The sequence below is a fragment of the Streptomyces sp. NPDC043685 genome, from assembly GCF_056436585.1.
In genome coordinates this window covers 113,345-226,122 of record NZ_JBWKCH010000013.1, presented here as the reverse complement: position 1 = coordinate 226,122, position 112,778 = coordinate 113,345, and the positions used below count along the sequence as shown (strand labels likewise).

General features: G+C 71.6%; 100 protein-coding genes, 3 tRNA genes, 3 pseudogenes and 1 riboswitch (2 of these 107 running past the window's edge). Of the genes and pseudogenes, 47 read left to right on the top strand and 59 right to left on the bottom strand.

Annotated features, from left to right (window positions below; genetic code table 11):
* A protein-coding gene (locus tag AC0665_RS35045) for a DNA-3-methyladenine glycosylase family protein (RefSeq protein WP_478706558.1) crosses the window boundary here: on the top strand, positions 1–88 show its 3' end. 941 nt of this gene lie to the left of the window's left edge; 88 of the gene's 1,029 nt are visible here — the last part of the coding sequence; its start codon lies beyond the left edge, outside the window; it ends in the stop codon at positions 86–88.
* A gap of 175 nt (positions 89–263) precedes the next feature.
* Here the strand turns inward: AC0665_RS35045 and manB are convergent, their stop codons facing one another.
* Entirely contained in the window at positions 264–1,346 is a 1,083-nt protein-coding gene (gene manB, locus AC0665_RS35040; RefSeq protein ID WP_468414210.1) for a mannose-1-phosphate guanylyltransferase, read from the bottom strand.
* 133 nt (positions 1,347–1,479) lie between these two features.
* Entirely contained in the window at positions 1,480–2,967 is a 1,488-nt protein-coding gene (locus AC0665_RS35035) for a peptidoglycan recognition protein family protein (RefSeq protein WP_478706557.1), read from the bottom strand.
* 149 nt (positions 2,968–3,116) lie between these two features.
* Between AC0665_RS35035 and AC0665_RS35030 the strand changes: the two genes are divergently transcribed.
* The 5 genes from AC0665_RS35030 to AC0665_RS35010 all read left to right on the top strand — a co-directional run bounded on the left by AC0665_RS35030 (position 3,117) and on the right by AC0665_RS35010 (position 11,058).
* Positions 3,117–3,887, top strand: coding sequence for a TIGR03089 family protein (locus tag AC0665_RS35030; RefSeq protein ID WP_363119465.1), 771 nt, complete (start codon positions 3,117–3,119; stop codon positions 3,885–3,887).
* A gap of 103 nt (positions 3,888–3,990) precedes the next feature.
* Positions 3,991–5,202, top strand: a complete 1,212-nt coding sequence (locus AC0665_RS35025) for an LCP family protein (protein ID WP_478706556.1) — start codon at positions 3,991–3,993, stop codon at positions 5,200–5,202.
* Positions 5,203–5,443: 241 nt separating this feature from the next.
* Positions 5,444–7,186 (top strand): LCP family protein, encoded by a 1,743-nt coding sequence (locus AC0665_RS35020; protein WP_478706555.1) that lies wholly within the window; start codon positions 5,444–5,446, stop codon positions 7,184–7,186.
* 233 nt (positions 7,187–7,419) lie between these two features.
* Complete coding sequence (locus tag AC0665_RS35015; RefSeq protein ID WP_478609841.1) at positions 7,420–9,174, top strand: LCP family protein; 1,755 nt, start codon at positions 7,420–7,422, stop codon at positions 9,172–9,174.
* A 225-nt stretch (positions 9,175–9,399) separates the two neighbouring features.
* The gene (locus AC0665_RS35010) at positions 9,400–11,058 is read left to right on the top strand and encodes an LCP family protein (RefSeq protein WP_478609838.1); all 1,659 of its coding nucleotides are present in this window, start codon (positions 9,400–9,402) and stop codon (positions 11,056–11,058) included.
* 129 nt (positions 11,059–11,187) lie between these two features.
* On the opposite strand, the gene AC0665_RS35005 is transcribed toward AC0665_RS35010, so the two are convergent.
* Positions 11,188–12,225, bottom strand: coding sequence for a glycosyltransferase family 2 protein (locus tag AC0665_RS35005; protein WP_478609835.1), 1,038 nt, complete (start codon positions 12,223–12,225; stop codon positions 11,188–11,190).
* 126 nt (positions 12,226–12,351) lie between these two features.
* On the opposite strand from AC0665_RS35005, the gene AC0665_RS35000 reads away from it, so the two are divergent.
* Positions 12,352–13,833 carry an LCP family protein gene (locus AC0665_RS35000; RefSeq protein WP_468414223.1) on the top strand — a complete coding sequence of 494 codons (1,482 nt, stop codon included), beginning with the start codon at positions 12,352–12,354 and terminating at the stop codon, positions 13,831–13,833.
* A gap of 51 nt (positions 13,834–13,884) precedes the next feature.
* On the opposite strand, the gene AC0665_RS34995 is transcribed toward AC0665_RS35000, so the two are convergent.
* Positions 13,885–14,442, bottom strand: coding sequence for an acyl-CoA thioesterase (locus AC0665_RS34995; RefSeq protein ID WP_363119458.1), 558 nt, complete (start codon positions 14,440–14,442; stop codon positions 13,885–13,887).
* Between the two features lie 117 nt (positions 14,443–14,559).
* On the opposite strand from AC0665_RS34995, the gene AC0665_RS34990 reads away from it, so the two are divergent.
* Positions 14,560–15,843, top strand: coding sequence for an LCP family protein (locus tag AC0665_RS34990; RefSeq protein WP_478509356.1), 1,284 nt, complete (start codon positions 14,560–14,562; stop codon positions 15,841–15,843).
* 63 nt (positions 15,844–15,906) lie between these two features.
* Here AC0665_RS34990 and AC0665_RS34985 read toward each other — a convergent pair whose 3' ends face one another.
* The gene (locus AC0665_RS34985) at positions 15,907–16,272 is read right to left on the bottom strand and encodes a four-helix bundle copper-binding protein (protein ID WP_478509357.1); all 366 of its coding nucleotides are present in this window, start codon (positions 16,270–16,272) and stop codon (positions 15,907–15,909) included.
* Between the two features lie 243 nt (positions 16,273–16,515).
* Here AC0665_RS34985 and AC0665_RS34980 point away from each other — a divergent pair, with 243 nt between their 5' ends.
* Positions 16,516–17,721: a phospholipase D-like domain-containing protein gene (locus AC0665_RS34980; protein WP_478609830.1), complete on the top strand. Its 1,206-nt coding sequence runs from the start codon at positions 16,516–16,518 to the stop codon at positions 17,719–17,721.
* 37 nt (positions 17,722–17,758) lie between these two features.
* On the opposite strand, the gene AC0665_RS34975 is transcribed toward AC0665_RS34980, so the two are convergent.
* A complete protein-coding gene (locus AC0665_RS34975) occupies positions 17,759–18,916 on the bottom strand; it encodes an acyl-CoA dehydrogenase (protein ID WP_363119454.1) in 1,158 nt (385 codons plus the stop codon).
* Positions 18,917–19,105: 189 nt separating this feature from the next.
* Between AC0665_RS34975 and AC0665_RS34970 the strand changes: the two genes are divergently transcribed.
* Positions 19,106–20,449: a UDP-glucose dehydrogenase family protein gene (locus tag AC0665_RS34970; protein WP_478706554.1), complete on the top strand. Its 1,344-nt coding sequence runs from the start codon at positions 19,106–19,108 to the stop codon at positions 20,447–20,449.
* 199 nt (positions 20,450–20,648) lie between these two features.
* On the opposite strand, the gene AC0665_RS34965 is transcribed toward AC0665_RS34970, so the two are convergent.
* Positions 20,649–21,155 carry a CGNR zinc finger domain-containing protein gene (locus tag AC0665_RS34965; protein WP_478706553.1) on the bottom strand — a complete coding sequence of 169 codons (507 nt, stop codon included), beginning with the start codon at positions 21,153–21,155 and terminating at the stop codon, positions 20,649–20,651.
* A 117-nt stretch (positions 21,156–21,272) separates the two neighbouring features.
* Between AC0665_RS34965 and AC0665_RS34960 the strand changes: the two genes are divergently transcribed.
* Both AC0665_RS34960 and AC0665_RS34955 read left to right on the top strand, forming a co-directional pair.
* Complete coding sequence (locus AC0665_RS34960) at positions 21,273–21,641, top strand: VOC family protein (protein ID WP_468414235.1); 369 nt, start codon at positions 21,273–21,275, stop codon at positions 21,639–21,641.
* A 14-nt stretch (positions 21,642–21,655) separates the two neighbouring features.
* Positions 21,656–22,048, top strand: a complete 393-nt coding sequence (locus AC0665_RS34955; protein WP_478509360.1) for a VOC family protein — start codon at positions 21,656–21,658, stop codon at positions 22,046–22,048.
* Positions 22,049–22,134: 86 nt separating this feature from the next.
* Here the strand turns inward: AC0665_RS34955 and AC0665_RS34950 are convergent, their stop codons facing one another.
* Positions 22,135–23,268 carry a dipeptidase gene (locus tag AC0665_RS34950; RefSeq protein WP_478706552.1) on the bottom strand — a complete coding sequence of 378 codons (1,134 nt, stop codon included), beginning with the start codon at positions 23,266–23,268 and terminating at the stop codon, positions 22,135–22,137.
* Positions 23,269–23,337: 69 nt separating this feature from the next.
* On the opposite strand from AC0665_RS34950, the gene AC0665_RS34945 reads away from it, so the two are divergent.
* Positions 23,338–23,742 carry a hypothetical protein gene (locus tag AC0665_RS34945; protein ID WP_478706551.1) on the top strand — a complete coding sequence of 135 codons (405 nt, stop codon included), beginning with the start codon at positions 23,338–23,340 and terminating at the stop codon, positions 23,740–23,742.
* On the opposite strand, the gene AC0665_RS34940 is transcribed toward AC0665_RS34945, so the two are convergent.
* From AC0665_RS34940 to AC0665_RS34930, 3 genes are read right to left on the bottom strand one after another with little or no spacing between them, the layout of a single operon-like run.
* Positions 23,682–24,869 (bottom strand): dipeptidase, encoded by a 1,188-nt coding sequence (locus tag AC0665_RS34940; RefSeq protein WP_478706550.1) that lies wholly within the window; start codon positions 24,867–24,869, stop codon positions 23,682–23,684. The two genes, AC0665_RS34945 and AC0665_RS34940, sit on opposite strands and share 61 nt — an antisense overlap.
* A 5-nt stretch (positions 24,870–24,874) precedes the next feature.
* On the bottom strand, positions 24,875–25,402 hold the full coding sequence (purE, locus tag AC0665_RS34935; protein ID WP_358609999.1) for a 5-(carboxyamino)imidazole ribonucleotide mutase: 528 nt from the start codon (positions 25,400–25,402) through the stop codon (positions 24,875–24,877).
* Entirely contained in the window at positions 25,399–26,538 is a 1,140-nt protein-coding gene (locus AC0665_RS34930) for a 5-(carboxyamino)imidazole ribonucleotide synthase (protein WP_468414243.1), read from the bottom strand. Before AC0665_RS34930 ends, purE begins: the two co-directional genes overlap by 4 nt.
* A 162-nt stretch (positions 26,539–26,700) precedes the next feature.
* Here AC0665_RS34930 and AC0665_RS34925 point away from each other — a divergent pair, with 162 nt between their 5' ends.
* On the top strand, positions 26,701–27,210 hold the full coding sequence (locus AC0665_RS34925) for a GtrA family protein (protein WP_468414245.1): 510 nt from the start codon (positions 26,701–26,703) through the stop codon (positions 27,208–27,210).
* Between the two features lie 165 nt (positions 27,211–27,375).
* Here the strand turns inward: AC0665_RS34925 and AC0665_RS34920 are convergent, their stop codons facing one another.
* Both AC0665_RS34920 and AC0665_RS34915 read right to left on the bottom strand, forming a co-directional pair.
* Entirely contained in the window at positions 27,376–27,759 is a 384-nt protein-coding gene (locus tag AC0665_RS34920; protein ID WP_478609813.1) for a VOC family protein, read from the bottom strand.
* 50 nt (positions 27,760–27,809) lie between these two features.
* Positions 27,810–28,457: a TetR/AcrR family transcriptional regulator gene (locus AC0665_RS34915; RefSeq protein WP_478609811.1), complete on the bottom strand. Its 648-nt coding sequence runs from the start codon at positions 28,455–28,457 to the stop codon at positions 27,810–27,812.
* A 158-nt stretch (positions 28,458–28,615) separates the two neighbouring features.
* Between AC0665_RS34915 and AC0665_RS34910 the strand changes: the two genes are divergently transcribed.
* Positions 28,616–29,005 (top strand): VOC family protein, encoded by a 390-nt coding sequence (locus AC0665_RS34910; RefSeq protein ID WP_478706549.1) that lies wholly within the window; start codon positions 28,616–28,618, stop codon positions 29,003–29,005.
* 89 nt (positions 29,006–29,094) lie between these two features.
* Positions 29,095–29,685, top strand: a complete 591-nt coding sequence (locus AC0665_RS34905) for a dihydrofolate reductase family protein (protein ID WP_478609805.1) — start codon at positions 29,095–29,097, stop codon at positions 29,683–29,685.
* A gap of 11 nt (positions 29,686–29,696) precedes the next feature.
* Here the strand turns inward: AC0665_RS34905 and AC0665_RS34900 are convergent, their stop codons facing one another.
* Complete coding sequence (locus tag AC0665_RS34900; protein WP_468414255.1) at positions 29,697–30,971, bottom strand: ATP-binding protein; 1,275 nt, start codon at positions 30,969–30,971, stop codon at positions 29,697–29,699.
* Between the two features lie 28 nt (positions 30,972–30,999).
* Complete coding sequence (locus tag AC0665_RS34895; RefSeq protein ID WP_030844734.1) at positions 31,000–31,677, bottom strand: response regulator transcription factor; 678 nt, start codon at positions 31,675–31,677, stop codon at positions 31,000–31,002.
* Positions 31,678–32,192: 515 nt separating this feature from the next.
* Here AC0665_RS34895 and AC0665_RS34890 point away from each other — a divergent pair.
* On the top strand, positions 32,193–33,698 hold the full coding sequence (locus AC0665_RS34890) for a peptide MFS transporter (protein WP_468636652.1): 1,506 nt from the start codon (positions 32,193–32,195) through the stop codon (positions 33,696–33,698).
* A gap of 57 nt (positions 33,699–33,755) precedes the next feature.
* Here AC0665_RS34890 and AC0665_RS34885 read toward each other — a convergent pair whose 3' ends face one another.
* The 4 genes from AC0665_RS34885 to AC0665_RS34870 all read right to left on the bottom strand — a co-directional run bounded on the left by AC0665_RS34885 (position 33,756) and on the right by AC0665_RS34870 (position 37,376).
* Positions 33,756–34,748 (bottom strand): hypothetical protein, encoded by a 993-nt coding sequence (locus tag AC0665_RS34885; protein ID WP_478706548.1) that lies wholly within the window; start codon positions 34,746–34,748, stop codon positions 33,756–33,758.
* A 49-nt stretch (positions 34,749–34,797) separates the two neighbouring features.
* Positions 34,798–35,523 carry an LPXTG cell wall anchor domain-containing protein gene (locus tag AC0665_RS34880; protein WP_478706547.1) on the bottom strand — a complete coding sequence of 242 codons (726 nt, stop codon included), beginning with the start codon at positions 35,521–35,523 and terminating at the stop codon, positions 34,798–34,800.
* 680 nt (positions 35,524–36,203) lie between these two features.
* Positions 36,204–36,755 carry an ATP-binding protein gene (locus AC0665_RS34875; protein WP_366050203.1) on the bottom strand — a complete coding sequence of 184 codons (552 nt, stop codon included), beginning with the start codon at positions 36,753–36,755 and terminating at the stop codon, positions 36,204–36,206.
* A 243-nt stretch (positions 36,756–36,998) separates the two neighbouring features.
* Positions 36,999–37,376: an STAS domain-containing protein gene (locus tag AC0665_RS34870; RefSeq protein WP_478609799.1), complete on the bottom strand. Its 378-nt coding sequence runs from the start codon at positions 37,374–37,376 to the stop codon at positions 36,999–37,001.
* A 239-nt stretch (positions 37,377–37,615) separates the two neighbouring features.
* Here AC0665_RS34870 and AC0665_RS34865 point away from each other — a divergent pair, with 239 nt between their 5' ends.
* On the top strand, positions 37,616–38,542 hold the full coding sequence (locus tag AC0665_RS34865; RefSeq protein ID WP_468414266.1) for an RNA polymerase sigma factor SigF: 927 nt from the start codon (positions 37,616–37,618) through the stop codon (positions 38,540–38,542).
* Positions 38,543–38,670: 128 nt separating this feature from the next.
* Here the strand turns inward: AC0665_RS34865 and AC0665_RS34860 are convergent, their stop codons facing one another.
* The 5 genes from AC0665_RS34860 to hutU all read right to left on the bottom strand — a co-directional run bounded on the left by AC0665_RS34860 (position 38,671) and on the right by hutU (position 44,604).
* On the bottom strand, positions 38,671–39,018 hold the full coding sequence (locus tag AC0665_RS34860; protein WP_478609796.1) for a hypothetical protein: 348 nt from the start codon (positions 39,016–39,018) through the stop codon (positions 38,671–38,673).
* 84 nt (positions 39,019–39,102) lie between these two features.
* Positions 39,103–40,398 carry an imidazolonepropionase gene (hutI, locus tag AC0665_RS34855; RefSeq protein ID WP_478609794.1) on the bottom strand — a complete coding sequence of 432 codons (1,296 nt, stop codon included), beginning with the start codon at positions 40,396–40,398 and terminating at the stop codon, positions 39,103–39,105.
* Positions 40,395–41,729, bottom strand: a complete 1,335-nt coding sequence (locus AC0665_RS34850) for a formimidoylglutamate deiminase (protein WP_478706546.1) — start codon at positions 41,727–41,729, stop codon at positions 40,395–40,397. Before AC0665_RS34850 ends, hutI begins: the two co-directional genes overlap by 4 nt.
* Positions 41,726–42,943 (bottom strand): allantoate amidohydrolase, encoded by a 1,218-nt coding sequence (locus AC0665_RS34845; protein ID WP_478706545.1) that lies wholly within the window; start codon positions 42,941–42,943, stop codon positions 41,726–41,728. The genes AC0665_RS34850 and AC0665_RS34845 overlap by 4 nt, the downstream gene beginning before the upstream one ends.
* A complete protein-coding gene (hutU, locus tag AC0665_RS34840) occupies positions 42,940–44,604 on the bottom strand; it encodes a urocanate hydratase (protein ID WP_468636637.1) in 1,665 nt (554 codons plus the stop codon). The genes AC0665_RS34845 and hutU overlap by 4 nt, the downstream gene beginning before the upstream one ends.
* A gap of 127 nt (positions 44,605–44,731) precedes the next feature.
* Here hutU and AC0665_RS34835 point away from each other — a divergent pair, with 127 nt between their 5' ends.
* Positions 44,732–46,105 carry a type III PLP-dependent enzyme domain-containing protein gene (locus tag AC0665_RS34835; RefSeq protein WP_478706544.1) on the top strand — a complete coding sequence of 458 codons (1,374 nt, stop codon included), beginning with the start codon at positions 44,732–44,734 and terminating at the stop codon, positions 46,103–46,105.
* A gap of 417 nt (positions 46,106–46,522) precedes the next feature.
* On the opposite strand, the gene AC0665_RS34830 is transcribed toward AC0665_RS34835, so the two are convergent.
* Together AC0665_RS34830 and AC0665_RS34825 are read right to left on the bottom strand one after the other, a co-directional pair.
* The gene (locus AC0665_RS34830; protein ID WP_478609783.1) at positions 46,523–47,104 is read right to left on the bottom strand and encodes a hypothetical protein; all 582 of its coding nucleotides are present in this window, start codon (positions 47,102–47,104) and stop codon (positions 46,523–46,525) included.
* Between the two features lie 103 nt (positions 47,105–47,207).
* Entirely contained in the window at positions 47,208–48,050 is an 843-nt protein-coding gene (locus AC0665_RS34825; RefSeq protein ID WP_468414282.1) for a MurR/RpiR family transcriptional regulator, read from the bottom strand.
* Positions 48,051–48,912: 862 nt separating this feature from the next.
* Here AC0665_RS34825 and AC0665_RS34820 point away from each other — a divergent pair.
* Entirely contained in the window at positions 48,913–49,446 is a 534-nt protein-coding gene (locus tag AC0665_RS34820; RefSeq protein WP_478609781.1) for a TerD family protein, read from the top strand.
* Positions 49,447–49,572: 126 nt separating this feature from the next.
* On the opposite strand, the pseudogene AC0665_RS34815 reads toward AC0665_RS34820, so the two are convergent.
* Positions 49,573–49,731, bottom strand: a pseudogene (locus AC0665_RS34815) (DM13 domain-containing protein); the annotation flags it as partial.
* Here AC0665_RS34815 and AC0665_RS34810 point away from each other — a divergent pair.
* Positions 49,730–49,837, top strand: a pseudogene (locus AC0665_RS34810) (alanine:cation symporter family protein); the annotation flags it as partial. The pseudogenes AC0665_RS34815 and AC0665_RS34810 sit on opposite strands and share 2 nt — an antisense overlap.
* Before the next feature lie 139 nt (positions 49,838–49,976).
* On the opposite strand, the gene AC0665_RS34805 reads toward AC0665_RS34810, so the two are convergent.
* Positions 49,977–51,245 (bottom strand): cation:proton antiporter, encoded by a 1,269-nt coding sequence (locus AC0665_RS34805; protein WP_478609778.1) that lies wholly within the window; start codon positions 51,243–51,245, stop codon positions 49,977–49,979.
* 131 nt (positions 51,246–51,376) lie between these two features.
* Between AC0665_RS34805 and AC0665_RS34800 the strand changes: the two genes are divergently transcribed.
* Both AC0665_RS34800 and AC0665_RS34795 read left to right on the top strand, forming a co-directional pair.
* A complete protein-coding gene (locus AC0665_RS34800) occupies positions 51,377–51,493 on the top strand; it encodes a Na+/H+ antiporter NhaA (protein ID WP_478609890.1) in 117 nt (38 codons plus the stop codon).
* Positions 51,490–51,858 (top strand): annotated as a pseudogene (locus AC0665_RS34795) (Na+/H+ antiporter NhaA); the annotation flags it as partial. The gene AC0665_RS34800 and the pseudogene AC0665_RS34795, both read left to right, overlap by 4 nt.
* 36 nt (positions 51,859–51,894) lie before the next feature.
* On the opposite strand, the gene AC0665_RS34790 reads toward AC0665_RS34795, so the two are convergent.
* Both AC0665_RS34790 and AC0665_RS34785 read right to left on the bottom strand, forming a co-directional pair.
* On the bottom strand, positions 51,895–52,989 hold the full coding sequence (locus tag AC0665_RS34790) for an SPFH domain-containing protein (protein WP_478609775.1): 1,095 nt from the start codon (positions 52,987–52,989) through the stop codon (positions 51,895–51,897).
* A gap of 28 nt (positions 52,990–53,017) precedes the next feature.
* A complete protein-coding gene (locus tag AC0665_RS34785) occupies positions 53,018–53,455 on the bottom strand; it encodes an NfeD family protein (protein WP_478609772.1) in 438 nt (145 codons plus the stop codon).
* Positions 53,456–53,715: 260 nt separating this feature from the next.
* Between AC0665_RS34785 and AC0665_RS34780 the strand changes: the two genes are divergently transcribed.
* A complete protein-coding gene (locus AC0665_RS34780) occupies positions 53,716–54,138 on the top strand; it encodes a hypothetical protein (RefSeq protein ID WP_478706569.1) in 423 nt (140 codons plus the stop codon).
* 374 nt (positions 54,139–54,512) lie between these two features.
* Here the strand turns inward: AC0665_RS34780 and AC0665_RS34775 are convergent, their stop codons facing one another.
* The gene (locus AC0665_RS34775) at positions 54,513–55,901 is read right to left on the bottom strand and encodes a cystathionine beta-synthase (RefSeq protein ID WP_468414291.1); all 1,389 of its coding nucleotides are present in this window, start codon (positions 55,899–55,901) and stop codon (positions 54,513–54,515) included.
* A gap of 159 nt (positions 55,902–56,060) precedes the next feature.
* Between AC0665_RS34775 and AC0665_RS34770 the strand changes: the two genes are divergently transcribed.
* The 3 genes from AC0665_RS34770 to AC0665_RS34760 all read left to right on the top strand — a co-directional run bounded on the left by AC0665_RS34770 (position 56,061) and on the right by AC0665_RS34760 (position 59,506).
* Positions 56,061–57,086, top strand: a complete 1,026-nt coding sequence (locus AC0665_RS34770) for an SGNH/GDSL hydrolase family protein (protein WP_478706543.1) — start codon at positions 56,061–56,063, stop codon at positions 57,084–57,086.
* A gap of 143 nt (positions 57,087–57,229) precedes the next feature.
* Positions 57,230–58,450: an acetyl-CoA C-acetyltransferase gene (locus AC0665_RS34765; protein ID WP_468414295.1), complete on the top strand. Its 1,221-nt coding sequence runs from the start codon at positions 57,230–57,232 to the stop codon at positions 58,448–58,450.
* A 273-nt stretch (positions 58,451–58,723) separates the two neighbouring features.
* Positions 58,724–59,506, top strand: a complete 783-nt coding sequence (locus tag AC0665_RS34760; RefSeq protein ID WP_468414297.1) for a hypothetical protein — start codon at positions 58,724–58,726, stop codon at positions 59,504–59,506.
* Positions 59,507–59,575: 69 nt separating this feature from the next.
* Here the strand turns inward: AC0665_RS34760 and AC0665_RS34755 are convergent, their stop codons facing one another.
* Positions 59,576–59,881 carry a hypothetical protein gene (locus tag AC0665_RS34755; protein ID WP_468414299.1) on the bottom strand — a complete coding sequence of 102 codons (306 nt, stop codon included), beginning with the start codon at positions 59,879–59,881 and terminating at the stop codon, positions 59,576–59,578.
* 101 nt (positions 59,882–59,982) lie between these two features.
* Between AC0665_RS34755 and AC0665_RS34750 the strand changes: the two genes are divergently transcribed.
* Positions 59,983–60,213 carry a DUF4287 domain-containing protein gene (locus AC0665_RS34750; RefSeq protein ID WP_361303610.1) on the top strand — a complete coding sequence of 77 codons (231 nt, stop codon included), beginning with the start codon at positions 59,983–59,985 and terminating at the stop codon, positions 60,211–60,213.
* Positions 60,214–60,284: 71 nt separating this feature from the next.
* On the opposite strand, the gene AC0665_RS34745 is transcribed toward AC0665_RS34750, so the two are convergent.
* The 4 genes from AC0665_RS34745 to AC0665_RS34730 all read right to left on the bottom strand — a co-directional run bounded on the left by AC0665_RS34745 (position 60,285) and on the right by AC0665_RS34730 (position 63,210).
* The gene (locus AC0665_RS34745) at positions 60,285–61,193 is read right to left on the bottom strand and encodes a Bax inhibitor-1/YccA family protein (protein ID WP_363119418.1); all 909 of its coding nucleotides are present in this window, start codon (positions 61,191–61,193) and stop codon (positions 60,285–60,287) included.
* Between the two features lie 157 nt (positions 61,194–61,350).
* Entirely contained in the window at positions 61,351–62,577 is a 1,227-nt protein-coding gene (locus AC0665_RS34740) for a 4-hydroxybenzoate 3-monooxygenase (protein WP_478609763.1), read from the bottom strand.
* A gap of 121 nt (positions 62,578–62,698) precedes the next feature.
* Positions 62,699–62,775, bottom strand: a tRNA-Leu gene (locus AC0665_RS34735).
* A 351-nt stretch (positions 62,776–63,126) separates the two neighbouring features.
* A tRNA-Leu gene (locus AC0665_RS34730) sits at positions 63,127–63,210 on the bottom strand.
* 416 nt (positions 63,211–63,626) lie between these two features.
* Here AC0665_RS34730 and AC0665_RS34725 point away from each other — a divergent pair.
* Both AC0665_RS34725 and AC0665_RS34720 read left to right on the top strand, forming a co-directional pair.
* Positions 63,627–64,397 carry an ABC transporter ATP-binding protein gene (locus AC0665_RS34725; RefSeq protein ID WP_478609760.1) on the top strand — a complete coding sequence of 257 codons (771 nt, stop codon included), beginning with the start codon at positions 63,627–63,629 and terminating at the stop codon, positions 64,395–64,397.
* Positions 64,398–64,435: 38 nt separating this feature from the next.
* Complete coding sequence (locus AC0665_RS34720; protein WP_478706542.1) at positions 64,436–66,964, top strand: ABC transporter permease; 2,529 nt, start codon at positions 64,436–64,438, stop codon at positions 66,962–66,964.
* A 66-nt stretch (positions 66,965–67,030) separates the two neighbouring features.
* Here AC0665_RS34720 and AC0665_RS34715 read toward each other — a convergent pair whose 3' ends face one another.
* From AC0665_RS34715 to AC0665_RS34645, 15 genes are all read right to left on the bottom strand, one after another.
* Entirely contained in the window at positions 67,031–68,323 is a 1,293-nt protein-coding gene (locus AC0665_RS34715) for a class I SAM-dependent methyltransferase (RefSeq protein ID WP_468636615.1), read from the bottom strand.
* Positions 68,324–68,531: 208 nt separating this feature from the next.
* Positions 68,532–69,920: an NAD(P)/FAD-dependent oxidoreductase gene (locus tag AC0665_RS34710; RefSeq protein ID WP_363119413.1), complete on the bottom strand. Its 1,389-nt coding sequence runs from the start codon at positions 69,918–69,920 to the stop codon at positions 68,532–68,534.
* A gap of 421 nt (positions 69,921–70,341) precedes the next feature.
* Positions 70,342–71,283 carry a Ppx/GppA phosphatase family protein gene (locus AC0665_RS34705; protein ID WP_478609752.1) on the bottom strand — a complete coding sequence of 314 codons (942 nt, stop codon included), beginning with the start codon at positions 71,281–71,283 and terminating at the stop codon, positions 70,342–70,344.
* Positions 71,280–71,810 (bottom strand): DUF501 domain-containing protein, encoded by a 531-nt coding sequence (locus AC0665_RS34700; RefSeq protein WP_478706541.1) that lies wholly within the window; start codon positions 71,808–71,810, stop codon positions 71,280–71,282. Before AC0665_RS34700 ends, AC0665_RS34705 begins: the two co-directional genes overlap by 4 nt.
* A 52-nt stretch (positions 71,811–71,862) precedes the next feature.
* Positions 71,863–72,339 carry an FtsB family cell division protein gene (locus tag AC0665_RS34695; protein WP_390986857.1) on the bottom strand — a complete coding sequence of 159 codons (477 nt, stop codon included), beginning with the start codon at positions 72,337–72,339 and terminating at the stop codon, positions 71,863–71,865.
* Between the two features lie 102 nt (positions 72,340–72,441).
* Entirely contained in the window at positions 72,442–73,722 is a 1,281-nt protein-coding gene (gene eno / locus AC0665_RS34690; RefSeq protein WP_094053598.1) for a phosphopyruvate hydratase, read from the bottom strand.
* 263 nt (positions 73,723–73,985) lie between these two features.
* On the bottom strand, positions 73,986–74,684 hold the full coding sequence (locus AC0665_RS34685; protein ID WP_468414315.1) for a transglycosylase family protein: 699 nt from the start codon (positions 74,682–74,684) through the stop codon (positions 73,986–73,988).
* A 4-nt stretch (positions 74,685–74,688) separates the two neighbouring features.
* A riboswitch (cyclic di-AMP (ydaO/yuaA leader) is annotated at positions 74,689–74,855 on the bottom strand.
* A gap of 228 nt (positions 74,856–75,083) precedes the next feature.
* Positions 75,084–76,055 carry a transglycosylase family protein gene (locus AC0665_RS34680; RefSeq protein WP_478706540.1) on the bottom strand — a complete coding sequence of 324 codons (972 nt, stop codon included), beginning with the start codon at positions 76,053–76,055 and terminating at the stop codon, positions 75,084–75,086.
* 120 nt (positions 76,056–76,175) lie between these two features.
* Entirely contained in the window at positions 76,176–77,474 is a 1,299-nt protein-coding gene (locus AC0665_RS34675; protein WP_478706539.1) for a cytochrome P450 family protein, read from the bottom strand.
* A 46-nt stretch (positions 77,475–77,520) separates the two neighbouring features.
* Positions 77,521–78,534 (bottom strand): nucleoside triphosphate pyrophosphohydrolase, encoded by a 1,014-nt coding sequence (locus AC0665_RS34670; protein ID WP_478706538.1) that lies wholly within the window; start codon positions 78,532–78,534, stop codon positions 77,521–77,523.
* Positions 78,535–78,607: 73 nt separating this feature from the next.
* The gene (locus AC0665_RS34665) at positions 78,608–79,255 is read right to left on the bottom strand and encodes a SurA N-terminal domain-containing protein (RefSeq protein WP_478509391.1); all 648 of its coding nucleotides are present in this window, start codon (positions 79,253–79,255) and stop codon (positions 78,608–78,610) included.
* A 193-nt stretch (positions 79,256–79,448) separates the two neighbouring features.
* Complete coding sequence (locus AC0665_RS34660) at positions 79,449–80,945, bottom strand: protein kinase domain-containing protein (protein WP_478706568.1); 1,497 nt, start codon at positions 80,943–80,945, stop codon at positions 79,449–79,451.
* A 38-nt stretch (positions 80,946–80,983) separates the two neighbouring features.
* Positions 80,984–81,616 carry a hypothetical protein gene (locus AC0665_RS34655; protein ID WP_478706537.1) on the bottom strand — a complete coding sequence of 211 codons (633 nt, stop codon included), beginning with the start codon at positions 81,614–81,616 and terminating at the stop codon, positions 80,984–80,986.
* 207 nt (positions 81,617–81,823) lie between these two features.
* Positions 81,824–82,567: an N-acetyltransferase gene (locus AC0665_RS34650; RefSeq protein ID WP_478609738.1), complete on the bottom strand. Its 744-nt coding sequence runs from the start codon at positions 82,565–82,567 to the stop codon at positions 81,824–81,826.
* Positions 82,568–82,633: 66 nt separating this feature from the next.
* The gene (locus AC0665_RS34645; protein ID WP_468636596.1) at positions 82,634–83,410 is read right to left on the bottom strand and encodes an HNH endonuclease family protein; all 777 of its coding nucleotides are present in this window, start codon (positions 83,408–83,410) and stop codon (positions 82,634–82,636) included.
* A gap of 160 nt (positions 83,411–83,570) precedes the next feature.
* Here AC0665_RS34645 and AC0665_RS34640 point away from each other — a divergent pair, with 160 nt between their 5' ends.
* The 3 genes from AC0665_RS34640 to AC0665_RS34630 all read left to right on the top strand — a co-directional run bounded on the left by AC0665_RS34640 (position 83,571) and on the right by AC0665_RS34630 (position 85,122).
* Complete coding sequence (locus AC0665_RS34640) at positions 83,571–83,756, top strand: antitoxin (protein WP_033312056.1); 186 nt, start codon at positions 83,571–83,573, stop codon at positions 83,754–83,756.
* A 128-nt stretch (positions 83,757–83,884) separates the two neighbouring features.
* A complete protein-coding gene (locus tag AC0665_RS34635; protein ID WP_478706536.1) occupies positions 83,885–84,670 on the top strand; it encodes an SDR family NAD(P)-dependent oxidoreductase in 786 nt (261 codons plus the stop codon).
* Between the two features lie 47 nt (positions 84,671–84,717).
* Positions 84,718–85,122 carry a MerR family transcriptional regulator gene (locus tag AC0665_RS34630; RefSeq protein WP_478609884.1) on the top strand — a complete coding sequence of 135 codons (405 nt, stop codon included), beginning with the start codon at positions 84,718–84,720 and terminating at the stop codon, positions 85,120–85,122.
* Between the two features lie 327 nt (positions 85,123–85,449).
* On the opposite strand, the gene mfd is transcribed toward AC0665_RS34630, so the two are convergent.
* From mfd to AC0665_RS34615, 3 genes are all read right to left on the bottom strand, one after another.
* Complete coding sequence (gene mfd, locus AC0665_RS34625) at positions 85,450–88,983, bottom strand: transcription-repair coupling factor (protein WP_478706535.1); 3,534 nt, start codon at positions 88,981–88,983, stop codon at positions 85,450–85,452.
* Between the two features lie 278 nt (positions 88,984–89,261).
* Positions 89,262–91,841, bottom strand: coding sequence for an ABC transporter permease (locus AC0665_RS34620; protein ID WP_478609730.1), 2,580 nt, complete (start codon positions 91,839–91,841; stop codon positions 89,262–89,264).
* A complete protein-coding gene (locus tag AC0665_RS34615; protein WP_361303535.1) occupies positions 91,838–92,626 on the bottom strand; it encodes an ABC transporter ATP-binding protein in 789 nt (262 codons plus the stop codon). Before AC0665_RS34615 ends, AC0665_RS34620 begins: the two co-directional genes overlap by 4 nt.
* Before the next feature lie 438 nt (positions 92,627–93,064).
* Here AC0665_RS34615 and AC0665_RS34610 point away from each other — a divergent pair, with 438 nt between their 5' ends.
* The 4 genes from AC0665_RS34610 (at position 93,065) to AC0665_RS34595 (ending at position 97,301) form a co-directional block, all read left to right on the top strand.
* Positions 93,065–94,558, top strand: a complete 1,494-nt coding sequence (locus tag AC0665_RS34610) for an MFS transporter (protein ID WP_478609726.1) — start codon at positions 93,065–93,067, stop codon at positions 94,556–94,558.
* A gap of 19 nt (positions 94,559–94,577) precedes the next feature.
* Positions 94,578–95,075, top strand: coding sequence for a GNAT family N-acetyltransferase (locus tag AC0665_RS34605; protein ID WP_478609723.1), 498 nt, complete (start codon positions 94,578–94,580; stop codon positions 95,073–95,075).
* Between the two features lie 166 nt (positions 95,076–95,241).
* Entirely contained in the window at positions 95,242–95,691 is a 450-nt protein-coding gene (locus tag AC0665_RS34600; RefSeq protein ID WP_478509399.1) for a DUF485 domain-containing protein, read from the top strand.
* Positions 95,688–97,301 (top strand): sodium/solute symporter, encoded by a 1,614-nt coding sequence (locus AC0665_RS34595; RefSeq protein ID WP_468414343.1) that lies wholly within the window; start codon positions 95,688–95,690, stop codon positions 97,299–97,301. Before AC0665_RS34600 ends, AC0665_RS34595 begins: the two co-directional genes overlap by 4 nt.
* Before the next feature lie 643 nt (positions 97,302–97,944).
* Here the strand turns inward: AC0665_RS34595 and AC0665_RS34590 are convergent.
* The 4 genes from AC0665_RS34590 to AC0665_RS34575 form a co-directional block, all read right to left on the bottom strand.
* Positions 97,945–98,832, bottom strand: a complete 888-nt coding sequence (locus tag AC0665_RS34590; RefSeq protein ID WP_468414345.1) for a cellulose-binding protein — start codon at positions 98,830–98,832, stop codon at positions 97,945–97,947.
* Positions 98,833–98,973: 141 nt separating this feature from the next.
* The gene (locus AC0665_RS34585) at positions 98,974–99,435 is read right to left on the bottom strand and encodes a carboxymuconolactone decarboxylase family protein (protein ID WP_468414347.1); all 462 of its coding nucleotides are present in this window, start codon (positions 99,433–99,435) and stop codon (positions 98,974–98,976) included.
* Between the two features lie 170 nt (positions 99,436–99,605).
* Entirely contained in the window at positions 99,606–102,491 is a 2,886-nt protein-coding gene (locus AC0665_RS34580; RefSeq protein WP_478706534.1) for an SUKH-4 family immunity protein, read from the bottom strand.
* Positions 102,492–102,499: 8 nt separating this feature from the next.
* The gene (locus AC0665_RS34575; protein WP_478609714.1) at positions 102,500–103,534 is read right to left on the bottom strand and encodes an SMI1/KNR4 family protein; all 1,035 of its coding nucleotides are present in this window, start codon (positions 103,532–103,534) and stop codon (positions 102,500–102,502) included.
* Positions 103,535–103,923: 389 nt separating this feature from the next.
* Between AC0665_RS34575 and AC0665_RS34570 the strand changes: the two genes are divergently transcribed.
* Both AC0665_RS34570 and AC0665_RS34565 read left to right on the top strand, forming a co-directional pair.
* A complete protein-coding gene (locus AC0665_RS34570; protein WP_468414353.1) occupies positions 103,924–104,499 on the top strand; it encodes a YwqJ-related putative deaminase in 576 nt (191 codons plus the stop codon).
* A 93-nt stretch (positions 104,500–104,592) separates the two neighbouring features.
* The gene (locus tag AC0665_RS34565; RefSeq protein ID WP_478706533.1) at positions 104,593–105,087 is read left to right on the top strand and encodes an SUKH-3 domain-containing protein; all 495 of its coding nucleotides are present in this window, start codon (positions 104,593–104,595) and stop codon (positions 105,085–105,087) included.
* Between the two features lie 23 nt (positions 105,088–105,110).
* Here AC0665_RS34565 and AC0665_RS34560 read toward each other — a convergent pair whose 3' ends face one another.
* Positions 105,111–106,409: a sensor histidine kinase gene (locus AC0665_RS34560; protein WP_468414357.1), complete on the bottom strand. Its 1,299-nt coding sequence runs from the start codon at positions 106,407–106,409 to the stop codon at positions 105,111–105,113.
* Between the two features lie 166 nt (positions 106,410–106,575).
* Between AC0665_RS34560 and AC0665_RS34555 the strand changes: the two genes are divergently transcribed.
* From AC0665_RS34555 to AC0665_RS34520, 8 genes are all read left to right on the top strand, one after another.
* Positions 106,576–107,451, top strand: a complete 876-nt coding sequence (locus AC0665_RS34555) for a hypothetical protein (protein ID WP_478706532.1) — start codon at positions 106,576–106,578, stop codon at positions 107,449–107,451.
* Positions 107,452–107,457: 6 nt separating this feature from the next.
* Positions 107,458–107,528 (top strand) — tRNA-Gln (locus AC0665_RS34550).
* A 124-nt stretch (positions 107,529–107,652) separates the two neighbouring features.
* A complete protein-coding gene (gene glmU, locus AC0665_RS34545) occupies positions 107,653–109,101 on the top strand; it encodes a bifunctional UDP-N-acetylglucosamine diphosphorylase/glucosamine-1-phosphate N-acetyltransferase GlmU (RefSeq protein WP_478509402.1) in 1,449 nt (482 codons plus the stop codon).
* Between the two features lie 135 nt (positions 109,102–109,236).
* Entirely contained in the window at positions 109,237–110,217 is a 981-nt protein-coding gene (locus tag AC0665_RS34540) for a ribose-phosphate diphosphokinase (RefSeq protein ID WP_363119384.1), read from the top strand.
* 171 nt (positions 110,218–110,388) lie between these two features.
* Complete coding sequence (locus tag AC0665_RS34535) at positions 110,389–110,985, top strand: 50S ribosomal protein L25/general stress protein Ctc (RefSeq protein WP_468414362.1); 597 nt, start codon at positions 110,389–110,391, stop codon at positions 110,983–110,985.
* Between the two features lie 69 nt (positions 110,986–111,054).
* Positions 111,055–111,657, top strand: coding sequence for an aminoacyl-tRNA hydrolase (pth, locus tag AC0665_RS34530; protein WP_468414364.1), 603 nt, complete (start codon positions 111,055–111,057; stop codon positions 111,655–111,657).
* Positions 111,658–111,711: 54 nt separating this feature from the next.
* The gene (locus AC0665_RS34525) at positions 111,712–112,203 is read left to right on the top strand and encodes a hypothetical protein (protein WP_468414366.1); all 492 of its coding nucleotides are present in this window, start codon (positions 111,712–111,714) and stop codon (positions 112,201–112,203) included.
* A gap of 152 nt (positions 112,204–112,355) precedes the next feature.
* Positions 112,356–112,778, top strand: the 5' portion of a protein-coding gene (locus AC0665_RS34520; protein ID WP_478706567.1) for an LPXTG cell wall anchor domain-containing protein. Its footprint extends 291 nt past the window's final position; 423 of the gene's 714 nt are visible here — the first part of the coding sequence; its start codon is at positions 112,356–112,358; its stop codon lies beyond the right edge, outside the window.

Sequence of the window (112,778 nt, the reverse complement as noted above, 5' to 3'; positions counted from 1 at the left end):
TCGGGCGGCCCGGCTGATCCTGCTGAGCGGGAGGGTGCCCGCGCGAAGGGCGCCGAAGATGCCTCGGTGGGACATCGGGCGGTTGTGAACCGTGGGGGTTGAGGTGCTCGGCGTGCGTGCCGGGGGCGGGTGGGTCCGCAGCCCGGCGGTGCCGGGTGCCGCTGCGTCCACCCTCCCCCGAGCTCTCGGCTTCGCTCGAGCAGGGGGACCCCCATCGCCCTTGGCGGCACGATTGCCCGCAGCGGCGGCGGCCCCCTCCCGTCCTACTGGTCCGAGGAGAAGCGGACCGCTCCCGCCGGGATGCGGGCGTCGCACCATATGCGGGCGCCCTCCAGGAGTTCGTTGTCGGGGCCGATCACCGCGCCGTCTCCGATGACCGTGCCCGTGAGGATCGAGCGCCGGCCGACGCGGGCCCGGGTGCCGATCAGGGAGTCGGTGATGACCGCGCCCGGTTCGATGACCGCTCCCGGCAGGATCGTGCTGCCGAAGATCCGCGCGCCCTCCGCGACGAAGGCGCCCTCGCCCACCACCGTGCCGCCCGAGAGCTTCGCGTCGGAGGCCACCTGGGCAGTGGGCAGGACCAGGCGGTCGCCGCAGCGGCCGGGGACGGCGGGCGAGGGGGCCCGGCCGAGGACCAGGTCCGCCGAGCCCCGGACGAAGGCCGCCGGGGTGCCCAGGTCCAGCCAGTACGTCGAGTCGACCATGCCCTGCAGGTGCGCGCCGGCCTCCAGCAGGCCGGGGAAGGTCTCCCGTTCCACCGACACCGGCCTGCCCAGCGGGATCGCGTCGATGACCGAGCGGCGGAAGACGTAGGCCCCCGCGTTGATCTGGTCGGTGACGATCTCCTCGGGGGTCTGCGGCTTCTCCAGGAACGCCAGGACCCTGCCCGAGTCGTCCGTGGGGACGAGGCCGTAGGCGCGTGGGTCCGTGACCTTGGTCAGGTGCAGGGAGACGTCCGCGCCCGACGTCTCGTGGGTGTCGACCAGGGCCCGGATGTCCAGGCCGGTCAGGATGTCGCCGTTGAAGATCAGGACCGGGTCGTCGGGGCCGGAGTGCAGCCGGGAGGCCACGTTGCGGATGGCGCCGCCCGTGCCGAGCGGCTCCTCCTCCGTGACGTACTCCAGGTGCAGTCCGAGCGCGGAACCGTCACCGAAGTACGGCTCGAAGACCTCGGCCAGATAGGACGTGGCCAGCACGATGTGCTCGACGCCCGCCGCTCTCGCTCTCGCCAGCTGGTGCGTGAGGAAGGGCACCCCGGCCGCCGGGACCATGGGCTTGGGCGTGTGCACCGTGAGCGGGCGCAGCCGGGTGCCCTTGCCGCCGACCAGGAGGATCGCTTCTGTCACGTGTCGTCTCTGCTTCCTGCCGGGACCGGCCGAACTGTCTTTCGGCCGGTCAGTGTATGCAGACCGTTCCGTGGCGCCTTCGTTGGCCGTGCGGCGTTCCGCCCCCTGCCCCCCGTCGGCGGTGCCCGTGTGCTCAGCGGCCCTGGTAGCGGGCCGCCTTGGTGCGGGCCGAGCCCAGCTTTCCGTAGAGCTTGCGTCCCGGGCACTCGGTGATGAAGCCGTCCCGGTGCCCCGAGATCACGTTCAGTCGCACTTTCTTGCCTTTGCGGTGGAGATTGCTGCCTGCCGACTTCAGGTAGGTCTTCCCCTTCGGGTTGACCCGGTACAGGCCCAGCTTCCACGCGGTCAGCCGGGCGATGCCCTTGACCGCGGCCTTCGACGGCTTCGTTGCGCCGTAGGACCCGAGGACGGCGATCCCCATGCTGTTGCTGTTGAAACCGAGCGTGTGCGCGCCGAGGACCGGTCTGGCCACGCCCCCGGCACGGCCCTCGTAGATCTTTCCGCACTTGTCGATGAGGAAGTTGTAGCCGATGTCCCGCCAGCCCATGCTCTTGACGTGGTAGCGGTAGATACTGCGGATGAGTGAGGGGACCTGCGAGCAGCGGTAGTTGTTGCCGCTGGCCGTGTGGTGCACGAAGGCCGCCTTGACCTTCTTCGTGTACCGGAAGCCGCTCTCGCGCAGTCCCTCGTCGGCGCCCCAGCCGCGCCGCGTGACGATACCCGGGCGCGGGCCGATGTACGGCTGGGCCTGCCGCTGCTGCTCCGTCAGTCGGCCGGGGTCGAGGGCGTAGTACTCCTGCTCGGTCTCGGCGCGGCTCAGGGCGCCGATCTCGGTGGCGCCGAGGGGGGCGAGGTCGGCGTTGGCGGCGGAGGCGTCGGTGAGCGCGGCGGCTTCGGCGTTCAGGCCACCGGTGCGGGGGCCGTCGGCGGTGCCGCCGAGGGACGAATCCTCGTCCTCGCCGGGGTCGACGAGTTCGAGGCGCAGGCCGGAGGGCAGCGCGGGCGCGGCGGGCAGGGTGCGGGCGCCCGTCCCGGCGGAGCCGGCTGCCGCTCCCTCGGACTCGGGCTCGGATTCGGACTCGGGCTCGGAGCGGACGCGGAGTTCGACGCCGTCGGAGTCGCCCACCCACAGCGGGGCCGTGGCACCGCGGACGCGGCCCGAGGCCCTCTCCTGGGTGCCCGGGTCGGCGGCGTGGTCGGCGTTGTGGGTCTCCACGTCCTGCCAGCCCGACCAGGTGCCGGTGGCGGCGGCTCGGGTGCGGACCTGGACGCGGCCGTGCAGTTCGGCGTCGGGGTCGTCCCAGACGACGCCGACGAGGGAGAAGTGACGTACGGCCCGGCGGGTCAGGCCCTGTTCGGTGGCGGGGGCGGAGGGGGTGGCGCGGTCGCGGGTGAGGGGTTCGAGGGGGAGGGACTGGGTGCTGCCGGCGGCGTACGGTTCGGCCGCGCGCCGGTGGGCGGCGGCGGCCGGGGTCCCCGCGCGGGCCACGGGTCTCGCCGTCGTGGCGGCTTCCGTGGCCGGCACCGGACTCGCCGTCGCCGCGAGGGCGGGAGGGGTGAGGGGAAGGGCCAGAGCGGCCGCACAGGTGACACCGATCGAGGAAGCAAGGAATCCACGCATGCCCCTGATCTTGGACATAGTCATATAAGTCTGTCCATTTGGGATGTGACGGGCCGTCGGCCCGGTTCGGCCGAACCGGTGGCGGATTCACGGTGGGGCGGGGGCCGGTCCGTTGGGCGCGGGGTCGTCGCCCGCGTACGCTTGCGCGGGTGAACGCCACCGATCGCACCCCCGCCGACCTGCTGGGTTCCGCGCTCGCCGCGGATCCGGGACGCCCCCTGGTGACCTTCTACGACGACGCCACGGGCGAACGCGTCGAACTGTCCGTGGCCACCTTCGCCAATTGGGTGGCCAAGACCTCGAACCTCCTCCAGGACGAGTTGTCCGTGGAGCCCGGGGACCGGGTGGCACTGCTGCTGCCCGCGCACTGGCAGACGGCGGTGTGGCTGCTGGCGTGCGCGTCCGTGGGGGTCGTCGCGGACGTGGCCGGGGACGCGCGGGCCGCCGACGTCGTGGTGAGCGGGCCGGACCGGCTGGAGGAGGCGCGGGCCTGCTCGGGGACGCGGATCGCGATGGCCCTGCGCCCGCTCGGAGGGCGGTTCCCGCAGGTCCCCGAGGGCTTCGTGGACTACGCGGTGGAGGTACCGGGCCAGGGCGACCGGTTCGTGCCGTACGCGCCCGTGGATCCGGACGCCCCCGCGCTGATCGTGGCCGGGCGGGAGTTCAGCGGCGCCGAGGTGGTCGAGCGGGCCCGGGCGGAGGCGACCGCGCTGGGGCTGACCGGGCCCGGGTCGCGGATCCTGTCCGGACTGCCGTACGACACCTGGGAGGGGCTGCACGCCGGGCTGTACGGGCCGCTGGCCACCGGGGGCTCCGTGGTGCTCTGCCGCCATCCTGAGCAGGCCGGGGCCGGGGTGCTGGACAAGCGGGTGGAGAGCGAGCGGGTCACGACCATCGCCCACGGCACCCCGGGCCGCTAGTCCCCCGTCCGGCCCATCCCCACCCGGCCTTCGCTCCCCTTCCGCGCCATGGTCGTAGGAGCGGTGACGGGACGTTCCTACGTCAGGAGGGGTGGTTGCTGCCGTGGGCTACAGGGTCGGTCCGGGGACGGGGGCGTCCGCCGGCGGGCGGGGGCCGGTGCGGCGCCGGCGGCGGTGGGCGCGGATCTCGGCGTTCGGGGTCACGGCCCTCCTCCTGGCGGCCGGCGGCGTCGGCTGGGCCGTCTACGCCAAGCTCAGCGGGAACATCACGCCCGACGAGGCGGCCGCCGCCGAGCTCGCGCGGTACGACAAGGAGCGTCCCACGTCCCTGGTCAAGGACGCGCGGAACATCCTGCTGATCGGGTCGGACTCGCGCGAGGGGCGCGACAACGCCCGTTACGGGCGGGACTCCGGCACCGAGCGGTCCGACACCACGATCCTGCTGCACCTGTCCGCCGGCCGGAGCAGCGCCACCGCCGTCTCCATCCCCCGGGACCTGATGGTGAACCTGCCGGGCTGCCGGCGCCCGGACGGGTCCCGCAGCGCGCCGCGGTTCACGATGTTCAACCAGGCCTTCCAGGTGGGCGGCTCGGCCTGCACCATCCGGACGGTGGAGAAGCTGACCGACATCCGCGTCGACCACCATGTCGTGGTCGACTTCCACGGTTTCAAGGAGATGGTGGACGCGGTCGACGGGGTCGAGGTGTGCCTGCGGGAGCCGATCGACGACCGGGCCGCCAAGCTGCGGCTGCCCGCCGGGCGCGTGACGCTCGACGGCGAGCAGGCCCTCGGCTACGTCCGGGCCCGCAAGTCCCTGGGCGACGGCAGCGACACCGAGCGGATGGAGCGGCAGCAACGATTCCTCGGGGCGCTCGTCAACAAGGTGCGCAGCAATGACGTCCTGCTGAACCCGGCGAAGCTCTATCCGGTGCTGGACGCGGCCACGTCTTCTCTCACCACGGACCCGGATCTGGCGAGCTTGCGTGGTTTGTACGCACTCGTGCGCGGTCTGCGCGACATCCCCATGGAACAAGTGCAATTCCTGACCGTCCCCCGGGAGTCGTACGCGTACGACGCCAATCGCGACCAACTCGTGGAGCCCGCGGCGGACCGGCTGTTCGAGCGGCTGCGAACGGACGCGCCCCTGGTCGTCGAGGGGAACGGCCCGCAGCGTCACGCCCCGCCGGGATCCGCAGACGCGCGTGACGGGTCGTACGGGGATGCCTATCCGGGTCTTCACAGCGCGCCCGCCGTCACCGTTTCTCCTCCACCGACGTTTCGGGGGAACACCGCAGCCGAGGACACCTGCGAGTAAAGCGGGCGCCAAGCCCCCTCCAAGGCAAGGGACTCTTCACTCGGGAAATGGGCGAATTGCCCAGGTGTAGGGGCGTGGAATGGGTCACCGTCGTCCCCCGGCGCCGATAGGGGCGGTTAGTGTGAGCGATCCGGTGCGCCCGGCTCTGAGGGACGGTCCCGAGGTCGCGCACTGTGTGACCGAGACCCGAGCGCCTTGGAGGGGAAGGCGCCGCGTGCCCCGACGGAGGAAACAGGCAACCGTGGACGCGCAAGGCCGTGGGCGGGCGGACGACATCGATCCCGCAGACCAGTGGGTGCTCAACCCGGACACCGGCGAATACGAACTGCGACTGGGCCCTTCCGCACCGCAGCCGGGCGTCCCGGGGCCGCGCAGGCCACGGTCCTCCGAGGCACGCCCCTCGGCGCGCGGCCGCAAGGAGGCCCCCGGCCGGTCGCGGCCCGAGCCGCCCGGGCGGGCGGTGCCGCCGCCGCGCAGGCGCCGCGGGGCGCCGGAGGAGCCGCTGCCGGGACGGCGCGGACGGCGCCCGGTGAAGAAGGCCTCCAAGACCAGGAAGATCCTGCTGTGGACCGGCGGCACGATGGCGTTCGTGCTGGTCGCCGGCGCGGGCGCCGGGTACTTCTACATCGAGCACCTGAACGGCAACATCGCGTCCGTCTCCGACGACGGCGCGAGCACCGGTGGCTTCCAGAAGGACAAGGCCATCAACATCCTGCTGATCGGCACCGACAAGCGCACCGGCAAGGGCAACGGCACCTACGGCGACGCGGGCAGCGTCGGGCACGCCGACACCACGATCCTGCTGCACGTCTCCAAGGACCGTTCGAACGCGACCGCGCTGAGCATCCCGCGCGACCTGATCGTCGACGTGCCGGACTGCCCGACCACGCAGGAGGACGGCACGCAGAAGGTCATCCCCGGCACCCGGCAGGTCCGCTTCAACACCAGCCTCGGCCAGGACGGCCGCACGCCCAGCTGCACGATGCGGACCGTGACCGAGCTGACCGGGGTCAAGCCCGACAACTTCATGGTCGCGGACTTCAACGCGGTCAAGACGCTGACCAGCGCGGTCGGCGGGGTCGAGGTCTGTGTGGGCAAGGACCTCGACGACCCGGACTCGCACCTGAAGCTGTCCAAGGGCATGCACACCATCGAGGGCGAGCAGGCGCTGGCGTTCGTGCGCACCCGGCACGCCGTCGGCTTCGGCGGTGACCTGAGCCGGATCGGGCTGCAACAGCAGTTCCTGAGCGCGCTGATGCGCAAGCTGAAGTCCAACGACACCCTCACCAGCCCGACGAAGATGCTCGACCTGGCCGAGGCGGGCACCAAGGCGCTGACCGTGGACTCGCAGCTGGACAGCATCGGCAAGCTGAAGGACCTCGGTCTGGAGCTGGGCAAGCTCAACACCAAGAACCTGACGTTCGCCACCGTTCCGGTCGTCGACAACCCGGCCGAGAAGGTGAAGGCCACGGTCGTGCTGAACGAGTCGACGGCCCCGCAGGTCTTCGAGATGATCAGGAACGACGTCTCCTTCACCGCCGTCAAGGAGCGGAAGAAGAAGGAGAAGGCCGCCGAGGCCGCCCGGCTGAAGGGCAGCAAGGCGGACGCCTCCGAGGTGCGGGTGCGGATCCTCAACGGCGGCGCCGTCGCCGGCAGCGCCCAGGAGACCCTCAGCTGGCTCCAGAACGAGGAGGGCGTGACCAAGTCGGAGAACGCCGGCAACGCGCCCGCCCCGCTGGCGAAGACCACCCTGGAGTACGCGCCCGACCAGGCCGACCAGGCCCGCCGTCTCGCCGCCATCATGGGCCTGTCCGGCTCCGCGCTGAAGCCGGGCGAGAGCGTGACCAACTCCCAGGGTCTGCCCGCGATGACACTGACCCTCGGCAAGGACTTCGAGGGGGCCGGTGTCTCCCTCACCGTGCCCGCAAAGGCACCGAAGGGGGTGCAGAAGTCCACCGCCGACAAGGTGGAGTGCGCCAAGTAACGCGGAATCCCTTCGCGTTCACCCAACTTCCTTCAAACAAATGGGCGGTATTGCCCAGTTGTGAGAACGTGCAATTTCTCACCCACGTCGCTTGACGCCGAAGTGTGCGGATAGTGTGTGCGATCCAGTGCTCTCACCCATGAGGTCCGTCCTGGGGGCGTGCACTGCTTGACCAGCACCGTGCGCCTTCCGGGGGAGGGCGCCGCGTGGCCCGACGGAGGAATCAGGCAACCGTGGACGCGCAAGGCCGTGGGCGGGCGGACGACATCGATCCCGCAGACCAGTGGGTGCTCAACCCGGACACCGGCGAATACGAACTGCGACTGGGCCCTTCCGCACCGCAGTCGGACGTGCCCGGGCCACGGGGTTCCGGTGGCCGCGGCAGGACCGGGACCGACGGCGCGGCCCGCGCCCGCCGCACTCCCCCCGCCCGGCGTTCCGGCGCCGCCGCGTCCGGCGGTGAGGCCGCCTCCCCGCGCAGACGCACCGGCGCCCCGGCCGAGCCGGCCGCGGGGCGGCGCGGACGCCGTCCGGCACCGAAGAAGGCGAAGGGCAAGAAGGCCCTGCTGTGGACCGGCGGCTCCCTGGCGTTCGTGCTCGTCGGGACGAGCGCGGCCGCGTACCTCTACTACGAGCACCTCAACGACAACATCACGTCCGTCTCCGACGACGGCGCCGGCACCGGCGGGTTCAGCAAGGACCGGGCGATCAACATCCTGCTGATCGGCACCGACAAGCGCACCGGCAAGGGCAACCAGGGCTACGGCGACAACGACAGCGCCGGGCACGCGGACACCACGCTGGTGCTGCACGTCTCCAAGGACCGTACGAACGCCACGGTGCTGAGCATCCCGCGCGACCTGATCACCGACATCCCCGACTGCCCGACCACGCAGGAAGACGGCTCGGAGAAGGTCATCCCGGGCAAGCAGGGCACCCGCTTCAACAACAGCCTGGGGCAGGAGGACCGGACGCCGAGCTGCACCATGCGCACGATCACCGAGCTCACCGGGCTGAAGATGGACCACTTCATGGTGGCCGACTTCAACGCGGTCAAGACGCTGACCAGTGCGGTGGGCGGGGTCGACGTCTGCCTGGCCAAGGACATCAAGGACCCCGACTCCAAGCTCGACCTGCCCAAGGGCGAGCACACGATCGAGGGCGAGGAGGCCCTGGCCTTCGTCCGTACGCGGCACTCTGTGGGCTTCGGCGGCGACCTGAGCCGGATCGAGCTGCAACAGCAGTTCCTCGGCTCGATGCTGCGCAAGCTGAAGTCCAACGACACCCTCACCAACCCCGCGAAGATGATCAAGCTGGCGGAAGCGGGCACCAAGGCCCTGACCGTCGACTCGCAGATCAGCACGATCAAGAAGCTGGCCGATCTGGGCGCGGAGCTGGGCAAGTTCGACACCAAGAACCTCACGTTCGCCACCGTGCCCGTCGACGACAACCCGGCGGAGAAGGTCAAGGCCACGGTGGTCCTCAAGGAACCGCAGGCCCAGCAGCTGTTCGCGATGGTCCGGGACGACGTGTCGCTGACCGAGGTCAAGCGGGAGAAGAAGAAGGAGAAGGCCGCCGAGGCCGCCCGGCTCAAGGGCAGCAAGGCGGACGCCTCCGAGGTGCGGGTGCGGATCCTCAACGGCGGCGCCGTCGCCGGCAGCGCCCAGGAGACCCTCAGCTGGCTCCAGAACGAGGAGGGCGTGACCAAGTCGGAGAACGCCGGCAACGCGCCCGCCCCGCTGGCGAAGACCACCCTGGAGTACGCGCCCGACCAGGCCGACCAGGCCCGCCGTCTCGCCGCCATCATGGGCCTGTCCGGCTCCGCGCTGAAGCCGGGCGAGAGCGTGACCAACTCCCAGGGAGTGCCCGCGATGACACTGACCCTCGGCAAGGACTTCAAGGGGGCGGGGGTGCCCCTCACCACTCCGGACAAGGTGCCGGACGAGGTGCAGAAGGCCACGGCCGACAAGGTCGAGTGCGCGAAGTGACCTGACCGTCCCTTCCTGCGTCTCACAGGTGGACGGAGCATGCCCGGACGATTCGCCCGGGCGTACATCCGACCGGGCATGTCAGTGGTCCAACCAGCAGCGGGGACGAGCCGGCCCCGGCGCAGCACCGGGGAACCCGTGGTCCGGACGGACGCGGGTCGCCCGTGATCCGAGCACGACGCGGGGCGGTCCCGTGGGCGGCCGTAGGGGTGGGGAGGCAGGGGTATGACGCAGAGCGACGTGCGCGGAGGCAGCAGGCGGCGCGAGTCGGGCGGCCTGGCCCAGGACGAGCGTCCGGGGACGGCGGCGCCCGCCGCGGGCGGCGGCGAGGGGGGCGCGGGCGGCCGGGGCCGACGGCGCGGCCGGCGGCGCGGCGGCGGACGCCGGATAATGCGCTGGTCCGCGATCGTGCTGTCGGTGGTCATACTCGGGACGGCCGGCGCCGGATACCTCTACTACCGCCATCTCAACGGCAACATCGACAAGGGCAGACGCAACAGCGGCGACTCCGACGTCAAGAAGACCGGCCCCAACGCGGCCGGCCAGACCCCGCTCAACATCCTGCTGATCGGTTCCGACAGCCGGAACTCGGCGGAGAACGTCAAGCTCGGCGGCGGCCGGGACAACGTCGGCAGCAAGCCCCTGGCGGATGTGCAGATGCTCCTGCACGTCTCGGCGGACCGCGAGAGCGCGTCCGTGGTCAGCATCCCCCGCGACACCCGGGTGGACATCCCGAAGTGCGTCGACCCCGACACCGGGGAGACCTACCCGGCCAAGAACACCATCATCAACGAGACGCTCCAGCGCGGTGGCCCGGGCTGCACGCTCGCCACCTGGCAGAACCTGACCGGTGTGTACATCGACCACTGGATGATGGTCGACTTCGCCGGAGTGGTGGACATGGCGGACGCCATCGGCGGTGTCCCGGTCTGCGTCAACCAGAACGTGTGGGACCGGCCGCTGCCCGGTCAGCGCGGCGGCTCCGGACTGAAGCTGAAGGCCGGCAAGCACAACGTGCAGGGCAAGGAGGCGCTCCAGTGGCTGCGCACCCGCCACGCCTGGGGCAGTGACCCGCTGCGCGCCAAGGCCCAGCACATGTACATGAACGCGATGATCCGGACGCTGAAGCAGCAGAACGTCTTCACCGACACCGGCCGTCTGATGGGGCTGGCCGAGTCGGGCACGAAGGCGCTGAAGGTGTCCGAGGAGATCGGCACCGTCAAGGAGCTGTACGACCTGGGCATGCAGCTGAAGTCCGTCCCGACGAACCGCATCACGATGACGACGATGCCGTGGATCGAGGACCCGCTGAACCGCAACCACCTGCTGCCCAAGCCGGACGACGCCGACAGGATGTGGGCGATGCTCCGCGACGACGTGTCCTTCGACAAGGCCGGGAAGGCGCGTGCGGCCGCGGCTTCGGGTCCGTCCCCGGCGTCCGTGAAGGCCACGGGCCCCGCCGCAGCGCCCGCCGAGGGGCTGTCGGTCACCGTCGTCAACGGCACGGCGAGCGACCAGCAGGCCGCCGTCCCGCAACGCGCCGCCGCGATCGTGGCCGCGTTGCAGCGGGAGGGCTTCACCCGGGCCGTCGCCTCGGGCCGGCAGGATCCGCACCCCCGGACCCAGGTGACCTACCCCAAGGGCACCGGGGAGCAGGGCCGGGCCAACGCGCTGTCGGTGGCGAAGGCGGTCGGCATCCCGGCCGGCCAGGTGCGCGCCACGGACGACGTCACCACCACGCTGACCATCGGCAGCGACTGGCGGGAGGGCACGGCCTACCCCGAGCAGAAGGCACCCGCGGCGGGCGACCTGCCCGACTCCGCGGACGCGCTGACCGCCGACAAGCAGGAGTGCATGGACGTGTACAAGCCCTACCAGTGGTGAGCACGGACCGGCAGGAGAGCCAGGCCCGCGTCCGGGAGGACGGCGGGCCCCGCTCCGCGTGCCCCTGCTGCTGATCACCGCACACCGCAGGCCCCTGCCCGTCCGGGCAGGGGCCTGCGGTCGTGTCGGTCAGCTCGCGGCGGCGTCCGCGCGCACCGCGGGGCGCCGGGAGGCGATGACCTTCCGCGCCAGCGCCCGCGGGCTGGTCAGAAAGCCCCAGCCCCACGACATGTGCATCGTGGCCAGCGCCACGGGGATCCGCAGCCGCGCCTTCAGCGGCAGGCCCTTGCCCGCCGGCACCGAACCGAGCACGATCGCCGCGAGGTAGCCGCCGGGCACGACGAAGCCCCACGGCGTCAGCAGGGCGCCGACCAGGACGCCGGCCCCGATCGCGCACACGGCGGTCGGCGGCGCGAGGTAGCGCAGGTTGATGGAGCCCTCGTGGTAGCGGGCGACGACATGCCGCCAGCGGCCGTAGTCCTTGTACTGCTTGGCGAGCGCCTTCACGCTGGGCCGCGGCCGGTAGGACACCTTCAGCTCCGGCGAGAACCAGATCAGCCCGCCGGCCTCACGGATGCGGAAGTTCAGCTCCCAGTCCTGGGCGCGGATGAACTCCACGTTGTAGCCGCCCTGCTGCTCCAGCGCCTCGCGCCGGAAGACGCCGAGATAGACCGTCTCGGCCGGGCCCGCCTGACCGCCGGTGTGGAAGGCGGCGTTGCCCACGCCGATCTTCGAGGTCATCGCGGCGGCGACCGCGTGCTCCCAGTCGTTCTCGCCCTCGGCGTGCATGATGCCGCCGACGTTCTGCGCGCCGGTCTCCTCCAGGAGCCGTACGGCGGTGGCGATGTAGTTGGGCGAGAGCATGCCGTGGCCGTCGACGCGGACGACGATCGGATGCCGGGAGGCGTTGATCGCGGCGTTCAGCGCGGCGGGCGTACGGCCCGTGGGGTTGGGGACGGTGTGCACGCGCGGGTCTTCGGCCACGAGCTCGGCGGCGATCTCGTCCGTGCGGTCCGTGGACGGACCGAGGGCGATCACGACCTCCATCTCGCCGGCGTACTCCTGCGCGAGGATCGCTTGGACTGCTCCCCGCAGATGCCGCTCCTCGTCGAGGACGGGCATGATCACGGAAACGGCGGGGAGCCGCACGTCGGGATTGGCGTTCATAGGGGGCTCACGTTACCGCGAACGGGGGACACCGGTGCGCGCCGCCGGGGCGCTGCCGCGGGCCGCAGATCGTATCGGCCTACGGTTTCACGGATCCCACGTACGGCCGTCGTCCGGAGGTGCCCCATGCCCACGCCGCCGCGGTCCCCTCGGTCCACCGCCGCACCCCAGCGCCGCCCGCAGCCCCCCGCCGCCCGCCGCGCCCCGCGCCGCCCGGGCCCGCCCCGGCGCAGGCCGCGCTGGGGCATGCGTGCCGTCACCACCCTGTCCGTGGTCGTCCTCGCCTCCGCCGGCATCGGGCACGCGGTGATGACCGGCCTCGACGCGGACATCACCCGCGTCGACCCCTTCAAGGACATGAAGAACCGCCCGCAGGCGGGCCACGGCATGAACGTCCTGCTGGTCGGCACCGACGGCCGGGAAAAGATCGGCAAGGAGGAGCGCCGCAAGTACCGGCTGGGCGGCGCCCCCTGCCACTGCACCGACACGATGATGATCGTGCACATCTCCGAGGACCGGGAACGGGCCAGTGTGGTGAGCCTGCCGCGCGACTCGTACGCGGTGACGCCCGCGCACACCGACCGGACCAGCGGCAAGCGGCACCACGGGCATCCCATCAAACTGAACGCGGCGTACGCCGAGGGCGGGCCGCAGCTGACGGTGCGCACGGTCGAGTCCATGACCAAGGTGAAGATCGACCACTACCTGGAGGTCGACTTCACCAGCTTCATGAAGACGGTGGACGTGGTCGGGGGCGTGCAGATCTGCACCGCCGACCCCCTCAAGGACAGCTACACCGGCCTGGACCTGCCGGCCGGACGGCACACGCTGGCGGGCGGGCAGGCGCTCCAGTTCGTCCGCGCACGCCATGTCGACGGGGCGTCCGACCTGGGCCGTATGAAGCGGCAGCAGCGCTTCATGGCGGCCCTCGTGGAACGGCTCACCTCCTCCGGGATCCTGCTCAACCCGATGAAGTTCCGGGACGTGACACGGGCGGTGCTCGGCTCGGTACGCGCCGACAAGGGCTTCGGCACCGACGAGATGCTGGACCTGGGCCGCGCCATGCGGAACTTCTCGCCCTCCTCCTCCGAGTTCACGACCGTCCCGATCGGGCGGATGGGCTACGCCGTGAAGGGCGTCGGCTCGACGCTGAAATGGGACCCGGTGAAGGCGGAGCGCCTCTTCCACGCCCTGCGCCAGGACCAGCCGCTGTCCGTGAACCGGTCGCGCGGCGCGGCCCGGGTCGTCGCGGTCGCCCCGCAGCAGATCCGTGTCCAGGTGGAGAACGGCACCCGCACGCCCGGCCTCGGCCGCCGTGTGGACGCGGCGCTGGCGTCGACGGGCTTCCGCACCACCCACGCCCCCGTGAACGCCGCCACCCGTGACGTGAAGCGCACGGTCGTCGCCTACGACCCCCGCTGGGACCGCTCGGCCAGATCCCTCGCCACGGCCCTGCCGGGCAGCGAGCTGCGCGCCGTCAAGGGCCTGGGCGCGACCCTCAAGGTCATCGCGGGCCCGGACTTCGAACGCGTCCGCAAGGTGCGCGCGGAGGACCCGGGCCAGGGCGAGCTCGGGGTGGTGCGGGGGGACGAGGTGGCGTGCGGCTAGAAGCCGGCGAGGTGGCGGCCGACGGCGGCTGACAGCAGGCCCTCCCCCGGGTCAGTCCTCGAAGCCCTCCGCCGCCCGCCTCTCGCGCAGGTCCATGATCGCGCGACGGCGGGCCAGACGGTGGGTGCGGCGGATCTGGGCCTCCTGGTAGCGGCGCTTGTCGCGCTCGGTCTCCGGGAGGACCGGGGGGACCCGGCGGGGCTTGCCGTCGGCGTCGACCGCGGCGAAGACGAGGTAGGCGGAGCCGACCTGCGTGGGCGGGGCGGACTCGTTCCAGCGTTCGGCCAGGACCCGGACGCCGACCTCCATGGAGGTGCGGCCGGTCCAGTTGACCTGCGCCTTGACGTGCACCAGGTCACCGACGCGGACCGGCTCCAGGAACGCCATCTCGTCCATCGAGGCCGTCACCGCCGGCCCGCCGGAGTGCCGCCCGGCGACGGCTCCCGCCGCGTCGTCGACCAGCTTCATGATCACCCCGCCGTGCACCGTCCCCAGAAGGTTCGTGTCGTTGTGGGTCATGATGTGGCTGAGGGTGGTGCGGGACGCCGAAGTCGGCTTGCCCGGGATCTCCGGACCGCCGGAATCCGCGGCTGGGGCCTGGTCTGTCATGGCCCCCACCTTATGCCGAGGCGGCTGAGGGGGATTTGTGTCAGCTTCGCCACAGGCGTGCTCTGATTTTCCGACGACCCTTGTATGGCCCACCACCGGGACCTGCACACTGTCGGCATGAATGATTGGCCCGAGGGATTTTCCGGCGACAACCGCGGCGGCCGGTTCGGACGCGGCAGCTCGAGCGCACAGCCCGAGAGCGCCCGTGTCATGCGGCAGGTCCGCCGCGGGCCGGCGGCATCGCCCGGGCAGGCACCGTACGGCGGCGGGGTACCTCCGCAGCCCTCGTACGTGGACGGCGGCGGCCACGGCCCCGGTGACGGCTACGACAGCGGCTACAACACCGGCCAGGTCTACGGCTCCCCCGGCGGCAGGGGCCCCGGCGGCCCGGGCGACGGCGGCTACGCGCCCCGCCCCGCGCCGGACTGGCGCCGCCGCATCAAGGTGACCGCCATCACGGTCGTGACGCTGCTGGTGGTGACGAGCGTCGGCACGTACTTCTGGGCCGACTCCAAGCTCAACCGCGAGGTCGATCTGTCGAAGGTCATCGACCGTCCGGAGGCGGGCGAGGGCACGAACTACCTGATCGTCGGCTCCGACAGCCGCAAGGGCATGTCGGCCGAGGAGAAGAAGAAGCTGCACACCGGGTCCGCCGAGGGCAAGCGCACGGACTCGATGATGATCCTGCACACCGGCGGCGGCGCCCCGACGCTGATCTCGCTGCCCCGCGACTCGAACGTCACGATCCCCTCGTTCAAGGGCTCCGACTCCGGCAAGTTCTACCCGGCCACGGGCCGCCAGACCAAGCTGAACGCGGCCTACGCCGAGGACGGCCCGGAGCTGCTGGTGCGCACGGTGGAGGCCAACACGGGCCTGCACATCGACCACTACGTGGAGATCGGCTTCGCGGGCTTCGCGAACATCGTGGACGCGGTCGGCGGCGTCGAGATGGACATCCCGCAGGACATCAAGGACACCAAGTCGGGCGCGGACCTGAAGAAGGGCAAGCAGACACTGAACGGCGAGCAGGCCCTGGCCTTCGTCCGCACCCGCTACGCCCTCGCGGGCTCCGACCTGGACCGTACGAAGAACCAGCAGAAGTTCCTCTCGGCCCTGGCCAACCAGGTCGCCACCCCGGGCACCGTCCTGAACCCCTTCAGGCTGTACCCGACCATGAGCGCCGGCCTGGACACCCTCGTGGTCGACAAGGACATGGGCCTGTTCGACCTGGCGTCCATGTTCTGGGCGATGAAGGGCGTCAGCGGCGGCGAGGGCAAGTCGATGAACATGCCGATCGCGGGCAACACCCCCAACGGCAACCTCCAGTGGAACACCGCCAAGGTGAAGCAGCTGGTGAACGAGCTGAAGAACGACGAGCAGGTCACCGTCTCCGGCAACTGACCGGACGGCAGCAGGCGGCGAGGGGGCACCCGGGCGGGTGCCCCCTCCGTCGTGCGGCGGTCCTCACATCGAGGCGGCCGACATCGAACGGCACATCTCGGCACAGCGGCGACACGCCTCCGCGCACCTCATCATCTGCGGGTCCTCCGGCATGGACATACACGCCTCGGCGCACATGTCACACGCCCGGGCACACAGCGCGCACATGTCGGCCATCAGGGGCGAGCGGCGCATCATCATGTCGGCGCACATGCGCGTCATCTCGGCGCAGTCCATGACCGCGCGCATGATCTGCATCTGGGCCGGGCCGCCCCTCTGCAGACAGGAGCTCATGGTCTCCTCGCACACGCTGTGGCAGGTCATGCACGCCTGCACGCAGTCCTGCATCTCGGCGCTCAGCGGGGTCGTGGTGGCGGGCTGCTGGGTCATGACGTCCTCCCGGGTCCGGCGGGAGCCGCGGATCGGCGCCCGCTCCTCTCGTCCTACGCCTGTCGCCCCATGAGCACCACAGGGCGGACCGTCCCGGTCCGGTCGGCCGCCGCTGTGAGGCACGACTCACCGGGGCCGGCGTGAATCCTCCGGCAGCGGCAAAAAGGGTGTGCAGGCGCGCCGGAGTCCCGGCGCCGCCGGGCCGGGGGCGGCGAACGAACCGTGCAGGGGGAGGACCCACCCATGACGCAGCAGATGTACGACGAACGGACCGTGCCGTCGCCCAGAGGGCCGGAGGGGCAGAAGCAGCGGCTGCGCAGGCGGCTCGAGCGGCTGATCGGCATCGCCGCGACCGAGGGCAACGAGCTCGTGCCGCTGCGCAACGGCGACGAGATCTTCCCCGCGATGCTGGCCGCGATACGCGCCGCGGAGCACACCGTCGACATGATGACGTTCGTGTACTGGCGCGGCGAGGTGGCCCACGAGTTCGCCGAGGCCCTGGCCGAGCGGGCCCGTTCGGGGGTCCGGGTGCGGCTGCTGCTGGACGGCTTCGGGGCCAAGGAGATAGAGCGGGACCTCCTGGACGCCATGGACGAGGCCGGTGTCCAGGTGGCCTGGTTCCGCCGTCCCACCCGGCTGTCGCCGATGCGGCAGAACCACCGCTGCCACCGCAAGGTGCTGGTCACCGACGAGCACACGGCGTTCACCGGGGGCGTCGGCATAGCGCAGGAGTGGTGCGGCGACGCCCGCAACCCCGACGAGTGGCGCGACACCCATGTGCGGGTCCGCGGCCCGGCCGTGGATGGCATCGCCGCGGCCTTCGCCCAGAACTGGGCGGAGTGCCACGACGACCTCTACGACGACCATGACCGCTTCACCGCCCAGGAGCAGCCGGGCCGCGCCACGGTCCAGGTCGTACGGGGGTCGGCCTCGTTCGGCTGGCAGGACATGCAGACGGTGCTGCGGGTCCTGATCACCTCCGCCGAGCGGCGCCTGCGGCTGTCCACGGCCTACTTCGCCCCCGACGCCTACTTCATCGACCTCCTGGCCGCGGCGGCCGGCCGCGGGGTCCGGGTCGAGATCCTGCTCCCCGGCCCCTACACCGACGAGCGGGCGTGCCTGCTGGCCGGGCGGCAGCACTACCAGACGCTGGTCGACGCCGGTGTCGAGGTGCGGGAGTTCCAGCCGACCATGCTCCACACGAAGATCATCACGGTCGACGGGGTGTGCTCCCTGATCGGCTCGACCAACTTCAACCGCCGCTCCATGGAGCACGACGAGGAGGTCGTGCTGGCCGTCCTCGACGAGGACTTCACCGCGCGGCTCGACGCCGACTTCGACGCCGACCGGGAGCGGAGCGAGCCGATCGACCCGTCCCGCTGGAAGCGCCGCCCCCTGCCCGAGCGCCTGGCGGAGGCGGCGGTGACCCCGATCCGCCGCTTCTTGTAGAACGCCGGGGCCGGAGCGGCCGGCCCCCGGGGCGGGGCTACGGCAGGTTGCGCGCCATGACGATGCGCTGGACCTGGTTCGTACCTTCGTATATTTGTGTGATCTTGGCGTCGCGCATCATGCGCTCCACCGGGTAGTCGCGCGTGTAGCCGTACCCGCCGAGGAGCTGGACGGCGTCCGTGGTGACCTCCATCGCCACGTCCGAGGCGAAGCACTTGGCGGCGGCGCCCAGGTAGGTGAGGTCGGCGTCGACGCGCTGGGAGGCTGCGGCGGCCTGGTAGGTCAGGGCGCGGGCGGCCGAGATCTTCATGGCCATGTCGGCGAGCATGAACTGGATGCCCTGGAAGTCGGCGATGGGCTTGCCGAACTGCTTGCGCTCCTGGACGTAGCCCTTGGCGTAGTCGAGGGCGCCCTGGGCGATGCCGAGGGCCTGGGCGGCGATGGTGATGCGGGTGTGGTCGAGGGTCTTCATCGCCGTGGCGAAGCCGGTGCCCTCCTCGCCGATCATGCGGTCGGCGGGGATGCGGACGTTGTCGAGGTAGACCTCGCGGGTCGGGGAGCCCTTGATGCCGAGCTTCTTCTCCGGTGCGCCGAAGGAGACGCCCTCGTCGGACTTCTCCACGACGAAGGCGGAGATGCCCTTGGAGCGCTTGGTGGGGTCGGTGACGGCCATCACCGTGTAGTACTCGGACTCGCCGGCGTTGGTGATCCAGCGCTTCACGCCGTTGAGGACCCAGAAGTCGCCGTCGCGGACGGCCCTGGTCTTCATGCCGGCGGCGTCGGAGCCGGCGTCGGGCTCGGAGAGGCAGTACGAGAACATGCCGTCGCCCTTGGCGAGCGGGGTCATGTACTTCTTCTTCAGGTCCTCGGAGCCGGAGAGGATCACCGGCAGGGAGCCCAGCTTGTTCACGGCCGGGATGAGGGAGGAGGAGGCGCACACGCGGGCGACCTCCTCGATCACTATGACGGTGGCCAGCGCGTCCGCGCCGGAGCCGCCGTACTCCTCGGGTACGTGCACGGCGTGCAGGTCGTTCGCGACCAGGGCCTGGAGGGCCTCGCGCGGGAAGCGGGCCTCCTCGTCCACCGCTGCGGCGTGCGGCGCGATCTTCGCCTCGGCCAGGGAGCGGACGGCGTCACGGAGCATGTCGTGCTCCTCGGACGGGCGGTACAGGTCGAAGTCAGCCGATCCGGCCAAGGTCTCTCACGCTCCAAAACGCTGCGATGCTGAAGCTAACTACCGTTAAGTAATCAAAAGTTTATGGGGTCGCCCACCCCAGTGATACGTGAGCTAGGCGACAGCGGAGAAGTTGCCCATGAGAGCGCGCCGCCATGCCCCGGATATGCTCGGGCGCGCACCGCATGCCGTAGACCCCTGGAGCACCCCATGGCCCTGAAGATCACCGTGATCGGCACCGGTTATCTCGGCGCGACACATGCGGCGGCCATGGCCGAACTGGGCTTCGAGGTTCTCGCCCTGGACGTCGTGCGCGAGAAGATCGAGAAGCTGGAGCGGGCCGAGGCCCCGATGTACGAGCCGGGTCTCGAGGAGCTGCTGCGCAAGCACGTCGCCGGCATCGAGGGCTCCAGCGGCCGGCTGCGCTTCACCCAGGACTGGGCCGAGGTCGGCGCGTTCGGCGATGTGCACTTCGTCTGTGTGAACACCCCGCAGCGGCACGGCGAGTACGCCTGCGACATGAGCTACGTCGATTCCGCGTTCGCCTCCCTCGCCCCGCATCTGCACGGTCCGGCGCTGGTCGTCGGCAAGTCGACCGTGCCGGTGGGTTCCGCGGACCGCCTCGCGGCCTACCTGGCCGCGCACGCGCCCGCCGGTGAGGACGCGGAGCTGGCCTGGAACCCGGAGTTCCTGCGCGAGGGCTTCGCCGTGGACGACACGCTGCACCCCGACCGTCTCGTGGTGGGCGTGCGCAGCGAGCGGGCCGAGAAGCTGCTGCGCGAGGTGTACTCGACGCCGATCGCCGAGGGCTCGCCGTTCGTGGTGACGGACTTCCCGACCTCGGAGCTGGTGAAGACGTCCGCGAACTCCTTCCTCGCGACGAAGATCTCCTTCATCAACGCGATGGCGGAGGTGTGCGAGGCGGCCGGCGGTGACGTGGCCAAGCTCGCGGAGGCGATCGGCTACGACGACCGGATCGGCAGGAAGTTCCTGCGGGCCGGGATCGGCTTCGGCGGCGGGTGTCTGCCGAAGGACATCCGGGCGTTCATGGCGCGCGCCGGTGAGCTGGGCGCGGACCAGGCGCTGACGTTCCTGCGGGAGATCGACTCGATCAACATGCGCCAGCGCGGGCAGATGGTGGAGCTGGCCCGGCAGGCGCTGGGCGGCGGGCCGTTCCTGGGCAAGCGCGTGGCGGTGCTGGGCGCGACCTTCAAGCCCGACTCGGACGACGTGCGGGACTCCCCCGCGCTGAACGTCGCCGGGCAGATCCACCTCCAGGGCGGCCAGGTCACGGTCTACGACCCCAAGGGCATGGACAACGCCCGCAGCGTGTTCCCGACGCTCGGCTACGCCGACTCGGCGCTGGAGGCCGTGCGCGGGGCCGACATCGTGCTGCATCTGACGGAGTGGCGGGAGTTCCGCGAGCTGGACGCCGAGGCCCTCGGCGAGGTCGCGGCGGTCCGGGTCATCCTGGACGGGCGCAACGCCCTGGACCCGGAGCTGTGGCGCAAGGCCGGCTGGACGTACCGGGCGATGGGACGCCCGAAGGCCTGAGCGCGGGCGGACGCGAAGACAGGTGACGCCGGTTCGGCCGAGGCTCAGTCGGCCGAACCGGCGTCTTCGTGCATTGTGCCCCACCGGATCCGGCCCCGGGGCACGCTCGGGCTTCCCGGCCCGGAAGGGGCATCGGTCGTCACAACCCGATGCCGGACACCCTCCCTCGTCTGAGAACCCGGCAATTGGAACTACTCGTCTAGCCGTCCTTGGCCCGGTAGCGGCGCATCTTCGCGCGGGCGCCGCAGACCTGCATCGAGCACCAGCGGCCCCGGCCGGCCGGGCTGCGGTCGTAGTAGGCCCAGTGGCAGTCCGCGGCCTCGCAGGCCTTGAGGCGGGTCCAGGTGCCGGCGACCAGGGCCTCGGCGACGGCGGCGGCCACGCGGGCGTGCATCGAGCGGCCGTCGGCGGGGGCCAGGGCGGCCGAGCCGTCCGCCGGATCGACCCTGACGAGGAGCGGGGCCCCGGCCAGGAGATCGCCGAGCGGCGTCACCTCGCGGTGCGGCGGGTGCCCCGCGTGGGCGAGCAGGGTCGCGCGCAGGGACTCGCGAAGGGCGCGGGCCCGGTCGGTCTCCTCGTCGGTGACGCCGAGGCGCGCCCGGCCCTCGGGCGTGTCCAGCGCGTCGGCGCCGGACTCGATGTCCAGGGTGTTCACCAGGGCCTCGACCAGCCCCAGGCCCCCGGGCGCGGGCGATCTCTCCGTCATGGCTGGACCGTACCTCTCGGGTTTTCCCTTGCGAGGTTACCGGCAATGCGGGAGCATGCAGTAACGGTTACTGGTTACCCGGCCCATACGGGTAACAGCCACCCCGAGGAGGAAGTCATGGCTCTCGCCAAGCTGGGTGTCGTCGTCCTGGACTGTCCCGACCCGCGCGCTCTGGCCGGTTTCTACGCCGAGGTGCTCGGCGGCACACCGACGGTGGAGACCGACGGGGAGGACGAGTGGGTCGACCTGAAGGTGCCTGGCGGAGCGCTGGCCTTCCAGGCGTCCCCCGGGTTCGTGCCGCCGAAGTGGCCGTCGCCCGACGGCTCGCAGCAGTTCCACCTCGACCTGGTGGTGGACGACCTGGACGCGGCCGAGAAGGGCGTCCTGGCACTGGGCGCGAAGCCGCTGGACGCCGAGGACCGGGAGCGGACCTTCCGGGTTTACGCCGACCCGGCCGGGCACCCGTTCTGCCTCTGCGCCTGCTGACTTCTGGAGGCCCCATGTCCGCCGTGGCACGTTTCCGTTCCGTCGTCGTCGACTGCCCCGACCCGCGCGCGCTGGCCCGCTTCTACGCGCAGGTCGTCGGCGGCACGCCGGAGGACGACGACCCCGAGTGGGTGGTGCTGCGCGTCCCCGGCGGACCCCGGCTCGCCTTCCAGCGCTCACCCGGCTACACCGCCCCGGAGTGGCCGAGGTCCGACCGCAACGCCCAGCAGTTCCACCTCGACTTCGACGCCGGGTCGACCTGGGACGAGATCGACGCGGCGGAGGAGCGGGTCCTGGCGCTGGGCGCGCGGGTGCTGGACAAGGAGGACGACGAGAAGAAGGACTTCCGGGTCTACGCCGACCCGGTGGGGCATCCGTTCTGCCTGTGCCGGATCGAGCACGACTGATCGAGCACGACTGACCGGGAAGGACTGATCACGGGCGGCGGATCGGGGACGGCAGGATCGGGGACGGCCGCCGTGGACCGGGCCGGTTACCCGTCCAGCTCCGCGATCGTCGCCGTCGACGGCTCCCGGCGTTGCTGGGCGGCGCGGGCGGTGAAGTCGGCGCCGCGCAGGATGCGCTGGACGTTGCCCCAGGTCAGCAGGGCCACATCGGACTCCTCCCAGCCGCGGCGCAGCAGCTCCGCGATCAGCCGCGGGTAGCAGGAGGTGTCGCCCAGTTCCTGGGGGTGGGCGGCTCCGCAGTCGTAGGTGCCGGACAGCCCGACGCTGTGGGCTCCGGCCACGGCGCGGATGTGGTCGAGATGGTCGGCGACGTCGCGGACGGTCGGGCCGGTCTGCTCGGCGGTCAGCGGCACCAGGCACAGCCCCTTGGCCGCGCCCAGCTCGGCGAGCAGGTCGTCGGGCAGGTTGGCCGGGTGGGGCCGGACCGCGCGGGCGGCGGAACGGCTGCACAGCACCGGCGCGCGGGACAGGCTCAGGACCCGGCGGACGGTCGGCGCGGAGGCGCCGGAGAGGTCCGCGATCACGCCGAGCCGGTTCATCTCGCGCACGACCTCCTCGCCGAACCGGGTCAGCCCCGCCCCGCTCGCCCAGGACACCCCGGTCAGGGTCAGCACGCGCAGGCCGAGCAGGTGCAGCTGGCGCAGGATGCCCACCGAGTCGCCGACGGCCGCGGCTCCGGCGGGGCCGAGGAGCACGGCGACCCGGCCGCAGTTGCGGGCGTCGGCGACCTCCCCGGCCGTACGGGCCGGCCGCAGGCCCTCCTCACAGGTCCGGGCGACGGTCTTGGCCAGGTCGAGCTGCTCCAGGGTGGCGCCGACGGCCCGGTCGCCGTCCAGCCCCTCGGGCAGGTGCAACGACCAGAACAGCGCGCCCACATGGCCGCCGCGCAGCCGGGGCACATCCGTGCCGACGGTACTCTCGCCGTCCTCCAGGTCGTACCAGGACAGGCGCTTGAGCGCCCAGGGCAGCCCGTTGTAGCCGTCGGCGACGGGGTGCGCGGCGAGGATGGCGTGGGCCCGGGCCATGGGCGCGTCGTCGGGGTCGGAGACGGGCTCGTAGGGCTCCGCCGCGACGACGGTCTCCTCGGGGTACGGGTCGGCCAGGTCGTCGCACTGGCCGGCCGCGGCGGTGGGGCGCAGCTCGTCCTGGAGGTCTGCCATGGCGGCTCCCGTACGGTCGTTCGTGAGGTACGGTCACCGTCGCACGCGGCGGTGGGCGGTTCCTGGTGGGTGGGGCGTTCGGGGTACGGGCGCGCTCAGGGCAGCCGGGCCGCCTCGATCATGGTGCGCTCCGACCCGGACACGGAGGTGTTCCGGACGCTGCGTGCCGCCTGGCCGGGGGTGCTCATCGGCAACCCGGTGCTGAACGGGTTCACCACGCGGGAGGTGCGCCGGGCGTCCGAGGCGCTGCTGGCCGCCGGGGCCGATCTGATCGCGCTCGGCCAACCCTTCATCGCCAACCCCGACCTGGTGACCCGGCTCAGGCTGGGGGCGCCGCTGAACGAGATGCGGGACCGGTACTTCATGTACGTGGGCGGGGCTACCGGCTACACCGGCTACCCCGCCCTCGACGCTCAGCCGGCGGGCGCGTCCAGCGACTCGATCGTGGCGTTGGACGGGGACCGCGTCGCCTGAAGCCCGCGGGCCACGTCCTGCGCCGCGTCCAGGACCCGGACCGCGTTCTTCCAGGTCAGCTTGGCCAGATCGGCCTTGGACCAGCCGCGGTCGAGCAGTTCCGCGAGGAGGTTCGGGTAGCCCGAGACGTCGGCGAGGCCGTCGGGGGTGAAGGCCGTGCCGTCGTAGTCGCCGCCGATGCCGAGGTGGTCGACGCCGGCGACCTCGCGCATGTGGTCCAGGTGGTTGGCGACCGTCGACACCGTGGCGACCGGGCGCGGGTGGCGTTCCTCGAAGGCGCGGTGCACCTCCATGGCCGGCGCGGTCGTGTCGAGGGGGTGGAAGCCGTGGGCGCGCATGTTCTCGTCCGCCGCGGCGGTCCAGTCGACGGCCGCCTGGAGCACGAACTTCGGCACGAACGTCACCATCGCCATGCCGCCGTTGGCGGGCAGCCGCTCCAGGACGTCGTCCGGTACGTTGCGCGGGTGGTCGCACACGGCGCGTGCCGAGGAGTGGGAGAAGATCACCGGGGCGGAGCTCGTGTCGAGCGCGTCCCGCATGGTCGTCGCCGCCACATGGGAGAGGTCGACGAGCATGCCGAGCCGGTTCATCTCCCGCACGACCTCCCGGCCGAACGCGGTCAGGCCCCCGGCCTTCGGCTCGTCGGTCGCGGAGTCCGCCCAGTCGACGTTGTCGTTGTGGGTGAGGGTCAGGTACCGCACCCCGAGCCCGTACAGACCGCGCAGGGTGCCCAGGGAGTTGGCGATGGAGTGGCCGCCCTCCGCTCCCATGAGGGAGGCGATACGCCCCTCCCCGCGCGCGGCCTCCATGTCGGCGGCGGTGAGCGCGGGACGCAGGTCCTCGGGGTGGCGGGCCTGCAACTGCCGTACGCAGTCGATCTGTTCGAGGGTGGCGGCGACCGGGTCGGGCGCGTCCGTGCGGACGTACACCGACCAGTACTGCGCGCCGACCCCGCCCGCGCGCAGCCGGGGGATGTCGGTGTGCAGATGGGCGCTCTGGTCGGCGGCGATGTCCCGGGCGTCGAGGTCGTAGCGGACCTGCTCGCGCAGCGCCCAGGGCAGGTCGTTGTGGCCGTCGACGACCGGGAACTCGGCGAGGAGTTCCCGGGCCGCCTCCTGGGAGCTCATCGCCGTCACTTCCCCGCGCCGAAGCCGAAGCCGCCCGCGCCCTCGACCTTGGAGCGCAGGCGCTTGCCCTTCTCGGTGGCCTGGTCGTTGAGCTCCTGCTGGAACTCGCGCATCCGGGTGCGCAGGTCCTCGTCGTGCGCGGCGAGGATGCGGGCCGCCAGCAGACCGGCGTTGCGGGCACCGGCGACGGACACCGTGGCGACCGGGACGCCGGCCGGCATCTGCACGATGGACAGCAGGCTGTCCATGCCGTCGAGGTACTTCAGCGGCACGGGCACGCCGATCACCGGCAGCGGGGTCACGGAGGCGAGCATGCCGGGCAGGTGGGCGGCGCCGCCCGCCCCGGCGATGATCACCTTGAGCCCTCGGCCGTCGGCCTGCTCGCCGTAGGCGACCATCTCGCGCGGCATGCGGTGCGCGGAGACGACGTCGACCTCGTAGGCGATCTCGAACTCGTCGAGGGCCTTCGCGGCGGCCTCCATGACGGGCCAGTCGGAGTCCGACCCCATGACGATGCCAACAACAGGGCTCATTCGGTGATGGTGCCTCTCAGGTAGCCGGCTGCGTGACGGGCGCGCTCCAGCACGTCGTCCAGGTCGTCGCCGTAGGTGTTGACGTGACCGACCTTGCGGCCGGGCTTCACGTCCTTGCCGTACATGTGGATCTTGAGCTGGGGGTCGCGGGCCATGCAGTGCAGGTACGCGGAGTACATGTCCGGGTAGTCGCCGCCGAGGACGTTGACCATCACGGTCCACTTGGCGCGCGGGCGCGGGTCGCCCAGGGGCAGGTCCAGCACGGCTCGCACGTGGTTGGCGAACTGGCTGGTGACGGCGCCGTCCATCGACCAGTGGCCGGAGTTGTGCGGGCGCATCGCGAGCTCGTTGACGAGGATGCGGCCGTCGCGGGTCTGGAACAGCTCGACGGCGAGGTGACCGACGACACCGAGTTCCTTGGCGATGTTCAGCGCCATCTCCGAGGCCTCGAGCGCCAGGGCCTCGTCGAGGTCGGGCGCCGGGGCGATGACCGTGTCACAGACGCCGTTCACCTGCTGCGACTCGACCACCGGGTAGGCCACGGCCTGCCCGTGCGGGGAGCGTACGACGTTGGCGGCAAGCTCCCGGACGTAGTCGACCTTCTCCTCGGCGAGGACGGGGACACCGGCCTTGAAGGGGTCGGCGGCCTCCTCGACGGAGTCGACGACCCACACGCCCTTGCCGTCGTAGCCGCCGCGGACGGTCTTGAGGACGACGGGGAAGCCCTCGCCCTCGGCCGCGAAGGCGGCCACGTCCTGCGGGTCGGTCACGATCCGGTGCCGTGGGCAGGGCACACCGATCGCGTCGAGCTTCGCGCGCATCACCCCCTTGTCCTGGGCGTGCACGAGCGCGTCCGGGCCCGGGCGCACGGGGATGCCGTCCGCCTCCAGCGCCTTGAGGTGCTCGGTGGGTACGTGTTCGTGATCGAAGGTGATCACATCGCACCCGCGGGCGAACGCGCGCAGCGTGTCCAGGTCGCGATAGTCGCCGACGACGACATCGCTCACCACCTGCGCGGCCGAGTCCTGCGGGGTGTCACTGAGGAGCTTGAACCTGATGCCGAGCGGGATGCCCGCCTCGTGTGTCATACGAGCGAGCTGGCCACCGCCGACCATGCCGACTACCGGGAATGTCACTCCCCCAGGGTATCGGCCGCGCCGCGGTGGCCGGATTGCCACCCTCCCCGGTGCCTCCCGGACGCCCGGCGGCCGTCCACCGGCGTCCGCAGGAAGATCGCGCGGGCGGGTGGTTAGCATGGCTGGGTTGACGCCGACGAACGGACGGGGGCCTGTACGACCATGGGACATGGTGCCTCTCGGCTCCGGCATGTCGTCCGCGAAGTCGCCAAGTTCGGTGCGGTGGGCGGGGCGGGGGTGCTGGTCAACCTCGTCGTCTTCAACCTGGTGCGGCACACCACCGACCTCCCGGTGGTGCGCGCGAGCGTCGTCGCCACCGTCGTCGCGATCGTCTTCAACTACGTCGGCTTCCGCTACTTCACCTACCGCGACCGCGACAAGAGCCGCCGCACCCGTGAGATGACCCTGTTCCTGCTGTTCAGCGCGATCGGCCTGGTCATCGAGAACGGCGTGCTGTACCTGGCCACGTACGGCTTCGGCTGGGACACGCCGCTCCAGAACAACGTCTTCAAGTTCCTCGGCATCGGCATCGCGACCCTGTTCCGCTTCTGGTCCTACCGCTCCTGGGTCTTCCGCGCGCTCCCCGCCCACGAGACACCCGCGTCGCCGTCCCCGGCCCTGCGCGGGGAGCAGCCCCCCGGCCCTCCGAAGTCGAAGCAGCAGGTGCCGTAGCCCCGCGGGTGCCGGGGCCCCTGTGAGCGGCCCGCGTGGGCGCCCCCGGGCCCGTGGCAGCGGAGCCTCACCGCGCTGCCGGCCCGGGCCGACGCCCAGGGTCCGCCCAAGTTCGACCCGGAGGACCGCAAGGCCCGGCACGCGGTCGAATGCGCCGCGCAAGCATCAGGGCGTCATGACGGCTCGGTCGGATTCGCTGCGCAGAACGCAGAATTCGTTGCCTTCGGGATCAGCGAGGACCGCCCAGCCGGAGCCATCGGGATTCCGGCGATCGGTGACAAGGGTGGCACCGAGGCCCAGCAGCCGTTCCACCTCCCGCTCACGCGAGGTCTCCGGACGCAGACACAGATGGATCCGGTTCTTGACCGTCTTGGCCTCGGGCACCTGGTTGAAGTACAGCACTGGGCCCTCCGCCAGCAGCACCTGAACCTCGGGATCACCCGGCTTGTCCTCCGGATGCAGCGGACATCCGGTCACTGCGCTCCAGAACCGGGCCAGCTCGTAGGCCTCCGCACAGTCGATCGCCACGTTCTGCACTACCGACACCATGCGGGCGAGCCTTCCTGATTTCCCCTCCGGACGCCACCGAGTCGCACTCGCTAGGCGATGGCGTAGTCGGACAGGGCGGGTTCCAGCAGGCCGAAGGCCTGAGCGGCTTCGGCGCCGACGGTCCGGGCGATCCGGTCGTTGGAGTACCCGGCGAGTGTGAGCTCCTGGATGCGCTGGAACAGCACGCGGTGCACGCTGCCCAGCAGGTCCGCGGCGGTCCGGACGGTGATGTCGTCGGGCCGGGCACCGGTGGCCTCGGCGAGCGCCCGGGCGAGGCGGTGCGCGCGCTGGTCGTGGAGTCCGCGCACACAGCTGCTCAAGGTGGGGCTGTCGGCGATCATGCGGGCGAACTCCTGGCCGGAGAACCCGGCGACCGGGTCCCGGGAGGCGACGGCGTCGTCGAAGGCCCGGCGCAGCGCGGCCAGCGCCGATTCCCCGGGGTGCCGGGCGTCCACGGCTCGGGCCAGCGAGGCGGCGAACTGCTCCTGATGGTCCAGCGCCAGGTCTTCCTTGCGGGGGAAGTAGTTGGTGACGGTCTTCTTGGCGACGCGGGCGGCGGCGGCGATCTCGGCGATGGTCGTCCGCTCGAAGCCCTGGTCGATGAACAGCCGTGTCGCGTGGTCGGAGATGAGCTGCCGGGTCTCCTGCTTCTTCGTCTCGCGAAGTCCGGCCCCGGAGGCCGGCGTCTGGGTAGCCATGAGCGCAATCTTATCCTCGTAGCATTTTTATGTTGACAGTAGAGGTAGCCCACCATAAGTTTACGTCCGTCGTAAATTTACGTCGGCATGACGGGGGAGAGATGCCTCCTGCACGCCCCCGTCCCAGCCACCCAAGCCCGCCGCATCCAGGGAGCCCTGTGCAGTTCACCGCCTCCACCGTCTCGCTGACCGTCGGCGACCTCACCCGGTCGCAAGAGTTCTTCACCACCCACCTCGGCTACGCCGTCCGGCATGCCGCCGACGGCTTCGTGTCCCTGGCGCACGAGGACGCGGTCGACGTCGTCCTGCTCGCCCGCGGGACCGAGGTGCTGCCGCCCGAGCAGCGTGAGCAGCGCGTCAGTGGCCTGATCCTGGCCTTCACCGTCGCCTCCGGCCTTCAGGAGGAGGAAAAGCGGATGCGCGAGGCCGGAGTCCGGATCACCATGCCCTTGCGCCAGGAACCGTGGGGGGAGCGCCTGTTCCAGGTCACCGACCCCAACGGGGTGATCATCCAGTTCGTCGAGTGGGCCGCTCCCGAGCACGGCTGACCCCCCTCCCGGCGAAGGATCTCGGGCTCGCCGCCCGGACCGCCGCGTCCATCACCCGCCGTCCGCCACCCGATCGACAGGAATCCTCCGTGCGCAAGCTCGTGTACTACATCGCCGCCACCCTCGACGGCTTCATCGCCGGGCCCGACGGCGCCGACCCCACAGGACCCGACGGCTTCTGGCCGATCCCCGGCGACTATGTGCAGCACCTCGCCGCGGAGTACCCCGAGACCCTGCCCGCCCCGGCCCGGAAGGCCCTGTCGATCACCGCGGAGGGCACACACTTCGACACCGTCCTCGAGGGACGCAAGACGTACGAGATAGGCCTCCGAGCCGGTGTCACCGACGCCTACCCGCACCTGAGGCACCTGGTGTTCTCCACCACGTTGAGCGAGCTCCCCGACCCGGCCGTGGAACTGGTCACGAGCGACCCGGTGGCGAAGGTACGGGAGCTGAAGCAGGAGGAGGGCAAGGACCTCTGGCTGATCGGCGGGGGCGAACTGGCGGGCGCCCTCTACACCGAGATCGACCAGCTGATCGTCAAACTGGGCGCCCTGACCATCGGCACCGGGATCCCCCTCTTCGGCCGCACGGCCGCCTTCGATCCGCGCACCTGGAAGCTGACGGACCACGTCGTCCTGGAGAGCGGGGCGGCGTTCCTCACCTACAGCCGCGGCTGAGGAGGAGGGCCCTAGCGGACCATCGGTTCCTCGTCGTCCAGGGGCTTGGGCAGCGGGGTGCGGGAGAGGAACAGGCCGAAGACCGGGGGCTTGGTCTGGAGCATCTCCAGGCGGCCCCCGTCGGCCTCCGCCAGGTCGCGGGCGACCGCCAGGCCGATGCCCGTGGAGTTGCGGCCGCTGATCGCCCGCTCGAAGATCCGGGCACCGAGGTCGGCGGGGACGCCGGGGCCCTCGTCCGTGACCTCGATCACCGCCTGGTTGCCGGTGACGCGGGTGCGCAGGGCCACCGTGCCGCCGCCGTGCATGAGGGAGTTCTCGATCAGCGCGGCCAGGACCTGCGCGACCGCGCCGGGCGTGCCCACCGCACGCAGATGCCGTTTGCCGGAGCTGACGATCGCCCGCCCCGCGCTGCGGTACGCCGGCCGCCACTCGGCGAGCTGCTGCTGGATGACCTCGTCGAGGTCGAAGGAGACGGCGGAGCCGGTGCGCGGATCGCGGGAGTTCGTCAGCAGCCGTTCCACGACGTCCGTCAGCCGCTCGACCTGCGTCAGCGCGATCGTCGCCTCCTCCTTCACCGTGTCCGGGTCGTCGGTGAGGGTGATCTCCTCCAGCCGCATCGACAGGGCCGTGAGCGGTGTGCGCAGCTGGTGGGAGGCGTCGGCGGCCAGCCGGCGTTCGGCGGTCAGCATGCGGGCGATGCGCTCGGCGCTGCCGTCCAGCACGTCCGCCACCCGGTCCAGCTCGGGCACTCCGTACCGCTTGTGCCGGGGCCGCGGATCGCCCGAGCCGAGGCGCTCGGCCGTCTCCGCGAGGTCGGTCAGGGGCGACGCCAGCCGGTTGGCCTGGCGGACCGCCAGCAGCACCGCCGCCACCACCGCCAGCAGCGCGACCAGCGCGATGATCAGCAGCGTCCGGCCGACCTCACGGGTCACCGAGGAGCGCGGCTCCTGGACGGTGACCGTCTCGCCCTCCTCGCCGGGCGCGCTCGCGCTGATGACGTCCCCGACGGGCTTCGTGCCCACCTCGATGGGCGCCTCCCCGGGGATGCGGATCACCGCGTAGTAGCGGTCCTGCGTGACCTGCTGGCGCAGCACCTCCGCGTCGACCTGCTGCGCCCCGAAGAGCCGGCTGTCGACGATGCTGGCCAGCCGGACGGCCTCGGACTCCACCCGTTCCTGGGCGCTGTTGCTGATCGTCCGGGTCTCGACGATGACGAGGGAGACGCCGAAAACGGCGATCACGACGAGCACCACGGCGAGCGTGGACTGGATCAGTCGGCGACGCATGTCCTGTTACCCGAGCCCGCCCCGCGGCTCAGCTCTTCTCGAAACGGAAACCCACACCGCGCACGGTGGCGATGTAGCGCGGGTTGGCGGCGTCGTCGCCGAGCTTCTTGCGCAGCCAGGAGATGTGCATGTCGAGGGTCTTGGTCGACGACCACCAGGTGGTGTCCCAGACCTCCCGCATCAGCTGGTCGCGGGTGACGACCCGGCCCGCGTCGCGCACCAGCACCCGCAGCAGGTCGAACTCCTTCGCGGTGAGCTGGAGCTCCTCCTCGCCCATCCAGGCGCGGTGCGACTCGACGTCGATGCGCACGCCGTGCGTGGCGGGGGGCTGCTGCGGCTCGGAGGCGCCGCGCCGGAGCAGGGCCCGCACCCGGGCGAGCAGCTCGGCGAGCCGGAACGGCTTGGTGACGTAGTCGTCGGCGCCCGCGTCGAGCCCGACGACGGTGTCCACCTCGTCGGCGCGCGCGGTCAGGATGAGGATCGGGATGGCGTGGCCTTCGCCCCGCAGGCGGCGGGCCACCTCCAGGCCGTCCATGCCGGGCAGGCCGAGGTCGAGCACGACCAGGTCGACGCCGCCCTGCAGTCCGGCGTCGAGAGCGGTGGGGCCGTCCTCGCGAACCTCGACCTCGTAGCCCTCCCGGCGCAGAGCGCGGGCCAGCGGCTCCGAGATGGACGCGTCGTCCTCGGCGAGCAGTACACGGGTCATGAGGTGATGGTAGACCTGCGACGCCCTGAGCTGGGGTGTGACCGGAAGCCTTGATTCTTACCGTGGGCACGCGCGTTTCTCACGTTCCCGTGGTAGCGGCACGAACCTCTGTCTGTGGGGTGCGATCCTGGTAAGGACCTTGGAAACGAGGCGCGCGGTTCCCCCGACACCTGTGATCCGTGTCTCAAGGTCTTCCATATGTGGCGGTGTCCTGCCGTATGGTGATTCAACGCCTGTAGCACCACGGCGACCTTCGGAGGCCATTTGCCCTGAAGGTCTCTTTTGTGTGCGGGCCGGTTCCCGCCGGCCCCCAACGTGAAACGACCTGTGGCCGGGCCTCGTAGTGCGGCGACGCGCGTAGAGGCGTGGATCCCGGTGGCGACCGCCCACCGCTTCGTGATCCGGAGCGGACCCCCGTAGGCGTCGGGCGGACGGCCGTACCCACCGGTGCCGGCAGCCCCCACCGGGCGCACCACCGCTGTCGCGGGGCGCGTCCCGACCAGCAAGGAACGACCATGGCGTCCAGCCTGACGAAGGACTCGGCCCGACCGGGCACCCCCGGTGCCGAGAAGACCTTCTTCGGCCACCCCCGCGGACTGGCCACTTTGTTCATGACCGAGATGTGGGAGCGTTTCTCCTACTACGGCATGAGGGCCCTGCTCCCGCTGTACCTGGTGGCCCCTGGTGGCCTGCACCTGAGCGCGGGCACCGCGACGGCGATCTACGCCGTGTACCTGTCGCTCGTGTACCTGCTCACCCTGCCCGGCGGCTGGTTCGCCGACCGGGTGCTCGGCCCCCGCAAGACGGTCGCCGTCGCGGGCGTGGTCATCATGCTCGGCCACCTGTGCCTGGCACTGCCCGCAGCCGCGAGCTTCTTCGTCGGCCTCGGCCTCGTCGCCATCGGTTCCGGTCTGCTGAAGGCCAACATCTCCACGATGGTCGGCCACCTCTACGACGGCCCGGAGGACCCGCGCCGCGACGGTGGCTTCACGGTCTTCTACATCGGCATCAACCTCGGCGCCTTCATCGCGCCGCTGGTCATCGGCACCGTCGGTGAGAACGTCAACTGGCACCTGGGCTTCGCGCTCGCCGCGCTCGGCATGGCGCTGGGCCTCGTCCAGTTCCTGCTGGGCAGCCGCCACCTGAACGCGAAGAGCAGTGAGGTCCCCACCCCGCTGACGCCCGCCGAGAAGGCGTCGACCCTGCGCAAGGGCCTGATCTGGCTGGCCGTCGCCGTGGTCTTCTACGGCCTCGTGGGCGGCACCGGCCACTTCACCCTCAACTGGGCGCTGATCCCGCTGACGCTGCTCGGCCTGCTCGTGCCGATCCTCGTCATCTCCCGCATCATGCGCGACAAGGACCTGGACGCCGGCGAGCGTTCCAAGGTGTCGGCGTACATCTGGTTCTTCGTCGCCGCCGCCGTGTTCTGGATGATCTACGACCAGGGCGGCTCGACCCTGTCGCTCTTCGCCAGCGACAAGGCCGACAACACCGTCTTCGGCTGGGAGTTCCCGGTCTCCTGGTACCAGTCGGTCAACCCGGTCATGATCATGGCGCTGGCGCCGGTCTTCGCCTGGCTGTGGCTGTGGCTGAACCGCCGCGGCAAGGAGCCGAGCACCATCGTGAAGTTCGCCTCCGGCCTGGTGCTGGTGGGTGCGTCCTTCTTCCTCTTCCTCGCCCCGCTGTCGATCGCCGAGGGCGGTCACAAGGCCGCGGCGATGTGGCTGGTCGCGATCTACTTCGTGCAGACCGTGGGTGAGCTCACGCTGTCGCCGGTGGGTCTGTCCGTGACGACGAAGATGGCGCCGGCGAAGTACGCCTCCCAGATGATGGGCGTCTGGTTCCTGGCGGTCACCGCGGGCGACTCCGTCACCGCGCTGCTGTCCAACCCTGCCGTCGGCGGGGTCAACCTCGACAAGACCGGCTTCGTGGCGCTGGAGGCGGCGCTCGCCGTGGTCGCCGGCCTCGCGGTGTACATGTACCGCAAGAAGGTCAAGGCCATGATGGGCGACGTCCGCTGACGCCGGCCCCCGGATCCTGAGCAGGGCCGTCGCACCCCCGGGTGCGGCGGCCCTTCTTCATGACCTCCGCGGCCCCGGCCGGTCGGCGTCCGGGGCGAACCAGGGCCGGGCCGCCGGTGCCCGGCGCGTGACGGGCAGCCGCAGCCGGCGTGCCGGCTGTGCCGCGTGGCCGGGGCGGCGTGGCCGCGCGCGGTCGATCACGGCCAGGGCCGCGCGGAACAGGGCCGCGGGCACGACCAGCAGGACGAGGGCCCAGAACAGGGTCACGCCCCAGGGGCGGCCCACGCCCCAGGGGTGTTCGGCGAGCACCTTGCCGCCGTACTTCAGCGACACCGTGTAGTCGCCGTGCGCCCCGGCGCCGAGCTCCATGGGCAGCTCGATGCGGGCCTTCCCACCGGGCCGGATCGAGCCGCGCCAGCGCTGGTCCTGCCACTCGGGGGCGAACACGCCGTGTGAGGTACCGACCTGGAAGACCGGGTTCTTCACGGGGGACGTGCCGACGTTGCCGACGGTGACCACCAGGGTCCGCGAGGGCGGGGCGCCGAACCAGGTGAGCAGGCCACCGGAGCCGCGCAGCCGGGTGTCGGCGAGCAGGGACAGCCGCCCGCCGGCCGCGTCGGCGGGCAGCGGCTCGACGGCGTGCCCGGCGACCCGGAGGGCCGCGTCCGCCTCGGCTCCGGCTCCCGTCACGGTCGCCACGTGCACCACGCAGGGGCACGGTACCGGTGGCTCCACGACGGGCAGTTCGCGGCGGAAGCGTCCGTCCGCGCCGGTGGTGACGGCCCGGCCGTCGGTGTTGGCGCAGGAGTTGGTGCCACCGGTCACGCCCCGCTTCGGCTCGGCCTGCCCGCACACCAGTAGCGTCAGCAGGGCGCGGGGCCGCCAGCCGGTGCCGCTGACGGTGATCGAACCCCCGGTCCCCGCCTGGGAGCTGGACAGTTCGACGGCGGGCCGGTCCCCCGCCCTGACGGGCCCGGCGCCCGCGAGGACGAGCAGCAGCGCCAGCAGGACCGGCAGTGCCCCGTACGGAAGGCGGACGGTGTGCGGCATCGGCGGCTCCAGGGGTCGTGCGCTCGGCGGTGCACAGGCCCGGGCGTCGTCAACGACCGGCCCGAGCGCCCTGGTGACGTCGTGTCAGCCACAGGGCCCCCGCCGCGCCGGCGAGCAGAACCGTGCCGCCGAGGGTGCCGAGGGCGACGGCGGAGTCCTCCGGGCCGGTCTGTGCCAGCCCGCCACCGGTGTCGGAGGCGGAACCGGACCCTGAGTCGGAGGCGGATCCCGAGCCCTGGGCGGAGCCGGTGGTGCCGTCGCCGCCCGAGGCTCGGACGTCGAGGGTGAGGGACGGGCCCGGGTCGTTCCTCGGGGTGCACGTGGTGGTCGTGCCGAGCGCCTTGATGGTGAGCACGCCCGCCGTGAAGGTGACCTCGCCGCTCTTCTTCGGTGTGTAGGTGCCGCTCAGGTCGCTGATCTTGATCGGTGTGTTGGCCGGTATCGCGGCGTCGTTGGCGGGGCCGGTCACCGACAGGGTGCCGCCGTCGGCGCCGCCCAGGGCGATGGTGGCGCTCGGTGTCATCGCGCCTTTGCCCAGTTCGACCGGGCTGGAGGAGACGCCCTTCTGCCAGGACATGGTGATCCGGTAGCCGCCGCCGCTCTCGACGCCCTTGATGTCGATGGGCGAGACGGCACTCTTGTCGCCGATCGGGGTCTTGCACTGGTAGTTGACGTCGACGACCTCGGCCCGGGCGACGGGGGCGGCCATCCACACCACCGAGCCGGCCAGGGCCGCGGCGGACGCGAGCGCGGCGGTTCGTTTCCGGTACGACACGGTGCCGCTCCCCTTCCTTTTCCTGACGGTGCATCAGACAGGGCCGTCAAGGTACGCCCGACACGTCGAGGAAGGAAGACACGGGGCACACCGGATCCAGGCACCGCCCTCACCCGTTCGGACGCACTCGGGGCGCCTGCCGGAGCGGCGAAACGGACAGACTGAAACAGGATCAGACAGCACCGCACAGGACCGTGCAGGCCCGTCCGTGCAGCTCCGACGGGCACGCCGGAGAGGGCGGGAAGGGGCCGGAACCGGACGGAGGCGGCCTCGGTCGGTGCGGTGCGGCTGGCCCGGGCGGGGACGCCCGGGCTGGGGCGGGGGCGCCCGGTGATCGGGAGCGGGGGTGGCAGGTCGGGCGCGGTGGAGTAGGTCGGGCGCGGGCCCAGGGGCGGGCGTAGGCCCCGCGGATCGGGCACGGGTGCGCCAGGAGGGGCGCGGGCCTCCCAGCTCACGCGTCACGTCAGCACCCCGCTGGTGAGTCGACCCGCCGCAGGTCAGGCACACCGCAGGTCAGGCACACCGCGGGTCGCCCGGGTACGCCGCAGGTCGATCAATACGCCCGCAGGCCGGCCGACGCCCAGCCAGTCGTGCCGGTGCGCCACAGGTCACCCCGGCACCCCACAGGCCGGCCGACGCCAGCCCTTCGCCCTGGAGAGGTCAGGCCGGTGCGCCGCAGGTCAGGCCGGTGCGCCCAGCTCCGCCCATACCGTCTTGCCCGAGACCCCCGGCGTGCGGACGACGCCCCAGTCCAGGCACAGGCGCTGGACGATGAACATGCCGTGGCCGCCCGGGCGACCCGCGCGGTGCGGGGTGCGGGGTGCGGGCTGGCCGGTGCCGCGGTCGGCGACCTCGACCCGGATCACCTTGTTGTCGCAGGTGATCCGCAGCTGGTCCGGCCCCTCGGCGTGCAGGCAGGCATTGGTGACCAGCTCGGAGACGACCAGAAGCACATCCTCGGCGGCGGCCCGCTGGTCCGCGGAGGCGGCCGGCAGCCAGCCCCACGCGTACAGCGCCTGGCGGGTGAAGTCGCGGGCCAGCGGCACCACGCCGCTCTCCCCGTCGAAGCTCAGCCGGCGCACCTGCCGGCCCCCCGACGGCGCCGCCCCGGACGGCGTGCCCACGCCCTCACCGGACGCACCGGTCGCCGCCACGCCACCCTCGGACGCCCCGGAAGCGCCGCTGGGCTCCGGCCCGCGGTCGCCCGGCGGGTAAGGCCGGGTGGTGCTCATCAGCGCTTCACCTCACCGATTCACCAGTTCATGATTCAGAAAGTTCACTACAGAGTCAGTCACGCAACGCGCAGCACATCGGTTTCGCGGCGCCCCCGCCACTTTGGTGACCGACACGTTCAGGATGTCTCCTGCCCGGGCGGACCGGGGGAACACCCATGTATTGCGCACGAAAGGCGTGACACGACTGGGACACCGGTCACAGGGGGATGTCCGAGGCACCGCGCACCGACACACCGCCGGTCAGCCCGACTCGTCGGACAGGGCCGCCTCGAGCGAGTCGTGGACGCTGAAGACCGCGTCCGCACCCGTGATCTCGAACACGCGGGCCACCACCGGCTGCATGCCGGCGAGGGAGACGCCGCCACCGGCGGCCTCCGCCTTCAGCCGAGCACCGAGGAGCACGTTGAGGCCCGTGGAGTCACAGAACTCCAGGCGTGCGCAATCGATGACCAGGCGCTTGAATCCTTTGGCGAGGCAGTCCTCGAGCGGCTCCCGCAACAGCTCGGCGGTGTGGTGATCCAACTCACCCGCCGGGGTCACGACGGCGTTGGAGCCCTCTTCCCGCACCTCCACCAGAAGCCGGCCAGACTGTGCGCTGCCGACCGTCCCGCGGTCCATGCCGTCTCTCTCTCCCGACGTCGAGGCTGGTTACTGACGCCCTCGAACACTACGCCTTCCCAGCATGGTCCGACACCCGAACATCTACACACAAACGGACATATGCCCACAGAACGCACTTGCGGTGGGCTCGGGATAGCGGGTAGGCCTAGTAAGGACACGTACCCGACACGGCCGGCTTTGGAGGCGCCGCACACCGCAGTGCACCTTACGGCTCCGGCAGCCATATGCCGAGAACGATGGAGGACATCATGTCACCCCGGCTCGACGCATCGCGTACCCAGAAAGCGACGTCGACACCCCCTCCGGAACACTTGAATCCCATCGAGCAGGACGAGATGCCCGTCACATCGGGCGGCCTTCTCGCCGGACTTCCGGACATCCCCCCGTACGAGAACGTCGGCGCGGTCGATGCGCGGGCCCTGTCGAAGACCCTCTTCGAGCGTCTGGAGACGCTGGAGGAAGGGACCCACGAGTACTCGTACGTCCGCAACACGCTCGTCGAACTGAACCTCGCGCTGGTCAAGTTCGCCGCCTCCCGGTTCCGCTCCCGCAGTGAACCGATGGAGGACATCATCCAGGTCGGCACCATCGGCCTGATCAAGGCGATCGACCGCTTCGAGCTGTCCCGCGGTGTGGAGTTCCCCACGTTCGCGATGCCGACCATCGTCGGCGAGATCAAGCGCTTCTTCCGCGACACCTCGTGGTCCGTGCGCGTACCGCGACGGCTCCAGGAGCTACGGCTCGACCTGGCCAAGGCCGGTGACGAACTGGCCCAGAAGCTCGACCGCGCCCCCACGGTGGCCGAGCTGGCCGAGCGGCTCGGCCTCTCCAACGACGAGGTCGTCGAGGGCATGGCCGCCTCGAACGCCTACACCGCCTCCTCGCTGGACGCCCAGCCGGAGGAGGACGACTCCGAGGGCGCGCTCGCGGACCGCATCGGCTACGAGGACCACGGGCTCGAAGGCATCGAGTACGTCGAGTCGTTGAAGCCGCTGATCGCCGAACTCCCGCCGCGCGACCGGAAGATCCTGTCCCTGCGGTTCGTCGCGGGCATGACCCAGTCGGAGATCGGCGAGGAACTCGGCATCTCGCAGATGCACGTCTCGCGTCTGCTGTCGCGGACGCTGGTGCGGCTGCGCAAGGGGCTGACCGTCGAGGAGTGATCCTCGATGGATGAAGCTTTCCTCAGGGGGCGGACCGAACGTCCGCCCCCTGAGCGCGTGCCGTACGGGAGCTCAGCCCGCCCGCTGCCCTTCTCCAGTCGATCCGCTGCGCGTCGTCGGACACGTTTTCAGTGCCGTCCCAGGCTGATGACGATGAGAGTGAGCGTGGGCAGTGCGGTGGCCGCCGCGCTCAGCAGCCAGTACCTGCCGGGTGACAGCGCGGTCCTGCGGCGGAACGGGCGGTTGGCCAGCCACCAGACGAGGCCGAACAGGACGAAGATCGGTGTCGCGACCATCACCCAGGGGAGCACACCGTCGTTCTCGGTGGGCTCGCGGTCGGTCCAGCCCAGTGAGGCAAGGGGCCAGTTCGCCGCGAAGTACCACAGCATGAACGCGGGCACCACGGCCGGAATCCCCAGCAGGACGTTGACGACCAGGGGGAAGCTCAGCCGGAGCCACTGGCGGGTGGTGCTCATGTGCATCGGATCTCTCTGACCGCGCGACAGCATGTTGCAGTTCTCCAGTGTCGCCGGTGCCGTGAGATCGGGTGCCTTCGTTGGTCAGAGCACCCGCTCACCGCGCCGCCACACACCGCTGACCAGCGGCACGCCCGGCCGGTAGGCCAGGTGCACGTGGCTCGGGGCGTCGAGGAGCGTCAGGTCGGCGTACGCGCCCGGGGTGAGGCGGCCGACGTCGGTGCGCCGCAGGGCCTCCGCACCGCCCGCGGTGGCCGACCAGACGGCCTCGTCCGGAGTCATGCCCATGTCCCGTACGGCGAGCGCGACGCAGAACGGGACGGAGGAGGTGAAGGACGAGCCCGGGTTGCAGTCGGTGGACAGGGCCACGGTGACACCCGCGTCGAGGAGACGGCGGGCATCCGGCCACTCGGCGCGGGTGGAGAACTCGGCGCCGGGCAGGAGGGTGGCGACCGTGCGGCTGTTCGCCAACGCGTCCACGTCTCCGTCCGTCAGGTGGGTGCAGTGGTCGGCGCTGGCCGCGTCGAGTTCGACGGCGAGCTGCACGCCGGGGCCGTAGGAGAGCTGGTTGGCGTGGATGCGGGGGTGCAGGCCTCTGGCCTTGCCGGCGGTGAGGATCGCGCGGGCCTGGTCGCCGTCGAAGGCGCCCTTCTCGCAGAAGACGTCGATCCAGCGGGCGTGCGGGGCGCAGGCGTCGAGCATCTCGCCGGTGACCAGGGCGACATAGCCGGCCGGGTCCTCGGCGAAGTCGGGCGGGACGATGTGGGCGCCGAGGTAGGTGACCTCGTCGGTGTGGGCGGCGGCGATGCGCAGGGCCCGGGCCTCGTCCTCGACGGTCAGGCCGTAGCCGGACTTGGTCTCGAAGGTGGTGGTGCCCTGGCGGAGGGCTTCGGCGAGGTAACGGGTGACGTTGGCCTCTAGTTCCCCGTCGCTCGCCGCCCGCGTCGCCGCGACGGTGGTGCGGATGCCGCCCGCGCTGTACGGCCGCCCGGACATCCGGGCGTTGAACTCCTGCGTCCGGTCGCCCGCGAACACGAGGTGGGAGTGGGAGTCCACGAAGCCGGGCAGGACGGCCCGGCCGCCCGCGTCGACCCGATTGTCAGTGGCGGGTGCTTTGCTTTGATCACCGGTCCACACGACGCGGTCGCCTTCGATGACGACGGCCGCGTCCTGGACCAGTCCCAGGGGGGAACCGTCACCGAGGGAGGGGTCGTTGGTGACCAGGCTTGCGATGTTCGTGATGAGCGTGCTTGCGGTGCTCGCGGAGTGGGCGGGGCTGACGGTCGTCGCGTTGCTCATGGCGTCCTCGGTGGCCTGGTCGGCGGTGGGGTCGGGTTCGGGGGCGGAGGCGGGCCGCGCGGGCGGGCGGCCCGGGCTCATCCCCGCAGGGCTTCTACGGCGTCGGCGAGGGCTCGCGGCACATCCGGTACGAGGCAGTGGACCCCGTCCCGTACGACGTGCCGCCCTGCCACGACCGTGTGCGACACGTCCGCTGCCGACGCGGCGAATACGGCCGTCTCGGCCCCGAGCCGCGGAAGCGGCCCTGCCGTCCTGACCGAGTCGAGCGCGAGCGTGGTGAAGTCGGCGAGCGCGCCGGCCTCCAGGGCGCCCGCCTCCTCCCAGCCGAGGGCGGCGTGGCCGTCGGCCGAGGCCGCCCGCAGGAGAGCCGCCGCCGTCCAGTGACCTCGGGTGCGGGTGCGCAGCCGCTCGTTCAGCTCCATGGCCCGCGCCTCTTCGAGCAGGTCGATCACGGCGTGGCTGTCGGAGCCGAGGGAGAGCGGTGAGCCTTCGTTCTGGAGGGCGACGGCCGGCCCGATGCCGTCCGCGAGGTCCCGCTCGGTGGTTGGGCACATGCAGGTGCCGGTGCCGCTGCCGCCGATGAGGGAGATGTCCTCGGCGGTGAGGTGGGTGTTGTGGACGCCGGTGGTGCGCGGTCCGAGGACGCCGTGCAGCGCGAGGAGCTGGGTCGGGGTGCAGCCGTGGGCCTCCCGGCACGCCTCGTTCTCGGCGGTCTGCTCGGACAGGTGCACATGGAGCGGGGCCCGCCGCTCCCCGGCCCACCGCGCGACGGTCTCCAACTGCTCGGCGGGCACGGCCCGTACGGAGTGGATCGCCGCGCCGATCCGTGCGTGATCCCGTTCCTTGAGAAGTGAAGAGCGTGCCGCCCAGGCCTCGGCGTCCCCGTCGGAGAAGCGGAGCTGGTGGGTGGTGGGCGGCTGCCCGAAGCCGGAGGAGAGGTAGGCGGTGTCGAGGAGGGTGATGCGGATGCCGGCTTCGGCGGCGGCCGCGATGAGGGCCTCGCCCATGGCGTTGGGGTCGGCGTAGGGGGTGCCGCCGGGGGCGTGGTGGACGTAGTGGAACTCGCCGACGGCCGTGATGCCGGCCAGGGCCATCTCGGCGTACACGGCCCGGGCCAGGGCGTGGTAGCTGTCCGGGGTGAGCCGGGCGGCCGTGGCGTACATGACCTCGCGCCAGGTCCAGAAGGTGCCGGAGCCGACCTGGACGGTGCCGCGCAGGGCCCGGTGGAAGGCGTGGCTGTGGGCGTTGGCCAGGCCGGGGAGGGTGAGCCCGCGCAGCACCTCGGCGCCCGGGAGCGGGGCGGGGGTGTCCGGGCGGACGGCGGTGATGCGGCCGTCGTGGACGTCCAGGGCGACGCCCGACTCGACGTGCGAGCCGAGCCAGGCGTGCTCCAGCCAGTACGTCTGTGTCACGTGCGGGCCAGTCCTTCCAGTACGTCGGCGAGTGCGAGCACACCGGCGGCGCAGTCGTCCTCGGCCGCGAACTCGGCCGGGGAGTGGGAGACGCCGGTGGGGTTGCGCACGAACAGCATGGCGGTCGGGATGCTCGCGGACAGGATCCCGGCGTCGTGTCCGGCGCCGGTGCCGAGGACGGGGACCGTCAGCTCGGTGTCCTTGACCAGGATGCGGGCGAGTTCGTCGCGCAGGGCGTGGTCGAACTCGACCACGGGGGTGAACGACTCGCGGACCACGGCGAGGTCGACACCGTGGGCGGCGGCGTACTCCGCGGCGGCCTTCTCGATGCCGGCGACGACGGTGTCCAGCCTCGCCTGGTCCTCGGCGCGGGAGTCGAGCCAGCCGCGCACGAGGGAGGGGATGGCGTTGACGCCGTTCGGCTCCACGGCGATCTTGCCGAAGGTGGCGACGGCTCCGGCGAGTTCGGCCTCGCGGCGGGCGGCGAGGACGGTCTCGGCGTAGGGCAGCATCGGGTCGCGCCGGTCGCTGAGCCGGGTGGTGCCGGCGTGGTTGGCCTCGCCGGCGAAGTCGAACCGCCACCTGCCGTGCGGCCAGATGGCGCTGGCGATGCCGACCCGGTCGCCGGACAGGTCCAGGGCCCGGCCCTGTTCGACGTGCAGTTCGACGAAGGCGCCGATGCGGGCGAGCCGTTCGGGGTCGGGCCCGATCGCCTCGGGGTCGTAGCCGGCGGCCTCCATGGCCCGGGGCAGGGTGGTTCCGTCCCCGTCGGTCAGCCTGTGGGCGTCGTCGACGGTGAGGTGCCCGGCGGTGAGCCGGGAGCCGACGCAGGCGAGCCCGAACCGGGCGCCCTCCTCGTCGCCGAAGTTGACGATGCCGAGGGGCTTGGTGAGTTCCGCTCCCCTGCCGCGCAGTTCGTCGAGCGCCGCGAAGGAGGAGACGACTCCCAGGGGCCCGTCGAAGGCGCCGCCGTCGGGCACGGAGTCGAGGTGGGAGCCGGTGACGACGGCGTCGCCCCGGGCCGGGTCGCCCAGCCAGGCCCACTGGTTGCCGTTGCGGTCGGTCTCGTAGGCCAGTCCGCGGGACTCGGCCTGCTCCTTGAACCAGGCCCGGCAGTCGAGGTCGGCGCCGGTCCAGGCGAAGCGGCGGTAGCCGCCGGAGGCGGAGCTGCGGCCGATCGGCAGCAGCTCCGCCCACATGCTGTGGAAGGTCACGCCTGGTCACCCTCGCGCATCGGGACCCGCACCCCGCGCTCGCCGGCGACGGACTCGGCGATGTCGTAGCCGGCGTCGACGTGCCGGATGACGCCCATGCCCGGGTCGTTGGTCAGGACGCGGCGGATCTTCTCGCCGGCCAGTGCCGTGCCGTCGGCCACCGTCACCTGCCCGGCGTGGATCGACCGCCCCATGCCCACGCCGCCGCCGTGGTGGAGGGACACCCAGGACGCCCCGGACGCCACGTTCACCATGGCGTTCAGCAGCGGCCAGTCGGCGATGGCGTCGGAGCCGTCGAGCATGGCCTCGGTCTCGCGGTAGGGCGAGGCGACGGAGCCGCAGTCGAGGTGGTCGCGGCCGATGACGACCGGCGCGGCCAGCTCCCCGCTCGCGACCATGTCGTTGAACCGCTCACCGGCCTTGTCGCGCTCCCCGTAGCCGAGCCAGCAGATGCGGGCGGGCAGGCCCTGGAAGTGGACGCGCTCTCCGGCCATCTTGATCCAGCGGGCCAGGGACTCGTTCTCCGGGAAGAGGTCGAGGATCGCCTTGTCCGTCTTGGCGATGTCGGACGCCTCGCCGGACAGGGCGGCCCAGCGGAAGGGGCCCTTGCCCTCGCAGAACAGGGGGCGGATGTAGGCGGGGACGAAGCCGGGGAAGGCGAAGGCCCGGTCGTACCCGGCGAGCTGCGCCTCACCGCGGATGGAGTTGCCGTAGTCGAAGACCTCGGCTCCGGCGTCCATGAAGCCGACCATGGCCTCCACGTGCCGGGCCATGGACTCGCGGGCGCGGGTGGTGAAGCCGGCCGGGTCCTTGGCGGCGGCGTCGGCCATGTCCTCGAAGGCGGTGCCGAGCGGCAGGTAGGCCAGCGGGTCGTGGGCCGAGGTCTGGTCGGTGACGATGTCGATGGGCGCGCCCATGGCGAGGAGCTGCGGGACCAGTTCGGCCGCGTTGCCGAGCACGCCGATGGACAGGGGGCGGCGGGCGTCGCGGGCCTCGGTCGCCAGCTTCAGGGCGTGGTCCAGGCTGTCGGCCTTCACGTCGAGGTAGCGGTGCTCGATGCGCCGGTCGATGGCGCGCGGGTCGCAGTCGACGCAGATCGCCACGCCGTCGTTCATCGTCACGGCGAGCGGCTGGGCGCCGCCCATGCCGCCGAGTCCGGCGGTCAGGGTGATGGTCCCGGCCAGCGACCCGCCGAACTTCTTCGCGGCGACGGCGGCGAAGGTCTCGTAGGTGCCCTGGAGGATGCCCTGGGTGCCGATGTAGATCCAGGAACCGGCCGTCATCTGCCCGTACATGGTCAGGCCGAGCTGTTCCAGGCGGCGGAACTCCTCCCAGTTGGCCCAGTCGCCGACCAGGTTGGAGTTGGCGATGAGGACGCGCGGGGCCCACTCGTGGGTCTGCATGACGCCGACCGGGCGGCCGGACTGGACCAGCATGGTCTCGTCCTGCTTCAGGGTCTTGAGCGTGCGGACCATCGCGTCGAACGAGCGCCAGTCGCGGGCCGCCTTGCCGGTGCCGCCGTAGACGACGAGCTTGTCGGGGTGCTCGGCGACCTCCGGGTCGAGGTTGTTCTGCAGCATCCGCAGGGCGGCCTCCTGCTGCCATCCCAGGGCGCTCGGTTCCGTGCCGCGTGCTGCTCGGACGGGGCGGGGTCCTGACATGGTCTGCCTCCTGGTGGGTGCTCCCGGCACGATGTTGCTACTTCTATTCACATCCTGGACTCATGAATAGAGCTAGTCAATACGTCGGGGGTCGGCGCGGCGCAGCCGTGGATGTTTGGCTGGACGCATGGGCGCACACAACGAGGCGGAAGAAGCGGACGGCTCCGGGGCCGCGCGGGCGGCCCGGCGGGACGAGGCGGTGCGGGCCGCCGTGGAGCAGGGGCTGCTCGGGCCCGACGACCCCATCGTCGGGCTGCTGGACGTCATCGGCATCCGGGAGTCGGCGGCACGGCTGCGCTCGGCGTTCGAGGCGGTGACGGCCCCGGGCACCGAGGTCCTGCACGCCTTCGCGGTCAAGGCGACCCCGCTGGTGCCGGTGCTGCGGCTGCTGCGCCAGGAGGGCATCGGCGCGGAGGTCGCGAGCCCGGGTGAGCTGGCCCTGGCGCGGGCGGCGGGCGTGCCGCCCGAGGCGACGGTGCTCGACTCCCCCGCGAAGACACCGGCCGAGCTGCGCGAGGCCCTGTCCCTGGGCATCGCCGTCAACGCCGACAATCCGCAGGAGCTGGCCCGCATCGACGCCCTGCCCGACCGGGCGGTGAGCCGCTCCCCGCTCGGAATCCGGGTGAACCCGCAGGTCGGCGGTGGTTCCATCGAGGCGCTGTCCACGGCGACGGCCACCTCCAAGTTCGGGGTGGCCCTGCGCGACGAGGGAGCCCGGGAGTGGGTCGTCCAGGCGTATCTCGACCGGCCGTGGCTGACCCGGCTGCACACGCACACCGGGTCCCAGGGCATCCCGACGGACCTGATGGTGCGGGGGGTGGAAGAGACGTACGCGCTGGCCGAGGAGATCAACCGGCGGGCCGGGCGGCGGCAGGTCGGCACACTCGACATCGGCGGCGGCCTGCCGGTGAACTTCGCCTCGGACGCGACGACCCCGACCCACGCGCAGTACGCACGGCTGCTGGCCGAGGAGGTGCCGGGGCTGTTCGACGGGCGGTACGGCCTGGTCACCGAGTTCGGGCGGTCACTGCTGGCGAAGCACGGGACGGTGGTGGCGCGCGTCGAGTACGCGAAGACCTCCGGCGGCCGGGCGGTGGCGGTGACACACGCCGGTGTCCAGGTGGCCACGCGGACGGTCTACGCGCCGGGGAGCTGGCCGTTGCGGATCTCCGCGTACGACGCGAAGGGGCGGCCGAAACAGGGGCCGGTGGTGGTGCAGGACGTGGCGGGACCGGCCTGTTTCGCGGGGGACCTGCTGGCGGAGGCGCGGTCCCTGCCGCTGCTGGAGCAGGGGGACTACGCGGCGGCGCTGGACACCGGGGCGTACTACTTCGCGCACCACTACGGGTACAACTCACTGGTCCGGCCGGGAATCTACGGCTTCGGACCACAGGGCCGCTTCGCGGTGGTGCGACGGCCGCAGACCGTGCGGGAGGTGGTCGCCGAGTCCGGCGGTGCCCAGGCGGACGCGTTGACACGAGCACGGTTCGGACCGGAGTAGTCGCCGGGTACGGGCGGTGCGCAGGGGGCGGGGAGGCGCCTCACGGCGGGACGCGAGTACAACGCGGCCGGGCACGCCCCCGCACCGTGTCGGCGGCCCGGCCATGCCGCACAGCCACTAGGGCGACACGACTCCGCACCAACGCGGCGGAACCGCACCGCGCCAGCACCCCGGCCATGCGCGCATCGGGTGACACAACCCCGCACCAACGCCCCGGAGCCGCACAGCGACACAGCCCCACACCAACTCCCCGGAGCCACCCCAGGGACACCGCCCCGCGCCAACCCGCCGAAGCCGCACCACAATCCAGCCCGCGCCCACCTGGCCGAGCCGCACCGCGATTCAGCGCACGCCCACGCCCACGCCATGCGCCCCCGGCGTCACAGTGCGCGCCCCGCGACCGGTGCCCCCGCCGCGTCACACCAGCGCCGGTGTCCTCCTGCGGGCACCCCCGGGGGCCGCGTCGCCCGCCGCGATGCCCGTGCTGCGGTACGTCCGCACCTGGCTGCCGGCCGGGTGGCCCGCTCCGCGCAGCCAGTCCACGCGGACCCACAGCAATGCCTCGCCGTCCCGCTCCCGGCGGCCCAGCCAGGCCGACTTGAGCCACAGGCCCACACCGCAGCCGGCCAGGAGCATGCCCCCGGCCGCCGGGACGGCGAAGGCGCTGCCCAGGGCGGCGAGGAAGGCGAGGAGGAGCCACCAGCGCTGTGAGCGACGCCAGTTGCGTACGGTGACCGCGCGGTCCTGGAGCACGTCGTGCCTGCCCGCCCGGGACGCGGAGGCCGCCAGGGCCGCGTAGCGCTTGCGGCGGCTCCAGGCCACGGCGGCGGCCGCCAGGACGAAGAGGGCCGCTCCGGCCAGGACACCGATACGGCGTCCGGTCAGGCCCGGCGCGAGCAGGCCGATGCCCGCCGCGAGCACGCCCAGCCACCACAGCGGGGCCGCCCCCGCCCGTACGACGACGGCCACCCGGGCCAGTCCCTGTCCTCCACGTGTCATGTCCAGCCTCCGTCCGGTCTCCGAAGCCTCGTGGAGCCGTACGGTAGCGACGGATCGTGAGACGAGTCTGAGAAGACGCGTGCGGCGGACACCGCGTGTGCCGTCAGTCGACGAACAGGCCCCGCGCCGCCGCCTTCGTGTCGAACTCCTCCAGCCGGGACTGGGCCTGGGGGAGGTCGTCGCACATGGCCTCCAGCAGCACCCGCCCGAGCAGCATCGGCGCACAGGCCGTGTCGAAGGCGAGGCCGGTGCCGACGGCGGCGGGCAGCAGCAGGTCGGACACCTTGGCGACGGGTGCGAAGGCGGAGTCGGCGACCGTGACGACGGTCAGCCCGGCCTCCTTGGCGTAGGCGAGGGCGTCGACGACCTCGCGGGGGTGCCGGGGCAGCGCGAAACAGAGCAGCGCGGTGGCACCGGCCCGGACGGCGGCGTCGACGCGGTCCTGGAGCATCGTGCCGCCCTCGCCGAGCAGCCGCACATCGGGGTGGACCTTGGCGGCGAAGTAGGCGAAGCCGTGCGCTTGGGCCGCCGCGGCGCGCAGTCCGAGGACCAGGAGCGGGCGGGAACCGGCGAGAAGACGTCCCGCGCGCCGCACGGGGCCGGTGTCGGCCAGTGCCTGCGCCAGGTGCCGGAGGTTCTCGATCTCCGCCTCGACGGCCTGCTGGTACTCGTTGCGGGCGACGGTCCCCGGGGCGGGTTCGGCCGGGGCGACCTCCCGCAGGTGCCGCCGCAGGGCGGGGTAACCGTCGAAGCCGAGGGCGACGGCGAAGCGGGTCACGGACGGCTGGCTGACCCCGGCCAGCTCGGCGAGCTCCACACTCGAAAGGAACGGCACGTCGGCGGCGCGCCGCACCATGCTGTGCGCGATGCGCCGCTGGGTCGGCGTCAGCCGGTGACCCTCGAAGAGCGCCTGCAACCGCGCGGCAGGGCTGTCGGTCACGCTCATGACGTGCTCCCCCTCGCCTATTCAGTAGCTGAGGATTCTGCATGAGCATATGCAGGGCGGCAAGCCGACGGGAGGACGGGCCGGGGCGCTTGCCACCGGTCCATGTCTGTTGTCACCGGCGACTGGCTGACCCCGCTCTGCCCGTCGCCGGCGAGAACGGCGACGTCACCTCGACGATCGCGGTCTTCGCGGGGACGTGGGTCGGCTGGCTGGGCCCGCGTTTGGTGCGCTCCCCGCGACGCCCTCCCGTCGGGCTGTTGACCATTGGCGGGTGCGCCGTCGGTCTGGTGACCGTGACGGGGGGGAGCACCTCCGCGGATGCCGGTTTCCAGTTCGGCCGGGAGCGGAGGGCCACGGCATCTCAGCCCCCGCCACCGCCCGGTGCCGGCCGTGCGGCGTGCCGGGCCTTGGGGTTCATCGCCAGGTGTCGCGGGTCGCTCGCCCGGTTGACCGCCGACTCGACGGCTGCGATCCGTCGGCCAGGAGACCGAGGGCGGAGACGGCCCGGGTGATGTGGTCGTCCTCGGGGCCGCCGAGGGCCCCACCGCCTACGAGGAGGGCGATCCCGTACCCCGCCAGGTGGAACGCGCCCTCATCACACGCTTCGGAGACCGCAGCAGACCGCGGTGATCGGAGCACGGTTGCTGGACTGGCCCGCCCAGGAGCTCTGACGCGCACCGCGTACGAGGTCAGGTGCGGGCCACTTCGCCGGAGCTGTGGTGGGCCGCCGGATCCTGGGCGCCGTCCCTGTGGAACGCCGCGTCCTCGCTCTGGAGGCCGGGTTCAACACAGCGGCCGACAGCCATACTTGAGTATGCGGGGCCATCCCGTGGTGACGTGACTCGGGAGAGGCAGCAATCCGGTGAACAGCGGCACTCAGAGTGTGAGCAAGGTCGAGGTACGGCTCAAGTGGGACCCGAGTCCCTGGAACCAGCCATCTCACCATCTCGACATCATCGCCACGACCTACTCGGCGGATGCCCCCTACGGCCGGCCCGTGTACGTCGTCCACTTCGACAGCCGCTCACCGGACGGCACCATCAACATGGGCCGGCACAGCCAGACCGGTCAGGGTTTCGGCTACGTCGAGGTCATGACCCTGGAGCTCGATCGCCTCGCTTCCTCCTTCGCACGGGTGGTCGTGGGCGTGGCGATCCACCAGAACACCGGCCCCAAGACCTTCGGTGACCTTTCGAACGCCGGCGTACTGGTCGTCGAGGGGTACAGGGAGCTCCTCAAGGACGACTTCACCCAGCTCTCGGGATCCACCGCGGCGACGGTCGCGGAGTTCACCCGGGATACTTCCGGAGCCTGGGAGTTCCACGAGATGGTCCGCGGCTTCGACAGCGACCCCACGGTCTTCACCGCGGAGATGGGCCACGCCCCACAGCAGTGACCCGGATTACGGGGCGATCCGCGGTCACCAGCGCGGTGGGGCAGCGCTAGCGACCAAGCTTGTGCGGCGCACCGCTCCATGCTGCAGACCGCGGTGATCGGAGCACGACTGCTGGACCGGCCCGCCGACGTGCCAGCCGGCCCGTCCCTCCTTCACCGGCGCGTCGGTCAGCCACACGCGCAGATATGGGCCGTTGCTGGTGTCGAGGTCCTCGAGCCGAACGACATGGGAGCCGTCGGCGAGCCGTACGAGCTTCACCTTGCCCGAGGTGGCGTGCTCGTGGCAGGGCGCCTTCGAGGCCGACGGCGTCGCCGGTGGTGTGCTCGGCGCCCTGATCATCGGTTTCCAGCGCGCCGCGTTCTCCAACGAGGCCGGTCCCGGCTCCGCCCCGACGACTCGCTGATCAGCCTCGCCGACTCCGCGCTCTTCCTGCTGTCGGTCTTCAACCCTCCTTCCTGGAATTCGTCCGCGCCCGCGAGGCCGGCGAGATCAGCGACGGCGACGCAGACCGACGGCCCACGGACAACCGCCTACGTCCGGCCGCCGAGCTCCGCCCTGGCGCGTCGCCGGTCCAGGTAGCCGATGGCCGGGGTCGCCATGACGCCGTGCAGCACCACCGAGATCACCACGGTGAGGGCCACGACGGCCCACAGCTCCCGCTCCAGGCCGCCGAAGGAGTCCTGCCCCAGCGCGTAGGACAGGTAGAACAGCGAACCGATGCCCCGGATCCCGAACAGGGCGACCACGGCACGCTCCTTCTTCGCCACGGCGGTGCGTGCCTGCGCCAGCCACCCCGTGAGCGGCCGTACGACCAGCAGCACCAGGGCACCGACGACCGCGCCCGCCCACGTCAGGGCGGACAGGGCGCCGTCCACCAGGTATCCGCCGAGCAGGAACAGCAGCACGGCCGTGAGCAGCCGTTCGATCTGCTCGGTGAACTCGTGCAGCACCTGGTGATAGCCGTGGCTGCGCTCGGCGGCCCGGATGACGCAGGCCGTCACGAACACGGACAGGAAGCCGTAGCCGTGGAGCACCTCGGCGATGCCGTACGACACGAAGGTGGCTCCCAGCGCCACGAAACCCTCCATGTGCTCGGAAAGCCGCAGCGCCGACGTACGCACCCGGAAGAACATCCACCCCAGCAGCCGGCCGACACCGCCCCCGACGGCCAGCCCGACAGCGCACTTGCCCAGCAGGTCGGTCAGCGCCCATGAACCGATCCAGTCCGCCGACCACCCCGTCCCGGCCGCCGCGGCCAGGGCGATGGCCGCGTAGACGAACGGAAAGGCGAGCCCGTCGTTCAGCCCCGCCTCGCTGGTCAGGGCGAACCGCACCTCGTCCTCGTCCCGCTCGGTACCGAGCGGCTCGCCCACGCGCACCTCACCGGCCAGCACGGGGTCCGTGGGCGCGAGCACGGCGCCCAGCAGCAGGGCGGCGGCGGGCGGCCAGTCCAGCAGCCCCCAGGCCAGCAGGGCGACGACCGCCACGGTCAGCGGCATCGTGATGCCCAGCAACCGCCACGTCGTCGACCACCGGCGCCATGCGAAGGGCCGGTCGATGGCGAGCCCGGCGCCCATCAGCGACACGATCACACACACCTCGGTGGTGTGCTCGACCCACAGCCGATGACGAACGGGATCCACACTCGGTACCCCCACCGGCAGCAACTCGATCAGGACCCCCGCGGCGAGGAAGACCATCGGCAGGGACAACGGCCGCTTGGAGACCACCCGGGGCAGCACGGCCGCACCCAGCGCCCCCACGCCCAGACAGACGTAGACCACGTCCGAAAGCGTCACTGCGACCTCCTGCCAGACGCGATCATTCCCAGGCCACGTGTGTACCCCCTTCTCCCGCTGCCTCGCCCGACTACGTCGCCGAGCTCCTGGTCGCCGGGATCGAGCTGAAACGTGAGCTGGTCGTCGGCTCGCTGCGCACCCCGGCGACGGCCGCGCTGCCGGTCATCGCCGCCGTGTGCGGCATGGCCGTACCCGCTGCCTTCTACGCCGCCACGATCGCGGCCGGCGGCGGCAGCATGGACACGTGATCCTCGGTCTGGTCGCGGGCAAGATCATCGGCATCTTCGCCGGCACCTGCCTCGCCGCCCGCTTCACCCGCGCCCGGCTCAACCCGGACCTGGCCTGGGCCGACGTCCTCGCCCTGGCGGCCCTGGCCGGAATCGGCTTCACCGTCGCCCTGCTCATCGGCGAGCTGGCCTTCCCCGGCACGGCCGTCGGCGAGCACGTCAAGGCCGCCGTCCTGATCGCCTCGCTCATCCCCGCCCTGCTGGCCGCCGTGCTCCTGCGACGCAGGAACGCCGTATACCGGCGCCTGTACGCGGAGGAGAACCTCGACGAGGACGCCGACGGCATCCCCGACATCTACCAGCGCACGGAATCCGACGGGACATGACCTGACGGGCGCCGTGCCGTCACCCGGGGGGTGGGCTCAGACGTCGCCGGACGTCTGCCCCCGGCGCGGTGTCTGGGGTGACTTCGCGGCCTCCGCCTCGGCTTTGGCGTCGCTCACAGCGGCGGCGGCCTGCTTTCCGGCCTCGTCGGCCGCCGCGGCGGCGTCGAGCGAAGCCGTCCAGCCCGCGTCGAGTTCTGGGGTCCCGCCTTCGGCCGACGTGTGGTCGGCGCCGGCGCCGGCTGCTTCCTGCGGTTGCGCCGCCGACTGGCCGCCGAATGCTGTGGTGACGGTCCGGATCGCCTCGGTCAGCTCCCCCGGGATCACCCAGAACGTGTTGTTGTCGCTGCTGGCCAGGTGCGGGAGCGTCTCCAGGTACTTGTAGGCCAGGATCTTCGCGTCGGCATTGTTGCGATGGACGGCCTGGAAGACGAGCTCCACCGCCTTCGCCTCACCGTCCGCCCGCAGGATCATGGCTTGCTGCGTGCCCTGCGCCTCCAGGATGTCCTTCTGCTTGGTGCCTTCCGCGGTGAGGATCTTGGCTTGCCGCTCGCCCTCGGCGTGCAGGATGGCCGCCCGCTTGTCACGCTCGGCCCGCATCTGCTTCTCCATCGCCTCCTTGATGGTGTGCGGTGGATCGATGGCCTTGATCTCGACCCGGTTGACCCGGATGCCCCACTTGCCGGTGGCGTCGTCGAGGACGGCGCGCAGCCGGGAGTTGATCTCCTCGCGCGAGGTGAGCGTCTCCTCCAGGTCCATGCTGCCGATGACGTTCCGGAGCGTGGTCACGGTGAGCTGGTCGATCGCTTGCAGGTAGTCGGCGACCTCGTAGGCCGCCGCCCGCGGGTCGGTGATCTGGTAGTAGAGGACGGTGTCGATGTTGACCACGAGGTTGTCCTCGGTGATCACCGGTCTGGGGTCGGACGAGTAGACCTGCTCGCGCACGTCGAGTTTGGTGTTGATGCGGTCCGCCACGGGCACGACCAGGTTCAGGCCGGGTTGCAGCGTGCGGCGATACCGGCCGAACCGCTCGACGTTGTAGCGGCGCGCCTGCGGGACGATCCGCACGCTGGAGGCCACGAGGAAGACGACGACGACGGCCGCCACGAGGGCGAGGACAACAACTGGATCCACAGTGCCTCCGTAGCTGTGCGTTAGCCGTTCACGGAAGTAGCTCTCGGGGGTAGACGATGGCCGTGGCGCCTTCGATCTCCATGACGTCCACCAGCGCTCCCACCGGGATCACGTGGCTTTCGTCGAAGGCGCGGGCGGACCACTCCTCGCCGGACAGCTTGATCAGGCCACGGGTCGCGGTGACCTCCTGCATGACCTCGGCCCGCTTGCCGATCAGCGCGTCGCTGCCGTCGCGTGTGAGGGGTGGCTGTGTCATCTGCCGCAGCGCGACAGGTCGGATGACGAGAAGGCCCGCGACCGCCGCGACTCCGAGGGCCACGAACTGGCCGAGCACGCCGACGCCCACACCGGCGACGACGGCGGCGACCACCGCGGCACCCGCCAGGAGCCCGAAGACCAGGGTCAGAGTGAAGAACTCCGCGACACCCAGCGCTGCGGCGGCGAGCAGCCACGCGAACCACGCCATCGAATCGCCCTCCTTTTGGGCTTTTCTCCACCAAATTACCGCCCGAAACTCCGGACAGACACGGGACAGCAGTAGTTATTGATCGTTGAACCACTACCTACGGGGAACAGGAGAAGTCACCGCGGCGCGAACCTGCTCCAACTGTCATCTTCGGCGACGGCCCTCAGCCGGGGCGCCGGCCGGGAACCCCCCGGCGCACAGGGGGGCTAACCCCAGTGCGGGCGGCATCGCCCCTTCCTACCGTGGACGGCATGACGGGAATGGACGCGCGGGACACCGACCTGAAGAAGGAACTCGACGCCACCCTGCACGCCCGCAGGGATCTGGGCGAGGAGTACGAGTCGGCACTGGTCGACTCGTTCCTGGAGAAGGTCGACCAGCGGATCGACGGCACGGTGGAGCGCCGGGTGCGCCGGCAGCTCGCCGAGCAGCAGCTGCAGAACGCCCGGGACTCCCGGTCGCCGCGGGTCACCGACTCCTGGGCCGAGCGGTTCGGCTTCGGGATCGTCTCCCTGGTCCTCGCGATACCGCTGTCGGCCATCGGCGGGAGCGTGGCCCGGCTGCCCGGACTGCTCGTCGCCTGGGCGGGCATCGTCGGCGTCAACGTCGTCCAGGCGATCCGCACCGACCCGAACCTGTTCGGCCGCCGCAGGTCCGCTCGCACCAGCGACTGGGAGGACTGAGCGCCGCGTGCGGGAGACCCCGGCACCGGCTGAACGGTCGTGGAGGAGATGCGCGGGGACCGCCGCACCCCCGGTGACGGGGGGCGGGACGACGGCGGTCCCCGCGGAGGACGCGGGTCCGGCCGGCCGGCCGGGCTTGCGCGTCCATGGCGTCCGTGGAGGTCCGGGAGCCGCTCCGGAGGTCCTGTGACGCCGTTCGGCGCCGGCCGGGGCGGGGAGCCGCTCCCGCCCTGCCGACACCTCCAATGTGCAGGACCCGTGTTAAGCGGGTGCTGCGCGGACGTGACACCCGCGTACCGGTTCCGCGAAGTCCGCGAAGATCACGGACGCCGCAAGTTCACCCGGTTCACGGGCAGTTCACCGCGGGTTGGCCGTCACTTCCCCGTGCGGGCGAGGAAGGACAGCAGGTCCTGCCGGCTGACCACACCGGTCGGCTTGCCCTCGACGAGGACGATCGCCGCGTCGGCCTTGCCGAGCACGGCCATCAGGTCGGCGACGGGCTCGCCGGAGCCGACCTGCGGCAGCGGGCCGGACATGTGCTTCTCCAGCGGGTCGTCGAGCGAGGCGCTCTTGCTGAACAGCGCGTCCAGCAGCTCGCGTTCGACGACCGAGCCGACGACCTCGGCGGCCATCACGTCGGGGTGGCCGGCGCCCGGCTTGACGACCGGCATCTGCGAGACGCCGTACTCGCGCAGCACCTCGATGGCCTGGCCGACGGTCTCCTCGGGGTGCATGTGGACGAGGGAGGGCATGTGGTCGCCCTCCTTGTCGTTCAGGACGTCGCCGACACGGGCGCTGGGGCCGGTGTCCTCCAGGAAGCCGTAGTCGGCCATCCACTCGTCGTTGAAGATCTTGCTGAGGTAGCCGCGGCCGCTGTCCGGCAGCAGCACCACCACGACGTCGTCCTCGCCGAGCCGCTCGGCGACCTCCAGCGCGGCCACGACGGCCATGCCGCAGGAGCCGCCGACGAGCAGGCCCTCCTCCTTGGCGAGGCGGCGGGTCATCTGGAAGGAGTCCTTGTCGGACACGGCGACGATCTCGTCCGCGACGGTCCGGTCGTAGGCGGTCGGCCAGAAGTCCTCACCGACGCCCTCGACGAGGTAGGGCCGGCCGGAGCCGCCCGAGTAGACGGAGCCCTCCGGGTCGGCGCCGACGACCTTCACGGCGCCGTCGCTGACCTCCTTGAGGTAGCGGCCGGTCCCGGAGATCGTGCCGCCGGTGCCCACGCCCGCCACGAAGTGGGTGATCTTCCCCTCCGTCTGCTCCCACAGCTCGGGGCCGGTCGAGTGGTAGTGGGAGAGCGGGTTGTTGGGGTTGGAGTACTGGTCCGGCTTCCAGGCCCCGGGCGTCTCACGGACCAGCCGGTCGGAGACGTTGTAGTACGAGTCCGGGTGCTCGGGGTCGACGGCGGTCGGGCACACGACGACCTCGGCGCCGTACGCGCGCAGCACGTTGATCTTGTCGGTGCTCACCTTGTCGGGGCACACGAAGATGCACTTGTACCCCTTCTGCTGGGCGACGATGGCGAGTCCGACGCCGGTGTTGCCGCTGGTGGGCTCGACGATCGTGCCGCCGGGCTTGAGCGCGCCGCTCTCCTCCGCCGCCTCGATCATGCGCAGGGCGATCCGGTCCTTCACCGAACCGCCGGGGTTGAAGTACTCCACCTTGGCCAGGACGGTCGCCCTGATGCCCTTGGTCACGCTGTTGAGCTTCACCAGCGGGGTGTTGCCGACGAGGCTGATCATCGAGTCGTGGAATTGCACCGTTGTCTCCGGATGCCGCAAAAGAAGTGGTCCTAGTGGTGCCGCCAGCCTAGGGCCTGCCGGTGGTCCGTGACGGTCGATCACTCCCCGTTGAGATTGGGCGACGGGCTGTACGGGGCAAGCACTGGGTGTACGGGTTCGAGGAGGTGGCGGCGACGCATGACGAGCATGTCGAGGGCGAGGGTGGCCCGCCGGATCGCGGCCGGCGCCGCGTACGGCGGCGGCGGGATCGGTCTGGCCGGAGCGGCCACCGTGGGACTGGTGCTGGCCGAGGTGCAGCTGGCGCGGCGCCGCGTGGGCAACGGCACGTCACCGCACGTGCCGCACGCGGACGGGCTGTACGGCCGTACGTACGCCGTTCCGGGCCAGGTACCGCTGCGGCTGACGATGCTGGGTGACTCCACGGCCGCGGGCCAGGGCGTGCACCGGGGCGGCCAGACGCCGGGGGCGTTGCTGGCGTCGGGCCTTTCCGCGCTGGCGGAGCGGCCGGTGGAGCTGCGCACGGTGGCGACCCCCGGGGCCTGCTCGGACGACCTGGACCGCCAGGTGGCCCTGGTGCTGGCCGATCCCGGCGCGGTGCCCGACATCTGCGTGATCATGGTGGGCGCCAACGACGTCACCCACCGCATGCCCCCGACCCGCTCGGTCCGGCATCTGTCCTCGGCGGTGCGCCGGCTGCGCACGGCCGGTGCGGAGGTCGTGGTCGGCACCTGCCCCGACCTCGGCACGATCGAGCCGGTCCGCCAGCCCCTGCGCTGGCTGGCCAGACGGGCCTCACGCCAGCTGGCGGCCGCCCAGACGATCGGAGTCGTGGAACAGGGCGGCCGCACCGTGTCGCTGGGCGACCTGCTGGGCCCGGAGTTCGCCGCGAACCCGCGCGAGCTGTTCGGCCCGGACAGCTACCACCCCTCGGCCGAGGGCTATGCCACGGCGGCGATGGCGGTGCTGCCGAGCGTGTGCGCCGCCCTCGGCCTGTGGCCCGCCGAGGAGGAGCGCCCGGACGCCTCCCGCCGCGAGGGCTTCCTGCCGGTGGCGCGGGCGGCGGCGGAGGCCGCCTCGGAGGCGGGCACGGAGGTCGCGGCGGCGATGCCGAGCGGTCCGCGCGGCCCCTGGGCCCTGCTGAAGCGCCGGCGGCGCCGGCGGGTACCCGAGCAGGAACCGGCTCCCGCGACTCCGTCGAGCTGAGGAGGGCCGCGGGGCAGGCCGCAAAGCAAGCGCTTGGAAACTGCGGTCAGGGTCACACCGCGACACCCGTGACCCCGGCCGATACGTACGGGTAACTTCCCAGACAGCCCTGCCAGACCACCCGGTACGTCAATGGAGCCGTGATGCCCGAAGCCGTGATCGTCTCAGCCGCCCGCTCCCCCATCGGCCGCGCCTTCAAGGGCTCCCTGAAGGACGTGCGGCCGGACGACCTGACCGCCACGATCATCCAGGCCGCGCTGGCCAAGGTCCCCGAGCTGGACCCCCGCGACATCGACGACCTGATGCTCGGCTGCGGCCTGCCCGGCGGCGAGCAGGGCCACAACCTCGGCCGCGTCGTCGCCGTGCAGATGGGCATGGACCACCTGCCGGGCTGCACCATCACCCGCTACTGCTCCTCCTCGCTGCAGACCTCCCGCATGGCCCTGCACGCCATCAAGGCCGGTGAGGGCGACGTCTTCATCTCGGCCGGCGTCGAGACGGTCTCCCGTTACGCCAAGGGCAACTCCGACAGCCTCCCGGACACGCACAACCCGCTGTTCGCCGACGCCGAGGCCCGTACCGCCGCGGTCGCCGCGTCCGAGGGCTCCTCCTGGCACGACCCGCGCGAGGACGGCCTGCTGCCCGACCCGTACATCGCGATGGGCCAGACCGCCGAGAACCTGGCCCGCCTCAAGGGCGTCACCCGCCAGGACATGGACGAGTTCGGCGTCCGCTCGCAGAACCTCGCCGAGGAAGCCATCAAGAACGGCTTCTGGGAGCGCGAGATCACCCCGGTGACCCTGCCCGACGGCACGGTCGTCTCCACGGACGACGGCCCCCGCGCCGGTGTCACCCTGGAGGGCGTGCAGGGCCTCAAGCCGGTCTTCCGCCCCGACGGCATGGTCACCGCCGCCAACTGCTGCCCGCTCAACGACGGCGCCGCCGCCCTGGTGATCATGTCCGACACCAAGGCCCGCGAGCTCGGCCTCACGCCGCTGGCCCGGATCGTGTCGACCGGCGTCTCCGGCCTCTCGCCCGAGATCATGGGCCTCGGCCCGGTGGAGGCCACCAAGCAGGCGCTGCGCCGCGCCGGGCTCACCATCGGCGACATCGACCTGGTCGAGATCAACGAGGCGTTCGCCGCCCAGGTGATCCCCTCCTACCGCGACCTGGACATCCCGCTGGAGAAGCTGAACGTCAACGGCGGCGCCATCGCCGTCGGCCACCCCTTCGGCATGACCGGCGCCCGCATCACCACCACGCTCATCAACTCCCTCCAGTTCCACGACAAGCAGTTCGGTCTGGAGACGATGTGCGTCGGCGGCGGCCAGGGCATGGCCATGGTCATCGAACGCCTCAGCTGAGCGGCACACCGTAGCGGCTATAGCACCCGCTGTGAGCCTTGAGCCCAGAACCCTGGAAACACCAGGGTTCTGGGCTGTTTTGTGATCCAATCTCCCCCAGGATGTGACCTATCTCCCTCCGCCAGGGGAGAACCGCAGGTCACAGCAGCCCCACCCCCTCCCCCGAGACCGAAGCTCTGTCCGCTTCGTGACGTTACGCACTGACAGGTGGTTAGTCCGCCCTTCAAGCTGATGTAGGAAGTCGGGGGTCGACTTTGAACCGGGAGTACGTCAGTGAGCGCCATGCCGATCGCGTTGCTGGTCACCACGGCCGCCACGGGCGCCGTGGGCGTCGCCGTCCTGCGCACCGTCCTGCAGCTGCGCCGCCAGGTCGCGGCCCTGCACACCGCGCTGGCCGAGAACCGCGCCGCCACCACCCGCGCGCTGCTGCCCGCGGCCCGCACCACTGCCGACACCGACGAGATACGTGCGGCCGTCGCCGCGGCGCTCGCCGAGGAGCGGGAGCGGGAGCTGGCCGAGGCGCGGGCCTTCTGGGCCGCCCAGGAAGCCCGTGACGCCTCCGACGCACCCTCTTTGCTGGGCCTGCCCGAGACCGATCTGTTCCTGCCCCGCCAGGCCGACTTCGCGGGTCTCGAGCCGGTCTCCGAGTCCGGCGCGGACACCGAGGAACCGCTCGGCGAGTCCCCGGAGCTGGCCGCGGCCCGCCGCCGCCACCCCTCCCACCCGGACTTCGTGCCGACGCAGTCGCCGGTCGTGAACGATCACGAGCGCACCGTCGCCACCCTGGAGGAGCTGGCCGCCTCCCGCGTCGAGCTGACGGACGTCCGTCCCGGCCCGCTGGGCACCCTGGACGTCTACGTCTTCGCCGACGGCACGACCCTGTGCATGACGCCGGGCCACCGGGAGACGGCGGAGCACCTCGCCGCGGCCCTGCGCGCGGGCGCCACCCCGGTCCTCCTGGGCGGCTCCGGCATCTCGGGCGCCTACACCCTGACGTTCGAGTGCGGCGAGGAGAACGTCTACATCCTGGCGGACCGGGTCATCGCGTCCCTGTAGGAAGCGCCCCGCCAAGGGCGCGGGGAACTGCGCGAGCAACCGGCCACGACCCGCACCCGCGAACGCAGCTCAGACGCCCGCCCGCTTCTGCGCCTCCTCCACCAACCGCACGGCTTCATCGACGTCGGCGTCACCGGGGACCACCACGGCCAGATCATGCCCGGCCACGGTGATCTGATCTGCCGCTGCGAACATGCCCGCATCCGGCATCTCCCGGGGCTCCTCGCCCTCGAGGACTTGTGCCCTGCGGGCCAGCTCCCTGGCCAGCTCCAGAGCCTCGGCGGCAGCGCCCCGCTGCAACCGGCTCTGGGGCGCGGCCCTCAAACGATCGGCGAAGTGCTCCACCGCACGGGTCAGAGGCGTCGTATCAACCACGCCGCGAGCGTACGCGCCGCAGCGGGACTGTTGCCAACGGGCGAACACTCAGGCACGGTGACCTGAAGGACCGGCTTACATCCCAGCGTCCGGAGGCGCCGATGTCCCAAGTCTTCTCCGAAGAGACCCACCGCAACATGCTCGCCCGCATCCCGCACTGCACCGGTCGTGAGATCTCCGACTGGTTGCGCACCGTCGAAGACGGCCCGGCGCTCTTCCGCTTCGAGGAAAAGGTCAGCTGGCTCCGGCACGAACACAACCTCGCGTACGGCCACGCCAAGGCGATCGTCCACGAGTACGACCTGAGGAGGGCCGCGCGCAAACTCCTCTAGCGCGCGGCGTCCCGCAGACGACGAAGGGCCCCGGCCGAAGCCGGGGCCCTTCGCGCTGTGACCGTCGAAGATCAGTCGCTGCTGTTGAGGATCGACAGGAGCCGCAGGAACTCCATGTAGATCCAGACCAGCGTCAGCGTGAGGCCGAAGGCCGCCAGCCAGGCCTCCTCGCGCGGGGCGCCGTAGGCGACGCCGTCCTCGACCTGCTTGAAGTCCAGGGCGAGGAAGCAGGCGCCGAGGATGATGCCGATGACGCCGAAGACGACACCGAGGGCACCACTGCGGAAGCCGAGGCCGTCACCGCCGCCGAACACCGCGAACAGCAGGTTCACGGCCATCAGCAGGATGAAGCCGAGCGCGGCCGCCATCACGAAGCCGTAGAAGCGGCGGTTGACGCGGATCCAGCCGGCCTTGTAGGCGATCAGCACACCGGTGAAGACCGCCATGGTGCCGATCACGGCCTGCATGGCCGCGCCGTCGGCGATGCGGTTGTCGACGATGTTGGACACGACGCCGAGGAAGACACCCTCGAACGCGGCGTACGTCAGGATCAGCGCGGGCGAGGCCTTGCGCTTGAAGGACTGCACGAACGCCAGGACCATGCCGATCAGCGCGGCGCCGATACCGATGCCGTAGCTCCGGCTGATGTTGGCGTCGTCGACCGGCAGCAGGGCCCAGGAGAGCGCCGCGGTGAGGATGAGCACGCCGAGGGTGCTCGCCGTGCGCAGGACGACGTCGTCGATGGTCATCCGGCCGGTGGTGGCCGGGGCCTGCGGCGGCGCGCCGTACTGCAGGTCCTGCTGGGCGTAGGGGTTCTGCGCGTACGGGTTCTGCGCGTAGGGGTTACCCGTCGGCTGGGCGTACGGGTTGCCCTGGGTGGCGACAGCGGGACCCCCGGCCTGCGGCGCGGTGTTGAAGCCCGCGTAGCCGTTGTCGCGGCTGAACCCCCGTCGCGAGAAGACCGGGTTTCTGCTCCTCATTTCACTCCTCCATGGCCACCAGGCGCGGCCTTGGCTCAAGAGTAATAGGTAGGCAAAGGAATGACCCTACTGCTTGGGGAGGATCTTTCCCTCGTCGTGCTGCGCAACACGCTACGTGGCTTGGTGATTCCCCTCACCGCAGGGGGTCACTCCCGGCTCATCCGAAGGGGAAGCCCGTGTACGCCTCGGCCAGGTCCGTCTCGGCCGCCCGGGAGGTCGCGATCCGCTCCAGCCGGGCGAGCTGGAGCCGGTCCTCGAAGGGCGTCGCGCCGGGGGCGCGGTGCAGGAGGGTGGTCATGTCGTAGGAGAAGCGCTCGGCCTGCCAGACCCGGCGCAGGCAGGTGGCGGAGTAGGCGTCGAGCAGCTCCGGGGACCCGGTCTCCTGCTGGTGGATCAGGGCGCGCGCGAAGGTCACGACGTCGCCGACGGCGAGGTTCAGGCCCTTGGCCCCGGTCGGCGGGACGATGTGCGCCGCGTCGCCGGCGAGGAAGAGGCGGCCGTGCCGCATGGGCTCATGGACGTAGGAGCGCATCGGCGTGACCGACTTCTGGGTGATCGGGCCGCGCTCCAGGTGCCAGTCGTCGGCGGTCTCGAACCGGCGCTCCAGCTCGTCCCAGATCTCCTCGTCGCTCCACGCCCCGGCGTCGGTGCCGTGGGGCACCTGGAGGTAGAGGCGGGAGACGAAGGATTCGATGGGGAGCGAAGCGGCTTCCTTGGAAGGGTGGGGGCGGGTGACGGGCGGGCGCATGGACAGGAGCGCGAAACCGCGGTCGTGGCGGGCGTAGACGAGCTCGTGGTGCGAGGGCGGCACGTCGGCGAGGATGCCGAGCCACCCGAAGGGGTACGTCCGCTCGAAGACCCGGGCGAGTCCGGCGGGGATCGCCGTGCGGGCCACGCCCCAGAAGCCGTCGCAGCCGACGACGTAGGCGCACTCCAGGACGTCCTCGCGGCCCTCGTGCCGGAAGCGGACGCGCGGGGCGTCGGTCGTGGCGTCCTCCACGGCCAGGGCCTCCGCCTCGAAGAGCAGGGGCCCGCCCTCCCGGAGCTGGAGGGCGATGAGGTCCTTGCACACCTCGGTCTGGGCGTAGACCGTCACGGACCGGCCGCCGGTGAGGGAGGGGAAGTCGACGCGGTGGCGCCTGCGGTCGAAGCGGAGCTCGATGCCGTCGTGGCGCAGTCCCTCGCGGTCCATGCGCTCCCCGGCGCCGACCGCGCGCAGCACGTCCGCGGTGCCCTGCTCGAGGATGCCGGCACGCTGCCGCCGCTCGACGTAGGAGCGGTCGCGGCTCTCCAGGACGACCGCTTCGATGCCGGCGCGGTGCAGCAGCCGGGCGAGGAGGAGGCCGGCGGGGCCTGCTCCGATGATGCCGACGGTGGTGCGCATCGGGACCCCTTCTCACGCCTGTTCGTCAGGTGAAATTTCCTTCACCATGTGACTGCGAGTCTCCGACGGCGTGCGGCCGCTGTCAACGGGCACGCCGCGAACCGCTCGAATCGCCGGCGGCTGGTGCCCGGGGTGGGAGTCGAACCCACACTTGACCGCGTTTAAGGCGGTTGCGTCTGCCGGTTGCGCGACCCGGGCCGGACCCACACGGAGACCTGCGGCACAGGCCCCGGGTGACACCGCGATGGGGAGACGTCCGCGGCCGAGACTACCGAGAGAAGGTGACGGCCACTCACATAGGCCTCGAAAAAGCCGAATTGGTCATCGTGCAGCCCTTCGGGGGGCCGGGCCTCCGCCGGGTCGCGCGATGGGCCCGAGCAGCAGCCGTGCGCGCCATGGCCTCCTCGATCCTGTGGTGCGTGACGCTCAAGCTGGGCCGACTCTTATGACGGCATACCGGTCGGCGCTGAATTGCGTATTCCACGCCACATGGATAAGGGAGTGGGAACCCGGCCTTCTCGCCCCGGCCCGGCGTGATACGTGCGAAAGTGCCCGGAGCCGGACTCGAACCGGCACGCCCGCGAAGGGGCAGCGAGGTTTAAGCTCGCCGTGTCTGCATTCCACCATCCGGGCAGGCCGTGGGCTCCGCATCGAGGTTCCGAGACTATCCGGACAGGTCCCCCGAACAGCGGAAGCGTGGACCGATGTTGTCTTATTTTATTGACGTCTGAGGGTGCATCAGCACCCGGAACACGCCATCCGCACTTGCCAACAGCCTTGCGTGCGGCGATCGGCCGCGTATGCGGAATGACGGAATTTCACCGCCTGAACGAGGGCACTCCACCTGTTCTCGACACCTGGAAGCATTCGTTCCGGACGCAGGGGCCCCTCAGGGGTGTTCGTCATCCCCAGGTATGACACTGCCCCGCGCGGTCAGACCGCAGTCGGCCTTCGGAACCGGAACAACGGGTGACTACACGGCGGCGCGGGACCCGGACGATGGAACACGACCTTCCCCGTGCACAGCCGTCCGACAGGAGAGCCATCCCGTGACCACCGCACCCCTTGCCGACCGGGCGACGACCGTGGCCGCACGCGCCACGGAGCTGTCGAAGATCTACGGACAGGGTGAGACCCGGGTGGTCGCCCTGGACCGGGTCTCCGTCGACTTCCGGCAGGCCGAGTTCACCGCGATCATGGGCCCCTCCGGTTCCGGCAAATCCACTCTCATGCACTGCGTGGCCGGTCTCGACTCCTTCTCGTCCGGGTCCGTGCGCATCGGCGAGACCGAGCTCGGCTCGCTGAAGGACAAGCAGCTGACCAAGCTGCGGCGGGACAAGATCGGCTTCATCTTCCAGGCGTTCAACCTGCTGCCGACCCTGACGGCCCTGGAGAACATCACCCTTCCGATGGACATCGCGGGCCGCAAGCCGGACAAGGAGTGGCTGGACTCCGTCATCCGGATGGTCGGCCTGGCGGACCGGCTCGCCCACCGGCCGTCCCAGCTCTCCGGCGGTCAGCAGCAGCGCGTCGCCGTGGCCCGGGCACTGGCCTCCCGGCCCGAGATCATCTTCGGGGACGAGCCCACCGGCAACCTCGACTCGCGCTCCGGCGCGGAGGTGCTGGGCTTCCTGCGCAACTCCGTGCGGGAGCTGGGCCAGACCGTGGTGATGGTGACGCACGACCCGGTGGCCGCGGCCTACGCGGACCGGGTGATCTTCCTGGCGGACGGCCGGATCGTCGACGAGATGTACCGGCCGACGGCCGACTCCGTGCTGGACCGCATGAAGGCGTTCGACGCCAAGGGCCGCACCAGCTGATCCCCGTCAGGACCGACAGGACTGAGAAGAAAAAACCCATGTTCCGTACCGCCTTGCGCAACGTGTTCGCGCACAAGGCCCGGCTCCTGATGACCGTGCTCGCCGTGATGCTCGGCGTGGCCTTCGTGTCGGGGACCCTGGTCTTCACCAACACCATCTCCGACGCCTACCAGAAGAGCTCCGCCAAGGGCTTCGACCAGGTCGACGTCTCCGTGACCGCGGACTACGACGAAGCCGAGGGCGACAAGGTCGGAAAGCTCCACGAGCTGACCCAGGCCACCCTCGACAAGAGCGAGCGGGTGCCCGGGGCCGCGTCCGCCATCGGCGTCGTGCAGAGTTTCACGGCCATCGCCGACAAGGACGGCAAGCTCATCGGCCAGGGCTTCCAGTCGCAGGGCGGCAACTACTGGGGTGCCAAGGACCCCCGCTACCCGCTGGTCGGCGGACACGCCCCCAAGGGCCCCGGTGAGATCCTCATCGACTCCGCGACGGCGAAGCGCGCCGGCTACAAGGTCGGCGACACGGTACGGATGTCCGTCGACGGCCCGGTCCTGACCCCGAGGATCACCGGCATCTTCACCACCGACGACGGCAACGTCGCGGCCGGCGGCAGCCTCACCCTCTTCGACACGGCGACCGCCCAGAAGCTGCTGGGCAAGCCGGGCGTGTACGACCAGATCGACGTCAAGGCCAAGCCGGGCGTCTCCCAGACCGCGCTCAAGGCGGAGCTGGACAAGGCACTGCCCGAGGGCACCGTCTCGACCACCACCGGCAGGCAACTCGCAGACGACCAGGCGGAGATGATCGCCCGGTCGATGAGCGGCATGCAGACGGCCCTGCTGGTCTTCGCCGGTATCGCCCTGTTCGTCGGCACGTTCATCATCGCCAACACCTTCACCATGCTGGTCGCCCAGCGCACCAAGGAGCTGGCGCTGATGCGGGCGGTCGGCGCCTCCCGCCGGCAGGTGACGCGCTCGGTGCTCATCGAGGCGTTCGTGGTCGGCGCGGTCGCCGCCGTGACCGGGCTGGTCGCCGGCATCGGCATCGGGGCCGGACTGCGCTCCCTGATGGGCACGTTCGACGCGACCGTGCCCGACGGGCCGCTGGTCATCACGCCCGGCACGATCGTCGCCGCGCTGGCGGTCGGCATCCTGGTGACCATGCTCGCTGCGTGGCTGCCCGGCCGCCGGGCCGCGAAGATCCCGCCGGTGGCGGCCATGAGCAGCGTGCATGCCAAGGCCACGACCAAGTCGCTGGTGCTGCGCAACACCCTGGGCGCCCTGGTCTCGGCCGCGGGCATCGCGGTGGTCCTGGTGGCCACGACCATGGACGGCTCCGACGGCCAGCTGCCGATGGGCTTCGGCGCGGTGCTGCTGATCATCGGCGTGTTCATCCTCACCCCGCTGCTGTCCCGCCCGCTGATCGCCGCCGCGGCGCCGGTCCTGCGCGCCTTCGGCATCTCCGGCAAGCTGGCCCGGCAGAACTCGGTGCGCAACCCGCGCCGCACGGCCGCCACCGCCTCCGCCCTGATGATCGGCCTGACCCTGATCACCGGTATGACCGTGATGGCGGGCAGCCTCCAGCAGGCCATCGAGAAGATGGCGTCGGCGTCGATCAAGGCCGACTACGTGGTCTCCATGGCGAACGGCAACCCGCTGTCGCCGGACGTCGAGAAGAAGCTCGAGCAGGCCGGTGACGTCACCGCCACCAGCCCGATGCTCAACGCCGAGACCCGCGTCGAAGGGCGCAGCGAGTACGTGACCGGCGTCAACGGCGCCGCGATCCGCGACCTGGTCGGCCCCGAGCTCGACCAGGGGTCCTTCGAGGTCGGCGGCACGCGGGTCGTCGTGGACAGCGAGACCGCCGAGTCCAACGGCTGGAAGGCCGGTTCCGCCTTCACCCTCTCCTACGAGGACGGCGAGAAGCAGAAGCTGACGGTCGCCGGGACCTACGAGAGCAACGACTTCCTGAGCGGCATCCTGCTCGACGAGAAGACCCTCGCCCCGCACGCGTCGGACCCGTACAACATGAAGGTCATGGTGAGGACCTCCGACGGCACGTCCGGCGCGGTGCAGGACCGGCTGGAGAAGGCCCTCGGCACCAATCCGGCCATCAAGGTGCAGTCCAAGGACGACATCTCCAACGAGATCGCGAGCATGTTCACGCTGATGCTGAACATGGTCTACGGCCTGCTCGCGATGGCGGTGATCGTGGCGGTGCTCGGCGTCATCAACACGCTGGCCATGTCGGTCTTCGAGCGCTCGCAGGAGATCGGGATGCTCCGCGCGATCGGCCTGGACCGCAAGGGCATCAAGCGGATGGTCCGCCTGGAGTCCCTGGTGATCTCCCTGTTCGGCGCGGTGCTGGGCATCGGTCTGGGCGTGTTCTTCGGCTGGGCGGCCGGGGAGCTGCTGGCCTCGAAGATGGCGACGTACGAACTGGTCCTGCCGTGGGCGCGGATGGGGGTGTTCCTGCTGCTGGCCGCGACGGTGGGTGTCCTGGCGGCGCTGTGGCCGGCCCGGCGTGCGGCGCGGCTGAACATGCTGGAGGCCATCAAGGCGGAGTAGCCCCACGCGGTGGCGCACGGGCGGAGGGTCCCTTTCCCACGGGGGGAGAGGGACCCTCCGTCGTCGTCAGTTCCAGGTACGGGCCCGCAGCGGCAGTCCCGACGTCCCGGGCTCGGGGGTGCGGACGGCCAGGACCTGGTTGACGCCGATGCGGTTGCGTTCGAAGGCCAGCGCGGAGGCCGCCATGTACAGACGCCAGACCCGGGCGCGGCCGGGGCCGGCCAGCCGCACCGCACGCTGCCAGTCGGCCTCCAGACGGGTCACCCAGTGGCGCAGGGTGAGGGCGTAGTGCTCGCGGATCGCCTCGACGTCGCGCACCTCGAACCCGGCGCGCTCCAGCCGGGCCACGGTGCTGCCGATCGGCTGGAGTTCACCGTCGGGGAAGACGTAGGAGTCGATGAACGCGTCGACGCTGTACTCCGACTCGTCGCGCTGCGGGCGGCGGGCGATCTGGTGGTTCAGGAGGCGCCCGCCGGGCTTGAGCAGGCCGTACAGGTCTTCGGCGTACTGCTGGTACCGGTCGGCGCCGACGTGTTCGGCCATGCCGATGGAGGAGATCGCGTCGTAGGGCCCGTCGCGGACGTCGCGGTAGTCCTGGACGCGGATCTCGACCTTGTCGGTGAGGCCCTCGCCGGCGACGCGCTTGCGGGCGTAGGCGGCCTGTTCCTGCGAGAGCGTGACGCCGACGACGTGCACGCCGTGCTCGCGGGCGGCGTGGACGGCCAGGGAGCCCCAGCCGCAGCCGACGTCGAGGAGCCGCTGACCGGGTCTCAGACCGAGCTTGCGGCAGACCAGTTCGAGCTTGTCGTGCTGGGCCTGTTCGAGGGTGCTGTCCGGGGTGGGCCAGTAGGCGCAGGAGTACACCATGGACGGGCCGAGGACGATCTCGTAGAAGTCGTTGCCGACGTCGTAGTGGTGACTGATGGCGCGTCGGTCGGTGTGCTTGGTGTGCAGGTGGCGGCGGGGGCGGCGGGCCTCCTCGCGGGGCGGGGCCGGCGGCAGCGGGGGCCCGGCGAGCCTGACCAGGCCGCGCACGGCGGCTCGGACCTCGGGGTCGCGCAGGGCCTGGGCGAGGGTGCGGGCGTCCTCGCCGCGCTCCCAGATGAGACCGGCCAGCACATCGAGAGTGGCGTAGAGGTCTCCCTCGATGTCGAGGTCGCCCGCCACCCAGGCGCGGGCCAGGCCCAGTTCGCCCGGCTTCCACAGCAGGCGGCGCAGCGCGCGGCGGTGGCGTACGACCAGGGTCGGCGCGCCCGGCGGGCCCGCCTGCGATCCGTCCCAGGCACGGATGCGCACCGGGAGCGGCGCTCCCAGCAGCTGTGTGAAGAGGCCCTGCAGCCGCTGCGCGGCGTCTGCCATGGTGTACACCTCCGATAGGAGTACCCCCTGCTCGAGCGAAGTCGAGAGCTTGGGGAAGGGGAATCCCGGAATGTCCGACACCACGTAAACACCTGCGGGGCTTCGGCGCAGTCCCCGGCACGCGTCATGTCTGGGCAAAAGACGCCGGAGGGCCTCCCGCACCACGGATGGCGGGAGGCCCTTCGTCAGGCGGATGTGCGACCGGAGGTCAGGAGGCCTTGGCCTTCTCCTCGGTCTTCTCCTTCGGCGCGGAGGCGACCGGGGCCGGCTTGGCGGCCTCGTAGAACTCCTCGCGCGGCGTCTCGATGGCGCCGAGCGAGACGACCTCGCGCTTGAGGAACATGCCGAGGGTCCAGTCGGCGAAGACGCGGATCTTGCGGTTCCAGGTCGGCATGGCCAGGCCGTGGTAGCCACGGTGCATGTACCAGGCGAGACGGCCCTTGAGCTTGATCTTCATCTTGCCCATGACGATCATCGCGACGCCCTTGTGGAGGCCGAGACCGGCCACCGCGCCCTTGTTGGCGTGGGCGTAGTCCTTCTGCGGGAAGCCCCGCATGCCGGACACCACGTTGTCGCCGAGGACCTTGGCCTGGCGCAGCGCGTGCTGGGCGTTCGGCGGGCACCAGGCGTTCTCGTTGCCCGCCTTGCGGCCGACGAGGTCGGGGACCTGGGCGTTGTCACCGGCGGCCCAGATGTAGTCGGTGCCCTTGACCTGGAGGGTCGGCTCGCAGTCGACGTGACCGCGGGGGCCCAGCGGCAGGCCGTAGCGGGCCAGGGCCGGGTTGGGCTTGACGCCGGCGGTCCACACGATGGTGTTGGAGTCGACCTCGAGGCCGTTCTTCAGCACCACGTGGCCGTCGACGCAGGAGTCCATGGAGGTGGACAGGTAGACCTCGACGCCGCGGCCCTCGAGGTGCTCCTTGCCGTACTTGCCGAGCTTGGGGCCGACCTCGGGGAGGATCTTGTCGGCGGCGTCGACCAGGATGAAGCGCATGTCCTCACGGGACACGTTCTTGTAGTACTTCGCCGCGTCGCGGGCCATGTCCTCGACCTCGCCGATGGTCTCCGCACCGGCGAAGCCGCCGCCCACGAAGACGAAGGTGAGCGCCTTGCGGCGGATCTCCTCGTCGGTGGTGGAGTCGGCCTTGTCCAGCTGCTCGAGGACGTGGTTGCGCAGGCCGATGGCCTCCTCGATGCCCTTCATGCCGATGCCCTGCTCGGCGAGGCCGGGGATCGGGAAGGTGCGGGAGACCGCGCCGAGCGCGATCACCAGGTAGTCGAAGGGCAGCTCGTAGGCCTCGCCGACCAGCGGGGAGACCGTGGCGACCTTGCGGTCCTGGTCGATGGTGGTGACCCGGCCGGTGAGGACCTCCGCCTTGGGCAGCACGCGTCGCAGCGGGACGACGACGTGGCGCGGGGAGATGTTGCCGGCGGCGGCTTCGGGGAGGAAGGGCTGGTAGGTCATGTACGACCGGGGGTCGACGACCGTGACGGTCGCCTCGCCGTAGCGCATCTTCTTCTGGATGCGCCGAGCTGCGTACAGGCCTACGTACCCACCGCCTACTACGAGGATCCTGGGACGCTCCGTGGTGCTCATGCCATCGAGTATCCACCCGTCTCAGGGGGGTGGCTCGTGCGCCCCTTCACAAGCTCGGAGGGGGTGTGTGTTATCCTCCGCCGCCCACGTGATCCACATCATGGTGACAACCGGGAGCGTTTGTGCACCCCGGACCGTTGTCAATGCCGCGTGAGCTGCCTCTCTGCGCCCGAGGGGCTCGAGTGAGGCCCTCCCGGGACGCCCTCGCGGACCCCTCCCCGGACCCCTCCATACCATGCTTCTGAACATGTTCAAAGGGCTGTTCAGCCCCCGGACGGGTCAACGGGGCCCCTCTGGTCGCCCGGGAGGGCCGAATTCCTTGTGAAGAACTTCACGAACTTTTCCGACGGGCTGTCGCCGGGGGGTCTCCGCGACCCCCCGGGAGGCGCTCATTCGTGATCCATGCCTGCTCAGAAGCGGGCTAGGCGATCGACCACGCGATGCCGTCGAGGATGTCGTGCTCGCTGACGACGACCTCCCGAGCACCGATCCGCTCCATGATCGACAGCAGCACCAGGGCGCCCGCCCCGATCACGTCGACCCGGCCCGGGTGCATGGAGGGCACCGCCGCGCGCTCGGCGTGGGTGGAGCGCAGCAGCCACTCGGTGATCTCCCGGACCCGGTCGTAGGAGACCCGGGAGTGGTGGATGGCCTGCGAGTCGTACGCGGGCAGCTCCTGCGCGATCGCCGACACGGTCGTCACGGAGCCGGCCAGGCCGACCAGCGTGCGGGCCTCGCGCAGCGGAACCGTCTGCTCGGCGAGGTCGAGCGCGGCCTCGATGTCGGCCCGCATCGCCGAGATCTGCTCCTCGGAGGGCGGGTCGCTCACCACGCCGTCCCGGACCAGGTGCCGCTCGGTCATGCGGACGCAGCCGACGTCCACCGAGCGGGCCGCCCGGACCCGGTCGTCGCCCACGACGAACTCGGTCGAGCCGCCGCCGATGTCCACCACCAGGTAGGGCCGGGGCAGGTGGTCGCCCCCGGCCAGCTCCTTGGTGGCGCCGGTGAAGGAGAACTCGGCTTCCCGGTCCCCGGTGATCACCTCGGGCTCGACGCCCAGGATGTCCAGCACCCCGCGCACGAACTCGTCCCGGTTCTCGGCGTCCCGGGAGGCGGAGGTCGCCACGAACCGCAGCCGCTGCGCCCCGTGCTCCTTGATGATCCCGGCGTACTCGCGGCACGCCGCGAAGGTCCGCCGCAACGCCTCGGGGGCGAGCCGGCCCGTGCGGTCCACGCCCTGCCCGAGCCGGACGATGGTCATCCGGCGGTCCAGGTCAACGAGCTCGCCGGTGGCGGGGTCGGCCTCGGCGACCAGCAGCCGGATGGAGTTCGTACCGCAGTCCACGGCGGCGACACGGGTCACTGGGCGGCCTCCTCGGCGGTCGTCACGCAGGCGCCCTTGCGCCACCACTCCGGCAGCATCGCCAGCGCCTCGTCGCCCAGCGGGTTCACGCCCGGCCCGGCGGCCAGCGAGTGGGCCACCAGGACGTGCAGGCACTTCACCCGGTCCGGCATGCCGCCCGCGCTCGGGAAGTTCTTCAGCTCCTCGATCTCGTCACGGCGCCGGATGTAGTCCTCGTGCGCCGCCCGGTAGGCCGCCGCCAGCTCCGGGTCCGAGGCCAGCCGCTCGGTCATCTCCTTCATCACGCCGTTGGCCTCCAGCGTGCCGATCGCGGAGTTCGCCTTCGGGCACGTCAGGTAGTACAGCGTCGGGAAGGGCGTGCCGTCGGGCAGGCGGGGGGCCGTCTCCACGACGTCGGGCTGTCCGCACCGGCAGCGGTGCGCGATCGCGCGCAGCCCGCGCGGGGGCCGGCCGAGCTGCTGCTTGAAGGCCTCGACGTCGGCGTCGGTGGGCTCGGTGCGCGGGGTGGTCGGCGGGGGCGTTTCCATGACTGTCTTCAGGCTGTCTTTCTCTGGGTTCAGGGCACTGGCTGGGGCCGGGTCACCGGTCGGAGGCGTCGGCCTTGTCGACCCCGTCCCAGACGTTCGAGTACCAGGGGCGGTCGGCCGCCCCCAGGTCGGTGCGCGACTGCTTCGCCGCGTGCGGGTCGACGACGATGAAACCCGTCTCCCCCGGCATGACGTAGTGCAACCGCTGCCGGATCTGCTGCTCGGCGTACGCGTCGTCCTGCCAGCGCGCCTTCAGGTCGCGCAGCCGTTCGACGCGCTCGCGGGCCTGCCGCTGTTCGCGTTGCAGGTCGTCGATCTCGGCGCGCTGCGAGACGTACTCCCGCATCGGGTAGGCCAGGGCCACGATCAGCGAGCACATCACCAGGGCGAGCAGCGCGGCCCGGCCGGTCAGCCGCGAGCGCCGGGCCTGGCGCTTGGTCTGGGAGCGGTAGACCCGGGCCGCGGTCTGCTCGCCGAGCAACCGGATCCTGGTCGCGGTGGAGAACCGGTCCCGGTCCTTCACGGCCATCTGTCCGCCTCCCGCTCCACCGTCATACGCGCGTACGTCCCCGGACACGGTACGGGACCGAGTACGGGGACGTACGTACGACGCTGCTACTTACGAGCCGGGTCAGCCCTTGAAGCGCGGGAAGGCGCTGCGGCCGGCGTAGACCGCCGCGTCGTCGAGGATCTCCTCGATGCGCAGCAGCTGGTTGTACTTGGCGACGCGCTCGGAGCGGGCCGGGGCGCCGGTCTTGATCTGGCCGCAGTTGGTGGCGACGGCCAGGTCGGCGATGGTGACGTCCTCGGTCTCGCCGGAGCGGTGGGACATCATGCACTTGAAGCCGTTGCGCTGGGCCAGCTCGACGGCGTCCAGCGTCTCGGTCAGCGAGCCGATCTGGTTGACCTTGACCAGGAGCGCGTTGGCCGCGCCCTCCTCGATGCCGCGGGCCAGGCGCTCGGGGTTGGTCACGAACAGGTCGTCGCCGACGAGCTGGACCTTGTCACCGAGCTTGTCGGTGATGGTCTTCCAGCCCTCCCAGTCGTCCTCGAACAGCGGGTCCTCGATGGACACGAGCGGGTACGCGTCGACGAGCTCCGCGTAGTACTCGGTCATCTCGGCCGCCGAGCGCTCCTTGCCCTCGAAGGTGTAGACGCCGTCCTTGTAGAACTCGGAGGCGGCGACGTCGAGGGCGAGGGCGATCTGCTCGCCGGGGGTGTAGCCGGCTTCCTTGATCGCCTCGAGGATGAGGTCGAGGGCCTCGCGGTTGGAGCCGAGGTTCGGGGCGAAGCCGCCCTCGTCGCCGAGGCCGGTGGCCAGGCCCTTGGACTTCAGGACCTTCTTCAGCGTGTGGTAGACCTCGGCGCCCCAGCGCAGGGCCTCGGAGAAGGACTCCGCGCCGATGGGGGCGATCATGAACTCCTGGATGTCTACGTTGGAGTCGGCGTGCGAGCCGCCGTTCAGGATGTTCATCATCGGCACCGGCAGCAGGTGCGCGTTGGGGCCGCCCAGGTAGCGGAACAGCGGCAGGTCGCTGGCCTCGGAGGCGGCGTGGGCGACGGCGAGGGAGACGCCGAGGATGGCGTTGGCGCCGAGGGAGCCCTTGTTGTCGGTGGCGTCCAGGTCGAACATCGCCTGGTCGATCAGGCGCTGCTCGGTGGCGTCGTAGCCGACCAGCTCCGGGCCGATCTGCTCGATGACCGCGAGGACGGCCTTCTCCACACCCTTGCCGAGGTAGCGGTTCGAGTCGCCGTCGCGGAGCTCGATGGCCTCGAAGGCGCCCGTGGAGGCGCCGGACGGGACGGCGGCACGACCGGTGCTGCCGTCGTCGAGGCCGACCTCGACCTCGACCGTGGGGTTGCCTCGGGAGTCCAGGATTTCCCGGGCTACGACGACGTCGATGGACGGCACGAGCATCTCCTTCTTGAATGTGACGCGGTGACGCGGGTCGCGTGGACCCGGCGGGGTGCGGGCCGTGGTGGCTCGCGACATGAGCCTAACCGGCTCCGGGCGATCGGCCACCGGGTCGCCCACCCCATGGACAGAACCGAGAGTAAATTGTTTCCGAACGGAACAAAGCCGGTTGCCGAAAAAACCCCGCCCCGGTGCGCACGGGGGATGGCGCACCGGGGCGGGGAGTCCGTGGGCCCCGGGGGGCCGGGAGGGGCCGCTGCTTACTTCAGGTGCAGCTGCTGGCCCGGGTAGATGAGGTTGGCGTCCTCGACGATGTCCTTGTTCAGCTCGAAGAGCTTCTCCCAGCCGCCCTTGACCTTCTTGTCCGCGGCGATGGAGCTGAGGGTGTCGCCCTCGACGACCTTGTACTCGCCGTCGCCCTTCTTGACCTTCTTGCCGGTCGGGGTGGTGACGGTCTTCTTGGCGGCCGGGCGGTCCTCGGAGCGGGAGGCCGGCTGCTGCTCGGTCTTGCGGGTCTCGGTGCTCTGCTGGCTCTGCTGCTGCGTGGAGCTGCCGGAGTCGCTCGACGAGCCGCCGCCGGTGTAGCCGGCACCCGACAGGCCCTTGCCGCAGACCGGCCAGGCGCCCTTGCCCTGGCTCGCCAGGACCTTCTCGGCGACCTGGATCTGCTGGTCCTTGCTGGCCTGGTCGGCGGTCGAGGCGTACTGCGTGCCGCCGTACGCGGCCCAGGTGGAGGCGGAGAACTGCAGACCGCCGTAGTAGCCGTTGCCGGTGTTGATGGACCAGTTGCCGCCGGACTCGCACTGGGCGACGGCGTCCCACTCGGAGGCGGTGGCGGCGGAGGCGTTGCCGGCCGCCATCAGCGGGGCGGCGATGGCGACACCGGTGACACCGGCGAGCGCGGCGGCGCGGGTGGCCTTGGACGGACGACGGTGCTTGCCCTTGGCGGAAAACAGCATGGAGAGATCCCCTCACCGACGCCTGCGAGGTGAGCTGTCGGGTTCGGGCCGGTTGAGTTGCCCGGCCGCGTCCCTCACGGGACACGGCTTCACCCCAAGCCCTTCCGGCACAACCGGCCGGTCGGGCACCTACCTTGGGTCCCCCGCTCCTGCCTACGGCGCTTGACGCGACGACTGTTCCCGTGCGGCCGCTGGCAGGATTCGGCGTTGCGGCAGCCGGGGCTCGTGGTGACGAGCGATCACGACCGTAGACACGCGATCCGCCGAATTTCAAAGACGATCAGGGCTTCTGAGATCTATCTCTCACCGGCCTTATACGGGACATTCGGCGCGAAACATGACGTGAACTCACCCGGTTTAGGGGTGACTTCGACCGCCGTTTCCGCACTGCCCGGACGGCTACCCCTCGTCCGCTTCGACCCCTGTGGTGAGCTTCTGACCGGGGAGGATGAGGTTCGGGTCGGTACCGACCGTCTGCTCGTTGTCGTCGTAGAGGGAGTGCCATCCGCCGTCGACGTCAAGGGAGTCGGCGATGGACCAGAGGCTGTCGCCGACGCCGACGATGTAGGCGCCCTGGGAAGCGTCACGGGAGGCGTCACCGCCGCGCGAGGCGTGACGGCCCGAGGACGCGCCCTCACGGCCGCTCGCGGACGCGGAGTCCTCCTCGGCGCCGGGGCCGCGGTGACGGCCGGAGCCGGCGTCCGCCGGGGCCGAGGACTCGCCGCGCTGACGCGAGTTGGCGGACTCGCCGCCCTCACCGGAGCCGGAGCTGCCGGACTTCTCGTCCCGCTCCTGCTTCTCGCCCCGCTCCTGCGAGGTGGAATCGGACGACTTGTCGGACTTGCTGGTTTCATCCTTCTCGGTCGACCGTGCGTCGGGCGACGACGACGGGCTCGAAGAGGCCTCCGGAGAAGGGGACGCGTCAGGGCCGTCGAGCAGACCGGGTGAGTCCACCTCACCGGACGTCTCGGACGAGCCGGACGTGTCCGACCCCTTGCCCTGTTCGAGGCCCGAGAGCAGTCCGCAGGTGCGCCACGCGCCGACCCCCTGGTCGGCGAGGACTCTCTCGGCCACGGATATCTGCTGGGAGCGACTGGCCAGGTCGGCACTCGCGGCGTAGTCGAGACCGCCGTACTTCTCCCAGTCCTCCTGGGACAACTGCAGGCCGCCGTAATAGCCGTTACCGCTGTTCTGGCTCCACGCGCCGCCGGTCTCGCAGTCCGCGACCCGGTCCCAGGTCGTGCCGTCGGCCGCGCTGGCACCGGAGGCCCCGAGGAGAGGGATCGCGATGGCGGAGCCGGTCACTCCGGCCGCCACGAGGAGAGCCGGAGCCTGACGGGGGCGGCGGTGCCGACCGTTCCCGGAGAGCATACGGAGACCTTTCGCGAGACAGCAGTGACCGGCGGCCGGAATCCCGGGCCGCGTTGATGGGTGAACGTATCGGCAGACGATCACTTGTCACAAGTTCATGCCGCGCAGATCACGTGAAGATCACAGCTCTGATGTTTCGTCACGTCCGGCCGGTGCGAACTCCACCGGCAGCGTGCGCAGCCCCCGCATGATGAGCCCGCCGCGCCACCGCAGCTCGGCCGGATCCGCCGCCAGCCGCAGGTCCGGGAGGCGGGTGAGGAGGGTGGCGAGCGCGGTCTGGCCCTCCAGGCGGGCGAGCGGGGCGCCGAGGCAGTAGTGGATGCCGTGGCCGTACCCGAGGTGCTGGTTGTCGCGGCGGGCGAGGTCCAGGGCGTCCGGGTCGGCGAACCGCTCCGGGTCCCGGTCCGCGGCGGCCAGGACGACCAGGACGGGATCGCCGGCCTCGACGCGCTGCCCGCCGAGCGTGAGGGGCTGCGTGGCGAAGCGCCAGGTGGCGAGCTCGACCGGGCCGTCGTAGCGCAGCAGTTCCTCGACGCCGGTCTCCAGCAGGCCCGTCTCCCCGGCGGCGAGGGACGCCTGGAGGCGGGCGCGTTCCCCGGGGTGGGTGAGCAGGGCGTAGGTGCCGTTGCCGATCAGGTTCACCGTGGTCTCGAAACCGGCGAACAGCAGGATGAAGGCCATGGCCGCCACCTCGTTCTCGGTGAGGTGCTCACCGTGGTCCGAGGCGCGGATGAGGCCGGAGATGAGGTCCTCGCCCGGGGTGGGCTCGGCGGGCAGCGCCTCCCGCTTGCGGTGGATGAGGTCGGCGAGGTAACCGCGCATCTTCTTCACCGAGCGCGCCACGCCGCCCCGCGGACCGCCCTGGTGACGGATCATCATGCCCGCCCAGTCGCGGAAGTCGTCCTGGTCCTCGCGGGGGACGCCGAGCAGGTCGCAGATGGCGTAGATGGGCAGCGGGAAGGCGAAGTCGTGGATGAGGTCGGCGGAGCCCTTGTGCGCGAACCCGTCGATGAGGGTGTCGGTGAGCTCCTGCACCCGTGGCGCGAACTCGGCGACGCGGCGAGGCGTGAACGCCTTGGACACCAGCCGGCGCAGCCGGGTGTGATCCGGCGGGTCGATGTTCAGCAGATGCGTCATCAGCTCCGCCTTGCGCTCGCCGGGGATCCCGGTCTTGCCCTTGGCGTGCGCCGGTTCGTCGTGGTGCGCCGGGTTCTTGGAGAGCCGGTTGTCGGCGAGCGTCTGCTTGGCGTCGGCGTACCGCGTGACCAGCCATGCCTCCACCCCGCTGGGGAGCCGCGTCCTGTGGACGGGGCTGTGCGTGCGGAGCCAGGCGTAGGCGGGGTAGGGGTCGCTCGCGAACTCCCAGGTGAAGAGCTCGGGAGCGGTCGCGGGTGTGCTGGGCGAGGGCTGGTCGGTCACGCGTCGACCGTATCCGGCCCGCCGCCTCTCCCCCGCCCCGGACCGCTCAGCCCTCGGCCTGCCGGATCGCGTCGCGGTAGGAGCGGGCCGCCGCCCTGAGGGCCGCCTCCGGGTCGACGCCCTCCGCCTCGGCGCGGACGGCCAGGGCCAGGAGCTCGTAGCCGACGCCCTCGACGGGCGGGAGCGGTATGTCCAGGCCCGCCGTGCGCACGCGGGAGGCCAGCTTGGCGGCGAGGGCGAGGCCGGGCTGGCCGAGGGGGATGCCCTCGGTGATCGAGGTGCGCTGCTTCTCGACCGCCTTGGTGCGCAGCCAGTGCTCCTTGACCTCTTCGGGGGTGGTGGCCGTCGCGTCGCCGAAGACATGCGGATGGCGGTGGATCAGCTTGGCGACGATGCCGCCGGCCACGTCGTCGATGGAGAAGGGCTCCTCCCCGTCCTCCGGGCGGCCCTCCTCGGCGATCCGGGCGTGGAAGACGACCTGGAGGAGGACGTCACCGAGCTCCTCGCGCAGTTCGTCGCGGTCGCCCTCCTCGATCGCCTCGACGAGTTCGTACGCCTCCTCGATGCCGTACTTGGCCAGGCCCTGGTGGGTCTGCCGGGAGGACCACGGGCATTCGAGGCGGATGCGGTCCATGACCTGGACGAGGTCCAGGAGACGGGCGCCGGGGAGGTCGTAGGAGGCGGGCAGCAGCTCCAGCTCGGGCATGGCGATCCGGCCGGTGCCGGCGAGGCGGGCCAGCCCGTCGGTGAGGGCCGGTTCGCCCTCGCCCGTCGCCACCACGACCACCGTGCGGCCGCCGGCGCAGGCGCCGACCAGCTCCTCGGCGGTCGGCGCCGCCTCGTCGACGGCGATCCCCGCCTCGCGCAGATACGGCAGCTGCGGGTGGGCACCGTCCGCGCACAGCACCTGGTCCGCCCCGTGCAGCGCCTGCCAGGCGGGCCAGGAGAGCAGGCCGGGGGCGACGCGGTGGCTGGTGGTGAGCAGGACGATGCGGCCGGTGGCGGCCGCCGCGCCGGTCCGCGCGGGGCCCGGTCCGGCTTCGGGGCTGTTGGCGTTCACGGTTCGAAGCTATCCCACGCCGCCGGGGGCAGCGGGGGGTGCCCACGGCGGGGAATCGGGGGGTGAGGGCGTTCTACAGGCCCTGCTGGGTCTGGGCCGTCGTGACGTCCCGGACCCAGGGTGTCTTGGCGTCGGCCCGGCTGCTCTTCTGGACGTCCCAGGTGCCGTAGCGCGGGTTGAGGTCGACGTCGAGGTTCCTGGAGGCGTCGGAGAGGGCCTTCCAGAACTCGGGGCGGTCGGTGCTCGTGCCGAGCTTCTCGGCGAGCTTCTGGGCCTCCAGCTGGAGGCGGAGGTTCTCCTCGAGGCGCCGCGGCGGGATGCCGTACTGCTGCAGCCAGGTCGTCTCCAGCGCCTTGGCGCCGCCGGCCTGCTGTTCGAGGCCGGAGCGCATCTGCTGGACCTCCTTGCGGGAGACGGTGACCCCGGCGTCCTCGGCGGCACGGTGCAGCACCCGGTCCAGGACCATGGTGTGCAGGGTGTCGCGGGTGAGGGTGCCGGTCCGGGCGATGGCCTGCTGGTACTGGGCCTCGTCCCGCACGGCGGCCCGCTGGGCCGCGCGGACCTCGCCGACCCTCTCGTCCAGCTGCGAGACGGTGATCCGCTGGCCTCCCACCACGGCCGCCGCGCCGGGATGCGCGTCGTTCCCGCAGGCGGTGAGAAGGGGTGCCGCTGCGGCGATCGCGGCGGTGAGGACGAGCGCGGTGCGACGGCGGCGGTGCAAGAAGACCTCCCGAGGAGATTGCAACGACAGGTGCGGCGCGCGGCGCCTCCACCAGGGGTGGTGGTCGGGCGACGGGCGGGCGCACAAGGTCTTGCGATGATCGATGGTAGGTAGTGGGCAAGCTCTGGCCAACCCATTCGACCAACGATTCACCGGGACTTCCGGCACCGCCGCGCCGCCCCCGGACCGGTCCTCAGCCCCGCACCTGCCCCAGCCACTGCAGCGTCCGGCGGATCTCCGCCCCCAGCGGGTGGGCGTGACCGTGAGTGCGTTCGACGTCGTGCAGCAGCCGCGCCAGGGTGTCGTGGGCGGCACCGCGGTCGCCGAGGGCGAGCAGCAGGTGCCCGATGCGGCGGCGGACGTCGTGGGCCAGCTCCGGGCCGCCGGCCGCGACGTACTGGTTCTCGTAGTACGGCAGCACCGCCCGGTACTCGGCGAGCGCCGCGGCCGGATCGCCCAGCTGTTCCAGGCATTGGGCGGCCTCGTAGCGGAAGCGCAGGGCCTGGGGGTCGGCCTGGCCGGCCTCGGCGGCGCGTTCCTCGGCGAGCCGGCGCAGCTCGGGCAGGGCGCGCCGGTACTGGCCGTCGTCCAGGAGCGTCGCCGCGTACTGCTTGCGCAGGGTGCGGACGACCGGGGAGTGCGCGCCGTGCTGCTCGGCCGCGGCGGGCAGGGTCGACCCGAGGATGTCGACGGCCTGGGTGACGCGGCCCTCGCCGAGGAGCCGCTTGACCTCGTCGACCGCGCGGGCGATGTCCGTCTTCCCCGCCGTGTCGCTGACGGCGGTGGCGGGCGTGGGCCGGGGCGCGGGGGTGCGCGCACGGTCCGGCCAGGGGGCGTGCGGGCGCAGGAACGGGCGGGTGGGGTCGAGGGCGGCTCCCGCGGGCGTCCCGCGCGCGGGCAGGAGCGGCTCCAGGTGCTCGTAGACCTCCTGCGCGGAGGCGGGGCGGTGCTGCGGGTCCTTGGCGAGCAGGCGCAGCACGAGCGCTTCCAGGGCCTCGGGAACCTCGGGGCGGATGCGGCGCACGGGCAGCGGGGGCTCGTACAGGTGCCGGTGCAGGACACCGAGCGCGGTGGAGCCGGAGAAGGGCACGTCGCCGCTGAGCAGTTCGTGCAGGACCACGCCGAGCGCGTACAGGTCGGTGTAGGGGCCGACCGCGCCGCCCATCGCCTGCTCCGGGGCCATGTAGGCGGGCGAGCCGATGGGGGTGCCGGTGTGGGTGAGGCGGGTGGTGTCCGTGTCCATGACGGAGGCGACGCCGAGGTCCAGGACGGTGACCGTGCCGTCCTGCTTCACCATCACGTTGCGCGGCTTGAGGTCGCGGTGGACGATCGGCACGGCGTGCACGGCGCTCAGCACGGCGCACAGCTGCGCGGCGACCGCGACCGCCCACTGCCAGGGGTACGGGTCGCACCCGGCCAGGTGTCCGGCGAGGTCGGCGCCGTCGATGTACTGCATGACGAGGAACAGCTCCTCGCCCTCACTGCCCGCGTCGTGCACGGTGACCAGGCCGGGGTGGTCCACCTGCGCGGTCACCCGGCACTCGCGCACGAAACGGCGGCGCAGCTCCTCCGCGTCCTGCCCGGCCACCTTGTCGGGGCGCAGCAGCTTCACCGCCACGCGCCGGTCCAGCCGCTGGTCGTACGCCGTCCAGACCTGGCCCATGCCGCCCTGCCCGAGGACGGCGGACAGTTCGTAGCGGCCGGCGACGATCCGTCCTGCCGCCGCGGTCACCTTCCGCCCTCGTGGCCGCCGTCGCTGTCGCCTTCGTGCCGGCGCAGGTAGTCGCTCAGCTCGTCGAGCTCGGCACGGACCTGGTCGATGCGGGCGGGGGCGGGGGGCTGCGGGGAGGGGGGCGGCTGCATCGGGCCCGGGACCCGGGGTGTGGCGTCGTGGGGCACGGGGGTGTGAGGCGGGGTCGCCGGGTGCGCCGGGACGGGCGTGGAGTTCGGCGCGTAGGGCGGCGCGGAGTGCGGGTAGCCGTACGGGGTGTGCACGACGGTGGGTGCGTGGGGCGGGGCGTAACCGGCGGCCTGCCGCCGCTCGCCGTGGTGGGCGATGTCCACGACGAGGAAGTAGACGGCGGCACCCACCCCGAGCAGCAGGATCAGGGCGAGCGCGACGTCGGTGCGGCGGTCGTCCTCCGGCAGCGAGCCGATCACGGCGAAGCCCGCGATGGACAGCGGCAGACTCACCCACGCCAGCGCCCAGTCGAGGGCCCGTCCGCGCAGGACGGCCACCCGGAACAGCGGTACGCAGGCCAGCACACCGCAGGTGAGGAAACCGGCGGCGGCGAACAGCACGCGCAGGGAGATGACCGTTGCCGCGCTGCGGGGAGGCGGTGCCGCGCCGTGGCCGTACATGACTGCTCCTGGAACGGTGTGGCCGATGGGGACGGACGTGGGAATGACGAACCCTGTTGGGGAATCCGAGCGTATAGCCCGACACGGACCACCGGTCACGGGTTGTACCGAACCGTTGTCATGCTGATCACTTCGTGTGTGCGGACCTTTTCCGACCGGTCGACGGTTCCGCCGTCCGTCACCGCCGCCGGGGGCGTCCGTCACGCCCTACAGGGGGTGCCGCATCCACACGTTGGGCTCGACGTAGACCGCGTAGCCGCGCTCCGCCTCGCAGCGCACCGGGACGAGTGCGCCCGGGACCTCGACGTCGCCGTCCGTGTCGAAGGGCAGGCCCGTCCAGCGCCGCCAGTCCGCGAGCGGGGCGGACACCGTCATCGACGCCGGCGCCACCGAGTCGATGGTGGCGCCGGCCCTGGCGTGGACGCGCAGCCACGGGTCCTGGGGCAGGCCGTCGGGGCGGACGCGGTGGGCGTACTCCTCCATGGGCGTATGCGGTTCAAGATGCTTGGCGTTGGGGCGGACCGGGGCGACGACCTCGCGGAAGCCGTGGGCCCGGGCGTTGTCGCGCATGGCCGAGAGCATCACCCCGGACAGGCCGCGGCCCTGCGCGTGCGGGGCGACGGAGACCGAGACGGCGCTGACGGTGTCGGGCCGCACTCCGCGCCGCAGGTCGGAGAAGGCCCATACGAGCACCGCGTCCCAGCCGTTGGCGGGCAGCCCGCCGCGGTGCTCGGCGCCGAGGGCGAACGGCACGCTGTAGGCGTTCGCCACGATCTCGCCCTGCTCGTCCTCGGCGAACAGGACGTACTGCGGGAGTTCGGCGGCGATCCGCGGGAAGTGGGCGGCGCCCACGAGGTCCTGGATCACGAACTCCGGCCAGCTGTCGGCCATGGCGACGACCCGCTCCAGCATGTCCGGGCGGTCGGCGAGGCTCGCTATCTTCGGCTGCATGTGATCACCGTAGGCACAGGGGCGGCGACCCGGAACCGAATTACGTCAGCAGGCGGGGCCGGGGCCCTACCCGCCGCACTGTTCGAGCATCGTCTCCTTGTCGGCGGCGGTCACGGGCAGTTCGTACTTCAGGGACACCTGGGCGAAGCGCACCGCGTAGGAGCAGCGGATCCGCTTGTTCGGCGGCAGCCAGGACGCGGGGCCGGAGTCCCCCTTGGAGCCGTTGGTGGGTCCGTCCACCGGCACCAGGTTGAGCGGGTCGTTGGCGATGGACTCCCGCTTGTCCTTCGTCCAGCGCGAGGCGCCCATCTGCCAGTCGTACGACAGCGGCATGACGTGGTCTATCTGGACCTTGATCGCATGGGACTTGGTCCACTCGATGACCTTGCCGGTGTACGGGTCGTGCAGCGTCAGCGCGGTGACGACGCAGTCGGATCCCGACCGGAAGCGCAGGTCCTCCCCGTCGCGCTTCAGGAGGTCGTTGCGCGAGTCGCAGCCGTTGCGGGAGAAGGGGACGTCGCGTGGTGCCGAATCCATCCAGGCGTAGCCGAACTTGTCCCGTTCGTAACCCGTCCTGGGGCCGCGTCCCTTCGTCGCCACCTTCTCGATGAGGGCGCGCGCCCTCTCCTTGTCCGCGCCGGACGTGATGGCCGCGAGCCCCGGCTTCGTGCCGTCCGGGTTGTCCAGCGGGTTCACGGCCCGTCCGTCACCGGCGGCCGGGACGCCGGAACCGGAGGGCCCGCCGCTGTCGGCGGGCGGGGTCAGACCCTCGCAGCCGGCCAGCGCCGAACCGGTGAACACCATGGCGACGGCCAGTGCCGCCCCGCCCCTCAGACGCGTCACCGCGCCCCTCCTCTGTTTGCCTGTTCCGCTCCGGCACGGGCGGCCCGTGCCCGGTCCCACGGTAGCGAGGAAGAGGTTCAGACCACATGGGGCCTCAAGGCGCATTCTTCGCATCCCACGCGTATCGTCGGTCCTGAGTCACCTCCGGAGGGAGCTTTGCATGGGCATCTTCGACAAGTTCAAGAGCCAGGCGCGGAACAAGGGCAAGCAAGGCTCTGACACCGCGGAACAGCGGATCAACGAGAGGACCGGCGGAAAGTACGAGGACCAGGTCGACTCCGGCCAGCAGCGCGTCGAGGGCTCGCTGGGCATGGACCGCGACCGCGACCGGCCCGAACAGCAGTAGGGCCGCCCCTTCCAGGCCGTCCGCGGAGACACGGACCCCTCTCGCGCGGGCGGCTCCCCTGTGCGCCCCGGGCGCGGTGGGCGGCCCGCTTGACCTTGACACCGGCGTCAGGGTCGGACGATCCCCGTATGACGTTCCCGCAACCGAAGAACGGTCGGCGCACCGCGCCCACGACCCCGCGCACCGCGCTCGTCACCGGCGCCGGCTCCGGCATCGGCCGGGCCACCGCCCGCGCGTTCGCCGACGAGGGCGCGCACGTGGTGGCGGTGGGCCGCCGCGAGGCCCCCCTGGTCGAGACCGCCGCTCACGCCCCGTCCCGCATCAGCGTGCTCGCCGCCGACATCACGGCCGACGGCGGCCCCGAGACCGTCGTCCGCACCGCGCTCGAACGGCACGGCCGTATCGACGTGCTGGTGAACAACGCCGGGATCGTCACCCCCCGGTCGCTGCGCACCTATACGCGCGCCGACGCCGGACCTCTGCTCGCGACGAACCTCCTCGCCCCCGTCCTGCTCACCCAGGCCGCGCTGCCGGCGCTGGAGGACAGCCGGGGTGTCGTCGTGAACGTGACGACGGCGGTGGGGCAGCGCGGCTGGCCCGGCAACTCCCTCTACGCGGGCGCGAAGGCGGCTCTGGAGGTGCTCACCCGCAGTTGGGCGGTGGAACTCGCGCCGCTCGGGATCCGGGTCGCCGCCGTGGCCCCGGGCGCGATCGACACCCCCATCGGCGAACACGCGGGCCACACTCCCGAACAGCGGGCCGCGATCCGGGCATGGCAGCTCGACCACACGCCGCTCGGCCGGGTCGGCCGCCCCGAGGAGGTGGCGTGGGCGATCGCCCGACTGGCCTCGCCGCGGGCCTCGTTCATCACGGGTGTGATCCTGCCGGTGGACGGCGGCGCGCTCGTCACATGAGACTGACGCGCATGGCACCACCACGTCCGCGCAGTGCGGAGCCGCGGATGCGGATCGGCGAACTCGCCGCGGCGACCGGCACGACACCGCGTGCCCTGCGCCACTACGAGCAGGCGGGGCTCATCACCTCCGAGCGGGCCGCGAACGGCTACCGCCTCTACGACGCCGGTGCGGCCGTACGCGTCCGCAACATCCGGCAGTTGCTCGATGTGGGGCTGACGCTCGACGACGCCCAGGTGTTCCTGCCGTGCCTGGACGGCGATGTCACGGCCGGAGCCGCCTCCGAGAAGGGACTGCGGGTGGCGGCCGACCGTCTCGCGGTGCTGGAGGCCCGGATCGCGGCGCAGATCGCGATCCGGGACCGGCTGGCGACGGCACTGCGCCAGGCCCGCACCAGCACCCACACTCCCCGGACGGCCCCCTACCGCCCCCACGGCCAGCCGGCGACCTGACGAAGCTTCAGCACACTGGAGGCGGCCAGCCCTGCCCGGTCCGGGCGGGGCTAGGCGTCGACCCTGGCAGGCCGTGGTGCCGGCATCCCCGGACGCGGCATCAGCACCGCCCCGGCCAGGGCGGGGCTGCCCGGCTGCGGCGTCGGTACTGGCCGGACGCGACTCCAGCACCGCCCGGACACGGTGTCGGCCCCGCCCGGACGCGACTTCAGCACCGCCCGGCCCCCGGCTTCAGCCCTGCCCGGACGCGGCATCAGCACCGCCCGGCCGGGGCGTCGGCACCGGCCCGCCCGGCCCCGGTATCGACACCGCCCCCGCTCCCACGCCTCACGACCCCAGTACCGACGTCAGGAACTCCCCGACCCACGCCAGCAGTTCGCGTCCGACCAGCGGCTTGCCGCCCACCTTCGCGGTCTTCGGGCGCGGCACCAGCACCTGGTGCGCCGCCGGCTTGATGACGCAACCGGGGTACAGCCGCTTGAGCCGCAGCTCCTGCGACTCGCGCAGTTCCACCGGTGCGAACCGGATGTTGGTGCCCTGGAGCACGATCTCGCCGACGCCGCACGCCCGCGCGAACATCCGCAGGCCCGCGACGAGCAGCAGGTTCTCCACCGGCTCGGGCAACTTGCCGTACCGGTCGACGAGTTCCTCGCGGACGGCCTTGATGTCCTCCTCCGAGTTGGCGGAGGCGATGGCGCGGTAGGCCTGGAGACGCAGCCGCTCGCCGGGCGCGTAGTCGTGCGGGACGTGCGCGTCGACGGGCAGCTCGATCTTGACCTCGAGCGGCGGCTCCTCCTCGATCTCGCCGGTCTCCAGCTGGCGCCGGTAGTCCGCGACGGCCTCGCCGACCATGCGCACGTACAGGTCGAAGCCGACACCCGCGATGTGACCCGACTGCTCGCCGCCGAGGAGGTTGCCCGCGCCGCGGATCTCCAGGTCCTTCATGGCGACGTACATGCCGGCGCCCATCTCGGTGTGCTGGGCGATCGTCGCGAGCCGCTCGTGCGCGGTCTCGGTCAGCGGCTTCTCGGGCGGGTAGAGGAAGTAGGCGTAACCGCGCTCGCGGCCACGGCCCACCCGGCCGCGCAGCTGGTGGAGCTGGCTGAGGCCGAAGTTGTCGCCGCGCTCCACGATCAGGGTGTTGGCGTTGGAGATGTCGATGCCGGACTCCACGATCGTCGTGGACACCAGCACGTCGAACTTCTTCTCCCAGAAGTCGACGACGACCTGTTCCAGCGCCGACTCGGACATCTGCCCGTGGGCGGTGGCGATGCGCGCCTCGGGGACGATCTCGCGCAGCCGGGCCGCCGCGCGGTCGATCGACTCGACGCGGTTGTGGATGTAGAAGACCTGGCCCTCGCGCAGCAGTTCACGGCGGATGGCGGCGCCGATCTGCTTCTGCTCGTAGGGGCCGACGAAGGTGAGCACCGGGTGGCGCTCCTCCGGCGGGGTGGTGATGGTCGACATCTCGCGGATGCCGGTGACCGCCATCTCCAGCGTCCTGGGGATCGGGGTCGCGGACATGGTGAGCACGTCGACGTTGGCGCGCAGCTTCTTCAGCTGCTCCTTGTGCTCGACGCCGAAGCGCTGCTCCTCGTCGACGATGACCAGGCCCAGGTCCTTGAACTTGGTCTCGGAGGAGAACAGGCGGTGGGTGCCGATGACGACGTCCACCGAGCCCTCGCGCAGCCCCTCCAGCGTCGCCTTCGCCTCCGTGTCGGTCTGGAAGCGGGAGAGCGCCTTCACGTTCACCGGGAACTGCGCGTACCGCTCGCTGAACGTCCCGAAGTGCTGCTGCACCAGCAGGGTCGTGGGCACGAGGACCGCGACCTGCTTGCCGTCCTGGACGGCCTTGAAGGCGGCCCGGACCGCGATCTCGGTCTTGCCGTAGCCGACGTCGCCGCAGATCAGGCGGTCCATCGGGACCGTCTTCTCCATGTCCTCCTTGACCTCGGCGATGGTGGTGAGCTGATCGGGCGTCTCCGCGTAGGGGAAGGCGTCCTCCAGCTCCCGCTGCCAGGGGGTGTCCGCGCCGAAGGCGTGCCCAGGGGCCGCCATGCGGGCGCTGTAGAGCTTGATGAGGTCGGCGGCGATCTCCTTGACGGCCTTCTTCGCGCGGGCCTTCGTCTTCGTCCAGTCGGCGCCGCCCAGGCGGTGCAGGGTGGGCGCCTCGCCGCCGACGTACTTGGTGATCTGCTCCAGCTGGTCGGTGGGGATGTAGAGCCGGTCGCCGGGCTGGCCGCGCTTGGCGGGGGCGTACTCCACGACCAGGTACTCGCGGGTCGCGCCCTGCACGGTGCGCTGCACCATCTCGATGTAGCGGCCCACGCCGTGCTGCTCGTGGACGATGTAGTCGCCCGCCTCCAGGGTGAGCGGGTCGATGGTCTTGCGGCGGCGGGCCGGCATGCGGGCGCCTTCGCGGCCGGACGCCTTCTGACCGGAGAGGTCCGTCTCGGTGAGGACGGCGAGCCCGAGGGCCGGGTCGACGAAGCCGTGCTCGATCGAGCCGCACGCCACGTGCACGACCGACGGGGAGATCTCGCCGAGGTCCCCCTCGAGGCGGGCGGCGATGCCCTCGCCGCCCAGCACCTCGACGGTACGGGCCGCGGGGCCGTGGGCCTCGGTGACGAACACCGTGCGCCAGCCGTCGGCGAGCCAGCCCTTGGTGTCGGCGAGGGCCTTGGCGGTGTCGCCCCGGTAGGACTCCGGGGCGTGCATGCCGAGCTTCAGGGTGTCCCCGTCGAGCTCCTCGTCCGCGGCGAACGGCGACACCGACCACCACATCATGTCCAGCTCGCGGGCCCGGTCCCGGACGTCCGCGATGGACCACAGGGAGGCCGCGCCGACGTCGATGGGGGCCTCGCCGCCCCCGGCGGTGGCCGCCCAGGAGGCCTGGAGGAACTCCTGTGAGGTGGCCACCAGGTCGGACGCGCGCGTGCGGACCCGCTCCGGGTCGCACACCACGGCCATGGCGCCCTTGGGCAGCACGTCCAGCAGCAGCTCCATGTCGTCGACGAGGACCGGCGCGAGGGACTCCATGCCCTCCACGGCGATGCCCTCGGCGATCTTGCCGAGCAGTTCACCGAGCTCGGGATGCTGTTCGGCGAGGACACGCGCCCGCTCGCGGACGTCCTCGGTGAGCAGCAGCTCGCGGCAGGGCGGCGCCCACAGGCCGTGCTCGGCGACTTCGAGGGAGCGCTGGTCCGCGACCTTGAAGTAGCGGATCTCCTCGACGTCGTCGCCCCAGAACTCGACGCGCAGCGGATGTTCCTCGGTCGGCGGGAACACGTCGAGGATGCCGCCGCGCACGGCGAACTCGCCGCGCTTCTCGACGAGCTCCACCCGCGCGTAGGCGGCGGCCGCGAGGGCTTCGACGACCTCGCCGAGGTCGGTGGTCTGCCCGCTTCTCAGGGAGACCGGCTCCAGGTCGCCGAGGCCCTTGACCTGCGGCTGGAGCACGGATCTGACGGGTGCCACGACGACCGAGACGGGTCCGGTCTCGGGGTCGTCGGGGCGGGGGTGGGCCAGGCGGCGCAGCACGGCCAGGCGGCGGCCGACGGTGTCGCTGCGCGGGCTGAGCCGCTCGTGCGGGAGCGTCTCCCACGACGGGTACTCCACGACCCCCTCCGGCGGGAGCAGGGAGCGCAGGGCGGCGGCGAGGTCCTCGGCCTCGCGGCCCGTCGCCGTGACCGCGAGCACCGGGCGGCCCGTGTCCCGGGCCAGGGCCGCGACGGCGAAGGGGCGGGCGGCGGGCGGGCCGACCAGGTCGACGTGCATGCGGTTGCCGTCGGCGGCCGCCCTGATCGCTTCCGCGAGGGCGGCGTCCTTACTGACGGCGTCGAGCAGACCGTGCAGGCTCATTCGGGCTTTTTCCGTCCAGGGGGGTGGGCAACACGACGGGCCCGACGCGCGCCGCGGGCCGGGGGGTCTCCAGCGTACGACGCTGCGCGGCCGGGCGCCGGGGGCTGTGGACGACCGGGGGGCCGCGAACGCGCCGGTGCGGGGTTTCGGCGGCGAGGCCGAGACCCCGCCGCGCACAGCACCCGGCGCCGGGAGGTCCAGGATCTGGACTTCCCGGCGCCGGGTTCCCCGCAACCCCCGTGTGCGGTGGCTCGAGAGCCGGAGCGGCCGGCGGCCGGCTACTCCGTCGCGATGGCGTTGAGGACGTTCATCCGGCCCGCCCGGAACGCCGGGACCAGTGCCGCGAACAGGCCCACGAACGCCGAGCTGATGAAGACGCCGATGATCGTCGGCCAGGGGATGTCGAGGACTCCCATGCCCTCCAGGGCGAGCAGCTGCTGTGCCGTGGCGCCCCAGCCCATGCCCAGTCCGAGACCCAGCAGGGCACCGAAGAGGGCGATGACGACCGACTCCATGCGGATCATGCGGCGCAGCTGGCGGCGGGAGAGGCCGATCGCCCGCATCAGGCCGATCTCCCTGGTGCGCTCCACCACCGACAGGGCCAGCGTGTTCACCACACCCAGGATGGCGACGATGATCGCCAGGGCCAGCAGGCCGTAGATCATGTTGAGCAGCTGGCCGATCTGGTCCTTCAGGGCGTCCTTGTAGTCGGTCTGGTCGCGCACGATGTACTGCGGGTAGTCGTGCAGCGCCGACTTCAGGGCCGTGTAGGCGGCGTCCTGCCGTCCGTCCTCGGCGCTGGCGAAGACCAGCGAGTCCAGCGGCATCTTGTCGGCCGGGACGTACTTGGCCAGGGTCGCGATGGACGTGTACATCGAGCCCGCGTCGATCACGACGTCGCTGCTGGTGATCGCCCGGACGGTGAGGTCGGCCGCGGAGCCGTCCTTGAAGGCCACCTTGATCTTGGAGCCGAGGCGGATGCCGTGGTCCTCGGCGAACTTCTCGTGGACCGACATCGAGTCGGGCTTGTAGGCGTCGGGGAGCTTGCCGGCGACGGTCTCGGTGCGCAGGTCGGTCGCGTACGTCGGGTCGGCGGCCGTGATCGACGTGTCCTTGAGCGTCTTGCCGTCAGGGGTGGTGAGGTCGGCCCGGGCCGACTTGTACTCGGTGACGTGCGCCAGGCCCGGCGACGACTTCACGGCCTGGACCGCCTGCGGGGTGATCAGCTGGCTCCGGTCGGACTGGATGATGAAGTCCGTGCCGACGGTCTTGTCGAGCTGGTCGGTGGCGGAGGCCACCATGGAGGAGCCGACCACGGACAGGCACGCCACCAGGGCGAGGCCGATCATCAGCGCGGCTCCGGTCGCGCCGGTGCGGCGCGGGTTGCGCAGGGCGTTGCGCTCGGCCATGCGGCCGACGGGGCCGAACATGCGCAGCAGCACGGCGCCCAGGACGCGGACCACGGCGCCGGCCAGCAGCGGGCCGATGACGACGAAGCCGATCAGCGACAGCACGATGCCGAGGCCGAGCCACAGGGAGCCCTCCTTGGCCTGGTCGGCCGCCGACGCGAGGTAGAGGGCGAAGCCGCCCGTCCCGGTGAGGACCGTGCCGAGCGCGGCGCGGATCCAGCCGGCCTTGGCGTCCGCGGGGGCTCCCGCGTCGCGCAGGGCGGCCATCGGGGAGATCTTGCCGGCGCGCCGGGCGGGCAGGTAGGCGGCCAGCACGGTGACGATCACGCCGAGGACCAGGCCGACCACCGGGGTCGTCCAGGCCACCGTGAGGTCGTCGGTGGACAGTTCCATGCCCATCTGGCCCATGAGCTTCATCAGGCCGACGGCGAGGCCGACTCCCGCGCCGACGCCGAGCACCGAGCCGACGACGCCGAGCAGCAGCGCCTCGGCGAGCACGGAGCGGTTGACCTGCTTGCGGGAGGAGCCGATGGCCCGCATCAGGCCGATCTCCCGGGTGCGCTGGGCGACCAGCATGGAGAAGGTGTTGATGATCAGGAAGATGCCGACGAGGAAGGCGATCCCGGCGAAGCCGAGCATCGCGTACTTCATGACGTTCATGAAGCCCTCGACGTCCTTCTGGTTGGCGTCGGCGGTCTCCTTGGCCGTCTGCACCTGGTAGGCGCCGCCGAGTTCGGCCGTGACGTTCTTCTTCAGCTGCGCGTCGCTGACGCCGGCGGCCGCGGTGACGTTGACGTTGGTGTAGACGCCGCTCTCGCCGACCAGGGTCTTCTGGGCGGTCCTGGTGTCGAGGTAGAAGATCGCGGCGCCGGGGTTGGTGACGGTGAAGTCGGCGACGCCGGAGATCTTCGCGGTGTGGGTGCCGATGGCGCTGATCACGCCGATCTCGTCGCCGAGCTTCAGGTCGTGCTTGTCGGCGGTGTCGGCGTCGACCATGATCTGGCCGGCGTTCTTGGGGGCCGCACCGGAGGTGATCTTCATGGTGCGTGCGTCGTTGGTGTTCCAGCTGCCGACGATGGTCGGGCCGCCGCTGGTGGGCGAGAGGCTGTCCTTGTCGGCGTCGACGACGGTCACCGAGGTGGAGAACACCGTGCCCTCGGCGGACTTCACGCCCTGGGCCTTGCGGACCTCGCCCAGTACGGAGGCCGGCATCACCGGCGGCCTGCCGTTGTCCGCGGTCGTCTCGCCGCTGTCGGAGGCGCCCTTGGCGCTCACCGTCACGTCCGAGGAGGTGGCCGCGAAGAGCTTGTCGAAGGTGGTGGACATGGTGTCCGTGAAGACGAGCGTGCCGCAGACGAAGGCCACCGACAGCAGGACGGCGACCGCGGAGAGCGCCATACGCCCCTTGTGCGCGAAGAAGTTGCGCATCGAGGTCTTCATGACGGTCATGACGTACGCCCCCGGGCGTCGAAGTCCTTCATGCGGTCGAGGACGGCCTCGGCGGTCGGCTTGAACATCTCGTCGACGATGCGGCCGTCGGCGAGGTACAGCACCCGGTCCGCGTAACTGGCGGCGACCGGGTCGTGGGTCACCATGACGATGGTCTGGCCCAGTTCGTCGACGGACCGGCGCAGGAAGCCCAGGACCTCCGCCCCGGCGCGGGAGTCGAGGTTTCCGGTCGGCTCGTCGCCGAAGATGATCTCGGGCCGGGCCGCCAGCGCCCGCGCCACGGCGACACGCTGCTGCTGGCCGCCGGAGAGCTGGGTGGGCCGGTGCTTGAGGCGGTCGGCGAGCCCGACGGTCTCCACGACCCGCGTCAGCCACTGCTGGTCGGGCTTGCGGCCCGCGATGTCCATGGGCAGCGTGATGTTCTCTATCGCGTTCAGCGTCGGCAGCAGGTTGAACGCCTGGAAGATGAACCCGATCCGGTCCCGGCGCAACCGTGTGAGCTTCTTGTCCTTCAGACCGGTGATCTCGGTCTCGTCGAGATAGATCTGGCCGCTCGTCACGGTGTCGAGCCCGGCGAGGCAGTGCATGAGCGTGGACTTGCCGGACCCCGAGGGGCCCATGATCGCGGTGAACTGGCCGCGTGCGATGTCCACGTCCACGTGATCGAGAGCGACGACACGGGTCTCCCCGGACCCGTACGCCTTCACGACCTGCCGCGCCCGCGCGGCAACGGCCGTACGCCCTCCAGTACCCCCGTGCCTGGGAATGGTCACAGCCGATGTCACGGTATGTCTCCTATATCGGTCAGCAGATGGTGAAGGCGGTCGCCTGATCGACCGCTGTCCGCCTCGCCGGACCTGCGATCCGTCCGGCGCGTGTTCAGTCTTCCGGTGGGGAGGGGTCCCGCGCCCTGGTGTTCAGCGCAGTCTTTTGCTGTGGAAAACCCCACCCCCGCCGGTGTGCGAACCGCCCCCCGGCGGCGTAAAGCCAGGTTAAGGAGCGACCCCTCCCCGTCTCGTCCTCCGTCGGTACGAACCCTCCCCGGGCCGTAGTACGGAGGTACCCCTAGGGGCAGTCCACCGCCGGGTGGAGACCGTCTCAGGGTTCGCTCCACCCGCAGGCCCACCCAGGCTCCACCCTCCCGCGACGTCAGGGTCAAGTGGGAAGCTGTCCGGCGGCAGATAGGTGCAAGGGGCAGGCAGGCTCGAGGGGGAGGACCCGGGGTGGGAAGCACCAGTTCCGCGGCGCGTGGGACGAGCGCGCCCCCGGCGGGTCACCGCCGTTCGGCCGTCGTCGCCGCCCTGATGCTGTCGATGGCGCTGGCCGCGCTCGACGCCACCATCGTCTCGACCGCCGTGCCGCAGATCGTCGGGGACCTCGGCGGCTTCTCCGTCTTCTCCTGGCTGTTCTCCGGCTACCTGCTGGCCGTGACCGTCACCCTGCCGGTGTACGGCAAGCTCTCCGACACCTTCGGCCGCAAACCGGTCCTGGTCGCGGGCACGGTGGTGTTCCTGCTCGGGTCCCTGCTGTGCGCGCTGGCCTGGAACATGGGGGCGCTCATCGCCTTCCGTGTCGTGCAGGGCCTGGGCGGCGGCGCGCTCCAGGGCACGGTGCAGACGCTCGCCGCCGACCTGTACCCGCTGAAGGACCGCCCCAGGATCCAGTCGAAGCTGTCCACGGTGTGGGCGGTGTCCGCGGTCGCCGGCCCGGGCCTGGGCGGAGTGCTCGCGGCGTACGCCGACTGGCGGTGGATCTTCCTGATCAACCTGCCGATCGGCGCCCTCGCGCTGTGGCTGATCGTCCGTCACCTCCACGAGCCGGAGCGGGAGTCCGACGGGCACGCGCGCGTGGACTGGGCGGGCGCGCTCGCGGTGTTCGCCTGCGGGGGCGTGCTGCTCACGGCCCTGGTGCAGGGCGGGGTCGCGTGGCCCTGGCTGTCGGTGCCCTCACTGGCGCTGTTCGGCACGGGCCTCGCCCTGGTCGCGGCCGTGGTGCTGATCGAGCGCCGGGCCGCGGACCCGGTCATCCCGGGCTGGGTGTGGCGGCGCCGTACGATCGCCGCGGTCAATCTGGCGCTGGGCGCGCTCGGCCTGCTCATGGTGGCGCCGTCGGTCTTCCTGCCCACCTACGCCCAGGCGGTGCTGGGCCTCGCGCCGGTGACCGCCGGATTCGTGCTGTCCGTATGGACGTTGAGCTGGCCGGTGTCGGCGGCGCTGAGCCAGCACGTATACCGCAGGATCGGCTTCCGTCACACGGCGATGCTCGGCATCGGCACGGCCACGCTGATCCTCGTCGCGTTCCCCCTCCTGCCCTACCCCGGGCAGGCGTGGCAGCCGACCCTGCTGATGCTGCTGCTCGGTGCCGCGCTGGGCCTGTTCCAACTGCCGCTCATCGTCGGGGTGCAGTCGACGGTGGGCTGGGCGGAGCGCGGTACGGCCACCGCGTCCGTGCTGTTCTGCCGCCAGACCGGCCAGACGATCGGCGCGGCGGTGTTCGGCGCGGTCGCCAACGGGGTGCTGGCCGCGCGGCTCGGCGGCGCGGGCGACCTGGACGCGGTGACGCGGGCGCTCGACGCGGGCACGGCGCCGGAGGCGACCCGGCGGGCGATCGCCGAGGCGGTGCACGCGGTGTACCTCGGCGCGGCCTGCGCGGCGGCTCTGGCGTTCCTGGTGCTGCTGTTCCTGGCGCCCCGGAAATTCCCGGTGCTCAAGGACTGAGCGTCCGTATCCTCGCGCCATGGTGACCTTGGAGCCCCTGCGGGCGGACCACGCGGACGCGCTGCTGGCCTTCGAGCGGGAGAACCGGGCGTACTTCGCGCGCACAGTGCCGGACCGCGGGGACGCCTTCTTCACGGCGGAGGGGTTCGCCGCACGGCTGCGGGCACTCCTCGACGAGCAGGACGCGCGCGTGTGCCGCTTCCATGTGGTCCTCGGGGAGGACGGCGACCTGATCGGCCGGGTGAACCTGATGGACCTGGTGGACGGCAGGGCCGAACTCGGCTACCGCATCGGCGAACGCGCCGCCGGGCGGGGCGTGGCGACCGCGGCCGTCGCACAGGTGTGCCGACTGGCCCGAACCGACTACGGACTGACATCCCTCTTCGCGGTCACGACCCTGGACAACCCGGCTTCCATGAGGGTCCTGACCCGCAGCGGCTTCACACGGGTGGAGAACACCACGGTGAGCGGTCGGCCGGGAGTCCGCTACGAGCACCGGCACCTCGGAGAAATCTGAGTCACCGCGGGTAACACCCGAGGTCGGAAAGGTAAGCGCATACCGACCGATCAGTTCGCACAAACCCTCGCGCAGGACCCCTGCTCCGAAGTAGCGTGCGTGGCTCCCGCCCCCCACCTCCCTGTGGTCAGCCGCACCGGAACCCACCGCGCAAGGAGTCGCCGGGATGTCCTACGACCCGTCCCCGTCCCATCCGTACCGACCAGCCGGTCCGCCCTCGCCCCACGACCCGTACACCCACGCCACCTACCCCTGGGCACCGCGGGAGACGCCCGAACCGGCCGGACGGCCTCCCCGGCGCCACACCGCCCTCGGACACCACAGCGACCTGCGGGTCCTGCGCAGCGCCTACCGCCGGCAGCGGCGCGTGGCCACCCTCACGGCGCTCGGTTACTTCGTCCTGTTCCTCCTCCTGTCGGCGTTCGCGCCGTCGTTCATGACCAGCACGGTCACCGACGGCCTGCCCACCGGTCTGCTGCTCGCGCTCGTCCAGGTCCCCGTGACCTGGCTGGCGATCGCCCTGTACGAGCAGACCGCCCGCCGCCGCGTCGACCCGATCGCGGACCGCATACGCAAGCAGGCCGCGCTGGACGCGAGGCGGGAGGGCAGCCGGTGACCACCGATTTCAGCGGCAACGCCCAGGCGATGTCCCTCGTCGGCTTCTCCGCCGTCGCCACGATCACGCTGCTGCTGTGCGTGATGACGGGCCCCGACCGGGACGACCTCGACGAGTTCTACACCGGCTACAGCTCCCTGTCGCCCATGCGCAACGGCCTGGCCATCGCCGGTGACTACATCTCCGCCGCGACCGTCCTCGGCACCGGCGGCGTCATCGCCCTCTTCGGCTACGACGGGATCGTGCTGGCGCTGAGCACGGCCCTGTCGCTGATGCTGCTGATGTTCCTGCTGGCCGAACCGCTGCGCAACGCGGGCCGGTTCACCATGGGCGACGCGCTGACCAGGCGCATGCCGGGACGCGCTGTCCGTATCGCGGCCTGCGCGGTCACCCTGGCGGCGCTGCTGCCGCTGATGCTGGTGCAGTTGGCGGGGACCGGGCAGCTGATGGCGTTCATCCTCGGGTTCTCCGGGGAGTCGTTGCAGACGGGCTGCATCATCGGCGTGGGCGCGCTGATGATCAGCTACGCGGCGATCGGTGGGATGAAGGGCACCGCGCTCATCCAGATCCTGAAGATCGTGATGCTGCTCGGCTCCGGCACGGTGGTCGCGGTGCTGATCCTCCACCGCTTCGACTGGGACCCGGGAGCGCTGTTCGACGCGGCCGCCCGGAACAGCGGTGTGGGCTCGGCGTTCCTGTCCTCGGGGCTGCAGTTCGCGGGCGGCCCCAGCCCCGACCTGGACATGATCACCGCGCAGCTGACGGTGGTCCTCGGCGGTGGCGTCCTGCCGCACGTCACCATGCGCATGTACACCGCCTCCAGCGCCCGGCAGGTGCGGCGTTCGATGTCCTGGGCGGTGTCGGGCGTGGCCCTGTTCGTCCTGGTCATCACCGTCGTCGGCTTCGGCGCGACCGCGCTGGTCGGGCGGGAGTTGATCGCGCGGGTCGACCCGCAGGGCAACACGGCCTATCTGCTGGGGTCGCAGGCGGCGTTCGGCGCGGACGTGTCCTCGGCGGAGACGTTCCTGTTCACGACCGTCACCACGGCGGTCTTCCTCACGCTGCTCGCCTCCGTCGCCGGCATGATCCTGGCCTGCGCCAACTCCCTCGCCCACGACGTGTTCGCGGCCCGGGTGCGGGAGATGTCGCCGCGCCGGGAGATGACGGTGGCGCGGCTGTCGGCGCTGGGCGTGGGCGTTCCCGCGATCCTCCTGGCCACGCAGGTCCAGCACCGCAGCCTCCAGCCGCTGGTGACGTTGTCCTTCTGCCTGGGCGCCTCGGCCATCGCCCCCGCCCTGGTCTACAGCCTGTTCTGGCGCCGCTTCACGCGAACGGGCCTGCTCAGCACGCTCATCGGCGGCTCCCTGGCGGTGCTGCTGCTCATGCCGGGCACCAATCTGGTCTCCGGCTCACCCGTGTCGGCCTTCCCCGAGGCCGACTTCAACTGGTTCCCGTTCACCACCACGGGCCTGCTCTCCATCCCCCTGGGCTTCGCCTGCGGCTGGCTGGGCACGCTGGCCTCCGGCCGCCGCAGGTCGGAGGAACAACGCCACGAGTACGAGGCGGTGGAGGGCTGGATCCTGGCGGGCGCGGTACGCAGGGACCACTGAGGGGGCCGGGCCGGGCCGGTACGGCAGGCGGTGCGTAGCGGTTGGCGGGCTCGCCGGCGGGCGGGCTCGCCGGTTGGATGGCCCGCTGGTGGGCGGGCTCGCCGGCGGGCGGGCCCGCCGGTTGGATGGCCCGCCGGAGGGCGGCCTCCCTGGTGGGTCGGCCCGCCGCAGCGCGGCCTCCCCGGTTGGTCGGCCCGCCGCAGCGCGGCCTCCCCGGTTGGTCGGCCCGCCGCAGCGCGGCCTCCGCAGTTGGTCGGCCTGCCGCAGGGCAGGCTCGTCGGTGGGTGGGCCCGCCGGCGGGCGGGCTCGCCGGTTGGATGGCCCGCCGGTGGGCGGGCTCGCCGCAGGGCGGCCTCCCCGGAGGTTAGGCCCGCCGCAGCGCGGCCTCCCCGGTTGGTAGGCCCGCCGCAGGGCGGCCTCCCCGGTTGGTCGGCCTGCCGCAGGGCGGCTTCGCCGGTGGGTGGGCCCGCCGCAGGGCGGCCTCCCCGGAGGGCGGCCTCCCCGGTTGGCCGGCCCGCCGCAGGGCGGCCCCGCTGCAGGGCAGGCCCGCCGGTTGGCGGCCTCGCCGCAGGGCAGGCTCGTGATCACAGGGCTGCCGAACCGCACCCCGTCCACGCGTCGCGGGCAGGGTCCGTCGGCGGTGTCACTGCGCCGCCGCCCTCCCCGCCCAGTCCGTCAGGCTGGTGTGGACGAGGGCGATGTGGGCCCGGACCTCCTCCTGCCGCTCGGCGTGTTCGCCCAGGAGGCGGGCCGTCTCCGCCTCGACCGCCCCGGCGTGTTCACGGGCCCGGGCGATCAGTTCCGCCGCACGGGCGTGGGCCTCGTCCTCCAGGGCCTGGGCCGCGTCCTGCGCGTCGGCGAAGGCCTGCTCGGCGTCGGACAGCGCTTCCTCGGCGCGGCTCCGCGCCTGCGCCTGGCGTGCGTCCTGCGCGGCCTGCCGGGCCGTTTCCCGCCGTTCCGTCTCCGCCCACCGCTCGGCGCGTTCCTTGTCCTGTTCGGCCCGGGCCCCGGAGGTCCGCTGCCGCATGTCCCGCAGCGCGGCCTCGGCCTCGCCCCGCTGTTCCCGCGTCTCGCGCCGGGCCGCGCCCCGGATCTCGTCGGCCTCGGCGCGGGCCGCGAGCAGCCGCTGCCGGGCCCGCTCGTCGCCGTCGGCGCGTACGGCATCGGCGTGCGCCTGCGCGGACTCGCGTACCCCGGTCGCGAACTCCCGCGCGCCGTCCACGAGCCGGCGCGCCTCCCGCAGCGCCCCCTCCCGCACGGCCGCGGCCTCCTGCTCGCCGAGTTCGAGGAGCCGCCGGGCCCCTTCCCCGAGCGTCTCGTAGGTCTGCGGGGCCAGCCGCGCCACGGCCTCGCGCAGCAGCCCCAGTTCCTCGTCCATCCGCCGGGCGAGCACCGTCAGCCGGGCCGCTCTCTCCCAGGCCGCGTCCCGATCCGCGGAGAGGGCCTCGGCGTACGCGTCGACCTGCTCGGGACGGTAACCGCGCCCCCGCACGGCCGTGAAACCGTGCGGGGACCCCGTCGCGCCGCTCATCCGGACCCCTCTCCACCACACCGCTCCGACGTAGCGCCAAAAATGGGAGATTCAGCGCACATCTTGGTGGATCAGACAGACGTGTTCATCACCCGACACTCCACTCAGGGGTCACCGGTCCACGTCCGGCCCGTACGCCCGTCAGCCCCAGGTGGTGCCCGCGGGCTCCTGGACGGTCGTGTTGATGCGGTTGAACATGTTGGTGACCGCGACGGTGAGGATCAGCGCGGAGAGCTCCTTCTCGTCGAAGTGGTCGGCCACCTCGTCCCACAGCGCGTCCGGCACCGACTCCCCGGAGAGGTCGGAAAGCCGCGTCATCGCCTCCGCCAGCTTCAGCGCGGCGCGCTCGGCGTCCGAGAAGAAGGGCGCGTGCCGCCAGGCGGCGACCGCGGCGATGCGCTCCTCGCTCACTCCGGCCTTGCGGAGGTTGGCCACGTGCCCGTGCACACAGGCTCCGCAGCCGTTGATCTGGCTGGCGCGCAGCCCGACGATCTCCGCGACGTCCTGCGCCAGGCCACCCTCCCCGATCGCCTGGAAGAGGGTGCCGATCCCCTTCATCGCGCCGGGAAGGACGTACGCCGGGTTCGTCATCCGTGCCTGCATGATCTCTGCCTCCTGGGTCCGCGGTGCGTGACTGTCACTGCACTGACGGAGCGACGGCAGGAGATGTGACAGCCCGGCGCTGATTTCTTTCCGGCCCGGCACGAAGAAGCCGGGCCCGGTCGTAGAAGCGACCGGGCCCGGCTCCTTGGCGGCACGTCAGCGGTGACGGGTCACAGCAGCCCGTCCCACATCTCCTCCAGCAGCACCGACCACCAGCTCTCCGGCGACCCCAGCGCCGCCGGGTCGAGCGCGGCCAGCTGCGCCTGGAAGTCGACGGTCCAGCGGCCCGCCTGCTCCTGGTTCAGCCCGAACCGCAGCCGCCACATCCGCCCGAGCAGCGCCAGACACCGCGCGAACTCCGGCAGCCCGGTGTTCACGAACTGCGGTGGCACGGGAGCCCCGCCGGGCCCGGCCTCCACCGGCACGGCGACGATGTTCGCCGTGCCGTACTGCACGCAGATCGCCTTGCCGAAGTCACTGCCCATCACCAGGTAGGACCCCGCGTCCGGGGCGGGCTGCACACCGCGCTCGGCCGCCAGCTCCGCCAGCGTCGGAACGGGCCGCCCCGGCTGCGCCTGCGCCCAGAAGAACGGGCCCATGTCCATCGGCAGTCCGGCCGCCACCAGCGTGTGCGCCACCACCGGCGGCACGCCCTGCCGCGACACGGCGGCCTGCTCGAAGCGGAACACCCCCGGCCCGAACGCGGCACCGAGCTCGTGCCCGATGGCCTCCGGCGGGATCGGCGGCACCGCCTGCACCGGCGGCAGCGGAGCGCGCACCGGAGCCGGACGCGCCGGGCCGTCCGCCACCTGGTGCAACTCGCCCTGGTGGGCCAGCAGTTGCTGCATGCCCTGCTGCCGGCTCGCGTGGTCCGTGCCGTACGGCGCGATGGACGTGATGCGTGCCTGCGGCCACTGCTCGCGAATCATCCGCGCACAGTAGGCACCCGGCAACTCGCACGACTCCAGCTCGGTGTGCAGCTCCAGCACCTGGTCCGGGGGCACGTTCATGGCCCGCAGCTCGTGGAAGATCTGCCACTCCGGGTGCGGCGTGCCCGGCGCCGAACGCCGGATCAGCTGCTGCTCGGAACCGTCGTGCGCGCGGTAGCGCAGCACGGCCTGGTAGCCGGGGCCGACGGTCGGCTGCCCCGTGGGCTGCTGCGGATAGCCGTACGCCGGCGGCGGCCCGGGAACGGGCTGACCCGGCGGCGGCATGGCACCCGGGGGCGGCATGGCACCGGGCGGCATCCCACCCGGCGGCATCCCACCGTGCGGCACGGGCGCGCCGGGCATGCCCGGGGCTCCCGGGGCGGCGGGCGGCGCGCCGGGGGCCTGCGGGGGCGGAGGCACGCCGGGGCCGCCCGCCGGGGGCGCGGCGAGCATGGTCTCCGCGTGATGCACGGGACCCGGGCCGCCGGGCACGCCAGGGGCGCCGGGCGGATGCGGTGCACCGGGCACACCGGGAGGTCCAGGCGGCTGCGGCGCACCGGGCGCCGCCGGGGGCCCCGGCGGCTGCGGGGGCTGCGGACCGCCCGGGCCCATCCGGCCCGGGTCGGCAAACATCGTGGCGGCATGGTGGACACCGCCCGCAGGCGTACCACCAGGGGCCCCCGGCGGGCCGGGAGGCTGCGGCGCGCCCGGGGCCTGCGGAGCACCCGGCGGCTGCTGCGGAGGCAGCGGCCCACCCGCGCCCTGCGGGGAACCGGCCCCACCGGGAGCCCCGGCACCGCCAGGACCGCCGGGCCCGTCGGACCCCGGTCCGCCCGGTCCGCCCGGTCCGTCGGGGCCGAGCGCCGACACGAGCTGCGTCGGCACGTAACCGCCGGCCGGAGTCGGAGCCCCGGGGCCCGACGGCGGGGGCGTCGCGCCCGGCCGCGCTCCCGGCGCACCCGGCGCACCCGGCGGGGGCGGTGTCGCCGGGCCCGCGTTCCGCCCCCGGCCCGGCGGCGGAGCCGCCTTGCTGGTCGCGGCGTCGGCGATGTCCCCGGCGTGGGGCGCGAGCGGCCGTTCGGGCGCACTCGGCGCAGGCGTACTGCCCTGCGGGCTCTGCGGCCGGCCGTAGGGCTGTCCGCCCGGCACCGGCGGGGGCGTGCTGCCCTGCGGCACCCCACCGGGCGGTGTCGCCGGCACGCCGGGCGCGGTGGCCGGACCCGAGGGGTAGCCGTAACCCGGGCCGCCCGCCGGGCCAGAGGCCGGGGCGTCCGGGCCGCCCACGGCCGGCGTCACGGCCGTCGGCGGGAGCTGGCTGCCGCCCGACATCAGGGCCGTCTTGGCCTCGGGCGCCGCCGACGGCGGCGTGTCGGCGTCGGTCTCGCTCAGCGGCGGCGCGAAGACCGTCGCGGGCAGCGGTACGGAACGGTCGTCACCGGCATCGCCGTTGGTGTCCGTACCGGCCCAGGGCGTCGCCCCGGCGGGCACACCCGGAGCACCCGGACCGGCGGCCGGGCCCTCGCCGGCCTCCGGGTCGCCGCCCCCGGCGGCCGGCCACGCCGTACCGCTCCCGGGCGCGACGGGCGCCTCCTGCGCGGGAGTCGCCACGGAGGCGGAAGCGGAACCAGAAGCGGACCCGGCAGTAGACCCGCCGTCAGGGGCATCACCGGCGGCGGCCGCGGAAGCCGCACCCGCCTCACCGGACACGACCCCGGCCCCGGCCCCCGCTCCCGCACCGCGCCGATCCGGAATCCCCAGCTTGTCCGCCGCGTCCTGCAACCACTCCGGCGGAGTCAGCAGGAACGACGTCTGGTTCAGATCCACCCGGGCGGCGGGAGCCGCCGGGAGCGGCTCGTCCGCCGCGTCCGGACGGCCGTACTCCTCCTCGTACCGGCGGATCACCTCGCCCACCGGCAGCCCGGGCCACAGCGTCGCCTCGCCGCTGTCCCGCGCGATCACCAGCCGCTGCGCACCACCGTCCGACCGCGGGCCGTCCGCCCGGTCCTCGGCCCACACCACGAACCCGAGGTCGAACTCCCGCACCCGCACCTCACGATGCTGGTACGAGGGCACATCCCCGTTGATCCACTCCTCAGCGCGCTCCTGCGCCTGCGCGAAGGTCACCATCGCCGCCGTCACTCCCCCACGACCGAGGACGACACCGCGCCCACCGGCACCACACGCGCGAACCCACCGTCCACCATCAGATTCGCCACCGTCTCCAACTCCGGCGGATTGCCCGCCAGCCGCGACAGGAAGACGTCGAAGTCGTCCCCGCACGGCAGCAACAGCCGCTCCACCCGCTCCGCCGGCGGCACCGAGGGATCCACGTCCCGCGCGTCGTCGTACGCGCAGAACCACACCGACCCGATCCGCTCGCCCTTCACCTTCACGGCCAGCAACCCGCCCTGGACGAACGCGACACCCAGGTAGTCCTTGGTCAGATGGTCACGCAGACACTTGTTGACGTACACCAGGTCGTTGACCGCCGCCTCGTCGCGCACCGTGAAGAACGGCTGGTCCACCAGCAGCCCCAACTCCGCGTCCAGCGCGGCCCCCACCGGCGCACAACCGCCCGCCGCCTTCAGGAACGACCGGTACGCACCCGGCAGCCGGTAACCGAGGTCCTCCTCGACACCCTGCACCTGCGACTCGGTCACCGCGACACCCGACTTCGGCAGCCCGAAGTGCGCCGGACGCGTCTCCTGAAGCGGCCGCGTGCCCCGCTTGGAATGATCCACGCCCGACGTGGCCACGCCCCCGTGATGCCGCAGCAGCGCCTTCACCTCGACCGGGACCAGCTCCAGCCGCCGCGTGCCCACCACGTGGTGCCACGTCCAGCCGTGCGGCGTCGCCACCGCCGGCACCGTGTCCCACAGTTCGTGCCCGGACGCCGACAGCGCCGTGTTCGCCGACACGTAGTCCGTCAGCCGCAACTCGTCCACGCCGAAACCCTCCGGCGGCTCCGCGATCTCCGCCGCCGCACGGGCGTAGGCCGAGAAGTCGGGGTAACCACGCTCGTCGACCCGTACCCCTCTCGGGTGACGGGCCGCCCGGACCGGATCCGGGAAGTGCACGACCTGCCCGGCGTAGGCCGCGTTCGGCGGCGCGGCTTGTCCCCCGGCCTGGCGGCCGGGAGGTGCCCCCAGCCCGAGCCGACCTGTCGTCATGGCGGTTGCCCCCTGCGGCACTCTGTACGACCCGTATCCACCACCTTTGGCGCACTACGGCCCGTATCGACTGTCACGTCTTCTGTCTCGACTGCGGTGCACCTCGGCGCACCATCACCGCACGCGCCCACCTCACGGATCACCCTTCGGTTCACTGCATCGATCTCCGAACGGATCACCGCATCGCCCGCGGTGCCGACAGCCTATGCGGTACGACGACACCGGTCACCGGCACCGGTCGGCGCCCCCTTCCGCTTCCGTGACCAGGCGTCACCCCACCGTGACACCGAGCCCCGGTACGGGCGTGTCGCAACGCCCCAGCTTCCGCACCGGCCACGGCATTTGGCAGTCTGTGACCTCCCGGGGGATGCACGGAGGGGAATACGATCATGAACGCGACACAGACGGGACCACACACCGGCAGGTCCGCCGACCCACGCACCGGCGCCCCACGCGACGCCGACCCGCGAAACGGCGACCCACGGGCCGGCGACCCCCGCATCGGCTGGAGCGCCGCCGAGGCCGCCCACGCCCCCGTCCTCCTCCACCGCCGCGACGGGATCCTCCCCACCGTGGCCGCCGCCCTCTCCGTCCGCGGCGCCACCCTCACCGGCACCGCCGCCCGCGGCGACACACCCCCCGCCCTGCACCCCCTCGTCCAGGACTTCCTGGACACCCTCCCCAGCGCCCAACGCGACCGCTTCACCGGCCGCTGCGCCGAGACCATCCTCATCTCCCGCCACATCGCCGCCGCCGACACCGCCCGCAGCAAACGGGCCGCACGCAAACCCATGACCAACGGCGAGGCACGCAAAGCCCTCAAGCAGGCCAAACTCACCGCCCGGCGCATCCGCGAGGACGGCGACCCCCTCCACGGCAGCTTCGCCGCACCCTGCCGCGCCTGCACCGCGCTCAGCGCCCACTTCGGCGTGCGCATAGTCGACCCGGCGTCCCAGACCCGCTGACGCCCCCACTCCACCCCCGGCACCACACCCACGGCACCGAACAGCCCGGCGCGCCCCCGCACGCCCCCATCACCTCGACGAGACGAAGGGCAGATGCACACCGACCGCACCTCCACCACCCGATTCGCCGTACCCGTCGACGCCGCCCTGCGCGCCGCCGGCTGGCAACCCGGACGCTGGGACATCAAACAAGCCGAGATCTGGGCCGACGCGCTCCGCGACCACGCCTCCCCCGCCGGCCACCGCCACACCGTCTTCCCCGCCGCCGTCGAGGCCTGGGCCGAATTCGGCGGCCTCCACATCACCCCCACCGGCCCGGGCCGCCACATCGCCCCCGCAACCCTCCATCTCGACCCGCTGCACGGCCTCCACATGGCCCGCACCCTCGGCGACCTCGGCCGCGCCCTCGGCACCGACGTCTCCCCCCTCGGCGCCGAAACCGACAGCCAGGCACTCCTCGCCATCGACGCCGAAGGCCGCGTCTACACCCTCGACCACACCGGCGACTGGTACCTCGGCACCGACATCGACCAGGCCCTCGCCACCCTCATCACCGGCACCGGACCCGAACGCCTCACCACGGGCTGACCACAAGACCCGCCCCAGCCGGACTACGACGCCGGAATCACCGCCGACACCCGAAAACCCCCCGCGTCCGTCGGCCCGGACACGAACACCCCGCCCAGCGCCGACACCCGCTCCTTCATCCCCACCAGCCCGTTCCCCCCGGACGGGAACCGCGCAGACGACCCCGCGGCCTCCGGCGGCTCGTTCTCCACCTGCATCGCGATCTCCGACACCCGGTGCGCCAACCGCACATACGTCTTCGCCCCGGCCGCATGCTTGTGGACGTTCGTCAGCGCCTCCTGCACCACCCGGTACGCCGTCTGCTCCACCAACGGCGCGTACGACCGGACGTCCCCCTCCACCGAGAAGGCCACCACCATCCCCGCGGCAGCCGACTGCCCCACCAGCTCCTCGATCTCCGCCAGAGTCGGCCCGTCGTCGTCCGCCGCCCGGGAAGCCGCCGCGGCCGCGGCCACCCCCACCGCCGCCAACGGCACCGACGCCGCACGCTCCCGCCGCTCGTCCCCCCCGCTGCGCAGCACCCCGAGCATCTCCCGCAGCTCCGTCAGCGCCTGCCGCCCCATGTCCCCCACCAGCGCGGCATTGCGGACGGCCTTCTCCGGATCCTTCCGCGCCACCGCCTGCAACGCCGCGGCATGCACCACCATCAGACTCACCCGGTGCGCCACGACATCGTGCATCTCACGCGCGATCCGCGTCCGCTCCTCGTTGCGAGCCCACTCCGCCCGCTCCTCCGCCCGCTCCGCGAGCAACTGAAGCTCCCGCTCCAGATCGTCCGCCCGCTCCCGCAGACTCTCCATCAACCGCCGCCGCGCCCCCACGTACAGACCCAGCAGCACCGGAGGCGCCGTGAAGCCCAGCGACATCGTGATCGCCGCGAAGGGCACGAACCAGTCCCCTACGTCCAGATCCCCCCGCGACATGTCCTGCCGCGTCTTCACGAACGTCACGATCAGCGTCCCCACCAGCGACATCCCCGCCAGCGAGGCGATGATCCGCCGTGGCATCTCGGCCGCGGCCAGCGTGTACAGGCCGACGACGCCCATCAGGAAGCCCATCTCGGCGGGCGTGATGGCGATCGACACCAGCACCACCGCGATCGGCCACCGCCGCCGCACCACCAGCACGGAACCCGCCAGCAGGCCGAACACCACCCCCGCGGCCACAGGGATCCCGGCATCCCTGGCGAACGGAATGCCCTCGAACCCGCACTCCAGCGCGGACACCACCGCCAGGCTCACATCGAACACGGCACTGCGCCGCCTGGCCCACCACCACGGCCCTCCCCGGGCCGTCACATGGTCTTCCCCCGTCGCGGTCATGACTCCAGCCTACGGGCGGTCCCCGCCGGTTTTCCGGCGAGTTTCCCGGACTCGCCCGCACCACACTCGGTGACCGTTCGACTGCGAAAGCACCCGATATCCCTCGAACTGCTGAATCGCTCACCGTTCGACGCCGGAGTCGACCATTCCGCCGGACGGTATGCGTATGACACATGCCAGCAGCAAATACACGGACTTCGAGTCCCTACGGGAACGGGCGCTGGCCCTGCGCCGCGCAGGGCTGAGCCGACGCCAGATCCGCGACCGACTGCACGTCGACAACAACGACATCCTCAACCGCCTGCTGGAGGGCGAACCCCCGCCGGCCTGGACGAAGCGCCCGAACGCGAAGGACGACCTCCGCGAGCGGGCCAGGGAACTACGCCTGCAGGGCTGGACGTACGACCGGATCCAGCTGGAGCTGGGGTGCTCCAAGAGCTCGATCTCGCTGTGGGTACGGGACCTGCCGAAGCCGGAGCGGCGGCAACGGACCCGCGAGGAAGCGTCGGCGATCGCGAAGAGAGGCTGGGAAGCCACACTCCGACTGCGCGAGGAGGAGCGCCAGCACACCAAGCGTCAGGCCATGATGGAAGTGAGCGAGCTGACCGACCGCGAACTCTTCCTGGTGGGCGTGGGGCTGTACTGGGCAGAAGGGGCCAAGAGCAAGCCGTACAGCCGCCGGGAGCGTGTCACCTTCGTCAACAGCGACCCCGACATGATCACAGTCTTCCTGGCCTGGCTGACCCTGCTCCGCGTCGACCCCTCGAGCCTCAGATTCGCCGTGCAGATCCATGAGACCGCAGATGTGGCAGCCGCCGAGGCGTTCTGGGCTACTCACGTAGGCATCGGCACGACAGAGCTCCTCAAGACCACCCTCAAGCGACACAACCCCAGCACCAACCGCAAGAACACCAGCGAGACATACAACGGCTGCCTCCGCGTCGACGTGAGGGACGGAGCCGACCTGTACCGTCGCATCGAAGGCTGGTGGTGCGGCATAGTAGGGGCTGCCACCGCATCCGATCTACGAAATCGGACATAGCGGTAATCCCGGGTCGTCTAAGGGCAAGACGTCAGATTTTGGTTCTGATCATGGGGGTTCGAGTCCTCCCCCGGGAGCACACTCTCGGTTCGGGTCCTGGCTGATGCCTATGCCGGCCAGGCCCACACCCCCACCCCCCACAAAAGCCCCCCGGTATCCTGCGGATGTCACCCCACCCCATCCACAGCCGAAGGGCATCCCGTGAGCGCCAACCGCCCGGCAGCCGTCGTCGTTCTCGCAGCGGGTGAGGGCACCCGTATGAAGTCGGCCACACCCAAGGTCCTGCACGAGCTCTGCGGTCGCAGCCTCGTCGGGCATGTGCTCGCCGCCGCCGGCGAGCTGAACCCCGAGCACCTGGTCGTCGTGGTCGGCCACGCGCGGGAGAAGGTCACCGCACACCTCGGCGAGATCGCCCCCGACGTCCGTACCGCCGTGCAGGCCGAGCAGAACGGCACCGGGCACGCCGTACGGATGGGCCTGGAGGAACTGGGCGGGTCGGTCGACGGGACCGTCGTGGTCGTGTGCGGGGACACCCCCCTGCTGACCGGCGCCACGCTCCGGGCCCTCGCCGCGACGCACTCCGCCGACGGCAACGCGGTCACCGTGCTGACCGCCGATGTGCCGGACGCGACGGGCTACGGGCGGATCGTGCGGGACGACGCCACCGGTGCCGTCACCGCCATCGTCGAGCACAAGGACGCCACCGACGCCCAGCGGTCGATCCGGGAGATCAACTCGGGTGTGTTCGCGTTCGACGGGCAGCTGCTGTCCGACGCGCTGAAGAAGGTGCGGACGGACAACAGTCAGGGTGAGGAGTACCTGACGGACGTGCTCGGGATCCTGCGCGAGGCCGGGCACCGGGTCGGGGCCTCCGTCGCGGGCGACCACCGTGAGATCGCCGGGATCAACAACCGTGTGCAGCTCTCCGAGGCCCGCCGGATCCTGAACGACCGGCTCCTCACCGAGGCCATGCTGGCCGGCGTGACCGTGATCGACCCGGCCACGACCTGGATCGACGTGACCGTGACCTTCGAGCAGGACGCCGTCGTCCACCCGGGCACGCAGCTGCACGGCACGACGCATCTGGCCGAGGGCGCGGAGGTCGGGCCCAATTCGCGGCTGACGGACACCCGGGTGGGTGCGCGGGCGCGGGTCGACAACACGGTGGCCGCGGGGGCCGAGGTCGGCGCGGACGCGACGGTGGGGCCGTACGCGTATCTGCGTCCGGGGACCCGGCTGGGGGCGAAGGGCAAGATCGGGACGTACGTGGAGACGAAGAACGCCTCCATCGGTGAGGGGACGAAGGTGCCTCATCTGTCGTACGTCGGCGACGCGACGATCGGTGAGCAGACGAACATCGGTGCCGCGAGTGTGTTCGTGAACTACGACGGCCAGGAGAAGCACCACACGACCATCGGTTCGCACTGCCGGACGGGCTCGGACAACATGTTTGTGGCGCCTGTCACGGTGGGGGACGGGGCGTACACCGCCGCGGGCTCTGTGATCACGAAGGATGTGCCGGCGGGTTCGCTGGCCGTGGCCCGTGGTCAGCAGCGGAATATCGAGGGTTGGGTGGCTCGTAAGCGTCCGGGGAGCGCGGCCGCGAAGGCGGCGGAGGCGGCTTCCCGGGAGTCGGCCGGCGAGGGCTGACCGGAAACCGATGCCTCAAACACGGCGTACGGTGATAAGTGCACACCCGCACCCCCACCAGCTGAGACGGCCTCCGGCAAGCCGGCTGCGAGGTCTCTCGACACCCAGCTGCGAAACCTCTGAGGAGACAGTGCTGTGACCGGGATCAAGACGACCGGCGAGAAGAAGTTGATGTTCTTCTCCGGCCGCGCCCACCCCGAGCTTGCGGAGGAGGTCGCCCAACAGCTGGGTGTCGGGGTTGTCCCGACGAAGGCCTTCGACTTCGCCAACGGTGAGATCTATGTGCGTTATCAGGATTCGGCGCGTGGTGCCGACTGTTTCCTGATCCAGAGCCACACGGCTCCGATCAACAAGTGGATCATGGAGCAGTTGATCATGATCGACGCGCTGAAGCGTGCGTCGGCCCGCTCCATCACGGTCATCGTGCCGTTCTACGGTTACGCGCGGCAGGACAAGAAGCACCGTGGGCGTGAACCGATCTCGGCGCGTCTGATCGCGGACATGATGAAGACCGCGGGTGCGGACCGGATCCTGACCGTGGATCTGCACACGGACCAGATCCAGGGCTTCTTCGACGGTCCGGTGGACCACCTGTTCGCGCTGCCGCTGCTGGCGGACTACGTGGGCCGGAAGGTGGACCGGAAGAAGCTGACGGTGGTGTCGCCGGACGCGGGCCGGGTGCGGGTCGCGGACCGCTGGTGCGACCGGCTGGGCGCGCCGCTGGCGATCGTGCACAAGCGGCGTGACAAGGATGTGGCGAACCAGGTCACCGTCCACGAGGTCGTGGGTGAGGTGGAGGGTCGCGTGTGCGTGCTGGTGGACGACATGATCGACACCGGTGGGACGATCTGTGCCGCGGCGGACGCGCTGTTCGCGCACGGTGCGGAGGATGTGATCGTGACGGCGACGCACGGTGTGCTGTCGGGTCCGGCGGCGGACCGGCTGAAGAACTCGCGGGTGAGTGAGTTCGTGTTCACGAACACGCTGCCGACGCCGGGTGAGCTGAGCGGGGATCTGGACAAGATCTCGGTGCTGTCGATCGCTCCGACGATCGCGAGTGCGGTGCGTGAGGTGTTCGAGGACGGTTCGGTGACGAGCCTGTTCGACGAGCAGTAGAGATCCTTTTGGGTGCGGCCTCCCTCTCCGAGTAGACTGCCGAAGTTGCTCGGCGAGGGAGGCCGTTCCCGTGTTCTCACGGGGCGGTGGTCCGTTATCGACGCGCTCTTCGTAGCAGGCCGTTCGTGGCCGGGTGACCACGTCCGTTTCTGACTTCGAGGAGTGAGTGTTATGTCCGAGGTGAAGATCTCCGCCGCCACGCGTACCGAGTTCGGCAAGGGTGCCGCGCGCCGTATCCGTCGTGAGGACAAGGTTCCGGGTGTTCTGTACGGGCACGGTTCGGACCCGATCCACCTGACGCTGCCGGGTCACGCGCTGCTGCTGGCGCTGCGTACGCCGAACGTGCTGATCGCGCTGGACATCGACGGCAAGACGAACGAGCTGGCGATTCCGAAGTCGGTGCAGCGTGACCCGCTGAAGGGTTTCCTGGAGCACGTGGACCTTCAGCTGGTCCAGCGTGGCGAGACGGTCACGGTGGAGATCCCGGTGCAGGCCGAGGGTGAGCTGGCTCCGGGTGGCAACCTGCTGGAGCACGTGCTGAACGCGCTTCCGGTCGAGGCCGAGGCCACGCACATCCCCGAGTCCGTGTCGGTGTCCGTGGAGGGTCTGGAGGCCGGCGCCTCGGTCCTGGCCAAGGACATCGAGCTGCCCAAGGGCGTCAAGCTGGCCGTCGAGGAGGACGCCGTGGTCCTCCAGGTTCTGGCCGCGCAGGCCGAGGAGGCCCCGGAGGGCGAGGAGGCCGCTGAGGAAGAGGCCGCCGAGGCCTGATCCTCCGCGTCGTCGTTTCGTCGGCCGCTGTTCCCGTGCGGGGCAGCGGCCGACGCGTATGAAGGAGACATGGACGTGACGACCGATGCCGCCGCTCCCTGGTTGATCGTGGGGCTGGGCAATCCGGGGCCGGAGTATGCCGGGAACCGGCACAACGTGGGTTTCATGGTGGCCGATCTGCTGGCGGACCGGATCGGGGGGCGGTTCAAGCGGGCCGGCCGGGCTCAGGCGCAGGTCGTGGAGGGCAGGATCGGGCCGCCCGGGCCGTTGAACCGGCGGGTGATCCTGGCGAAGCCGATGTCGTACATGAATCTGTCGGGCGGTCCGGTGAACGCGCTGCGGGATTTCTACAAGGTCCCGGTGGGTCATGTGGTGGCGGTGCACGACGAGTTGGACATCGACTACGGGACGCTGCGGCTGAAGCTGGGTGGCGGGGACAACGGGCACAACGGTCTGAAGTCGATGACGAAGGCGTTCGGTGCGGAGTATCACCGGGTGCGGTTCGGGATCGGCCGGCCGCCGGGGCGGATGCCGGTGGCGGACTTCGTGCTGAAGGACTTCTCGTCGGCGGAGCGCAAGGAGCTGGACTACTTCGTGGACCGGGCGGCGGATGCGGTGGAGGCGTTGGTGATCGAGGGGTTGGAGCGGGCGCAAAGCACGTACAACTCCTGACGTGTCACCCCGCGAGGTTGACGGGCCGTTCAGGCATGGCCAATGATCCCGCCCATGCCCGCCCGTGCCGCCTCCTCGTCTCAGGCCCCGGCCGCCTTGTTGCGGTTCGGGCGGTTCGCCGCGATGGGGACGGTCGCGGTGTTGATTCTCGTCGCGGGTGTGTGGGCGTCGTGGGGTACGGCGCAGCACGTGATGCTGACCAAGGGCCGGGAGCGGGGCACGGTCGAGGTGTCGCGGTGTGGTCCCGAGGTGTGTACGGGCCGGTACACGCCGTTGTCGCAGGGGTCGCAGCCGCGGTCGCGGGTGGTGCTGGAGCATTCGGTCGCGGTGGAGAGCGGCCGGACCTACACCGTGGTGATGAAGCCCGGCAGTGACGAGGCGGTGCGTTCGGGTCCGGCGGGGGTCCTGTACGCGTGGGTTCCGCTGGGTGGTGCGCTGTTGCTGGCGTCGGTGGTGGTGGCGGGCGGGCTGGTGCGGACCCGGGCGGCGTGGGTGCTGGCGCTGGCGGGGGTGGCGTTGCTGACGGCCGCTTTCGTGACTGTCTGAGGGGTTCCGGCGTTCTCCACGGTTGTGGAGGAACAAGCGTTGTCTGTTCGTGATTGACGGGCGTTCGGGCCAGGCTGGAAGCTGAGCCGCCCCCTCCACATCTTCCCGGTCACTTCTCGAAGATGGACTGCCTCTCGATGCGAACCCTCTCCTTGCGCAACCTCTCGCGCTTCGGCGCTGTCTGTGTCGCCGCTTCCGCGGCTCTCGTGCTCGCTCCGGCCGCCCACGCCACCCCGCCCGGTGACAACGGCACGGTGAAGATCCATGACGCCTCCACGGGTGAGGAGTTGCGCCGTAACGAGCCTCATGTGTGCGCCTTCTACCTGGACGCCTTCGGTTTCGACGGCGGCCAGGAGGTCGACTGGCGCATCGAGGCCATCCCGCCGAGTGAGAACAAGGGGGAGACGGTGAAGTCCGGTGCGCTGGCGCTGGACACGCAGGGCCATGGGCGCAGCGAGGACCTGTCGCTGCCGGACGGGCACTACAAGCTGTTCTGGAACTTCGAGGGCGAGAAGGGTTCCGCCAAGCACAAGGTGTTCTGGTCGGAGTGTGAGGACGAGCAGGAGCCCGGCGGT

Excerpts from the sequence above, each read along its gene's own strand:
- AC0665_RS34695 (WP_390986857.1), bottom strand. The coding sequence starts at position 72,339 with ATGGCCGTGAAGGACCGGGACCGGTTCTCCACCGCGACCAGGATCCGG.
- AC0665_RS34955 (WP_478509360.1), top strand. The coding sequence starts at position 21,656 with ATGTCCGCCGTGGCACGTTTCCGTTCCGTCGTCGTCGACTGCCCCGAC.
- AC0665_RS34960 (WP_468414235.1), top strand. The coding sequence starts at position 21,273 with ATGGCTCTCGCCAAGCTGGGTGTCGTCGTCCTGGACTGTCCCGACCCG.
- AC0665_RS34885 (WP_478706548.1), bottom strand. The coding sequence starts at position 34,748 with ATGCCGCACACCGTCCGCCTTCCGTACGGGGCACTGCCGGTCCTGCTG.
- AC0665_RS34535 (WP_468414362.1), top strand. The coding sequence starts at position 110,389 with ATGTCCGAGGTGAAGATCTCCGCCGCCACGCGTACCGAGTTCGGCAAG.
- AC0665_RS34890 (WP_468636652.1), top strand. The coding sequence starts at position 32,193 with ATGGCGTCCAGCCTGACGAAGGACTCGGCCCGACCGGGCACCCCCGGT.
- purE (WP_358609999.1), bottom strand. The coding sequence starts at position 25,402 with ATGAGCCCTGTTGTTGGCATCGTCATGGGGTCGGACTCCGACTGGCCC.
- AC0665_RS34980 (WP_478609830.1), top strand. The coding sequence starts at position 16,516 with ATGACGCAGCAGATGTACGACGAACGGACCGTGCCGTCGCCCAGAGGG.
- AC0665_RS34565 (WP_478706533.1), top strand. The coding sequence starts at position 104,593 with ATGCACACCGACCGCACCTCCACCACCCGATTCGCCGTACCCGTCGAC.
- AC0665_RS34990 (WP_478509356.1), top strand. The coding sequence starts at position 14,560 with ATGAATGATTGGCCCGAGGGATTTTCCGGCGACAACCGCGGCGGCCGG.
- AC0665_RS34655 (WP_478706537.1), bottom strand. The coding sequence starts at position 81,616 with ATGTACGGCCACGGCGCGGCACCGCCTCCCCGCAGCGCGGCAACGGTC.
- AC0665_RS34590 (WP_468414345.1), bottom strand. The coding sequence starts at position 98,832 with ATGAGCGGCGCGACGGGGTCCCCGCACGGTTTCACGGCCGTGCGGGGG.
- AC0665_RS34985 (WP_478509357.1), bottom strand. The coding sequence starts at position 16,272 with ATGACCCAGCAGCCCGCCACCACGACCCCGCTGAGCGCCGAGATGCAG.
- AC0665_RS34650 (WP_478609738.1), bottom strand. The coding sequence starts at position 82,567 with ATGCAGCCGAAGATAGCGAGCCTCGCCGACCGCCCGGACATGCTGGAG.
- AC0665_RS34720 (WP_478706542.1), top strand. The coding sequence starts at position 64,436 with ATGTTCCGTACCGCCTTGCGCAACGTGTTCGCGCACAAGGCCCGGCTC.
- AC0665_RS34740 (WP_478609763.1), bottom strand. The coding sequence starts at position 62,577 with ATGCGCACCACCGTCGGCATCATCGGAGCAGGCCCCGCCGGCCTCCTC.
- AC0665_RS34680 (WP_478706540.1), bottom strand. The coding sequence starts at position 76,055 with ATGCTCTCCGGGAACGGTCGGCACCGCCGCCCCCGTCAGGCTCCGGCT.
- mfd (WP_478706535.1), bottom strand. The coding sequence starts at position 88,983 with ATGAGCCTGCACGGTCTGCTCGACGCCGTCAGTAAGGACGCCGCCCTC.
- AC0665_RS35035 (WP_478706557.1), bottom strand. The coding sequence starts at position 2,967 with ATGCGTGGATTCCTTGCTTCCTCGATCGGTGTCACCTGTGCGGCCGCT.
- AC0665_RS34620 (WP_478609730.1), bottom strand. The coding sequence starts at position 91,841 with ATGACCGTCATGAAGACCTCGATGCGCAACTTCTTCGCGCACAAGGGG.
- AC0665_RS34570 (WP_468414353.1), top strand. The coding sequence starts at position 103,924 with ATGAACGCGACACAGACGGGACCACACACCGGCAGGTCCGCCGACCCA.
- AC0665_RS34710 (WP_363119413.1), bottom strand. The coding sequence starts at position 69,920 with ATGAGCACCACGGAGCGTCCCAGGATCCTCGTAGTAGGCGGTGGGTAC.
- AC0665_RS34525 (WP_468414366.1), top strand. The coding sequence starts at position 111,712 with ATGCCCGCCCGTGCCGCCTCCTCGTCTCAGGCCCCGGCCGCCTTGTTG.
- AC0665_RS34630 (WP_478609884.1), top strand. The coding sequence starts at position 84,718 with ATGCGGATCGGCGAACTCGCCGCGGCGACCGGCACGACACCGCGTGCC.
- AC0665_RS34700 (WP_478706541.1), bottom strand. The coding sequence starts at position 71,810 with ATGGAAACGCCCCCGCCGACCACCCCGCGCACCGAGCCCACCGACGCC.
- AC0665_RS34765 (WP_468414295.1), top strand. The coding sequence starts at position 57,230 with ATGCCCGAAGCCGTGATCGTCTCAGCCGCCCGCTCCCCCATCGGCCGC.
- AC0665_RS34575 (WP_478609714.1), bottom strand. The coding sequence starts at position 103,534 with ATGACGACAGGTCGGCTCGGGCTGGGGGCACCTCCCGGCCGCCAGGCC.
- AC0665_RS34585 (WP_468414347.1), bottom strand. The coding sequence starts at position 99,435 with ATGCAGGCACGGATGACGAACCCGGCGTACGTCCTTCCCGGCGCGATG.
- AC0665_RS34635 (WP_478706536.1), top strand. The coding sequence starts at position 83,885 with ATGACGTTCCCGCAACCGAAGAACGGTCGGCGCACCGCGCCCACGACC.
- AC0665_RS35000 (WP_468414223.1), top strand. The coding sequence starts at position 12,352 with ATGCCCACGCCGCCGCGGTCCCCTCGGTCCACCGCCGCACCCCAGCGC.
- AC0665_RS34830 (WP_478609783.1), bottom strand. The coding sequence starts at position 47,104 with ATGACACGTGGAGGACAGGGACTGGCCCGGGTGGCCGTCGTCGTACGG.
- AC0665_RS34915 (WP_478609811.1), bottom strand. The coding sequence starts at position 28,457 with ATGGCTACCCAGACGCCGGCCTCCGGGGCCGGACTTCGCGAGACGAAG.
- AC0665_RS34995 (WP_363119458.1), bottom strand. The coding sequence starts at position 14,442 with ATGACAGACCAGGCCCCAGCCGCGGATTCCGGCGGTCCGGAGATCCCG.
- AC0665_RS34745 (WP_363119418.1), bottom strand. The coding sequence starts at position 61,193 with ATGAGGAGCAGAAACCCGGTCTTCTCGCGACGGGGGTTCAGCCGCGAC.
- AC0665_RS34900 (WP_468414255.1), bottom strand. The coding sequence starts at position 30,971 with ATGCGTCGCCGACTGATCCAGTCCACGCTCGCCGTGGTGCTCGTCGTG.
- AC0665_RS34715 (WP_468636615.1), bottom strand. The coding sequence starts at position 68,323 with ATGGCAGACGCCGCGCAGCGGCTGCAGGGCCTCTTCACACAGCTGCTG.
- AC0665_RS34835 (WP_478706544.1), top strand. The coding sequence starts at position 44,732 with ATGGGCGCACACAACGAGGCGGAAGAAGCGGACGGCTCCGGGGCCGCG.
- AC0665_RS34920 (WP_478609813.1), bottom strand. The coding sequence starts at position 27,759 with ATGGTGTCGGTAGTGCAGAACGTGGCGATCGACTGTGCGGAGGCCTAC.
- hutU (WP_468636637.1), bottom strand. The coding sequence starts at position 44,604 with ATGTCAGGACCCCGCCCCGTCCGAGCAGCACGCGGCACGGAACCGAGC.
- AC0665_RS34685 (WP_468414315.1), bottom strand. The coding sequence starts at position 74,684 with ATGCTGTTTTCCGCCAAGGGCAAGCACCGTCGTCCGTCCAAGGCCACC.
- AC0665_RS34875 (WP_366050203.1), bottom strand. The coding sequence starts at position 36,755 with ATGAGCACCACCCGGCCTTACCCGCCGGGCGACCGCGGGCCGGAGCCC.
- AC0665_RS34940 (WP_478706550.1), bottom strand. The coding sequence starts at position 24,869 with ATGAGCTCCCAGGAGGCGGCCCGGGAACTCCTCGCCGAGTTCCCGGTC.
- AC0665_RS34750 (WP_361303610.1), top strand. The coding sequence starts at position 59,983 with ATGTCCCAAGTCTTCTCCGAAGAGACCCACCGCAACATGCTCGCCCGC.
- AC0665_RS35010 (WP_478609838.1), top strand. The coding sequence starts at position 9,400 with ATGACGCAGAGCGACGTGCGCGGAGGCAGCAGGCGGCGCGAGTCGGGC.
- pth (WP_468414364.1), top strand. The coding sequence starts at position 111,055 with ATGGACGTGACGACCGATGCCGCCGCTCCCTGGTTGATCGTGGGGCTG.
- AC0665_RS34865 (WP_468414266.1), top strand. The coding sequence starts at position 37,616 with ATGGAGGACATCATGTCACCCCGGCTCGACGCATCGCGTACCCAGAAA.
- AC0665_RS34970 (WP_478706554.1), top strand. The coding sequence starts at position 19,106 with ATGGCCCTGAAGATCACCGTGATCGGCACCGGTTATCTCGGCGCGACA.
- AC0665_RS34950 (WP_478706552.1), bottom strand. The coding sequence starts at position 23,268 with ATGGCAGACCTCCAGGACGAGCTGCGCCCCACCGCCGCGGCCGGCCAG.
- AC0665_RS34895 (WP_030844734.1), bottom strand. The coding sequence starts at position 31,677 with ATGACCCGTGTACTGCTCGCCGAGGACGACGCGTCCATCTCGGAGCCG.
- AC0665_RS35005 (WP_478609835.1), bottom strand. The coding sequence starts at position 12,225 with ATGAACGCCAATCCCGACGTGCGGCTCCCCGCCGTTTCCGTGATCATG.
- AC0665_RS34770 (WP_478706543.1), top strand. The coding sequence starts at position 56,061 with ATGACGAGCATGTCGAGGGCGAGGGTGGCCCGCCGGATCGCGGCCGGC.
- AC0665_RS34825 (WP_468414282.1), bottom strand. The coding sequence starts at position 48,050 with ATGAGCGTGACCGACAGCCCTGCCGCGCGGTTGCAGGCGCTCTTCGAG.
- AC0665_RS34860 (WP_478609796.1), bottom strand. The coding sequence starts at position 39,018 with ATGAGCACCACCCGCCAGTGGCTCCGGCTGAGCTTCCCCCTGGTCGTC.
- AC0665_RS34640 (WP_033312056.1), top strand. The coding sequence starts at position 83,571 with ATGGGCATCTTCGACAAGTTCAAGAGCCAGGCGCGGAACAAGGGCAAG.
- AC0665_RS34785 (WP_478609772.1), bottom strand. The coding sequence starts at position 53,455 with ATGGCGTGGTTCGCGTGGCTGCTCGCCGCCGCAGCGCTGGGTGTCGCG.
- AC0665_RS34870 (WP_478609799.1), bottom strand. The coding sequence starts at position 37,376 with ATGGACCGCGGGACGGTCGGCAGCGCACAGTCTGGCCGGCTTCTGGTG.
- AC0665_RS34580 (WP_478706534.1), bottom strand. The coding sequence starts at position 102,491 with ATGGTGACCTTCGCGCAGGCGCAGGAGCGCGCTGAGGAGTGGATCAAC.
- AC0665_RS34560 (WP_468414357.1), bottom strand. The coding sequence starts at position 106,409 with ATGACCGCGACGGGGGAAGACCATGTGACGGCCCGGGGAGGGCCGTGG.
- AC0665_RS34600 (WP_478509399.1), top strand. The coding sequence starts at position 95,242 with ATGTCCTACGACCCGTCCCCGTCCCATCCGTACCGACCAGCCGGTCCG.
- AC0665_RS34965 (WP_478706553.1), bottom strand. The coding sequence starts at position 21,155 with ATGACGGAGAGATCGCCCGCGCCCGGGGGCCTGGGGCTGGTCGAGGCC.
- AC0665_RS34555 (WP_478706532.1), top strand. The coding sequence starts at position 106,576 with ATGACACATGCCAGCAGCAAATACACGGACTTCGAGTCCCTACGGGAA.
- AC0665_RS34925 (WP_468414245.1), top strand. The coding sequence starts at position 26,701 with ATGGGACATGGTGCCTCTCGGCTCCGGCATGTCGTCCGCGAAGTCGCC.
- AC0665_RS34780 (WP_478706569.1), top strand. The coding sequence starts at position 53,716 with ATGGACGCGCGGGACACCGACCTGAAGAAGGAACTCGACGCCACCCTG.
- AC0665_RS34605 (WP_478609723.1), top strand. The coding sequence starts at position 94,578 with ATGGTGACCTTGGAGCCCCTGCGGGCGGACCACGCGGACGCGCTGCTG.
- hutI (WP_478609794.1), bottom strand. The coding sequence starts at position 40,398 with ATGAGCCCGGGCCGCCCGCCCGCGCGGCCCGCCTCCGCCCCCGAACCC.